The organism is Blastomonas sp. RAC04 (assembly GCF_001713435.1).
GTDB lineage: Bacteria > Pseudomonadota > Alphaproteobacteria > Sphingomonadales > Sphingomonadaceae > Blastomonas > Blastomonas fulva.
Genome location: NZ_CP016460.1, coordinates 3,317,501 through 3,429,455, shown reverse-complemented (window position 1 = coordinate 3,429,455; position 111,955 = coordinate 3,317,501). Strand labels below are relative to the sequence as shown.

At 65.3% G+C, this 111,955-nt stretch carries 110 protein-coding genes, 2 tRNA genes and 2 rRNA genes (2 of these 114 cut by a window edge); 59 read left to right on the top strand and 55 right to left on the bottom strand.

The features are described from left to right. From BSY18_RS16990 to BSY18_RS16965, 6 genes are all read left to right on the top strand, one after another. Window positions 1-71, top strand: the 3' end of a protein-coding gene (locus BSY18_RS16990; RefSeq protein WP_069051993.1) for a fatty acyl-AMP ligase. 1,657 nt of this gene lie to the left of the window's left edge; only the last 71 of its 1,728 coding nucleotides appear in the window; the start codon falls outside the window, past its left edge; the stop codon is at window positions 69-71. Between the two features lie 72 nt (window positions 72-143). Continuing rightward, complete coding sequence (locus BSY18_RS16985; protein WP_150126318.1) at window positions 144-566, top strand: hypothetical protein; 423 nt, start codon at window positions 144-146, stop codon at window positions 564-566. Window positions 567-699: 133 nt separating this feature from the next. Then, window positions 700-1,029, top strand: coding sequence for a hypothetical protein (locus tag BSY18_RS16980; protein ID WP_069051270.1), 330 nt, complete (start codon window positions 700-702; stop codon window positions 1,027-1,029). 162 nt (window positions 1,030-1,191) lie between these two features. Continuing rightward, on the top strand, window positions 1,192-3,375 hold the full coding sequence (locus BSY18_RS16975; protein WP_171900264.1) for a response regulator: 2,184 nt from the start codon (window positions 1,192-1,194) through the stop codon (window positions 3,373-3,375). A 133-nt stretch (window positions 3,376-3,508) separates the two neighbouring features. Beyond that, window positions 3,509-4,720, top strand: a complete 1,212-nt coding sequence (locus tag BSY18_RS16970) for a toxic anion resistance protein (protein ID WP_069051269.1) — start codon at window positions 3,509-3,511, stop codon at window positions 4,718-4,720. Window positions 4,721-4,733: 13 nt separating this feature from the next. Further along, window positions 4,734-5,456 (top strand): hypothetical protein, encoded by a 723-nt coding sequence (locus BSY18_RS16965; protein WP_069051268.1) that lies wholly within the window; start codon window positions 4,734-4,736, stop codon window positions 5,454-5,456. Between the two features lie 112 nt (window positions 5,457-5,568). Here BSY18_RS16965 and BSY18_RS16960 read toward each other — a convergent pair whose 3' ends face one another. Then, window positions 5,569-5,985 carry a gamma-glutamylcyclotransferase family protein gene (locus BSY18_RS16960; protein ID WP_054136447.1) on the bottom strand — a complete coding sequence of 139 codons (417 nt, stop codon included), beginning with the start codon at window positions 5,983-5,985 and terminating at the stop codon, window positions 5,569-5,571. A gap of 36 nt (window positions 5,986-6,021) precedes the next feature. Between BSY18_RS16960 and BSY18_RS16955 the strand changes: the two genes are divergently transcribed. Then, window positions 6,022-6,348 carry a DUF962 domain-containing protein gene (locus tag BSY18_RS16955; RefSeq protein WP_054136448.1) on the top strand — a complete coding sequence of 109 codons (327 nt, stop codon included), beginning with the start codon at window positions 6,022-6,024 and terminating at the stop codon, window positions 6,346-6,348. 61 nt (window positions 6,349-6,409) lie between these two features. After that, the gene (locus tag BSY18_RS16950; protein WP_054136449.1) at window positions 6,410-6,628 is read left to right on the top strand and encodes a hypothetical protein; all 219 of its coding nucleotides are present in this window, start codon (window positions 6,410-6,412) and stop codon (window positions 6,626-6,628) included. 23 nt (window positions 6,629-6,651) lie between these two features. Here the strand turns inward: BSY18_RS16950 and BSY18_RS16945 are convergent, their stop codons facing one another. From BSY18_RS16945 to BSY18_RS16900, 10 genes are all read right to left on the bottom strand, one after another. Continuing rightward, a complete protein-coding gene (locus BSY18_RS16945; RefSeq protein ID WP_054136450.1) occupies window positions 6,652-7,047 on the bottom strand; it encodes a hypothetical protein in 396 nt (131 codons plus the stop codon). Window positions 7,048-7,050: 3 nt separating this feature from the next. Next, on the bottom strand, window positions 7,051-8,286 hold the full coding sequence (locus BSY18_RS16940; protein WP_054136451.1) for a NupC/NupG family nucleoside CNT transporter: 1,236 nt from the start codon (window positions 8,284-8,286) through the stop codon (window positions 7,051-7,053). Between the two features lie 120 nt (window positions 8,287-8,406). Continuing rightward, complete coding sequence (locus BSY18_RS16935; protein ID WP_082382487.1) at window positions 8,407-9,351, bottom strand: DMT family transporter; 945 nt, start codon at window positions 9,349-9,351, stop codon at window positions 8,407-8,409. A gap of 59 nt (window positions 9,352-9,410) precedes the next feature. Continuing rightward, entirely contained in the window at window positions 9,411-10,331 is a 921-nt protein-coding gene (locus BSY18_RS16930; protein WP_150126317.1) for a hypothetical protein, read from the bottom strand. Window positions 10,332-10,391: 60 nt separating this feature from the next. After that, window positions 10,392-11,024 (bottom strand): glutathione S-transferase, encoded by a 633-nt coding sequence (locus BSY18_RS16925; RefSeq protein WP_069051266.1) that lies wholly within the window; start codon window positions 11,022-11,024, stop codon window positions 10,392-10,394. Between the two features lie 127 nt (window positions 11,025-11,151). Then, complete coding sequence (gene ribH, locus BSY18_RS16920; protein ID WP_054136455.1) at window positions 11,152-11,574, bottom strand: 6,7-dimethyl-8-ribityllumazine synthase; 423 nt, start codon at window positions 11,572-11,574, stop codon at window positions 11,152-11,154. A gap of 43 nt (window positions 11,575-11,617) precedes the next feature. Then, window positions 11,618-12,244, bottom strand: a complete 627-nt coding sequence (locus tag BSY18_RS16915) for an ABC-type transport auxiliary lipoprotein family protein (RefSeq protein WP_236823395.1) — start codon at window positions 12,242-12,244, stop codon at window positions 11,618-11,620. An 11-nt stretch (window positions 12,245-12,255) separates the two neighbouring features. Beyond that, on the bottom strand, window positions 12,256-13,203 hold the full coding sequence (locus tag BSY18_RS16910; protein WP_054136456.1) for an MlaD family protein: 948 nt from the start codon (window positions 13,201-13,203) through the stop codon (window positions 12,256-12,258). Window positions 13,204-13,282: 79 nt separating this feature from the next. Continuing rightward, window positions 13,283-14,131 carry an ABC transporter ATP-binding protein gene (locus BSY18_RS16905; RefSeq protein WP_054136457.1) on the bottom strand — a complete coding sequence of 283 codons (849 nt, stop codon included), beginning with the start codon at window positions 14,129-14,131 and terminating at the stop codon, window positions 13,283-13,285. After that, window positions 14,128-15,240 carry an ABC transporter permease gene (locus tag BSY18_RS16900; protein ID WP_069051265.1) on the bottom strand — a complete coding sequence of 371 codons (1,113 nt, stop codon included), beginning with the start codon at window positions 15,238-15,240 and terminating at the stop codon, window positions 14,128-14,130. Before BSY18_RS16900 ends, BSY18_RS16905 begins: the two co-directional genes overlap by 4 nt. Window positions 15,241-15,385: 145 nt before the next feature. Here BSY18_RS16900 and BSY18_RS16895 point away from each other — a divergent pair, with 145 nt between their 5' ends. Both BSY18_RS16895 and BSY18_RS16890 read left to right on the top strand, forming a co-directional pair. Beyond that, window positions 15,386-16,099, top strand: coding sequence for an HAD family hydrolase (locus tag BSY18_RS16895; protein WP_257785050.1), 714 nt, complete (start codon window positions 15,386-15,388; stop codon window positions 16,097-16,099). Window positions 16,100-16,132: 33 nt separating this feature from the next. Further along, entirely contained in the window at window positions 16,133-17,572 is a 1,440-nt protein-coding gene (locus tag BSY18_RS16890) for a M24 family metallopeptidase (RefSeq protein ID WP_069051263.1), read from the top strand. Window positions 17,573-17,690: 118 nt separating this feature from the next. On the opposite strand, the gene BSY18_RS16885 is transcribed toward BSY18_RS16890, so the two are convergent. Continuing rightward, window positions 17,691-18,602, bottom strand: a complete 912-nt coding sequence (locus tag BSY18_RS16885) for a prephenate/arogenate dehydrogenase family protein (protein WP_069051262.1) — start codon at window positions 18,600-18,602, stop codon at window positions 17,691-17,693. Next, window positions 18,599-19,699, bottom strand: coding sequence for a histidinol-phosphate transaminase (gene hisC, locus BSY18_RS16880; RefSeq protein WP_069051261.1), 1,101 nt, complete (start codon window positions 19,697-19,699; stop codon window positions 18,599-18,601). Before hisC ends, BSY18_RS16885 begins: the two co-directional genes overlap by 4 nt. 375 nt (window positions 19,700-20,074) lie before the next feature. Between hisC and BSY18_RS21080 the strand changes: the two genes are divergently transcribed. The 8 genes from BSY18_RS21080 to ribB all read left to right on the top strand — a co-directional run bounded on the left by BSY18_RS21080 (window position 20,075) and on the right by ribB (window position 36,482). Continuing rightward, entirely contained in the window at window positions 20,075-21,088 is a 1,014-nt protein-coding gene (locus tag BSY18_RS21080; RefSeq protein WP_171900263.1) for a ShlB/FhaC/HecB family hemolysin secretion/activation protein, read from the top strand. 87 nt (window positions 21,089-21,175) lie between these two features. Then, window positions 21,176-21,835, top strand: coding sequence for a ShlB/FhaC/HecB family hemolysin secretion/activation protein (locus BSY18_RS21075; RefSeq protein ID WP_150126315.1), 660 nt, complete (start codon window positions 21,176-21,178; stop codon window positions 21,833-21,835). Beyond that, window positions 21,835-29,970 carry an S-layer family protein gene (locus BSY18_RS21570; RefSeq protein ID WP_069051260.1) on the top strand — a complete coding sequence of 2,712 codons (8,136 nt, stop codon included), beginning with the start codon at window positions 21,835-21,837 and terminating at the stop codon, window positions 29,968-29,970. The genes BSY18_RS21075 and BSY18_RS21570 overlap by 1 nt, the downstream gene beginning before the upstream one ends. Continuing rightward, complete coding sequence (locus BSY18_RS16865; protein WP_083231533.1) at window positions 29,967-33,065, top strand: CHAT domain-containing protein; 3,099 nt, start codon at window positions 29,967-29,969, stop codon at window positions 33,063-33,065. The genes BSY18_RS21570 and BSY18_RS16865 overlap by 4 nt, the downstream gene beginning before the upstream one ends. A gap of 77 nt (window positions 33,066-33,142) precedes the next feature. After that, a complete protein-coding gene (locus BSY18_RS16860) occupies window positions 33,143-33,493 on the top strand; it encodes a hypothetical protein (protein WP_054136465.1) in 351 nt (116 codons plus the stop codon). A 29-nt stretch (window positions 33,494-33,522) separates the two neighbouring features. Then, the gene (gene ribD / locus BSY18_RS16855; RefSeq protein ID WP_069051258.1) at window positions 33,523-34,473 is read left to right on the top strand and encodes a bifunctional diaminohydroxyphosphoribosylaminopyrimidine deaminase/5-amino-6-(5-phosphoribosylamino)uracil reductase RibD; all 951 of its coding nucleotides are present in this window, start codon (window positions 33,523-33,525) and stop codon (window positions 34,471-34,473) included. 43 nt (window positions 34,474-34,516) lie between these two features. After that, window positions 34,517-35,140, top strand: coding sequence for a riboflavin synthase (locus tag BSY18_RS16850; protein ID WP_069051257.1), 624 nt, complete (start codon window positions 34,517-34,519; stop codon window positions 35,138-35,140). A 58-nt stretch (window positions 35,141-35,198) separates the two neighbouring features. After that, window positions 35,199-36,482 (top strand): 3,4-dihydroxy-2-butanone-4-phosphate synthase, encoded by a 1,284-nt coding sequence (ribB, locus tag BSY18_RS16845; protein ID WP_069051256.1) that lies wholly within the window; start codon window positions 35,199-35,201, stop codon window positions 36,480-36,482. An 18-nt stretch (window positions 36,483-36,500) separates the two neighbouring features. On the opposite strand, the gene BSY18_RS16840 is transcribed toward ribB, so the two are convergent. From BSY18_RS16840 to BSY18_RS16785, 12 genes are all read right to left on the bottom strand, one after another. Further along, window positions 36,501-36,854, bottom strand: a complete 354-nt coding sequence (locus BSY18_RS16840; RefSeq protein WP_054136469.1) for a HesB/IscA family protein — start codon at window positions 36,852-36,854, stop codon at window positions 36,501-36,503. Next, on the bottom strand, window positions 36,851-37,339 hold the full coding sequence (locus tag BSY18_RS16835) for an SUF system Fe-S cluster assembly protein (RefSeq protein WP_054136470.1): 489 nt from the start codon (window positions 37,337-37,339) through the stop codon (window positions 36,851-36,853). The genes BSY18_RS16840 and BSY18_RS16835 overlap by 4 nt, the downstream gene beginning before the upstream one ends. 5 nt (window positions 37,340-37,344) lie before the next feature. Next, on the bottom strand, window positions 37,345-38,568 hold the full coding sequence (locus tag BSY18_RS16830) for a cysteine desulfurase (protein WP_069051255.1): 1,224 nt from the start codon (window positions 38,566-38,568) through the stop codon (window positions 37,345-37,347). Further along, entirely contained in the window at window positions 38,568-39,329 is a 762-nt protein-coding gene (locus BSY18_RS16825) for a SufD family Fe-S cluster assembly protein (protein WP_069051254.1), read from the bottom strand. The genes BSY18_RS16830 and BSY18_RS16825 overlap by 1 nt, the downstream gene beginning before the upstream one ends. Continuing rightward, entirely contained in the window at window positions 39,326-39,889 is a 564-nt protein-coding gene (locus tag BSY18_RS16820) for a DUF7010 family protein (protein ID WP_150126314.1), read from the bottom strand. The genes BSY18_RS16825 and BSY18_RS16820 overlap by 4 nt, the downstream gene beginning before the upstream one ends. Then, complete coding sequence (sufC, locus tag BSY18_RS16815) at window positions 39,886-40,626, bottom strand: Fe-S cluster assembly ATPase SufC (RefSeq protein ID WP_054136474.1); 741 nt, start codon at window positions 40,624-40,626, stop codon at window positions 39,886-39,888. Before sufC ends, BSY18_RS16820 begins: the two co-directional genes overlap by 4 nt. A gap of 82 nt (window positions 40,627-40,708) precedes the next feature. Next, the gene (locus BSY18_RS16810; protein WP_069051253.1) at window positions 40,709-41,020 is read right to left on the bottom strand and encodes a hypothetical protein; all 312 of its coding nucleotides are present in this window, start codon (window positions 41,018-41,020) and stop codon (window positions 40,709-40,711) included. Beyond that, complete coding sequence (gene sufB / locus BSY18_RS16805) at window positions 41,017-42,525, bottom strand: Fe-S cluster assembly protein SufB (protein WP_069051252.1); 1,509 nt, start codon at window positions 42,523-42,525, stop codon at window positions 41,017-41,019. The genes BSY18_RS16810 and sufB overlap by 4 nt, the downstream gene beginning before the upstream one ends. Beyond that, the gene (locus tag BSY18_RS16800) at window positions 42,522-43,007 is read right to left on the bottom strand and encodes an SUF system Fe-S cluster assembly regulator (protein WP_054136477.1); all 486 of its coding nucleotides are present in this window, start codon (window positions 43,005-43,007) and stop codon (window positions 42,522-42,524) included. Before BSY18_RS16800 ends, sufB begins: the two co-directional genes overlap by 4 nt. 128 nt (window positions 43,008-43,135) lie before the next feature. Continuing rightward, a complete protein-coding gene (locus BSY18_RS16795) occupies window positions 43,136-44,035 on the bottom strand; it encodes a hypothetical protein (RefSeq protein ID WP_069051251.1) in 900 nt (299 codons plus the stop codon). A 111-nt stretch (window positions 44,036-44,146) separates the two neighbouring features. Further along, window positions 44,147-45,124, bottom strand: coding sequence for a diacylglycerol kinase family protein (locus BSY18_RS16790; RefSeq protein WP_069051250.1), 978 nt, complete (start codon window positions 45,122-45,124; stop codon window positions 44,147-44,149). A 6-nt stretch (window positions 45,125-45,130) separates the two neighbouring features. After that, window positions 45,131-45,658 carry a DUF2141 domain-containing protein gene (locus BSY18_RS16785; protein WP_054136480.1) on the bottom strand — a complete coding sequence of 176 codons (528 nt, stop codon included), beginning with the start codon at window positions 45,656-45,658 and terminating at the stop codon, window positions 45,131-45,133. Between the two features lie 134 nt (window positions 45,659-45,792). On the opposite strand from BSY18_RS16785, the gene lptF reads away from it, so the two are divergent. From lptF to BSY18_RS16755, 6 genes are all read left to right on the top strand, one after another. After that, on the top strand, window positions 45,793-46,998 hold the full coding sequence (lptF, locus tag BSY18_RS16780) for an LPS export ABC transporter permease LptF (RefSeq protein ID WP_054136492.1): 1,206 nt from the start codon (window positions 45,793-45,795) through the stop codon (window positions 46,996-46,998). 4 nt (window positions 46,999-47,002) lie between these two features. Then, a complete protein-coding gene (gene lptG / locus BSY18_RS16775) occupies window positions 47,003-48,100 on the top strand; it encodes an LPS export ABC transporter permease LptG (protein ID WP_054136481.1) in 1,098 nt (365 codons plus the stop codon). Between the two features lie 9 nt (window positions 48,101-48,109). Beyond that, a complete protein-coding gene (locus BSY18_RS16770) occupies window positions 48,110-49,690 on the top strand; it encodes a lipopolysaccharide biosynthesis protein (protein ID WP_069051249.1) in 1,581 nt (526 codons plus the stop codon). 150 nt (window positions 49,691-49,840) lie between these two features. Further along, on the top strand, window positions 49,841-51,610 hold the full coding sequence (locus BSY18_RS16765; RefSeq protein ID WP_054136493.1) for an AMP-dependent synthetase/ligase: 1,770 nt from the start codon (window positions 49,841-49,843) through the stop codon (window positions 51,608-51,610). Window positions 51,611-51,671: 61 nt separating this feature from the next. After that, the gene (locus BSY18_RS16760) at window positions 51,672-51,872 is read left to right on the top strand and encodes a zinc-finger domain-containing protein (protein WP_054136483.1); all 201 of its coding nucleotides are present in this window, start codon (window positions 51,672-51,674) and stop codon (window positions 51,870-51,872) included. Window positions 51,873-52,196: 324 nt separating this feature from the next. After that, window positions 52,197-53,591 (top strand): DEAD/DEAH box helicase, encoded by a 1,395-nt coding sequence (locus BSY18_RS16755; protein ID WP_054136484.1) that lies wholly within the window; start codon window positions 52,197-52,199, stop codon window positions 53,589-53,591. A gap of 181 nt (window positions 53,592-53,772) precedes the next feature. Here the strand turns inward: BSY18_RS16755 and msrB are convergent, their stop codons facing one another. From msrB to BSY18_RS16725, 6 genes are all read right to left on the bottom strand, one after another. After that, a complete protein-coding gene (gene msrB, locus BSY18_RS16750; protein ID WP_054136001.1) occupies window positions 53,773-54,276 on the bottom strand; it encodes a peptide-methionine (R)-S-oxide reductase MsrB in 504 nt (167 codons plus the stop codon). A gap of 78 nt (window positions 54,277-54,354) precedes the next feature. Continuing rightward, window positions 54,355-55,593: a cytochrome P450 gene (locus BSY18_RS16745; RefSeq protein WP_069051248.1), complete on the bottom strand. Its 1,239-nt coding sequence runs from the start codon at window positions 55,591-55,593 to the stop codon at window positions 54,355-54,357. 284 nt (window positions 55,594-55,877) lie between these two features. After that, entirely contained in the window at window positions 55,878-57,350 is a 1,473-nt protein-coding gene (locus tag BSY18_RS16740) for an ammonium transporter (RefSeq protein WP_083231668.1), read from the bottom strand. Window positions 57,351-57,365: 15 nt separating this feature from the next. Beyond that, window positions 57,366-57,704: a P-II family nitrogen regulator gene (locus BSY18_RS16735; protein WP_054136003.1), complete on the bottom strand. Its 339-nt coding sequence runs from the start codon at window positions 57,702-57,704 to the stop codon at window positions 57,366-57,368. A 225-nt stretch (window positions 57,705-57,929) separates the two neighbouring features. Then, complete coding sequence (locus BSY18_RS16730) at window positions 57,930-58,139, bottom strand: putative signal transducing protein (RefSeq protein ID WP_054136004.1); 210 nt, start codon at window positions 58,137-58,139, stop codon at window positions 57,930-57,932. Window positions 58,140-58,145: 6 nt separating this feature from the next. After that, window positions 58,146-58,709: a pyridoxamine 5'-phosphate oxidase family protein gene (locus BSY18_RS16725; RefSeq protein WP_054136005.1), complete on the bottom strand. Its 564-nt coding sequence runs from the start codon at window positions 58,707-58,709 to the stop codon at window positions 58,146-58,148. 84 nt (window positions 58,710-58,793) lie between these two features. Here BSY18_RS16725 and BSY18_RS16720 point away from each other — a divergent pair, with 84 nt between their 5' ends. The 6 genes from BSY18_RS16720 (at window position 58,794) to BSY18_RS16695 (ending at window position 63,083) form a co-directional block, all read left to right on the top strand. Further along, window positions 58,794-59,438 carry a queuosine precursor transporter gene (locus tag BSY18_RS16720; protein WP_054136006.1) on the top strand — a complete coding sequence of 215 codons (645 nt, stop codon included), beginning with the start codon at window positions 58,794-58,796 and terminating at the stop codon, window positions 59,436-59,438. Continuing rightward, window positions 59,435-60,346 (top strand): acetylglutamate kinase, encoded by a 912-nt coding sequence (gene argB, locus BSY18_RS16715; protein WP_054136007.1) that lies wholly within the window; start codon window positions 59,435-59,437, stop codon window positions 60,344-60,346. Before BSY18_RS16720 ends, argB begins: the two co-directional genes overlap by 4 nt. 90 nt (window positions 60,347-60,436) lie before the next feature. Beyond that, window positions 60,437-60,727 (top strand): YggT family protein, encoded by a 291-nt coding sequence (locus BSY18_RS16710; RefSeq protein WP_054136008.1) that lies wholly within the window; start codon window positions 60,437-60,439, stop codon window positions 60,725-60,727. Window positions 60,728-60,787: 60 nt separating this feature from the next. Further along, the gene (gene folD, locus BSY18_RS16705; protein WP_069051247.1) at window positions 60,788-61,690 is read left to right on the top strand and encodes a bifunctional methylenetetrahydrofolate dehydrogenase/methenyltetrahydrofolate cyclohydrolase FolD; all 903 of its coding nucleotides are present in this window, start codon (window positions 60,788-60,790) and stop codon (window positions 61,688-61,690) included. Further along, window positions 61,690-62,466 (top strand): hypothetical protein, encoded by a 777-nt coding sequence (locus tag BSY18_RS16700; RefSeq protein WP_069051246.1) that lies wholly within the window; start codon window positions 61,690-61,692, stop codon window positions 62,464-62,466. Before folD ends, BSY18_RS16700 begins: the two co-directional genes overlap by 1 nt. Continuing rightward, the gene (locus tag BSY18_RS16695; RefSeq protein ID WP_054136011.1) at window positions 62,463-63,083 is read left to right on the top strand and encodes a MarC family protein; all 621 of its coding nucleotides are present in this window, start codon (window positions 62,463-62,465) and stop codon (window positions 63,081-63,083) included. The genes BSY18_RS16700 and BSY18_RS16695 overlap by 4 nt, the downstream gene beginning before the upstream one ends. Window positions 63,084-63,166: 83 nt before the next feature. Here the strand turns inward: BSY18_RS16695 and BSY18_RS16690 are convergent, their stop codons facing one another. The 5 genes from BSY18_RS16690 to BSY18_RS16670 form a co-directional block, all read right to left on the bottom strand. Beyond that, entirely contained in the window at window positions 63,167-63,514 is a 348-nt protein-coding gene (locus BSY18_RS16690; RefSeq protein ID WP_150126313.1) for a hypothetical protein, read from the bottom strand. 150 nt (window positions 63,515-63,664) lie between these two features. After that, a complete protein-coding gene (locus tag BSY18_RS16685; protein WP_069051244.1) occupies window positions 63,665-67,201 on the bottom strand; it encodes an autotransporter domain-containing protein in 3,537 nt (1,178 codons plus the stop codon). A 244-nt stretch (window positions 67,202-67,445) separates the two neighbouring features. Then, on the bottom strand, window positions 67,446-67,913 hold the full coding sequence (locus BSY18_RS16680) for a Dps family protein (protein ID WP_054136014.1): 468 nt from the start codon (window positions 67,911-67,913) through the stop codon (window positions 67,446-67,448). A 120-nt stretch (window positions 67,914-68,033) separates the two neighbouring features. Continuing rightward, a complete protein-coding gene (locus tag BSY18_RS16675; protein WP_069051243.1) occupies window positions 68,034-68,597 on the bottom strand; it encodes a TMEM165/GDT1 family protein in 564 nt (187 codons plus the stop codon). A gap of 21 nt (window positions 68,598-68,618) precedes the next feature. Continuing rightward, window positions 68,619-68,960, bottom strand: coding sequence for a hypothetical protein (locus tag BSY18_RS16670; protein ID WP_054136016.1), 342 nt, complete (start codon window positions 68,958-68,960; stop codon window positions 68,619-68,621). 259 nt (window positions 68,961-69,219) lie between these two features. On the opposite strand from BSY18_RS16670, the gene rpmG reads away from it, so the two are divergent. From rpmG to BSY18_RS16645, 5 genes are all read left to right on the top strand, one after another. Next, window positions 69,220-69,387 (top strand): 50S ribosomal protein L33, encoded by a 168-nt coding sequence (rpmG, locus tag BSY18_RS16665; RefSeq protein WP_017669518.1) that lies wholly within the window; start codon window positions 69,220-69,222, stop codon window positions 69,385-69,387. Window positions 69,388-69,486: 99 nt separating this feature from the next. Then, window positions 69,487-70,149 carry a LolA family protein gene (locus BSY18_RS16660; RefSeq protein ID WP_069051242.1) on the top strand — a complete coding sequence of 221 codons (663 nt, stop codon included), beginning with the start codon at window positions 69,487-69,489 and terminating at the stop codon, window positions 70,147-70,149. Window positions 70,150-70,557: 408 nt separating this feature from the next. Then, on the top strand, window positions 70,558-71,364 hold the full coding sequence (locus tag BSY18_RS16655) for an exodeoxyribonuclease III (RefSeq protein WP_054136017.1): 807 nt from the start codon (window positions 70,558-70,560) through the stop codon (window positions 71,362-71,364). Between the two features lie 16 nt (window positions 71,365-71,380). Further along, window positions 71,381-72,424: a GTP cyclohydrolase II gene (gene ribA / locus BSY18_RS16650; protein ID WP_054136018.1), complete on the top strand. Its 1,044-nt coding sequence runs from the start codon at window positions 71,381-71,383 to the stop codon at window positions 72,422-72,424. Continuing rightward, on the top strand, window positions 72,421-72,945 hold the full coding sequence (locus tag BSY18_RS16645) for a L,D-transpeptidase family protein (RefSeq protein ID WP_236823393.1): 525 nt from the start codon (window positions 72,421-72,423) through the stop codon (window positions 72,943-72,945). Before ribA ends, BSY18_RS16645 begins: the two co-directional genes overlap by 4 nt. Before the next feature lie 39 nt (window positions 72,946-72,984). On the opposite strand, the gene thpR is transcribed toward BSY18_RS16645, so the two are convergent. Continuing rightward, entirely contained in the window at window positions 72,985-73,527 is a 543-nt protein-coding gene (thpR, locus tag BSY18_RS16640; protein ID WP_069051241.1) for an RNA 2',3'-cyclic phosphodiesterase, read from the bottom strand. Window positions 73,528-73,647: 120 nt separating this feature from the next. Here thpR and BSY18_RS16635 point away from each other — a divergent pair, with 120 nt between their 5' ends. From BSY18_RS16635 to BSY18_RS16625, 3 genes are all read left to right on the top strand, one after another. After that, entirely contained in the window at window positions 73,648-74,397 is a 750-nt protein-coding gene (locus BSY18_RS16635) for a Bax inhibitor-1/YccA family protein (protein WP_054136020.1), read from the top strand. A gap of 269 nt (window positions 74,398-74,666) precedes the next feature. Next, on the top strand, window positions 74,667-75,470 hold the full coding sequence (locus BSY18_RS16630) for a hypothetical protein (RefSeq protein WP_150126312.1): 804 nt from the start codon (window positions 74,667-74,669) through the stop codon (window positions 75,468-75,470). Between the two features lie 88 nt (window positions 75,471-75,558). Continuing rightward, window positions 75,559-75,634 (top strand) — tRNA-Ala (locus tag BSY18_RS16625). 57 nt (window positions 75,635-75,691) lie between these two features. Here the strand turns inward: BSY18_RS16625 and BSY18_RS16620 are convergent. Continuing rightward, a complete protein-coding gene (locus BSY18_RS16620) occupies window positions 75,692-77,839 on the bottom strand; it encodes a PQQ-dependent dehydrogenase, methanol/ethanol family (RefSeq protein WP_069051239.1) in 2,148 nt (715 codons plus the stop codon). 146 nt (window positions 77,840-77,985) lie between these two features. On the opposite strand from BSY18_RS16620, the gene BSY18_RS16615 reads away from it, so the two are divergent. The 4 genes from BSY18_RS16615 (at window position 77,986) to BSY18_RS16600 (ending at window position 80,604) form a co-directional block, all read left to right on the top strand. After that, window positions 77,986-78,363 (top strand): VOC family protein, encoded by a 378-nt coding sequence (locus BSY18_RS16615; RefSeq protein WP_054136023.1) that lies wholly within the window; start codon window positions 77,986-77,988, stop codon window positions 78,361-78,363. A 166-nt stretch (window positions 78,364-78,529) separates the two neighbouring features. Further along, window positions 78,530-78,733 (top strand): 50S ribosomal protein L35, encoded by a 204-nt coding sequence (gene rpmI / locus BSY18_RS16610; protein ID WP_054136024.1) that lies wholly within the window; start codon window positions 78,530-78,532, stop codon window positions 78,731-78,733. Between the two features lie 48 nt (window positions 78,734-78,781). Then, complete coding sequence (gene rplT, locus BSY18_RS16605; RefSeq protein ID WP_054136025.1) at window positions 78,782-79,144, top strand: 50S ribosomal protein L20; 363 nt, start codon at window positions 78,782-78,784, stop codon at window positions 79,142-79,144. A gap of 140 nt (window positions 79,145-79,284) precedes the next feature. Further along, the gene (locus tag BSY18_RS16600) at window positions 79,285-80,604 is read left to right on the top strand and encodes a hypothetical protein (RefSeq protein ID WP_069051238.1); all 1,320 of its coding nucleotides are present in this window, start codon (window positions 79,285-79,287) and stop codon (window positions 80,602-80,604) included. A 24-nt stretch (window positions 80,605-80,628) separates the two neighbouring features. Here the strand turns inward: BSY18_RS16600 and BSY18_RS16595 are convergent, their stop codons facing one another. Together BSY18_RS16595 and BSY18_RS16590 are read right to left on the bottom strand one after the other, a co-directional pair. Next, complete coding sequence (locus BSY18_RS16595) at window positions 80,629-81,162, bottom strand: YceD family protein (RefSeq protein WP_069051237.1); 534 nt, start codon at window positions 81,160-81,162, stop codon at window positions 80,629-80,631. Further along, window positions 81,162-81,689 carry a ubiquinol-cytochrome C chaperone family protein gene (locus BSY18_RS16590; protein WP_069051236.1) on the bottom strand — a complete coding sequence of 176 codons (528 nt, stop codon included), beginning with the start codon at window positions 81,687-81,689 and terminating at the stop codon, window positions 81,162-81,164. The genes BSY18_RS16595 and BSY18_RS16590 overlap by 1 nt, the downstream gene beginning before the upstream one ends. Before the next feature lie 179 nt (window positions 81,690-81,868). Here BSY18_RS16590 and BSY18_RS16585 point away from each other — a divergent pair, with 179 nt between their 5' ends. Beyond that, window positions 81,869-82,372, top strand: a complete 504-nt coding sequence (locus BSY18_RS16585) for an outer membrane protein assembly factor BamE (RefSeq protein WP_082382436.1) — start codon at window positions 81,869-81,871, stop codon at window positions 82,370-82,372. A gap of 22 nt (window positions 82,373-82,394) precedes the next feature. Here BSY18_RS16585 and BSY18_RS16580 read toward each other — a convergent pair whose 3' ends face one another. Then, window positions 82,395-83,711, bottom strand: a complete 1,317-nt coding sequence (locus BSY18_RS16580; protein WP_069051235.1) for a hemolysin family protein — start codon at window positions 83,709-83,711, stop codon at window positions 82,395-82,397. Between the two features lie 227 nt (window positions 83,712-83,938). On the opposite strand from BSY18_RS16580, the gene BSY18_RS16575 reads away from it, so the two are divergent. Beyond that, a complete protein-coding gene (locus tag BSY18_RS16575) occupies window positions 83,939-84,619 on the top strand; it encodes an OmpA family protein (protein WP_054136030.1) in 681 nt (226 codons plus the stop codon). Between the two features lie 41 nt (window positions 84,620-84,660). On the opposite strand, the gene BSY18_RS16570 is transcribed toward BSY18_RS16575, so the two are convergent. The 3 genes from BSY18_RS16570 to BSY18_RS16560 all read right to left on the bottom strand — a co-directional run bounded on the left by BSY18_RS16570 (window position 84,661) and on the right by BSY18_RS16560 (window position 87,429). Further along, window positions 84,661-86,325, bottom strand: a complete 1,665-nt coding sequence (locus BSY18_RS16570) for a formate--tetrahydrofolate ligase (protein WP_069051234.1) — start codon at window positions 86,323-86,325, stop codon at window positions 84,661-84,663. A gap of 70 nt (window positions 86,326-86,395) precedes the next feature. Beyond that, the gene (locus tag BSY18_RS16565; protein ID WP_069051233.1) at window positions 86,396-86,998 is read right to left on the bottom strand and encodes an OmpA family protein; all 603 of its coding nucleotides are present in this window, start codon (window positions 86,996-86,998) and stop codon (window positions 86,396-86,398) included. Then, a complete protein-coding gene (locus tag BSY18_RS16560; RefSeq protein ID WP_054136033.1) occupies window positions 86,995-87,429 on the bottom strand; it encodes a FecR family protein in 435 nt (144 codons plus the stop codon). The genes BSY18_RS16565 and BSY18_RS16560 overlap by 4 nt, the downstream gene beginning before the upstream one ends. Before the next feature lie 44 nt (window positions 87,430-87,473). On the opposite strand from BSY18_RS16560, the gene BSY18_RS16555 reads away from it, so the two are divergent. Then, window positions 87,474-87,902 (top strand): ATP-binding protein, encoded by a 429-nt coding sequence (locus BSY18_RS16555; protein ID WP_069051232.1) that lies wholly within the window; start codon window positions 87,474-87,476, stop codon window positions 87,900-87,902. 14 nt (window positions 87,903-87,916) lie between these two features. On the opposite strand, the gene BSY18_RS16550 is transcribed toward BSY18_RS16555, so the two are convergent. Both BSY18_RS16550 and BSY18_RS16545 read right to left on the bottom strand, forming a co-directional pair. Then, window positions 87,917-88,756 (bottom strand): AraC family transcriptional regulator, encoded by an 840-nt coding sequence (locus BSY18_RS16550; protein ID WP_162892487.1) that lies wholly within the window; start codon window positions 88,754-88,756, stop codon window positions 87,917-87,919. 300 nt (window positions 88,757-89,056) lie between these two features. Next, window positions 89,057-90,862 carry a DUF885 domain-containing protein gene (locus BSY18_RS16545; RefSeq protein WP_069051231.1) on the bottom strand — a complete coding sequence of 602 codons (1,806 nt, stop codon included), beginning with the start codon at window positions 90,860-90,862 and terminating at the stop codon, window positions 89,057-89,059. A 117-nt stretch (window positions 90,863-90,979) separates the two neighbouring features. Here BSY18_RS16545 and BSY18_RS16540 point away from each other — a divergent pair, with 117 nt between their 5' ends. The 5 genes from BSY18_RS16540 (at window position 90,980) to BSY18_RS16520 (ending at window position 96,140) form a co-directional block, all read left to right on the top strand. Then, the gene (locus tag BSY18_RS16540; protein WP_069051230.1) at window positions 90,980-92,011 is read left to right on the top strand and encodes a quinone-dependent dihydroorotate dehydrogenase; all 1,032 of its coding nucleotides are present in this window, start codon (window positions 90,980-90,982) and stop codon (window positions 92,009-92,011) included. 181 nt (window positions 92,012-92,192) lie between these two features. After that, complete coding sequence (locus BSY18_RS16535) at window positions 92,193-92,399, top strand: DUF2061 domain-containing protein (protein WP_069051229.1); 207 nt, start codon at window positions 92,193-92,195, stop codon at window positions 92,397-92,399. A gap of 42 nt (window positions 92,400-92,441) precedes the next feature. Continuing rightward, on the top strand, window positions 92,442-94,169 hold the full coding sequence (gene ggt, locus BSY18_RS16530; protein WP_069051228.1) for a gamma-glutamyltransferase: 1,728 nt from the start codon (window positions 92,442-92,444) through the stop codon (window positions 94,167-94,169). A gap of 110 nt (window positions 94,170-94,279) precedes the next feature. Beyond that, window positions 94,280-95,386 carry a sensor histidine kinase gene (locus BSY18_RS16525; RefSeq protein ID WP_069051988.1) on the top strand — a complete coding sequence of 369 codons (1,107 nt, stop codon included), beginning with the start codon at window positions 94,280-94,282 and terminating at the stop codon, window positions 95,384-95,386. After that, window positions 95,376-96,140: a LytR/AlgR family response regulator transcription factor gene (locus BSY18_RS16520; protein WP_054136040.1), complete on the top strand. Its 765-nt coding sequence runs from the start codon at window positions 95,376-95,378 to the stop codon at window positions 96,138-96,140. The genes BSY18_RS16525 and BSY18_RS16520 overlap by 11 nt, the downstream gene beginning before the upstream one ends. Before the next feature lie 131 nt (window positions 96,141-96,271). Here BSY18_RS16520 and BSY18_RS16515 read toward each other — a convergent pair whose 3' ends face one another. The 3 genes from BSY18_RS16515 to BSY18_RS16505 form a co-directional block, all read right to left on the bottom strand. Beyond that, entirely contained in the window at window positions 96,272-96,664 is a 393-nt protein-coding gene (locus tag BSY18_RS16515) for an acyl-CoA thioesterase (RefSeq protein ID WP_054136041.1), read from the bottom strand. Between the two features lie 42 nt (window positions 96,665-96,706). Continuing rightward, the gene (gene clpA / locus BSY18_RS16510) at window positions 96,707-99,043 is read right to left on the bottom strand and encodes an ATP-dependent Clp protease ATP-binding subunit ClpA (protein ID WP_069051227.1); all 2,337 of its coding nucleotides are present in this window, start codon (window positions 99,041-99,043) and stop codon (window positions 96,707-96,709) included. A 268-nt stretch (window positions 99,044-99,311) separates the two neighbouring features. Then, entirely contained in the window at window positions 99,312-99,512 is a 201-nt protein-coding gene (locus BSY18_RS16505; protein WP_054136043.1) for a DUF1192 domain-containing protein, read from the bottom strand. A gap of 126 nt (window positions 99,513-99,638) precedes the next feature. Between BSY18_RS16505 and BSY18_RS16500 the strand changes: the two genes are divergently transcribed. After that, entirely contained in the window at window positions 99,639-100,619 is a 981-nt protein-coding gene (locus BSY18_RS16500; RefSeq protein WP_171900262.1) for an NAD(P)H-quinone oxidoreductase, read from the top strand. Window positions 100,620-100,645: 26 nt separating this feature from the next. Here the strand turns inward: BSY18_RS16500 and BSY18_RS16495 are convergent, their stop codons facing one another. Further along, entirely contained in the window at window positions 100,646-101,341 is a 696-nt protein-coding gene (locus BSY18_RS16495; protein WP_117351945.1) for a hypothetical protein, read from the bottom strand. 211 nt (window positions 101,342-101,552) lie between these two features. Between BSY18_RS16495 and BSY18_RS16490 the strand changes: the two genes are divergently transcribed. The 7 genes from BSY18_RS16490 to BSY18_RS16460 all read left to right on the top strand — a co-directional run bounded on the left by BSY18_RS16490 (window position 101,553) and on the right by BSY18_RS16460 (window position 108,526). Continuing rightward, window positions 101,553-102,491, top strand: coding sequence for a UDP-2,3-diacylglucosamine diphosphatase (locus BSY18_RS16490; RefSeq protein ID WP_082382432.1), 939 nt, complete (start codon window positions 101,553-101,555; stop codon window positions 102,489-102,491). Between the two features lie 29 nt (window positions 102,492-102,520). Beyond that, window positions 102,521-103,546 carry a glycosyltransferase family 4 protein gene (locus tag BSY18_RS16485; protein WP_069051987.1) on the top strand — a complete coding sequence of 342 codons (1,026 nt, stop codon included), beginning with the start codon at window positions 102,521-102,523 and terminating at the stop codon, window positions 103,544-103,546. A 117-nt stretch (window positions 103,547-103,663) separates the two neighbouring features. Continuing rightward, window positions 103,664-104,314 (top strand): hypothetical protein, encoded by a 651-nt coding sequence (locus BSY18_RS16480; RefSeq protein WP_069051224.1) that lies wholly within the window; start codon window positions 103,664-103,666, stop codon window positions 104,312-104,314. A gap of 5 nt (window positions 104,315-104,319) precedes the next feature. Beyond that, window positions 104,320-105,045: a DUF4331 family protein gene (locus tag BSY18_RS16475; RefSeq protein ID WP_231684088.1), complete on the top strand. Its 726-nt coding sequence runs from the start codon at window positions 104,320-104,322 to the stop codon at window positions 105,043-105,045. A gap of 1 nt (window position 105,046) precedes the next feature. Beyond that, on the top strand, window positions 105,047-106,384 hold the full coding sequence (locus tag BSY18_RS16470) for a tetratricopeptide repeat protein (protein ID WP_236823392.1): 1,338 nt from the start codon (window positions 105,047-105,049) through the stop codon (window positions 106,382-106,384). A 271-nt stretch (window positions 106,385-106,655) separates the two neighbouring features. Further along, window positions 106,656-107,363 carry a DUF1013 domain-containing protein gene (locus tag BSY18_RS16465; protein WP_054136048.1) on the top strand — a complete coding sequence of 236 codons (708 nt, stop codon included), beginning with the start codon at window positions 106,656-106,658 and terminating at the stop codon, window positions 107,361-107,363. Beyond that, on the top strand, window positions 107,363-108,526 hold the full coding sequence (locus BSY18_RS16460) for an MBL fold metallo-hydrolase (RefSeq protein WP_083231529.1): 1,164 nt from the start codon (window positions 107,363-107,365) through the stop codon (window positions 108,524-108,526). Before BSY18_RS16465 ends, BSY18_RS16460 begins: the two co-directional genes overlap by 1 nt. A 15-nt stretch (window positions 108,527-108,541) precedes the next feature. Here the strand turns inward: BSY18_RS16460 and BSY18_RS16455 are convergent, their stop codons facing one another. Both BSY18_RS16455 and BSY18_RS16450 read right to left on the bottom strand, forming a co-directional pair. Beyond that, window positions 108,542-109,318 (bottom strand): molybdopterin-dependent oxidoreductase, encoded by a 777-nt coding sequence (locus BSY18_RS16455; protein WP_069051223.1) that lies wholly within the window; start codon window positions 109,316-109,318, stop codon window positions 108,542-108,544. After that, on the bottom strand, window positions 109,315-110,166 hold the full coding sequence (locus tag BSY18_RS16450; protein WP_083231528.1) for a cytochrome b/b6 domain-containing protein: 852 nt from the start codon (window positions 110,164-110,166) through the stop codon (window positions 109,315-109,317). The genes BSY18_RS16455 and BSY18_RS16450 overlap by 4 nt, the downstream gene beginning before the upstream one ends. Window positions 110,167-110,240: 74 nt before the next feature. Between BSY18_RS16450 and BSY18_RS16445 the strand changes: the two genes are divergently transcribed. Then, the gene (locus BSY18_RS16445) at window positions 110,241-110,639 is read left to right on the top strand and encodes a RidA family protein (RefSeq protein WP_069051222.1); all 399 of its coding nucleotides are present in this window, start codon (window positions 110,241-110,243) and stop codon (window positions 110,637-110,639) included. Between the two features lie 156 nt (window positions 110,640-110,795). On the opposite strand, the gene BSY18_RS16440 is transcribed toward BSY18_RS16445, so the two are convergent. The 3 genes from BSY18_RS16440 to BSY18_RS16430 form a co-directional block, all read right to left on the bottom strand. Further along, window positions 110,796-110,872, bottom strand: a tRNA-Met gene (locus tag BSY18_RS16440). 120 nt (window positions 110,873-110,992) lie between these two features. After that, window positions 110,993-111,107: ribosomal RNA gene (rrf, locus tag BSY18_RS16435) — 5S ribosomal RNA — on the bottom strand. Window positions 111,108-111,232: 125 nt separating this feature from the next. Continuing rightward, a 23S ribosomal RNA gene (locus tag BSY18_RS16430) occupies window positions 111,233-111,955 on the bottom strand; it runs 2,069 nt beyond the window's last position.

Here is a 111,955-nt window from a genome sequence, read left to right as displayed (position 1 = left end):
AATTGAGCCGCGCCAAGGCGCGCAACCTCTACCTCTCGGGCGAAATCCAGCCCTACGAACTGGCGGCCTGACCGCCGGTCCCACAGCCCGGCCCCCGTCTGCACGGGTTTACCGCCGGTGCCCGCGGGCCTATAGGTCGGGCCATGCCCGAGCCCCAGTCTCCGATGCGCCGCGTCGCGCCCGAGCCGGATTCTCCGCTCGCGCGGCACCGCGCCTGGGCGAGCGGGCTTATCGTTGCGCTGTTCGTCGCGCTTGCCAGCGCGTTGCTGCCCGGCGCGCTGCCCGCAAGCCAGATGGTGGGCTCGGCGTTCAACCCGGCCACGGCCCAGGTTGCGCTCAACCGCGATGAAAACGAGCAGGCCTTTGCCAGCGCCGCGCAAGAGGCCCGCCAGCGGCCGGCGCTGACCGGCGGCAATGGGCTGGCAACGCTGCCGCCGACACCGTTCGGCCCGCTGCCTCGACTGTATTTCGCACCGGCAGACCCCGCGTTCGACCTGTCACAGGCGGCGATGCCTGCCTTTGTCCGTGCAGGATCCGGCCCGCGCGCGCCTCCTGCGCTCGGCTGACCCCAGGCGCATCCCGCTTCTTAAAGACGAACCCCCGCGACACTGGTCCAGCGGTTCGGGCGCCTGCGCGTCCCGCGCGGGGTGGCGCGCGCCTTTCGCATTTTCACGACATTTTCATCCCGAAAGACACGACATGATCGATCAACAATCCGTGCCCGCTCTGCCCGGCACCCCCGACGGGCAGGACGACACCGCCCGCAAGCAGCGGGTCAAGGCGCTGTTCACGCGCTACCCCGACATCACCGGCGAGGAGCGGCGCGAGCTGATGGACTATCTGAAATCGGGTCCACTGCTCGAGATCGGCCTGCTCAAGGGCGACGAGACCATCCGCTACAAGATCGCGGCGTTCGAACAGGAGCAGGCAAAGGCGCTGTCGCATGCTCCCAAGGAGATCGCCGTGCTGCTGGTGATCTTCGTGCTGCTTGCGGTGGCGTGTTCCGCATTGTGGGACATGGGCGCCTGACGGATATGCGGGGTGCGCGCCCTTTGAGGTGCGCACCCCGCAGCCCCTGTGACGCCTGCGCCAAGGCACCTGGAGCGCTTGTGGAACCGGTTGCGCCACCAGCTGTTGGATGTGGCGCAAAATTGATGATCAAACCGGAGGAAACATGTTAGCTGTCAATCCGTGACATCGATTGCGCCGCCCGACCGCAGCCCGCCCCCCGGTTGGACCGAGTCCGACCGGCTGGCTGCGCTGTTGCGATACGGCATTCTCGACACGCCGCGCGAGCCCGAGTTCGAGGACATAGTCCGGCTGGCCAGCGATGTGTTCGACGCCCCCATTTCAGTGGTCAACCTGATCGCGTCGGACCGGCAATGGTTCAAGGCGGAGATCGGCATCGGCGCGCGCGAACTGCCGCTGGATGTCTCGATCTGCGCGCATGCGCTGCTGCAGGACGACATGTTCATCGTCCCCGACACGCTGCTCGATTCGCGCTTCGACAACAATCCGCTGGTTCAGGCCGAAGGCGGCCTGCGCTTTTATGCGGGCGCGCTCCTCAGGACCGAGGAAGGCCTGCCGCTGGGTACGGTGTGCGTGCTCGACAGTAAGCCGAGACCCGAGGGCATCACCGCGCGGCAGAGGCTGACGCTTGAGGTGCTGGCGCGGCAGGTGATGACGCAGCTGGATTTGCGCCGTGCGATCGTCCAGCGCGACGAGCGCTCGGCCGTTCTGGAAGCGGAAATCGCCAGCCGGATTGCCGCCGAGACCGCGCGCACCGCCAGCGAGGAGCATTATCGGCACCTGTTCAATGCCGTCGATGCCGGCATCTCCGTGCTCCAGATGCGCTATGACGCTGATGGTCGCGCCGCCGATTATCGCTTTGTCGAGGTCAACCGGGCATTTTCCACCCATACCGGCCTGAGCGACGTCGAAGACCGGTGGGTTCGCGATGCGTTGCCCGGTGTCGAACAGTACTGGCTGGATCTGTACGGAGAGGTCGACCTGACCGGGCAGTCCAGGCGGGTGCAGCACATCGCCAGCGCGCTGGACAACAGGTGGTTCGATGTCCACGCCTTCCGCATCGGCGATCCTGCCGATCATCACGTCGCTGCGCTGTTCACGGATATCACGGACCGACGCCGTTCCGAGCAGGAACTGCACGAGCTGAACGAGACGCTCGAACAGCGGATTGCCGAGGCCATCGCAGAACGCGAGGTGACCGCCGAGGCGTTGCGCCAAGCGCAGAAGATGGAGGCGATCGGCCAGCTGACCGGCGGGCTGGCGCACGATTTCAACAACATGCTAACCGGGGTGATCGGCAGCATCGACCTGATCCGCCGCTTCCTTGAATCGGGCCGGATGGATCAGGTCCATCGCTATCTCGAGGCAGCGGAGACTTCGGCGCAGCGCGCCGCAGCGCTGACCGCGCGGCTGCTGGCCTTCGGGCGGCGGCAATCGCTCGATATCCGCCCCACCGACGTCAACCAGCTGGTGCGCGGGATGGAAGACTTTCTGCGGCGGACGCTGGGGGAGCAGGTGAGCCTCGCGGTGACGCTCGTCCCGGGCCTGCCGCCTGCCAGCACCGATGCCAACCAGCTCGAAAATGCGCTGCTCAACCTGTGCATCAACGCGCGCGATGCGATGCCCGATGGCGGGCACCTGACCATCGAGACGACCACGATGCAGCTGGATCCCGGCTTTGCCCAGACCGGCGAGGACCTGCAGCCGGGCGACTATGTCGTGCTCAGCGTCTCCGACGACGGCCAGGGGATGAGCGCGCAGACCATCAACAAGGTATTCGAGCCGTTCTTCACCACCAAGCCGATCGGCCAGGGTACCGGGCTGGGGCTGTCGATGATCTACGGCTTCCTCAAGCAATCGGGCGGCCATGTGCGCATCTACAGCGAGCTGGGCGTGGGCACGAGCGTCAAGCTGTTCGTGCCGTGCAGCGACGCGCCGGTCGTCGTCGCAGAGCCGCGGGTCGCCTCGATGCCTGTGGGTGCGGGCGAGACCGTGCTGGTGGTCGAGGACGACGCCGCCGTGCGCATGGTCATCGTCAACGTGCTCGACGAGCTGGGCTATACCGCCTGCGAGGCGGAGCACGCCGAGGAAGCGTTCGCCATCCTGCAGACCAGCCGCCAGATCGACCTGATGATCTCCGATGTCGGGCTGCCCGGATTGAACGGGCGCCAGCTTGCCGAAATTGCCCGCCAGACCCGGCCCGGGCTCAAGGTGCTGTTCGTCACCGGCTATGCTCAGGGCGCAGCGGTGCGCAGCGGCTTCCTCGACCATGGCATGGACATGCTGACCAAGCCGTTCCAGATTGACACGCTCGCGATCAAGGTGCGGCAGATGCTCACGCCGTGATGCGCAACAGCTGCGGTATTCCGCTTGCGCTGGCTTACTGTATTGATATATTAACACAGTAACACTTATCGCTTGCCTGAAAGGGCAACTCGCCTCATTTTGGGCGAAAAGCGGAAACGGGAGCGCACACGGCATGGCAACGCAAACTGCGATTGCGGACAAGAAACTGACCCTGGAGGCACCCGATCCGGTGCCCGTGGTGACGGCTGCGGAAGCCACCGGCCTGGTTCCGGTGTCCGATGACGTGAAATCGAAGCTCGACGAGAAGGTCGAGGGCTTCATCAGCGATCTGGTGGCGCAGGACGTCAACTCCCCCGAATTCGGCAAGCGTGTCGACCAGATCACCAATATGGGCCGCAAGGAAATCGGCGATGCCGCAGGGCAGTCCAACCGCTTTCTCGATCGCCCGGTCAAGGCGATGGACTCCGACAATTCGGTCGGCGCCAACCTCGCGCAATTGCGCCGCACGGTCGAGGATCTCGACCCGGGCAAGAAGGGCGACCTGTTCACCCGCAAGAAGATCTTCGGCATCATCCCGTTCGGCAACAAGATGCGCGATTACTTCGACAGCTACAAAAGCTCGCAGGGGCACATCCAGTCGATCCTGGGCAGCTTGCAAAGCGGCAAGGACGAGCTGCTGATGGACAATGCCGCAATCGATGTCGAGCGGCAGAATCTGTGGGCGGCAATGGGCAAGCTCGAGCAGATGATCCACGTTTCCAAGACGCTGGATGCCCGGCTGGAGGAAAAGGCCGCCGAGCTCGACATGACCGATCGGGCCAAGGCCAAGGCGATCCGCGAAACCGCCTTGTTCTACGTCCGCCAGCGCACGCAGGACCTGCTGACGCAGATGGCGGTGACGGTGCAGGGCTATCTCGCGCTCGATCTGGTCAAGAAGAACAACGTCGAGCTGGTCAAGGGCGTCGACCGTGCCAGCACCACCACCGTCGCGGCGCTGCGCACGGCCGTCACGGTGGCGCAGGCTTTGGTGGGCCAAAAGCTGGTGCTCGACCAGATCACCGCGCTCAACACCACCACCGCGAACATCATCGATTCCACCGGAACGATGCTGAAAGAACAGACCGCCAAGATCCACGAACAGGCGGCATCGGCGACGATCCCCGTCGAGACGCTGCAGCGCGCGTTCCAGAACATCTACGACACGATGGACAACATCGACACCTTCAAGGTCAAGGCGCTCGACAGCATGAAGACCACGGTCGACACGCTGAGCAAGGAAGTCGAGAAGTCGAAGGGCTATATCGCCCGCGCCGAGGGTGCCAGCCAGGCAGGCTCGGGCGGCGCGTCGTCGGGTCCGTCGCTGCTCAGTTCGCTGGAGGCGTGAGGCAGCGGTCCGCATGAGCAAATCCCTGACCAGCCAGTCCGACCAGATTCTCGCCGACGCCGCAGCGGTCAAGCGCCGGGTGCAGATGGGCCCGTCGATCGGCAGCAAATCGCGCGCGCTCAAGCGCGAGCATCTGTGGAAGAAAATCGCCGCGATCGCGATTTCCATCGGCGTGATCCTGGTCGCCGCAGGCGTGGTCGGCGCGATCATCGACGGCATCGGCTTCTATGGCGTGCTGCTGACCGTGCTCGCCGCAGTTGTTGCCACCGTGGTGCTGGGCAGCGGCATGAAGCTCAAGGTCCCGACGCCCGAGAAGCTTGCCAAGGAACCGCTCAAGGTGCTGGCGGGCAAGACCGAGATCTGGCTCGAAAGCCAGCGCCCGGCGCTGCCCGCGCCTGCGGTCAACCTGATCGACAATATCGGCGTCCAGCTCGACATGCTCGCGCCGCAGTTGCAGACGCTCGAGGAAAACAGCGAGCCTGCCCGCGAAATCCGCAAGCTGGTGGGCGAGCACCTGCCCGAACTGATCACTGGCTATCGCAAGATCCCCGCGAACATGCGCAAGGAAAAGCGCGGCGAGCGCACCCCCGACGAACAGTTGCTGCATGGCCTTGGGGTCATCGAACGCGAGATCGCCAGCGCGACCCGAACGATTGCCGAGGGCGACGCCGACAAGCTCGCCATCCGCGGCCGCTTCCTCGAGCTGAAGTACGACGGTGTGGCGGACAGCCAGTAGCGATCGTCCTTGCCAGTACTCTACCGTTCGTCACCCCCGCGTTTGCGGGAATGACGAGCGCAGCATTGGCGTCACCGACCCGGGCCCGTGAGAATGCCGGCAATCGCCCCTCTCAGCCAGCCGCGCCCAGCCAATCACCGGTCGCTATCCGCTCGAGCCCGTCCACGGACAGGTTCCAGACATAGACCAGTGCGGTTGCAGGTCCGGCTGCCGTCATGACCATCGCAATCTCGCGGCGATAGTCGTGCGGTGGCGGATCGTCGGGGCTGCAGCTTTCGAAAGCGTCGAGCCAGGGCAGGCTGGCGGCGGGATCATGCAGCCGCAGCAGGTCGCCGGTGACCGGGTCGCTGCCCTCCAGCACCAGCGCCGGGTGCCAGCTGACGCGATAGAGCATGCCGCTCAACGTCGCCAGGCCCAGCCAATCGCTCTCGCGCGCCAGCCGCGCCGCATTGGCGTGCGCACTGCCACGGCGCAGCGTGCCATAGACGAAGATCAGGTCGGGCAGCAGGTCGGGCTGGATCGCAGGCATGATCTGTGCCTATCATGGCTGCGGGAGAACATCGATATGCAGCGCTACACCAGCTTCGCCGAATTCTGGCCCTATTACCTGTCCGAACACAGCCGCCCGCTGACCCGCGCCTGGCATTATGCGGGAACCTCGCTGGTGGTGCTGCTGGGGCTGGCGGCGCTGCTCACAGGCAACTGGCTGCTGTTCGCTGCTATGCCGCTGGCGGGCTATTTCTTTGCCTGGGTCAGCCACTGGCGGATCGAGCGCAACCGGCCGGCCACCTTCACCTATCCGCTCTGGTCGCTGGCGGCGGATTTCCGGATGTGGGGGCTGTGGCTGACCGGTCGGCTGGGGCCCGAGCTCCGGCGCGCCGGGGTGAGCTGAACGCTGCACCACGGAACCCGCGTGCCATCACCGGCGTAGGCTCATCACCAAGGAGAGCCTTATGACCGATCATCAAGACCCCAAGCCCGCCGCCAACGATCCCGTCGATTGCACCGAGGAAACCGCGCAGCGCGCCGGCGCCAAGCACAGCAGCCTGAATACCGACGAGCATGACGCCAAGCCCGATGTCGACAAGGACGATATCAGCGAGAAAGATCTGGATGATGCGCTCGACGATTCGATGGATGCGTCGGACCCGCCGTCCTCGATTCAGCCCTGACGCCACCCCGCCCCTGATGATGCTCAGCCCCCGGGGTTTCTGACCATCAGGGGCAGCATCGCGAATATCAGCTGCCCCGCCAGACCGATGGCGCCGGGCAGCGTCGCGAGGCTCGCCAGCCAGCCTTGCGATCCCTGGCCCAGCACCAGCGCCAGCCCCCATTCGCACACCATCAACAAGGCAAATCCGGTCAGCCCCATGGCGATGCGCTGACGTGCGGTGTCGATGCTACTGCGCCGGATGATCGCCCTGGCGCGTAGCAGCATCGCGGCCAGCATCACCGGAATCTCGCACAGCACCGCAGCGAATTCGCCTATAGCCGGAACCAGCAGCGGGATCCGGACAAGCGCGAGCGCAAAGCCCAGCGCGAAAGCCTCAGCCCCGTATCTCAGCCCTGCTCTGATGGCGGGGCCCAGCATCGGTCACACCGTGATCAGCAGACCCGCCAGCGCGGCGCTCATCAGGTTGGCGAGGCTGCCCGAGGCAAGCGCCTTGAGCCCGAGCTTGGCGATCATCGGTCGCTGGCTGGGGGCGAGGCCCCCGGTCACCGCCATCTGGATGGCGATCGACGAGAAATTGGCAAAGCCGCACAAGGCGAAGGTCACGATCGCGATGGTCCGCGCCGAAAGCCCGGAATCGGGTCCGCCCAGATCGATAAATGCGACGAACTCGTTGAGCACGATCTTGGTGCCGAACAGCCCGCCCGCGCGCAGCGCCTCGTCCCACGGCACGCCGATCAGGTACATGATCGGCGCGAAGACATAGCCGACCAACTTCTGGAACGACAGGTCGGCAAAGCCGATCCAGCCGCCGACCCCTGCGAGCAGGCCGTTGGCCATCGCCACCAAAGCGACGAACGCCAGCACCATCGCGCCGACCGCGACCGCAAGCTTGACCCCCGTCTGCGCGCCCATCGCGGCAGCCATGATGACATTGGCGGGGCGTTCGTCCTCATATTCGACATCGAGCGGCATCACCGCTTCGGGGCTCGCATCCGCCGGATCGTCGGGCATGATGATCTTGGCCATCAGGATGCCGCCGGGCGCGGACATGAACGCGGCGGCGAGGAGGAAATCGATGCGGATGCCCATCGCGGCATAGGCCGCCAGAATGGTGCCCGCGACGCCCGCCATGCCCACGCTCATCACCGTGAACAGCTGCGAGGGCTTCAGCGCGGCGAGATAGGGGCGGATCACCAATGGCGATTCGCTCTGGCCGACGAAGATGTTGGCCGCCGCACACAGGCTTTCGACCTTGGAGATGCCGATCAGCTTCTGGATCGCGCCGCCCACCCACTGGATCACCCGCTGCATGATGCCCAGATAATAGAGGATCGACACCAAAGCCGAGAAGAAGATGATCACCGGCAGCGCGGCGATGGCAAAGCTGTTGCCGCCGACTTCGGGGCTGGCGAGCGGGCCGAAGATGAAATTGGTGCCCGCCTGCGCATAGCCCAGCAGGTTGGAGACGCCGCGCGCCATCGCCTGGATCGCGGTCTTGCCCGCGGGCACGTACAGCACCAGTACCGCAATGCTGGCCTGCAGCGCGAAGGCGGCGCCGACGACGCGCAGCCTGATCGCGCGCCGGTTGTTGGACAGCAGCAGCGCGATCGACAGGATCAGCGCAATGCCTGCCAGTCCCAGCAAAATCCGTGTCATGCTTTGCGCCCGTGCCCCCGATAAAGGAAATGTCTGGTTGGTCCCCGGTCCTGCCTAGCCAGAATGCCGCGATGGGGGAAGCGCGAACTGCGCCCGCCGCGCCGAGCCGATCGCTGCCGGTCAGGGCCTGGGCTGGCGCGCGACCAGCCAGCAGCCGGTGACGATCAGGCCTGCGCCTGCCAGCGTTGTCCAGCCGATGGTCTCGTCGAACACCAGCCAGCCGAACAGCGCGCCCCAGATGAACATGGAGTATTCGAGCGGCAGCAGCGCCTGCGCCTCGGCCCGGGCATAGGCCCAGGACAGCAGCAGCAGCGACAGGATGGAGAGCACCGCGGACAGCGCCAGCAACCCCCAGCCGACCGGCGCGGAGAGCAGCTGTTCGCCCGGCAGCGTCCCGACAAAGGGCATCGCCAGCGCCATCCAGAAGCCAATGATCAGGTTCTGCGCGAGCACGATCTCCTGCGGGCTGGTAAGCTGCGCCTGCTGGCGCTGGAGGATGAGGTTCCAGGCATAGAGCACGGCAGACCCGGTGATTGCCGCGATCCCCGACCATTGGGCAACGCCGGTGTCCTGGCCTGCGGCTTGTGCTGCGCCGCCCAGCAGCCCGAGCCTTCCGCTTGCGATGACCGCCACCCCGGCAAACCCCAGTACCGACGCCATGATGGCACCCGAGCCGATGCGCTCCTTGAGCACCACTGCTGCAAGGAACAGCGCGATGATCGGGGCGATGAAGCTGATCGCGACCGCCTCTGCCATCGGCGTGCGCGCCAGTCCCCAGAAGAACAGCACCGCCATGGCCGCAACCACCGTTCCGCGCAGCAGATGCAACCGCAGCACCGCTCCGCGCGGGATGGCAGGGCTGCGCTGGGCGAGGAACAGCGCAAGGGCGAGCACCACGCCGATCATGCAGCGCCAGAACAGCGCGGCGACGACGCCCATGTCGATCGTCACCGTCTTCATCGCGGCATCCATCGCACCAAACAGCAGCATGCCGCCCAAACAGGCGGCGATCGCTACCAGCGGCGCTGCGTTCACCGCGCGGGAAGATGCAGGTCCTGATGCCATGGCAGCGCTGCTATCGACGCCGACGCAGGCGCTGTCCAGCCCCGAGCTTTGCCCGCCGGTCAGCGATCCATGATCGCCAGCGCAGCAGCGGTCGCGTCGCGATAGGCGCTGCCGTCATGGCGGTGCGCGCCGACGAAGTGCATGAACCGGCAGTCTGCATCCCAGGGTTCGGCCCAGTAATTGCCGTAATGGCGATAGGGCAGCAGCACCGGATCGGGATCGTTGGCGACGACGAAGCTCGAGGTCACCTGTTCGCTGCCCCATTCGCGCATCGCTTCGGCGCCGAGCAGGCCGGTCATCTCGCCGGCAAATCGGCGGGCAAGCGCGCGCCCGTCGCCGCCCTTCGAAAAGCCGGCGAACCCGGCACAGCCGCGGATATAGCGCAGCGTCTGCGCATCGCCGATGCGGGCGAGCGCGCGCTCCATGCGCGACTGGATGTGCGCGTCGGCCGATGCGGTGAGATCGGTCGGGGGCACGAACGCGGTGCAGGTCTGCGCGCCGATCTCCCATTCCGGGCCGCCGAGCAGCGTGAAGCTGCGGTTGGCGGTGATCGCGTCGATCACCGCATCGGGGCGCCCCAGGGTGACCGTGTCGCTGTCCAGCTGGATCACATAGTCATCGCCGCGCCGGTCGAGGATCGACAGGAACCGCTCCCACGCGCCGCCGGTCGGGAAGCCGCTGGTATCGACATTGGCGATATCGATGATCTCGGGGTTGCCGCAATGCTGCGCAAGCACGGCGCGGTCGGCTGCGGTCAGCGTGCCGTCGGACAGGATCACCACCCGCCCGCGCCGGACATGGTGCCACAGCGACTTGACCGCGACCAGATAGGGCAACAGCACCGCGGTCCCCATCATCGAGAACAGCACCAGGCCATCATCGGCAGGGATGATCGGCGCGGTACCCAGCACCGGGCGGCAGGCGGCGTCGTGCCGCCAGTTGTCCAGCCGGCTGCGAACGCGGAAGGGCAGAAGATCCATCAACATGGGCACCAGCCGATCGAAAGGGAAACCATCGCCCAGCCTATAGCCTCCATGAGGTTAATGCGACGCAAACAATATCGGCGCATCGCCCGGCTGCCACGGTACCGGGCGGATCATCGCGGCGGCAAACAGATCGGACTGCACCAGGCTTTCAAGCCAGCGCTGCACCCGGGGCAGGTCTTGGGCGGCGAACCAGTCGGCATCTGTGGCGGCGAACTGGCGCACGAACGGGAACAGCGCGATATCGGCCAGCGCGCGCTGGTCCCCGCACAGATAGGGCTGATCGGCCAGCCGCGCCTCCAGCGCTTCCAGATGTTCAAGACCCCCGGCGCGGTGGTCGCCGCTGTCGCCAGGATAGCGCGAGGGGTATTTGTAGCGGTCGAGATGGTGCTTGAACGGACCGTCATTGGCCGCGATCAGCGCGGCGTCATCGCCTGCCAGCCAGTCTTCGGGATCGCGCGCCGCCAGCGCCCAGCGCATGATTTCCAGGCTTTCGGCGATTACCTGCCCGTTGGCCAGCACCAGCACCGGCACCGTGCCCTTGGGCGAGGCATCGAGCATCGCCTGGGGCTTGGCGCGCAGGATGATCTCGCGCAGCTCAACCTCCTGCCCGCTCGCCAGCAGCGCCATCCGCGCGCGCATGGCATAGGGGCAGCGACGGAAGCTGTAGAGGATAGGGAGAGGGGTCATCGGCGCACGCTCACAGCATCACCTACTCCATCGTCACCCCCGCGGACGCGGGGGTCCCGCTTATACTACAACCTGAGCGCACAAGCGGGATTCCCGCGTTCGCGGGAATGACGAAAGACAGTGAACCCTAGCCCGCCAGACGCTCGGAGATTTCGAGCATGGCGATCGCGGCGCGGGCAGCATCGCCGCCCTTGTCCTTTTCGCTCATCTTGGCGCGGGTCAGCGCCTGCGCTTCGTTCTCGACCGTGAGGATGCCGTTGCCGATCGGCATGCCGTCGAGCGTCAGCGCCATGATCGCGCGCGCGCTTTCGTTCGAGACGACCTCGAAGTGATAGGTCTCGCCGCGGATGATCACGCCGATCGCGACATAGCCATCGAAGCGCTGGGTATCCGATGCCATCGCGATCGCGGCGGGGATTTCGAGCGCGCCGGGCACCGTGAGCACCTCGCAGCTGTGCCCGGCCTTCTTGATCGCGGCCTTGGCACCCTCGATCAGCAGGTCGTTGAGATGGTCGTAGAAGCGGGCCTCGACGATGAGGAAATGCGCCATGGTTTCAGTATCCCGTACAAATCACAAAAAGCAAAAAGGAAGGTCAGCCCGCGACCCAGGCGGCAACCTGACCCGCGACGGTGTTGGCTGCCTGGTTGAGCGCTGCGCCGACGCTGACCGCATCGACCGTGGCGACCGGAACGCTCGCCTCGAAGCGCTGCTTGCGCAGCGGGCTGCCGGGCTTGCGGATCACCGCATCATAGCGCACCACGACGGCACGCGCGCCCTCGTCATAGCCGAAGCGCTGCAGCTGGCCCGAAAGCATCATGCCGCGTTCGGAGCCGGTTTCGACCTGATCGAGCACCAGCCGTCCGCTCTTGGCGGCAAGCGTCTCGGCAAGCACGCCGCGGAACAGCCGCGCGGGCTTGTCGGCCCACACCGCATCCTGGACATAGGCGATCGCGCTGTCGCTGACTTGGACCGGTACGCGTACCTGATCGAGCGTGCGCTCGACCGTGGGTACGTCGACGATGATCGCCTCGGTCACCGAAGCCGATGCCATCGATCCTGCGGTCGGCGCTGCGTCCGAGGTCAGGGTAAGCAGCTGCGGCGGAGCCTTGTCGCCAAAGCTGACACAGCCAGCCAGCAGCAGAACGGTCGCCCCGGCGGCGAGAACGGGGCGGAACATCTGGTTCACAAGGCTGGCTCCGGTTGTCGGCATCGCGGTCATGGCTCGCCTTCTCAGTTCTTGGGCTTGTAGTCGGGAAGCGGTGGCCCGCCGAGCAGGCCGGTTGCGCCTTCCTGATCGATCTTCTCGGTGATCGCCGACAGCGCCCTGGCGGTGACGCGCAGATCGCGCACCAGCGCCTCGGTTTCGGGCAGCGTGGTGGTGGAGAACTGGCGCAGGCCTGGCCGTGCCTCTTCCATCGTCTCGGTCAGCTTGGCGAGCGTGCGGTCGGTCTCTGCCAGCGTCTTGGCGAGCTGCTTGGCGAGCGGGCGGCCTTCGGAATCGAGCACATCCTTGGTCGATTGCGCAGTGAGGCCAAGCTGCTCGGCGGCAACGCCTGCCTTGGCGAGCGTCACGCGCAGCTCTGCGAGCGCAGCGCGCATCTGCGGCGCGGTGTCGGACAGTTCGCCCGTCAGGCGGCCCGAATTCTTCAGCAGCACCGAAATCGATTTCTGGTTTTCGTCCGACAGCACCTGGGTGAACCGTTCGGTCAGCGTCGCCAGCCGTTCGAGCAGCAGCGGCGCGTTGTTGAGCAGTTCGCCCAGCGCGCCCGGCTTGGTCGGGATCACCGGAACGCCTTCGGGGCCCGGTTCGGTGAGCGCAGGCGCGCCCTGCTTGGCGCCATCGAGCTGGATTTGCGACACGCCGGTAAAGCCAACGCCCTGAATGGTCGCGGTGGTGCCCTCGAGGATCGGCACTTCGGAGTTCACCTCGATGCGCACGCGCACGAACTGCGGGTCCTTGGCCCACAGCGCGATCTCGGTCACCTGGCCCGATGGCACGCCCGAATAGGCGACGACCGAGCCCTTGGCGATGCCGTCCACCGATGTCTTGAAGAAGATATCGTATTTGTTGCGGTCGGTATCCCCCAGCCCCGCGAGCCAGATGACGAAGGCCGCGATGCCTGCGAGCAGCACCAGGGTGACGGTCCCCACCCAGACATGATTGGCGCGTGTTTCCATGGCGTTGGTTATGCCCCTGATCTTTTGATGCTGTCTACCGACAAAGCGGCGCGGTCGTTCCCCAAGGCGTGTTCCGGCGTCATCGCTTGAACCCCCGGCTCTTGCTCTGGGCGGGATGCCGGTTTTGGCGCCGCTCCTCGTCTGCGTGGCTCACGGCAGCGGCGCGGCCGCGCGGGCCGTTGAAATATTCCTGGATCCACGGGTGGTCGGTCGCGAGCAGCTCGGGGATCGTGCCGATGGCGATCACCTTGCGGTCGGCAAGCACCGCGACCCGGTCGCAGATCTCGTGCAGCGTATCGAGATCGTGCGTGATCAGGAACACGGTGAGGCCCAGCGTGCGCTGCAGTTCCAGCGTCAGCTCGTCGAACCGTGCCGCACCGATCGGGTCGAGGCCGGCGGTCGGCTCGTCGAGAAACAACAGGTCCGGATCGAGCGACAGCGCGCGGGCAAGGCCGGCGCGCTTCTTCATCCCGCCCGAAAGCTCGGACGGGTATTTGTCGGCCGCCTCTTCGGGAAGGCCGCTGAGCGCGATCTTGTACATCGCGATCTCGCGGCGCAGCTTGGAATCGATCTTGGGATAGAATTCCGCCAGCGGCACCATGACGTTTTCGGCCACCGTGAGGGTGGAGAACAAGGCCCCGCCCTGGAACAGCACGCCCCAGCGACTGCGGATCGAGACATCCTCTTCCGCCTCGTCGAGCATGGATTCGCCCAGAACCTCGATCCGCCCCGAATCGGGGGTCTGCAGGCCGATGATCGAGCGCATCAGCACCGATTTGCCGGTGCCCGATCCGCCGACCACGCCCAGAATCTCGCCATGGCGCACATCGAGCGACAGGTCGTCATGCACCACGTCATCGCCAAAGCTGTTGGTCAGCCCGGTGATGCGGATGGCGACATCGCATTCTTTCTGTCGGGCAGCGCTCATCCCCAGCCGATCTCGGTGAAGAACACCGCAAAGAACGCATCGAGCACGATGACCATGAAGATCGCCTGGACGACCGCTGCCGTCGTGCGTGCGCCGACCTCCTCGGCGTTGCCGCGCACCTGCATGCCCTGATAGCAGCCGGCCAGCGCAATGATCAGCCCGAACACCGGCGCCTTGACCATGCCGACATAGAAATCGGTGATCGGCACGACTTCCTGGATGCGCACGATGAAGGTCGCCACCGGGATTTCCAGCACAATCCAGCACAGGAAAGCGCCGCCGACCATCGCGACGATCATCGAATAGAAACCGAGCAGCGGCATCATCAGCACCGCAGCGGCGACGCGCGGCAGCACCAGAGCCTCGACCGGCGACACGCCGATCGTCCGCATCGCGTCGACCTCTTCGGTCAGCTTCATCGTGCCGATCTGCGCGGCAAAGGCGCTGCCCGAACGGCCCGCGACCATGATCGCGGTCATCAGCACGCCCAGCTCGCGGATCGTCAGCCGCCCGACAAGGTTGACGGTGAACACTTCGGCACCGAACTGGCGCAGCTGCACCGCTCCCTGCTGCGCGATGACGATGCCGATGAGGAAGCTCATCAGGCCGACGATGCCCAGCGCCGATGCGCCGACCAGCTCGAAATGGCGGATGATCGCGGCCCAGCGGATGCGGCGCGGATGAACCGCGAGCGACAGCACCGCGCGCACTATCGCGCCGAAAAAGCTCAACATCCCGACCATCGACGTCAGCGCAAGCATCACGCCTTCGCCGATGCCGCCGACCGCGCGGGTGACGATATCGGGGCGAGGCGGAGCGTCGACTTCGCCGACGTCGGACTTGCCGACCGCCTCGACCAGCCTGCCGCCCGATTCGCTCAGATTGACGATTTCACAGTTGTGATCGCGCGCCAGCCGATGCACGATCCACGCTCCGACAGTGTCGATATGCCCGACATCGGCCATGTCGATCAGCGCCGGAGACTGGTCCAGCGACTTGAGCCTTTTGTCGAGCGGACCGATGGTGGCGATATCCAGATCGCCGGTAAAGCGCAGCACCGCGCCGGTGTCGCTACGCTGTTCAACGGAAAAATCGGCCGGGACACCCATATCGGTGGCATCTTTGTGCGATAAAGCGCGCAATCACAAGCATCTTGGCGCACGGCCCGTCGCAGTCTTGCCCGATCAGACAAGCTTACACGGTGTTACAACGGCGCGCTTGTTTCCCGCCGATTTGGCTTTATGGCCTAGCAGCGTGGGGGAACGGCTAGCCTTTTACGACATGGACCGGACGATTACCGTCCATCCGACATATGCGCGCTTCCTGTTGTGGATGGCGTTGCGGCATGACCCCAAGCGGCTGCTGCTGCTGCCGTTCTCCGCGCTGGCAGGGCTTGGCTATCTGCTGCGCATCGTCAGCCGCGATTCCCTCAAGCAGATCAACCAGCGGCTGCTGCTGGGCTCGCTTCGCCTGTCGCGGCTGGCGGCGCCGATGGCGGGGCACGCCGAATTCGTGTTCGCCAAGAACATCCGCCCCGGCGCGATCGAGCAGATCGCAGCGGACCGCGAGGCGGGCTATCGCATCGTCATCGCCACCGCGTCCTACCGGCTTTATGTCGATGCGATCGCCCGGCGGCTGGGGATCGATGATGTCATCGCGACCGATCTCACCGCCTCGCGCGGGCGGGTGCAGCCGCGCATATCCGGGCACAATTGCTACGGCCCGCACAAGGCCGAGATGATCGCGGCGTGGATGGCCGAGCACGGGCTCGACCGTGCCGCCTGCCACATCCGCTGCTATTCCGACCATGTCTCGGACCTGCCGATGCTGGAAATGGCGGACGAGGCGTTTGTCACCAACGCGCATGTCCCGATGCGGCTGGTGGCGCGGGCCAAAGGCTGGCCCGAGCTCGACTGGCCTGCGGGCAACGGCCATCTTGCGGTGGCGCTGCCCACCCTGCCGGGCTAGCGTGGCCCCCGAACCGCGCCGCAGGGGAGCCGCATGAACACCACCGCCCATATCCTGTCCTCAATCGCCGCCGCGCTGCTTGTCTGTGCGCCTGCAGGCGTGCTCGCGCAGCGGGCCGGCAACACGGCAGAGGCCGAGGCGCCCGCTTATCCCGATATCCTGCCGCTGCGCGAACAGGCCAAGGTGCGCGATGGCTGGCTCGCGCAGCGGCTGGAGAGCGTGGTGCCGGCGCTGATGCGCGAACAGGGCGTCGACATGTGGGTTCTGATCGCGCGCGAATATGTCGAGGACCCGGTGGTCGCGACCATGCTCGATGCGCGCTCGATGCACGCGCGGCGGCGAACCATCCTGGTGTTCTTCGATCCGGGCGAAGGCAAGCCGGTCGAGCGGCTGACGGTGAGCCGCTATGGCCTTGCCGGCATGTTCACGCCCGTATGGACGCCCGAAACGCAGCCCGACCAGTGGAAGCGCCTCGCCGAGGTGATCGCCGAGCGCAACCCACAGAAGATCGCGCTCAACATCTCGGACCAGACCGCGCTTGCCGATGGCCTTACCCACAGCCAGCACGAAGAGCTGATCGCCGCGCTGCCCGAAGCGCTGCGCAGCCGCATCGTGCCCGCCGGGCCGCTCGCGATCGGCTGGCTGGAAAGCCGCATCCCGGCCGAGCTGGAAGTCTATCCCTCGATCGTCCGCACCGCGCATGGCATCATCGCCGAGGCGCTGTCCGATGCGGTGATCACGCCGGGCACCACCACTGCCGAGGACGTGCAGTGGTGGATGCGCGACAAGGTCAGCGCGCTGGGGCTCAAGGTCTGGTTCCACCCTTCGCTTGCCATCTTCCGCGCAGGCCAGTCGGGCGAACTGACGGGCGATGCGGTGATCGAGCCCGGCGACATGCTGTGGACCGATTTCGGGATCACCTATCTGGGGCTCAACACCGACACCCAGCACCTGGCCTATGTGCTCAAGCCCGGCGAGAGCGATGCGCCCGACGGTCTCAAGGCGGGGCTCGCCGCCGCCAATGGGGTGCAGGACATCCTGACCGCCGAGTTCCGCGTCGGCCTGACCGGCAACGACCTGCTCGCAGCAACCCGCGCGCGCGCGATCGCTTCGGGCTATCAGCCCAGCATCTATTCGCACCCGATCGGCTTTCATGGCCATGGCGCGGGTCCGGCGATCGGCTTCTGGGACAATCAGGAGGCGACGCCCGCAGGCGACTATCTGGTCCGCGGGAATACCGCCTGGTCGATCGAACTGGCGGTCACCAACAACGTTCCCGAATGGGGCGATCAGGCGGTCTCGTTCCGCACCGAGGAGGACATGGTCTTCGACGGCGAGCAGGTGCGCTATCTGGATGGACGGCAGGACAGGTTCCACCTGATCAAGGGCGCTGCGGACCGGCCTGTGGAGGTGCCAGCACCCGCGCCCGAAGCCCTGCCTACCGAGCCGGTGGTGGATGGGGTGCAGGAGTAACCTGCCCACATACGCTCATCCTGAGCCTCTCGAAGGACCCGCGCCCACGCCGGCCGAATAGCGGGGCCTTCGACAAGCTCAGGCTGAGCGGATTTAGATCGATCGGGTCTGATATCCGCTATTGATGCTCGCGTCCGAAGTCGGGCTTTGCATCATCCTGGCCCTGCTCGATGATCGAGCGACGGATGGTGCGGGTGCGGGTGAAGAGTTCTTCGAGCTCGTCGCCCTTGTCCCAGCGGATCGCGCGTTGCAGCGCCGAGAGGTCCTCGGAGAAGCGCTGGAGCATTTCGAGCACCGCGTCCTTGTTCGACAGGAACACGTCGCGCCACATTACCGGATCGCTGGCGGCGATGCGGGTGAAGTCGCGAAAGCCGCCTGCCGAATATTTGATCACCTCGCTCTGCGTCACGCCCTCCAGATCGCTGGCGGTGCCGACGATGGTGTAGGCGATAAGGTGCGGCAGATGGCTGGTCACCGCGAGCACCAGATCGTGATGCGCCGCGTCCATCGTCTCGACATTCGCCCCCAGCGCCTGCCAGAAGCCCGCGACGCGCGCACACGCGCCTTCGTCCGCGTCGGCATCTGGCGTCAGGATGCACCAGCGCCCCTTGAACAGGCTGGCGAACCCCGCTTCCGGCCCGCTGTTCTCGGTCCCCGCCACCGGGTGCGCGGGCACGATGATCGCGTTGGGCAGCGCGCCGCGCAGCGCGGTGAGCACGCTCGCCTTGCACGAGCCGACATCGGAGATGATCGCCTGCGCGGACAGATGAGGTGCCATCGCCTCGGCAGCAGCAGCCATCGCGCCGACCGGCACGCACAGGATGACCATCTCGGCCTCGGCCAGCTCCGCTCCGAACGCGCTGTGATAGCTGTCGCACAGCCCGATCGCCTCGGCGCGCGCGCAGACTTCGGCGTTGCGGTCATAGCCCAGGATGCGCGTTTCGGGCAGGCTCTGGCGGATCGCGCGCGTGATCGACGATCCGATCAGCCCAAGACCGACGATGGCAACGGCGGCGAAAGGAGCGCTCATGCGCTGACCAGATCGCGCAGCACGGCGGCGATGGCGCGCATGTCCGCCTCCTGCCCGATGGTGATCCGCAGCGCATGGCCAAGCCCCTGCCCCTTTGGCCAGCGCACGATATAGCCCGCCTGCATCAGCGCATTGAACGCGGTCTCGGCGCTGACCGCGCCTTCGAACAACACCAGCAGAAAGTTGGCGTGGCTGGGGATGACGGTAAGCCCGTGATTGCCCAGCTGCGCGATCTCGTCCGCCAGCCACTGCCGCCAGCGGGTGTTGTGAGCGCGCGACCGCGCCACGAAGTCCTGATCGCCCAGCGCTGCCAGCGCTGCGGCCTGCCCGCCAAGCGTGACGTTGAACGGGCCGCGGATGCGGTTGAGCGTGTCGATGATCGCCTGCGCCCCGAAGCCCCAGCCGATGCGGTCTCCGGCCAGGCCATAGATCTTGGAAAAGGTCCGCGTCACCAGCACGTTGTCGTGGTTGCGGGACAGTTCCAGACCCAGATCATCCTCTTCGGGCGACAGATATTCGGCATAGGCCTGGTCGAGCACCAGCAGCACGTGCGACGGCAGCGCCGCGTGCAGCCGCGCGATTTCGCCGCGCGAGGTCAGCGTGCCCGTGGGGTTGTTGGGGTTGGCGAGATACACCACGCGGGTCGCATCGGTGATGCAGGCGAGCAGCGCGTCGACATCGGTCGCATAAAAGTTGTCTGGCGCAACTACCGGGGTCGCGCCGCAACGCCGGGCGGCGATGTCATAGACCGAAAATCCGTAGCGGACATGGACGACCTCGTCCCCCGGCCCGCAATAGGCCTGCGCGGCCAGGTTAAGCAATTCGTCCGATCCGGTGCCGCACACCACCCGCGCGGGGTCCAGCCCGTGCAGCATAGCGATCGCCTGGCGCAGCGCGGTGCTGTCGGGATCGGGATAGAGCGAGGGGTGCTGCGCCGCGCCTGCCGCGCGCGCTGCCAGCGCCGCCGGGCTGGTGCCCAGCGGGTTCTCGTTAGCGGACAGCTTGACCAAAGGAACACCGTCATCCCCTGTCGATTTTCCGGGGACATAGGCGTGGATCGCCTGGATCCAATCTTTGGGCTGGGGAAGTCGGGTCATGGCCCGCGCGCATAGCGTGAGTCGTCCAGGATGGGAAGCGTCGAGCGTGGCTGCAGGACCTCGCCCGAGCCGACACCCCCTCGCTGTGGCTGCAACTGGGGGCCAATTCCTTCAAAAGATTGCCAAATTACCCCCCCGTTACAAGCCATGTAACGCTCGCCCCTACGCCCAACCCAAAGCCATGTTAACTTTGGACAATTTCGGGACGGACGCGCATTAGCGGGTTGCCCCCAGTTTGAGGCTGGGTTAAGGCTTTCACCAAGGTCGCCCTTGGATAGCAGAAGCGCAAGAACCGCTATGCTGTCCGTTACTCGGTTCAGGGTAATGCGGCCCCAGCCAAATTCCCCGCATCCGCAATGCTTAAAGGGGGTGACTTTGGCGACGCGCAACAATCGCACGAAACAGGTTTTTCTGGGCTCTGCCATGGTGGCAGGGCTGTTCGGCGCGACCGCGGGCCATGCCCAGCAGATCAACGTCCCTTCTCCCCCCACCCGCGAGGAAATCGAGCGCCCCGTGCAGCAGCGCGCCGACCGGCCCGCACGGCTGACCGTCGAAGGCGATATCGAGCGCGCACCCTGCCCGCTGGCCGACCCTGCCTATGCCAATGTCCGCCTGACGCTGACCGAGGCCCGGTTCAACAACCTGGGGCCCGTCGCTCCGGCCGAGCTGCGCCCGCTGTATGAGCCCTATATCGGCACCGAGCAGCCGGTCGCGGTTCTGTGCGAAATCCGCGACGCGGTCGCCACCAAGCTGCGCCGCGATGGCTATATCGCCGCAGTGCAGGTTCCCACCCAGCGCATCGACAACGGCATCGTCCAGTTCGAGGTGCTCTACGCCAAGCTGACATCGATCCGCGTGCGCGGCGATGCCGGCAATGGCGAGAAGCTGGTCGCAGGGTATCTCGAGCGGTTGACCGAAGGCACCGTGTTCAACCAGCGGCTGGCCGAGCGCTATCTGCTGCTCGCGCGTGACCTGCCAGGATACGACATCCGGCTCACCCTGGTGCCTGCGGGCACCGGCCCCGGCGAGCTGATCGGCGACGTCACGGTGCGGCGCACGCCGTATGAAGTCGACCTCAACGTCCAGAACCTCGCCGCGCGCGACGCAGGGCCCTATGGCGCGCAGCTGCGCGCGCAGTTCTATGGCCTCACGGGCATGGGCGATCGCACCTATATCTCGGCCTATTCGACGCTCGACTTCGACGAGCAGCAGATCGTCCAGGCGGGGCACGAATTCCGGGTCGGCAAGGAAGGCCTGACGCTGGGCGGGCGATTCACTTATGCCTGGACCAAGCCGCAGCTCAACCTGCCCGCAGGCGTTGGTGCGACGATCGATGCGACGACTTTGCTCGCCAGCATCGAGGCGCGCTATCCGCTGCTGCGCACCTAGGCTGCATCGCTCTACAGCACCATCGGCCTGGATTACGTCAACCAGGACATCGATTTCATCGGACCGCTGTCGCGCGACCGGATCCGCGTGGCCTATGCCCAGCTGGCGGGCGAGGCGATTGACATGGACAATGGCGCTGCGCCGCGCTGGCGGCTGGGCGGGCAGATCGAGCTGCGCCAGGGGCTCGATATCCTGGGCGCGAGCGAGGCGTGCAATTTCGTCTGCGCATTGGTCCGCACCCCCACGACCCGCGGCGATGGCGACCCGACCTCCACGCTCATCCGCGGCGAAATCGCTGCCGAAGCGGCGCTGGGCGACCAGTTCTCGGTGTTCGTTCGCGGACGCGGCCAGATCGCCTTCGATCCGGTGCTCAGCTTCGAGGAGTTTTCGGGCGGCAACTTCACCATCGGGCGCGGTTACGATCCCGGCGTGATCGTCGGCGATGACGGCGCTGGGTTCTCGGTCGAGTTTCGCGGGCCGCAGATCGCCCCGATCAAGCAGACCGATTTCTCGTTCCAGCCGTTTGTGTTCATGGATGTGGCGTGGACCTGGGACGATGGCCGTCCCGGCGATCCGCAGCGGCTGAGCTCGGTCGGCGGCGGCGTGCGCGCGCGGCTCGACGACCGGTTCCGGCTGGACGTGACCGTGGCGGTGCCCACCGAAAGGTCCGGCCTGCTGGTCGACACGCCTGATCCACGCATCCTGTTCACCCTCACGACCTTACTACTGCCCTGGGGAGCCCGCTGATGGCCGATAACCGCACCATGATCGCCCGCCGCATCACGCTGGCCAAGGCGACCTCCGCGCTCGCGCTCGCCACCGGCCTGGCTCTCGGCGCATCTGGACCGGCGCATGCCCAGGCGTTCGAAGGCAACCCCACCGTTATATCGGGCGGGGTTAACATCGTCCGCACCCCCGGGACGGACACCATCCGCGTCGACACCAACCAGGCGGTGATCAACTGGACCACCAACGACGCCGCAGTCACCGGCGGGCCGATCAACTTCCTGCCCAGCGGGCGTACCGCCTTCTTCCGCAACAACCCCACCGCGCAGAACTTCTTCACCGTCCTCAACCGCATCATCCCCACCGGCACCAGCCGTGCAGTCCAGTTCAACGGCACCATCATCAGCCAGCTGCAGACCGCAGCCGGGCTCGTGCCCGGCGGCAATGTGTGGTTCTACAGCCCCGGCGGCGTGGTCGTGAACTCGACCGCGGTGATCGATGTCGGCGGCCTGCTGCTGACCAGTTCCGATCCGGTGCGCGACGGCAATGGCGATTTCATCAACGCGGCAGGGTCCTTCACCCTCAGCCAGGCTGCATCGCCGTCTTCGGTGATCGTCCAGCCGGGCGCCCAGATCCGTGCGACCTCTGAAAACAGCTACATCGCGATGGTCGCGCCGACCGTGCTGCAGGGCGGCAACGTCACCGTCAACGGATCGGCGATGTATGTCGGCGCAGAGGCTGCCACCATCACCTTCGGCGGCAACGGCCTGTTCGATATCCAGGTGACCACGGGCACTGACGGAACGGGCGGTCTTGCGGTCGGCCATGGCGGCGTGACCACCGGCCCGGCGAGCACCGGCGTGAACGACAACCACCGCATCTACATGGTCGCGGTGCCCAAGAACAATGCCATCACCATGGCGATCGGCGCCGGCAGCCGGCTGGGATTCGACATTGCGGGCGCTGCCGATGTCCAGGGCAACTCGATCATCCTGTCGTCGGGCTATAACGTGTTCGGCGATTTCGTGGACACCAGCGCGGCGGTCAATCCGGCGCAGGCGGCGGACATCAATGTCGCGCCGGCAGATATCACATCGTCGTTCATCGCTGCGGCCTCGCGCAACTTCCTGGGCCAGTCGCTCAGCGGCGATCTCAATTTCTTCAGCGATGTGCAGGCCTTTGGCGCCAACTCGGCCGTCCTGAACGCCGATGGCGCCAGTGCCTCGATCAACGTCGGCGGCAACCTGACGCTGTCTGCCAACGATTTCCGCTTGGTCCAAGGAGCCAATGCGCAGGCCGGAACCGTGCGTCTGCGTGCGAACAACGGCGGCGTGATCAGCCTTTCGGGCAATGCCAATCTGGATGCGGTCGGCATCGGCGGCTCCAACTCGACCAGCGGCACGGTAGGCAGCGGCACCGGCGGCGTGATCGAGATTCTGGCCAATGATGGCGGGCTGATCGCGATTGCGGGCAATCTGCGTGCGGATGCGTCCGGTTTCTCCGGCCAGACCGAAACCACCGGGGTTGGCAGCAACTTCGGCCGCGGCGGCAGCATCGGCGTCTTTACGCTGGGCAGCGGCGGAACGCTGCTGGTGGACGGGGGCACCGAACTGTTCGCCCAGGGTCTGGGCCTTGACGATGCGGGATCGGCAAGCGGTACGGGCGGCGCCGGCTTCGGCGGACGGATCGACGTCTTCGCGCAGGGCTCTGGCCATCTGATGCGCTTTGGCGACGCGTTTCTGGCCGATGTCACCGGCTTTGGCGGCAGTGGCGCCAATACCGGCAACGGCGGCGCTGGCCTGGGCGGACAAATTTTCGTCAGCACCGAAGGCGCAAGCACGCTCGATTTCCTGAGCGACCTGTCGCTGCTGGCCTTCGGCTTCGGCGGAACGGCAGGCGTGACCTCGGGCGCTGCGGGCGGCGCTGCCACCGGCGGCACCGCCAGTCTCAGCATGGGAGGCACCGGCGGGCTGATCAATGTCGGCGCGGATGCGATTTTGCGTGCCAGCGCGAATGGCGGCATCGGCGCACACACCGGCAATCTGGGCGGCAATGCCACCGGCGGCGGCGCGATCATCTTCCAGAACGCCGCGGGCGGCAATCTCACGATTTCCGGCACCACGCAGGTCGAATCCTTCGGCATCGGCGGCATGGCGACCTTTGGCGGCAACGGGCAGGGCGGCAACGCGCAGGTCATCGTCCAGAATGGAGGGCAGCTCAACCTGCTCAACGGTCTGACCGTGGACAGCTCGGGCCTGGGCGGCACCGCGAGCACCCCGGGCACGGGATCGTCCGGCAACGGCACCGGCGGCGCGATCGCACAGCTGATCGCGCTCACCGGCGGCGTGGTCAACATCACCGGCGATGTCACGGTCTCGGCCAATGGCGCGGTGTTCGGATCGGCGCTGTCGGGAATCGATGGCGGCAACGGCACCGGCGGCAACGCCTCGATCTCGCAGAACACGCTGGGCCAGATCACCATCAACGGCAACGCCAATGTGACCGCGACCGGCACCGGCGATGCAAACCAGGGCGGCGGCGACGGGATTGCGGGCAATGGCGTGGGCGGCGACGCGCGCATCGTGGTCAACGATTTCAACGTCACCATCACCGGCAACGCGACAGTGGATGCGAGCGGCTTTGGCGGCAACAATCTGGGCGGAACCCGCGGCGGCAACGGCACCGGCGGGCTCGCCAATCTGGGCGCGGCAGTCGGCACGCTGACCATCGGCGGCGATGGCATCGCCCGGGCGTCCGGCCTTGGCGGCGATTCCGTAAGCTCCGGTTCGGGCGGAACCGGCATCGGCGGCCAGGCGCTGATCGGCACCGTCACATCGACCGCGCTGATCCAGATCGCAGGCATCGCGGATATCGCAGCCAATGGCGAGGGCGGCGACGGCTTCGGCACTACCGGCTCGGGCGGGGCAGCAACTGGCGGCACCGCGCAGCTATTTGCGCAGAGCGGCCGGGTCAACGTCACCCGCAGCAGCTTCCTCAGCGCCTCGGCCTTTGGCGGCAACGGCGCCAGCAATGCGGCAGGCGGCGCAGCCCAGGGCGGCAATGCCAGCATTCTTTCGCTGGGTGACGGCCGCATCACGCTGGGCAACAGCGTGTTCATGGCGGCCTTCGGAGGCGCGGGCAGCAGCGCGGGCGGAACCGGCAACACCGGCACCGCCACCGGCGGCAACGCCGTCATCCAGGCGCAGACCGCGGGCAGCTCTGTCACCGTCAACGGCAGCGTCTTTGCCGATGCGAGCGCGGCCGGCGGTTCCAGCGGAACGGGCGTGATCGGGCTGGCGACCGGCGGCGGCGCATCCGCAACCGCGCAATCGGGCCTGTTGCAGATCAACGGCGACGTCGTACTCGATGCCTCGGCCACCGGCGGCGATTCGACCGTTTCGGGAATCGGCGGCGCGGCCACCGGCGGACGCACGCTGATGGTGGTGTTCGGCACCGGCGGCGGCACCGCCAGCGCCACGGGCGCGTTGACCCAGCAGGTCAACGGCGTCGGCGGCAATGCCAATGTCGGCACCGGGGGCGTCGGCACCGGCGGCCTGGCCGAGTTCGGCACTTTGGGCATCGTCGGTACCGTGACGATCGGCGGCAACGCCAGCCTGTCGGCCAACGGCTTTGGCGGAACCGCCTTTGTCGCGGGCAATGGCGGCAACGGCGTGGGCGGTCAGGCGCGCTCGGGCGTCAACGGTGCAACACTGCGCGGCGCGGACATCCTGCTCAGCGCGGTCGGTGCGGGCGGCAACGGGTCTGCGGGCGGCAACGGCGGCAACGGCACCGGCGGCGGCGCATCGCTGATCGCGGGCAGCGGCCCGGTGACCGGGCTGGTCGATTTCGACAATGTGCTGATCAACACCGCAGGCTTCGGCGGCGCGGGCGGCGCAGGCACCACCGGACCGACCGGCGGCACCGGCGGCAATGGCGGCATCGGCACCGGCGGCACCATCCAGATGCTCGGCACGGCGGGCAACGGACAGCTCGATGTTCTTGACGTCCAGCTCAGCGCCGACGGCATCGGCGGTGCGGGCGGGCTTGGCGGCGCAGGCAGCGCGGGCCGGGGCGGCAATGGCGGCGCAGGCGGAGCGGGTATCGGCGGCCGGGTCGATTTCGGCACCCAGAGCGGCACCGGAGCGCTGACCGTCAATGTCGGCTTTGCGGATATCGGCAATGTCTCATCGGCGGCGCAGGGCTTTGGCGGCGCAGGCGGCAATGGCGGCTTGGGCTCGACCGGAAGCGGCAATGGCGGCAATGGCGGGGCAGGCTTTGGCGGCGACAATATCCTGATCGTGCGCGGATCGCGGGTGACTGCGGACGATATCACGATGGTGGTCGGCGGCGCTGGCGGCACGGGCGGCGCGGGCGCGGTCGGCGGCAATGGTGGCAACGGCACTGGCGGCGGCCTGGGCTTTGCGATCACCGACCGGTTCCAGATACCGGCCAATCGCGGTCTGCTGCAGGCGGGCAACGTCCTCGGCATTTCCACCGGCATCGGCGGCGCCGGTGCGGTGGGGGGCCTGGGCTATTATTCCACCGGCAACAATGTCGAGCTGCGCAATGCCGACGCTACGGTGACCAGCTTCGTAATCAATGTCGGCGGCGATCTTCCCGATCCGCTGCTGCAGCTTGAAGACTCGATCCGGATCAGCGACGGCACGTTCAACGCGGGCAACAGCTTCACCTATCTGACGCCCAATTCGCTCTCGGTGCTGATCGGCAACGCCTCGCTCAATGCCAGCGCGGTGGGTCTGAGCGCGGGCACCTTTATCGCCGATACCGTGCTGCCCACACCCACCAACATCGGCACGATCACGGCGAATGCGATCAGCCTGCAGTCGGTCGGCAGCATCGTCGTCACGGCCAATTTCGCGACACCTGGCAGTCTGACAGCGGTGAGCAACGGCGCGATCAACCTGCGCAACATCAATGCCGGCGGCGTGATCGGCATCCAGGGCACTTCCCTGCAGCTTGGCAACCTCACATCTGGCAACCACATCAACCTCACTTCGACCAGCGGCTCGATCAATGCAGGGGTTATCAGTGCGGCCAACTTCATTGCGATGACCGCAGCGAACGGCCTGACGCTGACCACCGCGACATCCGGCACCGGCCATATCGATCTGCTGGTCAATTCGGGCAACCTGACCATCGGCAACCTCGCGGCCGGAACCTATATCGTGCTGGATACCCGCGCTGGCAACATGGCGCTGGGCAACATCCAGTCGGGTGCCGAAACCGAGATCGAAGCTGCGGGAAGTGTCCAATTCGGCAACGCCGTCACCGGTCTTGAATTTGCCATCGAAGCAACGGGCAACATTACCGGCGGCAATGTCAACGCTGCAGGGGCTGTGCCGACAACAAGCTACAGCGTCGGCCTGCTTTCCCGGACCGGCTCGATCCAGGTCGGAAACCTGACAGGAGCGCGCAACATCGGATTGGTGGCTCCAGGCACCATCACTACCGGTTCCCTGACGAGCGGCGAGAACATCATCGCCCTCGGCAACGGCAACATCCTGTTCAACGGTCCAGTCACTGGCGGAACGGGCGCAGCCAACTATTTCTATGTCGGCAACATTTCAATGGTGTCGCTGCTCGGCGCAGATTTCAATCCCGCGCCGCTGTTTGGCGTGACGCCGGTGCGCACCACCGGCAGCCTGACGGTCAACGGCCCCATCCAGACCGGCAATCTGCTGGCCGGCGTCGGCACCGCGTTCTCGACCACCGGAGCGATCACCGCCACCGGCGGACGCGTCGCCATCACCGCCGGCAGCATCACTGCGCAGGCGATCAACTCCACCCAGGGCACGGTCCTCAACGCCACCAACGGCAACATGACCGTCGGCAACATCGTCACAGGTGGCCCTGTGTCGCTGCAGACCACCACCGGGCTGATCACAACCGGCACGCTGGCGGGCAGCCAGGTTGGTGTCGATGGCCAGGGGGCGGTCAGCATTGGCGGGGTCACCACCACGGGCGCGGCGCAGCTGCGGTCGCGTGCGAGCACGTTCACCTCCACCGGAGCGATCACCGGCGGCACGGTGAACATTGGCGGCACCGCAATTGCGCTCACCAACGTCACCAGCACGGCGGGCGCCATCGCGATGGGGGCGACTGCAGGCAATCTCACCTTCGGCACGCTGACCTCGTCGGCCAACACCCAGTTCTCGGCCACCGGATCGGTGACCGGCGGGGATATCACCGCGGGCAGCTGGATCGGCACGATCGTCGGCGGCAACATGCAGCTGGGCAATCTGCGCACCACCGGTCCCGGCGTTGCGCCGACCAGCGGCTTCAGCATCGGCCTGGGCGCCAATGGCGCGATCACCACCGGTACCGTCAACAGCTTCGGCTCGGTGGGCATCGGGTCGGATGATGGCCAGGGCAATGTCGGCAACGCGGCCAGCATCACCACCGGCGCGATCACCGCAGGCGGCAGCGCCTTCCTGCGCAGCACGCAGGGACTGACCACCGGCGCGATCACGTCGACCAACGAGATCCGCGTGCGCGGCGGATCTGTCACCACCGGCGCCCTGCAGGCGACCAACGCCATCCTGGCCGCGGCGATGACGGGCAATCTCAACACCGGCAACATCACCACCGGCACCTCGGCGGTGCTGCTCGCAGCCCAATCGGTCAACACCGGTGCAATCGGCACGGGCACCACAGGCACGACGCTGATCGCCAACAGCTCGGCGATCTCGCCGACCGGACTGATCTCGACGATCGACCTGGGCGCGCTGCTGGCGGCAACGCCGGTCCGCGTCGGGGGCAGCGTCTCGATCGGCGCACCGGTCACCACCGGCACGCTGCTCTCCGCCTCCACCGGCAGCTTCTCGGCCAGCAGCTCGATCACGGCGGGCACGCGGATCAGCCTCGACGTCGGCGGCACTGCCGTCTTCGGCGGGCTGGCGGTCGCGCCCACCATTGCGATCAGCTCGGGCGACATCGCCTTTTCGCAGAACGGCGGTCTTGGCAACGCCAGCACCGGCACGATCACGCTGACCGCCAACCGCAGCGGAGCGGTGATCATCGGCGGCAGCGGCGACAGCCAGTCGCAACAGGGTGGCTACACGCTCGACGGCAGCGAGATCTCGCGCATCCGCGCGCAGAACATCGTGATCAACGCGCCCAACGTCTCCTCGACCGGCACCGGCGTGGAAATCCGCGCGCTGACCATGAACGGATCAGCTGCGGCCAGCGGGGTCAACCTCAACGGCTCGGAAGGCAGCCTGACGATCAACACGGCTGGCACCATCCGCGTCAACGGCAACGCCGTCTTCAATTCGATGGCATCGACCAACCGCGTGGCGCTCAACGCTGCGCGGGTGGAGATCAACGCCGACACCGGCGGCATCTTCCTCAACGGCAGCTCGCCGGGCGGGGTACTGTCGATCACCGCGAACAACATCCACATCGCCAGCGCGTCGCTGCTGGATCAGCTGGCATCCAACGTCAACTTCACCGGACGCGACACCGCGCTCAGCCTGCCGATCGCGACATCGCGGCCAGACGGGGTGATCCAGGCATCGCGGCTGCAGTTCAATGTCGGCAGCACGCTGCTGATCCAGAACACCGGCACCAGCCTGCTGAACGCCGGGTTCTTCGGCCGGGTGGGCAGCGTCGAGATCGTCCCCCGGTCCTCGCAGAGCTCGTCGGGCCTGATCGACATGGTGATCTATGGCCAGCTGCTCGACACCGGCGATATCGTGCGCAACGGCAGCTCGGTGCGCGACCTGATCTTCCCGCGCTCGTCATCCGCCGGGCAGGACGGACCCAGCACGATCACCGGCTTCACCGCCAACTCCAGCGTCAATGGCTGCCTGCTCAGCGCGATCAGCTGCGGCGGCGGCGGCATCAGCGAACAGGGCCCGACCGTGGTGGTCCATGCCGGACCTCCGCCGCCACGGCCCGCCGAGGAACGCCAGGCCGAACGCGAGCAAGAAGAGGCCGAGGCTGCCGCAGAAGAGGCGGCACGCGGCGATGCCGCACCGCGCCGCCCGATCATGCCGCCGGTCACCATCGTCAACACCCGCCGGCTTGGCGTCGATCCGATCATCGACGAGCCGGTAACCAGCGGCGGCAACCCCAATCTGCAGCTTGACCAGCCGCTGCCCAATGCCCTGCCCGATACTGGAGGCCAGCCATGATCCGCACCCCGTCCCTCACCCGTGGCTTGCGAGGCGCGCTGGGGCGCACGGGCGGTGCCGTCATGGCGCTCAGCCTGGGGATGGCAGGCCTGCTGCCGGGCAGTGCAGCTGCCCAGGGCGAAGACGCCATCGCGCTGCGCGACAGCTTCCGCGTCGGATCGGCAGGCGTGCTGTGCACCGCGCAATACCGCCCGACCGATGCGGCGCTGACCAGCATGTTCGATCGCGGCTATCGCGTGGTGTGCCGCGATGCCGCCAGCCCGGTGGGTTCGCTCTATGCGCTGCGCGGCGGCGAGGGCGACCGGCTGGCAAGCTATCTGCAGGCCGCAGCCAGCCGTCTCAGCTGCTCCGAACGGCAGGTGACCGAGGTCGAGAATGTCGGCGGCGCGACGGTGATCGAATGCCGAGACCCCAAGGCGTCGGTGGATTACCGGCTGTACGCGGCGGTGCGCGGCGAGACCGTGTACATCGCCGAGGGTCTTTCGGGCTATGATTCCGCGCTCAGGCTGGCGCTGGCCTCGCTGGTCACCGACCGGCCGGTGACCGGCACGGTCGATGTCGCCACCACCTCGGTCAGCGATCCTGCCGCCTTTGCGCGCATCCAGGCGGGGACGCTCGACGAGGAATCGGCGCGCACCGAGGCCTATGTACGCAACAATTACGGCGCCTATGCCGAATCGTCCGAATTCTTCGAAACGCTCGCCGCGCGCGAGAAGGGCTCGTCCGAACGCACCGCAGAGTTCCTCGCCAACCAGGCGCTGCAGCAATCGAACATGGGCGATTTCGCCACAGCAGGCGCGCTGTTCGCGCGCGCCGACCGGCTGGTCGCCGCAAGCGACGGCGTCACGCAGCGGATGATCCGCAACTTCCGCGCGATCGATGCGATCAACCAGCGCAACCCTTCGGCCGCGATCGCCTTTCTTGACCGTCCGGTGGCGATCGACACCGAGATGATCGGCGAGGCGCGGCTGTCGCAGGGCGAGATCACCAAGATGCTCGCCGACCAGATCAACCGCGAAAACTCGGGCCTCAAAAGGCTGGGCGGGGTCGACAGCAGCCTGACCGGCACCGAGCGCGCGCAGATCCTCGACGGCCAGGCGCTGCTGCTGCGCGGCTCGGCGCTGCGGCTTTCCGGGCAGAGCGCAGCCGCGCTCACGGCGCTGCAGCAGGGCATCGACATGATCGTGGCGGTGCGCAACGGCCGCATCAGCTCGACCGGCTGGCTGCGCGCCGAAGTCGCGACCCAGCGCGCACTGATCCAGGAATCGCAGGGCGACATGACCGGCGCGCGCGCAGGACTGACCGAAGCACTGGCGATCTACCGACTCGATTACCCGCAATCGCCCGGCCTGCTCAGCGCCAAGGCGCGGCTGGCCGCGTTCCTCGCGCGGCGGGGCGAGGCGGATGCTTCGATCGCGCTCTATGACGAGATCGTCGCCGAGGGCGAGGCCGTGCCCAGCGCACGCGCGACGATGAAGGAAATGCTGGGCCCGTATTTCGCCCAGCTTGCCGTCCGCGCCGATGGCGATGCCTCGGTCGCCTCGCGCATGTTCACCGCCAGCCAGCTGCTGCAACGTCCCGGCGTCGCGCAGACCCAGGCGGTGCTCGCGCGCGAACTGTCCGAGGGCAATGACGAAGCGTCCGCCCTGTTCCGCCTGGCGGTGACCCGCACCCGCGAAATCTCGCGTACCAGCGCCGAGATCCAGCGGCTCGAGGCCCTGCCGGCGCCCACCGCGGACGATCTTGCGACGCTGGCGCTGGCCCGCGAATCGCTGACCAACCAGCAGAACGAGCAGACAGCGCTGCAATCGAAGCTGGGCCAGTATTCGCAGTATCGCGTGCTGTCGCCCACTTCGGTGACGCTGGCCGAGCTGCAGAAGCTGCTGGGGCCCAAAGAGGGCTATTACAAGGTCAGCTTCGTCGGCAGCCAGGTTTATGGCCAGCTGATCACCACCGACCGGGTGCGCACGGTCAGCATCAAGCTGACCCGCGCCGATCTGGACAAGACCGTGGCCAAGCTGCGCGATTCGATCGTGGTGATCGAAAACGGCCAGCCGACCAATTATCCCTTCGACGTGGTCGAGGCCAAGGCGCTTTACGATGCGCTGTTCCCCGGGCTGCAGCAGGACCTCGCCGGGATCGAGCACCTTGTCTACGAACCCGATGGCGCGCTGCTGCAGCTGCCGCCCGGCCTGCTGGTCGAGGACCAGAAGGGCGTCGATGCCTATCTGGAACGCACTGCGGCGATCGATGCCGACCCGTTCGACTTTACCGGCATCGCCTGGTTCGGGCGCGACCGGCGCTTTTCGATCGCGGTGTCGCCGCGCTCCTTCGCCGATGTGCGGACCATCGCGCCCGCACGCGGCAAGCAGGCCTATCTGGGTCTGGGCCAAAACGCAGCTCCGCCCGAGCGGATCACGCTGGCTTCGGACACCCGCGCGGCGGACTGCGAATGGCCTATCAACACCTGGCTCGACCCGATCTCACCGGCAGAGCTCAAGCTCGCGCAGAGCGTGCTGGGCGCAGGCCGCGCGAATGTGCTGACGCAATCGGCGTTCAGCGACACCGCATTGCTCGGCCGCAGCGACCTGGATGATTATCGCATCCTGCACTTTGCCACACACGGCCTGGTCACCGCGCCGCGCCCCGAATGCCCCGCCCGCCCGGCGCTGATCACCTCGTTCGGCGATGGCAGCTCCGACGGGCTGCTGAGCTTCAAGGAAATCTTCGATCTCAAGCTCGATGCCGATCTGGTGATCCTCTCGGCGTGCGACACCGCAGGGCTCGCCACCGTTTCGGCCTCGCGCGAGGCGGGAATCGAGACTGGGGGCAACTTTGCCCTCGATGGTCTGGTGCGCGCCTTTGTCGGCGCGGGCGCGCGATCGGTGCTCGCCAGCCACTGGCCGGTGCCCGACGATTTCAACGCGACCGAGAACCTGATCTCCGCGCTGTTCAAGGCCAGCCCCGGTACCGCGATGAACGCGTCGCTGGCACAGGCGCAGCGCGCAGCCATGGACGATCCGCTGACATCGCATCCCTATTACTGGGCGGCGTTCATCCTGCTGGGAGACGGCACCAAGCCGCTCGTCCAATAAGCGCGGCTTGACCGGCCGCGCCGGGCCGAGGACGCCGATACTGGTCAAGAGGGGCAAAGCCGCCTATCTTGGGGGCTATGGGATTCTTTCGTGACATTTCGCCGATCCGCGCCGTGGGTGACCTCAAGACGTACTGGTTCGACCAGCAGGACCACAAATGGCGGTTCCTGCTCGCCTCGCTGGCGGCAACGACGACCATCTTTGCCGCGTTCTTCAGTGAATCGGGTTTCGAGGTGCAGTGGAAACGGCCCGAGATCACCTGGGTGACCAGCTTCGAGCCCGGGCGCAGCGACAGCGAGATCGCCGCCGAGAATGTCGCCAATCAGGAGCGCAAGGAAAAGCTGGAAGCCGAGCGGCTGGCACGCGAGGAAGAGCGCAAGGCGCAGTACCGGCGCCTCGCCGAACAGTTCGGCATGGATACCGAGTGATCGCAGCCCCCCGGTCTGATGCGGACTGGATGCAGGCAGCCATCGCGCTGGCGCTGCGCGGAAGGGCGCTGTCCAGCCCCAACCCCGCGGTCGGCTGCATCCTGGTGCGCGATGGCCGCGTGATCGGGCGCGGTTGGACGCTGGCGGGTGGGAGGCCGCATGCCGAGGCAATGGCGCTCGATACAGCTGGCGAGGCAGCGTACGGCGCCACCGCCTATGTCACGCTCGAGCCCTGCGCGCACCAGAGCCAGCGCGGCCCGGCCTGCGCGGATCTTCTGATCGCAGCAGGCGTGGCGCGCGTCGTGATCGGCACACAGGACCCGGACCCCCGCACCAATGGCGAAGGCATCGCCCGGCTGGAGGCCGCGGGGATCGCCGTGCAATCGGGCGTGGCCGAGGCTGCCGCGCGTGCCAGCCTGGCAGGCTTCCTCACGCGGCAGACGCAGCGCCGCCCTTTCGTCACGCTCAAGCTCGCCACCTCGCTCGATGGCCAGATCGCGCTTGCCGATGGATCGAGCCAGTGGATCACCGGACCGCAGGCGCGTGCGCACACCCATGTCGAGCGCGCGCATCATGATGCAATCCTTGTCGGCGGCGGCACCATGCGCGCCGATGCACCCCGGCTGGATGTGCGGCTCAAAGGGCTCGAGCCCCGCTCCCCGCGCCGCGTGCTGCTCAGCCGGATGGGCGATGCGCCGGCGGGATGGACCGCGATTGCTTCGCCGCATGACATCGGTTCGCTCGAAGGCTGTGACTGGCTGATGGTCGAGGGCGGCGCGGAAACCGCCGCTGCGTTCCTGGCCATCGACAGCGTCGACCGGCTGCTGCTGTATCGTGCCCCGGTGGTGATCGGGCGCGGCAAGGCGGCGCTGGGCGATATAGGGCTGGAGCAGCTTTCCAACGCGCATGGCCGCTGGCAGCTCGAGGACACGCGGCTGCTTGGCAAGGACCGCATGGAAAGCTACCAGCGGATACGCTGACCCGCGACAATCGCCCGTGACCCGGGCAACACACAGGACGATCATGTTCACAGGCATCATCACCGATATCGGCACCATCGACCATGTCGAGCAGCGCGGCGACCTGCACGCGCGCATCCGCTGCAGCTATGACATGGGCAGCGTCGCGATCGGCGCCTCGATCGCCTGCTCGGGCGCGTGCCTGACCGTCACCTCCAAGGGCGACGACTGGTTCACCGTCGATATCAGCGCCGAGACGGTCAGCAAGACCAGCGCGGGACGCTGGGACACTGGCACCCGGCTGAACCTGGAGCGCGCGCTGAAGATCGGCGACGAGCTGGGCGGGCACATCGTAACCGGGCATGTCGACGGCATGGGGACCGTTGCGGCGCGCGAATCCGAAGGCGATTCGATCCGCTTCACCATTGCCGCGCCGCATGCGCTGGCGCCCTATATTGCCGCCAAGGGGTCGATCACCGTCGAGGGCGTGTCGCTGACGGTGAATTCGCATTCCGACCAGAGCGACGGCAGCGTCCATTTCGGGCTCAACATCATCCCGCACACCTGGGAAATGACCACCTTGGGCGCGCTGCAGCCGGGCGATCCGGTCAATCTGGAGATCGACGTGCTTGCGCGCTATCTGATGCGGATGAACGAGGTGAATGCGGCAAAATCCACTGCAATGTGATACCGGCTTTACGAAGCACATTGCAATGTGATACCGGAGTACCCGAAGGGATATTCCGATGTCAGCACAGCTTATCGAACGTATCGTTGAAATCATCGAAGCCGGTCAGGAAAGCCGCGCAGGCCTCGCCCGCGCAGCCGGGCTGCACGCCAATTCGCTGCGCAAGCTGGGCGAGCCCGACTGGAACCCCACCGCCGATACCCTGGGCAAGCTGGAACGCTATCTGTCGCGCGACCCCGCCGGCGTGATGGCTTCCGCTGAAGAGATCATCAACGAAGCGCGCAACGGCCGCATGTACATCCTGGTCGATGACGAGGACCGCGAGAACGAGGGCGACCTGATCATCCCCGCGCAGATGGCGACTCCCGACGCAATCAACTTCATGGCCAAATACGGCCGCGGCCTGATCTGCCTGGCGTTGACCAGGGACCGGGTCGAGCAGCTCGGCCTCAACCTGATGTCGCGCCACAACGGCACACGGCACGAAACCGCGTTCACCGTTTCTATCGAGGCGCGCACCGGCGTCACGACCGGGATCAGCGCTGCGGACCGCTCGCGCACCGTCACCGTGGCGATCGACGCCGCCAAGGGCCCCGAAGAGATCGTCACCCCCGGCCATGTCTTTCCGCTGATGGCGCGCGATGGCGGCGTGCTGGTGCGCGCCGGGCACACCGAGGCTGCGGTCGATGTCTCGCGCCTCGCGGGGCTCAACCCCTCGGGCGTGATCTGCGAGATCATGAACGACGACGGCACCATGGCGCGGCTCGACGACCTGATCGAGTTCGCGCACATCCACGGCATGAAGATCGGCACGATCCGCGACCTGATCGCCTATCGCCGCCGCCACGACCATCTCGTCGAAAAGCGCGCCGAGGTCCGCTTCACCAGCGAATTCGGCGGCGAGTGGAAGGCGATCGTCTTCTACAACAAGGCCGAGAAGACCGAGCAGACCGTGCTGCAGAAGGGCCATGTCGACCCCGACAAGCCGACGCTGGTGCGCATGCACGTGCTCAACCCGTTCGCCGACATCTTCGGCGAGACCGGCGCGCGGACCGGACTGCTCGAACGCGCAATGGAAATCATCGGAGCGGAGGGCTCGGGGCTGGTGGTGCTGCTCAACCGCCACGGGACCAACAGCCTCAGCCAGGCAATCCGGCTCAAGTCCGGCGAAGCGGTCGCCGACATGGAAGAACTGCGCGATTATGGCATTGGCGCGCAGATCCTCACCGAAATGGGAGTGCAGGACATGGAGCTGCTGACCAACTCGCATCACAGCCTGGTCGGGCTGGATGGCTATGGCCTGTCGATCGTCGGCGAGCGACCGATCACGCCGCAAGCATGATCGGGGCGTGCGGCTGCGTCAGACGGTAAAGCTCTCGCCGCAGCCGCAAGCGCCCTTGGCATTGGGGTTGGCGAACACGAAGCCGGCGGTGAAATCGTCCTCGACCCAGTCCATCACCGATCCGATCAGATACAGGATCGATCCGCCGTCGACATAGAAAAGCCCGCCCGGGGTCTCGATCTTCTCGTCGAACTTCACTTCTTCGGTGACGTAATCGACCGAATAGGCAAGCCCCGAGCAACCACGGCGCGGGGTCGACAATTTGACCCCGATCGCCCCATCGGGCGCGGTCTGCATCAGATGCGCGATCCGTGCCTCGGCCGACGGGGTGAGCGTCAACGCGGCAGGACGGGTGCGGGTTGTGGTGGTCATAGCATTCCCATTTCAAGCTTGGCCTCGTCGGACATCTTGCCCGGATCCCAAGGCGGGTCCCAGACCAGATTGACCTCGGCATGGCCGACGCCCGGAACCGAGCCCACCGTGAGTTCGATCTCACCAGGCATCGATTCTGCCACCGGACAGTTCGGCGTGGTCAGCGTCATGCTGATGATGGCATGGCCATCGCTGACCTCGACGCCGTAGATCAGCCCCAGATCGTAGATGTTCACCGGTATTTCGGGATCATAAATGCCCTTGAGCGCCTCGATCACGGCCTCATAGACTTCACCGCCCGGTTCGGTCGGTGCGACGCCGGTGGGCTTTTCGCTTAGGAACCCGTCAAGATAATCGCGCTTGCGGCGGTAGCGTTCGCCCGCGCTCTCGGGCCCGGTGGTGTCGATCGCCATGTCGACGCGCGCCTTGGGCGGCTTGTCTACCGCATCCACTTGCTGTGCCATGATCTTTCCTGTCTCGTCCATATCCCTCACCCGAAAATCCTGCGCACCCGGTCCAGCCCGCGCACCAGAGCCTCGACATCGTCGCTGTTGCTGTACACGCCGAAGCTCGCGCGCGCGGTGGCTGGCACGCCCAGATGGTCCATCAGCGGCTGGGCGCAATGGTGCCCGGCGCGGATCGCGACGTTGGCTTCATCCAATATGGTGCCGATGTCGTGCGGATGCACCCCCTGCATCGCGAACGAGAGGATGCCCGCGCTGTCCTTTGGCCCGAAAACCTGGATCGCGTTGATGCCCGCCAGTGCCTCCTGCGCCTCGGCGACCAGTGCGCACTCATGCGCGTGGATCGCCTCCACTCCGATGGCTTCGACATAATCAATCGCGGCTGCCAGCCCGACCGCGCCCGCGATATGCGGGGTTCCCGCCTCAAACCGCTGCGGCGGGGGCGCAAAGGTGGTGCGCGCGAAGGTGACCCGGTCGATCATCGCACCGCCGCCCTGCCATGGCGGCATCGCCGCGAGCAAAGCCGCCCTGCCCCACAGAACGCCGATGCCGGTCGGGCCGTAAAGCTTGTGCGCGGAGTAGACATAGAAATCGCAATCGAGTGCGGCGACATCGACCGGCAGCCGCGGCACCGCCTGGCAGCCATCGAGCAGCAGCAGCGCGCCCACTGAGTGCGCGATGTCCGCCGCGCGCCGCGCATCGAGCACGCTGCCCAGCACGTTCGACACATGCGCCAGCGCAACCATCTTGTGCCGCTCGGTGAGCATCGATGCGAGCGCGTCGAGATCGATCCGGCCATCCTCGGTCAGCGGCGCGACGTCGATCTCGGCCCCGGTGCGCTCTGCCACCAGCTGCCACGGCACGATGTTGCTGTGATGCTCGAGCTGGCTCAGCATGATCCGGTCGCCGGGCTTGAGGTTGGCCATGCCCCAGCTATGCGCGACAAGGTTGATCCCCTCGGTCGCACCACGCACGAACACGGTTTCCTCTTCGCGGCCACCGATGAAGCGCGCCGCCTTGGACCGCGCATTTTCATAGGCGATCGTCATGTCCGCCGAGCGCGCATAGACGCCGCGATGAACGGTCGCGTAATCCGGCCCATAGGCCCTTGCGATCGCATCGATCACCGCGCGCGGCTTCTGCGCGGTCGCGGCGGTATCGAGATAATGCCAGGGCGCGCCATCGGCGGTGACGAGCCCAGGAAAGTCGGCGCGGTGGTCAAGCAGGCGGGCGGGTGCGAGCGTGGCCATCACGCCAGACCCTCCAGCGCGGCGAGCGCCCGCGCCTCGATCGCCTCGCGTGCGGCATCGTCTTCCAGCGACACGAAAGCATCGGCGATGAACGCCTGCAGCATCAGCTTGCGCGCGATGCTCGGCGGCAGACCGCGCGCGGCCATGTAGAACAAGGCCTGCTTGTCGAGCTCACCCACGGTCGCGCCGTGCGCGCATTTCACATCATCGGCGTAGATTTCGAGCTCGGGCTTGGCATTGGCGGTCGCAGTGCGATCAAGCAGCATCGCCTTGACCGACTGCGAGGCATCGGTTTTCTGTGCATGCCGCGCGACCGCGACCTTGCCCAGGAACGATCCGGTGGCATGGCCTGCAAGCACGCTGCGCACCACTTGGTTGCTGGTCGCATTGGGGTGCGCGTGGTTGACCTGCGTGACGATCTCGAGCGTCTGGTCGGCATGGCCGAGAATAGCGCCGCCCATCTCGAAATGTGCGCCTTCGTGCAGCAGCACGGTTACGCTCATCCGGCCATAATCGGCGTCGGTGGCGAGCAAGTGCAGCGCGAAGGTCGCGCCTGCTTCGATCACGACGTCGAGATCGGTGATCGACACGCCTGACATCGCGACCGGCAGCACGATCTGCCGGCTAAGCGTTTCACCGGCGGCAACGACGATCCGCTCGGGCCCTTGCGGCACATCGCCCCAGACGCGAGCGAGCGCATCGAGATCGGCATAGCGCCAGGCCTCGTCCTTGCGGGTGGGGAGCGGGATGACGTTGCTCATTTCACCGACTCCGGCTTCTTCATCGCCCAGATGGCATAGACATAGGTCAGCGCCGCAGCACCAGCGATCGCTGCCCCCGTGTTCGGCTCGGGCACGAACAGATAGGCCGAATAGCAAAGCACCGCGCGCAAACCGAAATGGATCATCCCCGCGCGGTCATCCGCTGCCCAGCCATGCGGGACCCAGATCATGCCGGCAAGGATTGCCAGCCCCAGGATCAGCAGCGCGATCGACGAGGATGCCTGGGCGGCGAAAATCACGAAGGGAATGATTAGCGCGATCACGAAGATGAACTGCATGAACAGTTGGGTGAGCGGGTTCTTGTTCGATTGCGTGCTCAGCCCCGGCGCACCGCGCAGCTTGTCGATAAGGATCGACAAAGGGAACGGTGCTGCTGCTGCGGTAAACGCGACCCATGCAGGCATCGCATCGCCCATCCGCCAGCTTGCGACAGCCAGGGCAGACCATGTGATCAGCCCAGCAATCGGCATGCCTGCGGTGCTGTCCGCAAGATAGTCGCGCTGCAACTGTGCGAGCGGCAAGGCGCGCATGTCACTCATGCAACTGCCTCATATCCCTGTTCTTCGAGCTCGAGCGCAAGTTCGGCGCCGCCGCTGCGGACGATGCGGCCACCGGCGAGGACGTGGACGAAATCGGGCTTCACGAGATCGAGCAGCCGCTGATAGTGGGTGATCAGCAGCACGGCTTTATCCGGCTTGCGCATGATGGTGTTGATGCCCTCGCCGACGATGCGCAACGCGTCGATGTCGAGCCCGGAGTCGGTCTCGTCGAGCAGGGCGAGCTTGGGGTCGATGATCCCCATCTGCACCATCTCGTTGCGCTTCTTCTCGCCGCCCGAAAAGCCGACGTTCACCGGCCGCTTGAGCATGTCCATGTCCATCTTGAGCAATGCCGCCTTCTCCTTGGCGAGCTTGATGAACTCGGCGCCCGACAATGGCTCCTCACCACGCGCCCGGCGCTGCGAGTTGAGGCTTTCGCGCAGGAACTGCAGGTTGGAGACGCCGGGGATTTCGACCGGATACTGGAAGCCGAGGAATAGGCCGGCAGCCGCGCGCTCATGCGGTTCCAGCGCGAGCAGGTCCTGGCCGTCAAAGGTCGCGGAGCCCTCGGTCACCTCGTACCCGGGCCGTCCGCCCAAAGTATAGGCGAGCGTCGACTTGCCCGCGCCGTTCGGCCCCATGATCGCGTGGATTTCGCCCGCGTTGATGGTGAGCGAAAGGCCCTTGAGGATCGACGTGTCACCGACCTGGGCGTGGAGGTTGTTAATTTGGAGCATCAGTCATTCATCTCGTTCGGCAAAATCGGTTGTCTGTCGTCACACCGGAGTCTTTCGGGATGACGGATGTGGATTGGATGGATCATTCGCTCGTCTCCGCAGCACTGCGGCGATCGTGGTAGAACGCCAGCACCTTGTCGGTGGTGCAATCGGTCAGCGGCTGGCGCTTGATCGCGCCTTCGGTCATGCACGCGCCGATCGCCTCACAGGCATAGCCGTCGATCACCGGATCGCCGCTCGACACGCGCACGCGGCAGCTTTTGAGCACGCCCTTGCTTCGCGAGAGGCGCAGCTTGATCCGCTTCATCCGTTCGGCGACCACGACGATCTCGTCCGCCGGGGCGGGCGGAACCATCGCAGGCTGCATCAGGGCCAGGGCGGACAGCAGGATCAACCGACCGAGCCTTCCAGCGAAATCCCCAGCAGCTTCTGCGCTTCGACCGCGAACTCCATCGGCAGCTGCTTGAGCACTTCGCGCGCAAAGCCGTTGACGATCAGCGCCACGGCATCCTCGGACGAGAGCCCGCGCTGCATCGCGTAGAACAACTGATCGTCGCTGATCTTGCTGGTCGTCGCCTCATGCTCGATCTGTGCCGACGGATTGCGCACTTCGATATAGGGCACGGTGTGCGCGCCGCACTGGTCGCCGAGCAGCAGCGAATCGCACTGGGTGAAATTGCGCACGCCTTCTGCGCCCGGCGCCACTCTAACCAGACCGCGATAGGTGTTGTTGCTGCGTCCCGCGCTGATCCCCTTGGACACGATCGTCGAGCGCGAGCCCTTGCCGTTGTGGATCATTTTGGTGCCGGTATCGGCCTGCTGGTAATTGTTGGTCACCGCGACCGAGTAGAATTCGCCGACGCTGTCCTCGCCGTTCAGCACGCAGCTCGGATACTTCCATGTCACCGCAGAGCCGGTCTCGACCTGCGTCCAGCTGATCTTCGAGCGCGCGCCCTGCGCCAGCCCGCGCTTGGTGACGAAATTGTAGATCCCGCCCTTGCCCTCGGCATCGCCTGGGTACCAGTTCTGCACGGTCGAGTACTTGATCTCGGCATCGTCCATCGCGACGAGTTCAACGACAGCGGCGTGGAGCTGGTTCTCGTCGCGCTGCGGCGCGGTGCAGCCTTCGAGATAGGACACATAGCTGCCCTTGTCGGCGATAATCAGGGTGCGCTCGAACTGGCCGGTGTTTTCGGCGTTGATGCGGAAATAGGTGCTGAGCTCCATCGGGCAGCGCACGCCTTCGGGGATGTAGACGAAGGTGCCGTCGGAAAAGACCGCGCAGTTCAATGTCGCGAAATAATTGTCGCGCACCGGCACGACCTTGCCCAGCCACTTCCTGACCAGATCGGGATATTCGCGGATCGCCTCGCTGATCGACATGAAGATCACGCCGGCGCGGCTCAATTCCTCGCGGAAGGTGGTCGCGACCGAGACCGAGTCGAACACCGCATCGACCGCGACGCGGCGCGCGCCTTCGACATTGGCGAGAACCTTCTGCTCCTCGATCGGGATACCGAGCTTCTTGTAGACCTCGAGGATTTCGGGATCGACCTCGTCGAGCGAACCCAGTTTGGGCTTGGCCTTGGGCTCGGCGTAATAATAGGCGTCCTGATAATCGATCGGCGGGACGTTGAGCTTGGCCCAGTCGGGGGTCTCGAGCGTCTGCCAGATGCGGAACGCCTTCAAGCGCCAGTCGAGCATCCATTCGGGCTCGTTCTTCTTGGCGCTGATATAGCGCACGGTGTCCTCGGTCAGGCCCTTGGGGGCCATTTCCTGCTCGATCGCGGACGAGAAGCCCCATTCATAGGTGCTCGCCTTTTCCGCCGCCGCCCAGGCATCGGCGTCGCGCGGCCTGGTGTCGGCTGCGGTGTCTGCAGGGGTGCTGTCGTCGGTCACGTTGAGGTCCTTTCGCCGACCTTCTTCAGGTCGAGCGGATGTTCGGGGCGTTCGGGATCGAGGCCAAGAGACGTTGGAACGTGTTGGCCGAGGCTGGCGAGGGTCACGCCTGAGAGCGCGGCGCGGATGGTGCGGTTGACGATCTGCCAGTGCGGGCGGACATGGCAGCTGCCCTCCATCGCGCAATCGCTGGCGTGGTCGCCCGCGCACACGGTGATCTCGATGGGGCCGTCGACCGCCTCGACGATATCGGCGAGCGTGATCGCGGCGGGCGGGCGCGACAGCCGGAATCCGCCGCCTGCACCACGCACCGATTCGATCAGCCCAGCTGCCGACAGCTTGCTCACCAGCTTCTGCGCGGTGGGCAAAGGCAGCCCGGTCTCGGTCGCCAGCGCGCGCGCATTGCAGCGCATTCCGCCGCAATGGCGCGCGGCGGCGCTCATCAGCACCACGGCATAATCGGCAAGACTGGACATGCGCATAAGGCTTGACCCGCTAATCGGAGTGAATCGTTCCGATTAGGGAGATGGCGGTTTTGGGCTGGAAAATCAAGGGTGAAGATGGGAGTGCAATATCACCCCTCCCGCAAGCGGTAGGGGAGAGGGCAATGCTACTTCACCGCGCCCGATCGCAGCAGCCTCGGCACGAGGAACACCGCTGCCACCAGAGGCCATTTGCGTTGCCAGGGCTGGATCTCGATCTGTGTGCCTGCGTGCCGGTTGATCTTCCAGGCGAGGTAATCGATCCCGCCGGCAAAGGTGAAGCTCGCCTTGGCGAGCCGCGCCACCGTCATCCTCTTGCCCTTGCGCCTGAGCGCCGCCCAGCGGCTTTCGGCCTCGGGACGCGGCATCGCGGCAATGTCGGGATGTTCGCGCGCGATCGCCGCGCCGACCCTGGCATAATGATCGGGCGCGAAGTCGACGACCTTGTCGGGGCGGTCACCGCGCTCGGCGCGCAGTTCGGCGCCATAGGTGCGGGTGAAGCCGGTACGCCACGCGGCCAGCAGATCGCCGGGCGCGGGATCGGTCACCGGCGCGGCATGGCGCAGCAGCGTCACCGGCGCATCGCACAGGGCGGCCAGCGCGGCATCGCGCGCGGCATCATCCGCGCTCCACACCAGCCGCACCGGCTGCGCGAACCGCGCCCAGACCGAGACATCGCCCGCCTGCATCGAGCACGCGCGCGCCAGATCGGCTTCGGACAGCACCGCGTATTTCGCGGCGAGATTGTCGTGCGCGGCGGGGAAGACATTGGGCGGGATCAGCGCATTGGCGCGCGCCATCCACCCGGCCTTGCCAGCCTGGCGATAGGCCTCGGCATAATCCGACACGATCACGTAGAAATCGAGCATCAGCCCGTCGAGCTGTGCTTCGCGCAGGCACGATCCGTAGAAGATCACCGCGCGCGCCGCAGGGCCGAACGGGCGGACGAGCTCGGCAGCAAAGGCGCTGACGCGCGGGTCGACCGGCTGGTCGATCTCGGCGGCGATCAGGGATTTCAGAGAGTCCAAGCTAACGTCCACATTCTTTCGTCACCCCCGCGCACGCGGGGGTCTCGCGTCCTTGCAAGCGTCGCGTCTATAGCGGGATTCCCGCATTCGCGGGAATGACGAAAAAGGCGATCAAGCCGCCAGCCGCAGGAACGGCACCGGATCGGTCGAGCGCAGGATGATCGGCTTGCCCGCGCTGGCCTCGAAGATCTCACCATCGAGCACGACGCGGCTGCGGCTGCGGTCGCTGTCGATGCGGATCATGTCCTCGCGCGCTAGATGCACGCCGCGTCCGCGCCGGGTGCCGAAGCGGCCCATCAGCGTGTCGATCAGCATCGTCGTCAGGCCCGCGCGGTTGTGTTCCACCGCGATGAACTTCAGCTGCCCGGTGGGCGAGCTGCCTGCCTCCGCCCGGCTGCCGAGCAGCAGTTTCTCCAGCGTCGTCACCATCACCACGATGAAGCTGCCGTTGAGCTCGCCCTTCTGGAAGTACGAGATTCGCAGCGCCGAGCGGGTGATCGGCAGGAACTTGGCGGTGAGGCCGAACAGCATGGTCAGCAGCCCGGCGACGGCCGCGATGAAATGGCTGACCGAATTGGGCAGGCCCAGGGGATAGATCTTCTGGCGGCAGTACAGGATGATCTCGGCAAGGCCGGCGCCGCCCATGAACATGCCCAGCACCGGACGGCCATCCTCGCCATCGGTCAGCGCGATCAGCTGGCGCACCACGATATGGCTTTCGAGGTCGTTGCGCGCGATGTTGACGATGCGGTCGAGCGTCGGGATCGGCTTGCCGCTGGCGCCCAGATCGAGCGCGATCAGGTTGGTCTTGCCGTTGGGCAGCACCGCCACCGGGGGCGGGTTCTTGCCGAAATGGCCGCCATGATAGAGCTCGGTCAGCGTCGCCTGCACCGTGCCATCGCCGCCGTTGATCACCAGCACCTTGGGCTTGACCAAGGCGATCGCGCGCAGCGCGTCGGCGATCTGGTGGACCTCTTCCACCTCGTAATGGAAGATGTCGGGATTGTGCGCGCAATAATCACGCACCGCCGGCAGCAACGCCTTGTTGCCGGTGGAGCGTGGATTGGAAATGAGCGCTACGAGGGTCATCTAGGTCTATCCTATCGGCTTGATCGTCATGCCCTGGCGATAGTTCAAAACCACCTGGATGCGCGTTACGCCGGGACCGACCCGGATAGCGGTCTTGCTTGCGGAGGGCTTGAGGCTGAGCAACGAGAGCGAAGGGTTGTTCGAAAACCCGCCGCCATCGTTCCAGCCCGATTTGCCGCTGCCATCGACATCGTGGCGCACGGCGATGCCATAAGCGCCGGTATCGGGCACCGGCACGCAGAAGTTCATCTTGCCGCCACGGGGCGAGACCGGCGCATCGATCCGGTTGATCCACGCGCCCTTTTCGAGCCAGGCGCCCTTGGTCGCGGGATAAGCCTGGACGCGCACGCGGCCCGTCGCGGCCTTGAACCCGCTCACCTCGACATGCACCGCAGGACCGGACGCACCGGCGCCGCATTTGCGCATGTCGTTGGAGATTTCCTGCCGCTGCGCGCTGGCCACGGGCACGGACACTGCAAAGGCAAGGGTGCCTGCAGCCGCGATGGCCAGTGATTTTGCCGCAATTTTGAACATGACGTAATCAATCCCAGAAGCTATAGCCGGACCGCTCCGGATGGCGCGGTTTGGCTGATGAGCCCCCTTTACCCGTCTGCTTATGGGAAGCGTTTGCGGCCAAATCATGGTGACAGGGCGACAATAAGTTGAAATTGATAACCGCCACAGACGCTTATATCGCCCGTCTCGTCTTCTTCCCGCTCGTCGGCACGCTGGTCATCGCGGCCATGCTGCTGGTGCTGGACAAGATGCTGCGCCTGTTCGATTTCGTCGCGGCCGAAGGCGGCCCGGTAAGCGTGGTGTGGCGGATGCTTGCCAACCTGATCCCCGAATATCTCTCGCTCGGCATTCCCATCGGCCTGCTGCTGGGCATTCTGCTTGCCTTCCGCAAGCTGGCGATGTCGTCGGAGCTCGACGTGTTCCGCGCGGTGGGCCTCAGCTACACCCGGCTGCTGCGCGTGCCTTATATGTTTGCGGTCGCGCTGATGCTCGTCAACCTGGCGCTGGTCGGCTATATCCAGCCCAAGGCGCGCTATGCGTATGAAGAATTGGGCTTCGAACTCCGCTCGGGCGCGCTGGGCGCATCGATCAAGGTCGGCGAGTTCACCCAGCTGGGCGACCGGATGACGATGCGGATCGAGCAGAGCCGCGATGGCGGACGCGAACTGTTCGGCATCTTCGTGCGCGCCGAAGCCAAATCGGGCACCTCGCTTTCGGTCAGTGCCGAGCAGGGCAAGTTCCTCGCCACCGACGACCCCAATGTCATCATCCTGCGGCTGACCCGCGGCACCCTGATCCACAATGCGCCGGGCTATGAAACCCCGCGGGTGCTGACCTTCTCCAACCACGACCTGCCGATCGATCTGCCCAAGATCGAATCCTTCCGCAGGCGCGGTGGCGGCAAGGACCGCGAATACACCATCCCCGAGCTGGTCCGGATCGGCGCCGATGCGCGCATTCCCGAGCAGCAGCGCAACCAGACCCGCGCCAATTTCCACTTCCGCATGGTCGAGGTGGTGATGATGATGCTGATGCCGCTATTGGCGCTGGCGCTCGCGATCCCACCCAAAAGATCGACCTCGGCGCTGGGCGTCTTCCTGTCGATCGTGATGATCGTGACCTATCACAAGATCAACGAATATGGCGAAGATGTGGGCGCGCTGGGGCTGGTCGATCCGATCATCGCCCTGTGGCTACCCTTCTCGCTGTTTGCCGCGCTGATCGGCTGGATGTACTATCAGGTTGCCTTCGTGCCCGGCGGTCAGCCGATCGGTACGCTGGAGAAGCTGTTTGCCAAATCGGGCACGGCGATCCGCGGGCTGTTCAGCTTCGGCCGCAAGCGGTCCTTCCAGGAATAGGACCATGCAGATGGAGTTCTTCCCCTCGCGCACCGTCGCCATCTACATGGCGCGCAAGTTCCTCACCAGCATCCTGGCGGTGGCAGCATTGCTGTTCCTGGTGCTGCAGTCGCTCGACCTGCTGGGCGAAAGCGGCAAGATCCTTGCCTATCCCGGTAACGGCCAGGCGCAGCTTCTGACCTATATCAGTCTGCGCGCGCCGCAGATCATCGATCTGGTGCTGCCGTTCTCGGTGCTGCTGGCGACGATCATCACGCTGGCAACGCTCAACCAGAACAGCGAAGTGGTGGCGATGAAAGCTTCGGGGCTCTCGGCACACCAGGTGCTGGCGCCGCTGTTGATCGCGGCGCTGGGCGTGTCGGCGATCACCTTCGTGTTTTCCGAACGCATATTGAGCCGCGCGACCGCAACGCTGAGCGCCTGGGAGCAGGCCGAGTTCGGCCCGATCCCGCGCGATTCCAACGTGAAGGCCAATGTCTGGGTGCGCGATGGCGACAGCATCATCCAGGCCGATACGGTCGAGGGCACCGGCCCCGCCACCCGGCTGACCGGCATTTCGGTCTATGTCCGCGACAAGGAAGGCGGGCTTGCACGCATCGTCACCGCGACCGAGGGGGTTTACACCGGCAGCGGCTGGAAGCTGACCGCGGCCAGCCAGTTCGATGTCACCACCGGCCAGAAGCAGGCGCTGGGCAACATCACCACCGCAGGCGGGGTGCGCCCCGACCAGTTCACGCTGAGCAAGGTCAACCCCGAAGGCATGTCGTTCCTGCAATTGTGGTCTGCGATTGCCGAGCTCAAGGAGGCAGGTCGCCCGACCGCCTCGCTCGAATCCAACCTGTGGCACAAGCTCTCGGGCCCGCTGTCGGCGCTGCTGATGCCGCTGCTCGGCGCGGTCGCCGCCTTCGGCCTTGCCCGCTCGGGGCAATTGTTCATCCGCGCGGTGATCGGCATGGCGCTGGGCTTTGCCTATTTCGTCGCGGACAATTTCGCGCTGGCGATGGGCAATCTGGGTGCCTATCCGCCGATTCTTGCCGCATGGTCGCCTTTCCTGCTGTTCCTGATGGTGGGCGAAACCGTGCTGATCCGCACCGAGGAATAGGCCGCAACCGTGGCGGACACGCCCGCCGATCCTGACGCTCCCCCCGGCGGCCCTGCCGTCAGCGCCGCCCCTGCCGTCAGCCGCGCCCCTGCCGTCAGCCGCACCGACGTGGCCAGTGGGGCGGCATTGTCAGGCCTGGCGCGAATGGGCGCGGTCATCGAGATCATCACCCAGCCCGCTTTCGTGTGGATGTTCGGGCTTGCAACCTATGGCACCTATATCGTGCTGTGGGCGGCGGTGAACCTGCTGGCGACACTGACGACGCTCTCGCTGGCGCAGGGGCTGCAGCGATCGGTTCCCGCCGCGCCCAGCCGCGAGGCGGAGCATGGCGCAGTGCGCTATGCGCTGCTGGTGACGGTGATCCCGTCCGCGCTGCTCGCGCTCGCGATTTCGCTGGCAGCGCCGTGGATCGCACCCGCCTTTGCCGTCGGCCCGGAGATGCGCGCGGCGCTTCCGCAAATGATCGCGTTGTTCATCTGGACGCTGCCTTTGACCGTCGCGCTGGAGATCGCCACCGCCGCTGCGCGCGCCAAGCGCGCCTTCGGTCCCGAGATCCGGCTGCGAATCTTCTGGGAGCAGATCGCGCGGCTGATCGTCGCGGTAGCGCTCTATGCGCTGGGGGTACGGTTGTTCGGGCTGTTCATCGCGCATATCGCCTCGCTCGCGATCACCGCCTGGCTGTCGGTGCGGCTGCTGGGCCGCTATTATGATCTCGCCCTACTGTGGCTCGCACCGATGCCGCCGGCGCTGCGCCGCGACACGCTCAAGAGCGGGCTCGCGACGATGCCCCCCAACCTTGCCCGGCGCGCGTTCAACGATCTGCCGCCGGTGCTGCTGGGGCTGGCGATGAGCGGAGCGGGGGGTGCGGTCGCCGCCGGGCTGTTCGGCATCGCGCGCAAGATCGCCTCGGTGCCACTGATCGTGCGCCAGACGTTCCTTTATGTCCTCGCGCCCTTGAGCGCTGCGCAGAGCGCCGCCGACCCCGCCGAGATCGCGCCCCTGTACCGCTTTGCCAACCGGCTGGCGGCGATCGTCGTGCTGCCGCTGACTGGCGTGATGATCGCGGGCGGCGATGCGCTGCTGCTGCTGTTCTCGCCGCAGGCCGCAGCCGCGCTTCCGGTGCTCATCGTGCTGCTGGTCGGGCGCGCTGGCGAAACGATCCTGGGGGCTGCCACACCGATCGTCGAGATGACCGGCCACCGCATGCTGCCGCTGGCCAATTCGCTTGCCGGGATCGCCATCGCCGCCTTGGTCGGCTGGCTGACGGTCCCCGCACTGGGCGCGACCGGCATGGCGCTGGCGGTGAGCGCAGGCGTGGTCGTGTCGAGCTGGTCGGCAGTGGTGGAATTGTGGTGGAGCAACGGGCTCGGCCCGTTCGACAGCCATTTCGTGCGCGCGCTGGCCTGCGGCGTGGCCGGTCTGGCGGCGCTGTGGCTGATCGGCGTCGCGTTCGGCGGCCTGCACATGGCGCTGCGGGCCGCCTTGCAGTTTGCGCTGTTCTTTCCCTTGGTCTGGCTGGGGCTGAAGCTGGGGCTGGATGCCGAGGACAAGGCGGCCCTGGGCAAGGCCGGGCGGACGTTGCGGATTTGACCCGCCAGCACTGATTGCTCCTGCAACCAAAGCCCGCTAGACCCGTGGTCACAAGACCGCGCGCCGAAGCGCGGCACTTTGAGGAGCCTTATACCGGTGATCGCCAACACGTCCCTCGACCAGTTTGCGCAGTTCGACAATCTGGTCGCCATGTTCTTTGCCCGCGCCGACGAGCTGGGCGCCAGGCCCTTCTTGTGGGCCAAGCGCGGCGGGGCCTGGGTCTCGATCAGCTGGAGCGAAGCGGCGGGCCAAGTGGCAGAGCTTGCGCATGCGCTGAAAGACATGGGGCTGGCGCGCGGCGACAGGGTGATGCTGGTCAGCGAAAACCGGCCCGAATGGTGCATCGCCGATCTTGCGATCATGGCGGCAGGCTGCATCACGGTGCCGACCTACACCACCAACACCGAGCGGGACCACCAGCACATTCTCGACAATTCGGGCGCGCGCGCGGTGATCGTCTCCAACGCTAAGCTGGCGCGCACGTTGCTGCCCGCAGTGCTGCGCGCGGGCAATGCCTGGCACGTGATCGGCATGGAGCCGATGAAGGTCGGCCAGGCCAGCCGTTTCCGCACGCACAATTGGGCCGATCTGGTGACCGGCGATTCCGCCCGCCAGGCCGATCTGATGGCGCAGGTGCGCGCCGACGCCGCGCAGCTCACCCGCAACGACACCGCCTGCATCATCTACACCAGCGGCACCGGCGGCGCGCCGCGAGGGGTGATGCAGCACCATGGCGCGATCCTGCACAATGTCGCAGGACCCACCCGCGTGATCGCCGAGGATTTCCGCTGGGAGGACGAAGTGTTCCTCTCCTTCCTGCCGCTCAGCCATGCCTATGAACACAGCGCCGGCCAGTTCTTCCCGATCGGGCTGGGCGCGCAGATCTATTATTCCGAAGGGCTGGAAAAGCTCGCCAGCAACATCGAGGAGGTTCGCCCGACGCTGATGGTGGTGGTGCCGCGGCTGTTCGAGGTGCTGCGCGCACGCATCCTCAAGCAGATCCAGAAGCAGGGCAAGGTCGCCAACTTCCTCTTCGAACGCGCGATGACCTTGGGCGAAAAGCAGCTGGCGGGCCGGGCGGGGCTGGTCGACAAGCCGATGGACTTCATTCTGTCGAAAAGCCTGCGCCCGAAGATCCAGGCGCGTTTCGGCGGCAGGGTCAAGGCGATGGTCTCGGGCGGCGCGCCGCTCAATCCTGAGATCGGCGTGTTCTTCCACGCGCTCGGCATCACGCTGCTGCAGGGCTACGGCCAGACCGAGGCGGCGCCGATCATCGCGTGCAACCGCCCGTCGGTGGGGATCAAGATGGATACGGTGGGCCCGCCGCTCGCCGACACCGAGGTGGCAATTGCCGAGGACGGCGAAATCCTGGTGCGCGGCGAACTGGTGATGCACGGCTATTGGCAGAACCCCGAAGAGACCGCGCGCGTGCTCAAGGACGGCTGGCTGCACACCGGCGACATCGGCCATATCGACGATGCGGGCCGAATCGCGATCACCGACCGCAAGAAGGACCTGATCGTCAACGACAAGGGCGACAACGTCTCACCGCAGAAGGTCGAGGGCATGCTGACGCTGCAGCCCGAAATTCACCAGGCGATGGTGATGGGCGACCGCCGCCCCTATCTGGTCGGGCTGGTGGTTCCGGACCCCGAATGGGCGATGGAGTGGGCCACGGCGCAGGGGGTGAAGGTGGATTTTGCCGCGCTGCAGGCCAATCCCGCGTTCAAGTCCGCGGTCCGCGCCGCGCTCGACCGGGTCAATGCCGATCTGTCGGTGATCGAGAAGGTCCGCCAGTTCGCCTTTGCCGATGAGCCCTTCACCATCGAGAATGGCGAGATGACGCCCTCGATGAAGATCCGCCGCCATGTTATCCGCGGGCGCTATCAGGACCGGCTTGATGGGCTGTACAAGGCGTGATGCGATCACCGCGTGAAAGCCCGATTGCGCGAGCGCAGCATCTTTGATAATCGCACCAGCCATGATCACGCCTCCTGAAACCGTCCGCACCAATACCCCCCGCGTCGCCTGCGATGGCGCGAGCGACGTTCGCGGCGGCGCAGCGCTGGGGCACCCGCGCGTCTGGCTGCAGATCGACGAGAAGGGCTATGTCGAATGCGGCTATTGCGACCGCCGTTTCGTGCTGATCGGCGGTCCGGCGGACGTGCAGGAAGCCGCCTGAGCCACGCGCCCACGCGAATTTCCTTGCTATCGGGCAGGGTTATCGCCATATGGCCAACCAAGCAGCGCGCCTAGGCACGGGAATCCTTCCCAAAGCCCCTTACGAACCGGCAGCGTGAACGTCGATCTGCAGTGATCCCTCCGGGATCAGACACAGGTCCGAATGGCCGGGTCATGAAACCCCGCTGCTTGATCCAACGAACATCCCAATTCACGCGGGGCGTTTTCCTGAAGTTCCTGGAACCCCCAGGCGCTTCTGAACCCCGCAATGCGCGCGCCGCCCATTTGGGAGCGGCCAGCGCCTTGCTCTGTATAGAGTACACTTATGTCTTATTTCCATGAACTTGGCCTTGCCGATCCGATCCTGCGCGCGCTCGATTCCAAGGGTTACGATACCCCGACGCCGATCCAGAAGGACGCCATTCCTGCTCTGCTGCAGGGCCGCGACCTGCTCGGTATCGCGCAGACCGGCACCGGCAAGACCGCAGCCTTCTCGCTGCCCTCGCTGCATCACCTCGCCAAGGAATCCAAGGGCCGCACGCACAAGGGCGTGCGCATGCTGGTCCTCTCGCCGACCCGCGAACTGGCCGCGCAGATCGCCGAGAACATCCGCGAATATGCGCGCTTCCTGAACCTTTCGGTCAACTGCATCTTCGGCGGCGTGCCGATCTTCCAGCAGAAGAAGAAGCTGGCTCCCGGCACCGACGTTCTCGTCGCAACGCCGGGCCGCCTGCTCGACCTGATCGAGCAGCGCGCGGTGACGCTCGAGAATGTCGAGATCTTCGTGCTCGACGAAGCCGACCAGATGATGGACCTAGGCTTCATCGTTCCGCTGAAGCGCATCGCATCGATGCTGCCCAAGAACCGCCAGAGCCTGTTTTTCTCCGCGACCATGCCCAAGGCGATTGCCGAGCTGGGTGCGCGGTTCCTGAACAACCCGGTCCGCGTCGAAGTCGCCCCGCAGGCGACGACGGCCGAGCGCGTCGAGCAGTATGTCACCTTCGTCAGCCAGAGCGAGAAGCAGGCGCTTCTCACGCTCAAGCTGCAGGAAATCCGCCCCGAACGCACGCTCGTCTTCACCCGCACCAAGCATGGCGCGGACAAGGTGGTGCGCGCGCTGGCAGGAGCGGGCATCCGTTCCGCCGCGATCCATGGCAACAAGAGCCAGGGCCAGCGGACTGCGGCATTGAAGGCGTTCAAGGACAACGAAATCAAGGTCCTGATCGCGACCGATATCGCGGCACGCGGCATCGACATCACCGGTGTCAGCCATGTGTTCAACTATGATCTGCCCAACGTGGCCGAGCAGTACGTCCACCGTATCGGTCGTACCGCGCGCAACGGCGCCGACGGCATCGCGATTGCTTTCGTCAGCGGTGACGAGCGCGGCCTGCTCAAGGACATCGAACGCCTCACCAAGGTGAAGCCGGTTCCGATGCCGCTGCCCAAGGGCTTCAGCGAAGCCGCAGCGCAGCTTCCGCCTCCGGTCAAGGCGCCCGTCAATTCGGGCGGCGGCGGTCGCGGTGGCGAACGTGGCAGCGGCGATCGCTCTGGCCCCGGTGGCCGCAACTACGGCCCCAAGCGTGACGGCGCACGTCGTCGCTCGGGCGGCGGTGGTCGTCCCGGTGGCGGTGGTGGCCGCTCGGGTGGCGGTGGCGGCGGCGGTGCCCGCGTCGGCGGCGTCGGCGCGCACAAGGACAGCGTCAAGCGGATCGGCTGATCGAATCTAGAGCCCTTCAAATCCTCCCCCAGCTTGCTGGGGGAGGGGGACCGCCAGCGGAGCTGGTGGTGGAGGGGCAGCGGGATCGTACATTTCGGGCGGGGAGCGCAAACTCGCTTCCCCTCCCACCATTCGCTTCGCGAACGGTCCCCCTCCCCGAGACAAGCTCGGGGAGGATTTTTTACGCCTTGCCCACCCGGAACAGCATGGCATCGCCGTTCATGCAGTAGCGCAGCCCCGTGGGCTTGGGGCCGTCCTCGAAGACATGCCCCAGATGCCCGCCGCAGCGGCGGCAGTGGACCTCGGTGCGCGGATAGCCCAGCAGGCGGTCGGTGCTGGTCCCCACGGCCTTGGGCAAGGGCGCATAGAAGCTGGGCCAGCCGGTGCCGCTGTCGAACTTGGTTCTGGATGAAAACAACGGCAGCTGGCATCCGGCGCAGATGAAGGTGCCGGCGCGCTTTTCCTTGTCGAGCGGGCTCGAGAACGGCCGCTCGGTGCCTTCGGTGCGCAGGACGTAATACTGGTCCGCGGTCAGCTGGCGCTTCCATTCGGCGTCAGTCCTGGTGATCTCGAACTTGCCCTTGGGCTTCGCGCTGGCGCCGCCGAGCGTGAACGATCCCAGCCCGAACAGGCCTATCCCTGCCGCGCCGAGCAACCCGCGTTCAAAGAAGGTGCGTCTGTCCATATCCTGTCATCCCGTGTCCGTGCCCGGTCTGTTCGACCGGAGCACGACCACAGTTACGCCGGATCAGCCGATTCGGCTTCAATATTTGCTCAGTTGCACCTGCATCGAGCGATAGCCGTGGACGAAGCAGGCGCGCACCCGCTCGGGTTCGGCGAGCACATTCACCCGCATCCGGCGCTTGGCCATTTCCTCGAGCAGGATCGCAATCTGCAGCTCTGCCAGCCGCGCACCGACGCAGCGGTGGATGCCATAGCCGAACGCCAGATGCCGCCGCGCGTTCTCGCGATCGACGATGATGCTGTCAGCGTCCTCGAACACGGTCTCGTCGCGGTTGCCCGAGATGTACCACAAGGCAAGCTTGTCGCCTTTCTTGATGGTCTTGCCGAACAGGTCGTAATCGGCGAGCGCGGTGCGGCGCATATGCGCGAGCGGGGTCTGCCAGCGGATGATTTCCTGCACCGCATTGGGAATCAGGCTCGGGTTCTGCTCGAGCTTCTCGCGCTGTTCGGGGAACTGGTGCAGGCAATAAGCGAGGCCCGACATCGAGTTGCGGGTGGTGTCGTTGCCGCCGACGATCAGCAGGATGAGGTTGCCCATGAACTCGAGCTCGTCCATCTCCGCCATCGCGTCCGAATGAATCATCATCGAGATCAGATCGGGGGTCGGCTCGGCGTTGATCTTGGCGTCCCACAGATTCTTGAAATAGGCGCCCATCTCGTAGAGGTGCTTCAGGCGCTCGGCGCGCAGCTCTTCGGAGTGCACCAGCTCGATGTCACCTGCCCAGTCGGACCATTCGGTGAGCTTGCGGCGGTCGGCCCAGGGGAAATCGAACAGGATCGCGAGCATCTGCGTGGTGAGCTCGATCGACACGGTGTCGACCCAGTCGAACGGTTTGTCCCAGGGCAGGGTATCGAGCAGCTCGGCGGTGCGCATGCGGATATCGTCGGACATCCGCTTCATTTCCGACGGCGTGAACGCGGGCGCGACGGTGCGGCGCTGGCCGGTGTGTTTGGGCCGGTCCATCGCGATGAACATCGGCATGATCAGCTCGGTGCCGTCATCGATCCGGTCGGCGAGCGTGATGCCGCCGAACTCATAGGATGACGAGAAGATCTCGGGCAGCGCCTCGACGTGCTGGATCGCCTTGTGGCTGGTGACGTTCCAGAAATCGCCGAACGATCCGCCCTGGGTCCAGTGGATCGGATCGTGCGCGCGCAGCTGTGCAAACGGTTCCTGCCAGCGGTCTTCGACATACCATGAGGCATCGCTCATGTCGTAGGTCAGCTCGGCGCCGGGGTCTTTGAAAACGGTGGCCATGGCTCTCTCCTTGCGTGTCGCAATATGACCGGGATGCGATGAGCCCGGCGGCGCCGCTGTTTTGGCGGTCTGCTTGAAAGTCTCACCTTACTGACAGCTTTGTCAATACAGTTTCGATATGCAACGCAGATCGAAGGTTGCAGCGCTGCGACGACCCGCGCGGCGCGGATACAAAAAATGGCCGGGATGTTGCCACCCCGGCCTTGAGTTGTCAGTTCGCAGGAGGAACCTCTGGAGGTCTGTGGCGCGGCTAGCGGTTCGCGCCACAGACCAAACTTGTAAACTCAGTAATTGTAAGCCCGTTCGCCATGCTCGGCGATGTCGAGACCAGCCTGCTCGACCTCTTCTGTGGGGCGCAGACCGATGGTGAACTTGAGGGCGTAGAACAGGACGGCCGAGACCACGCCGGACCACAGGATGGTGATGCCCACCGCCTTGATCTGGGTGATGACCTGGGCGGCCATGTCGTATTCGCCGACCGCTGCCGGGAACACGGTGTAGTCGAAGAAGCCCTGTCCGCCGAGCGCCGGGTCGGCGACGATGCCGGTGCCGATGGCGCCGACGATGCCACCGATGCAGTGGACGCCGAACACGTCGAGCGAGTCGTCATAGCCCATCTTGTTCTTCACCGTGGTGACGAAGAAGAAGCAGACGATCGAGGCTGCAAAACCGAGCAGGATCGAGGTCATGGGAGCGGCCAGGCCCGAAGCCGGGGTGATCGCGACCAGACCGGCGACGGCCCCTGTGGCAGCACCCAGCAGCGAGGGCTTCTTGTGGACGATCTGTTCGATCACGGCCCATGCCACGGTGGCAGCGGCGGTGGCGACGAAGGTGTTGATGAAGGCAACCGCGGTCACGCCGTTGGCTTCCAGGTTGGAGCCGGCGTTGAAGCCGAACCAGCCCACCCACAGCAGCGACGCGCCAATCATGGTCATCACCAGCGAGTGCGGCGGCATGTTCTCGGTCTTGTAGCCCAGGCGCTTGCCGATCACGAGGCAGCCGACAAGGCCTGCAATGCCTGCGTTGATGTGAACCACGGTGCCGCCAGCGAAGTCGAGCGCGCCCATGCCCCACAGGAAGCCGGTATCGGTCGGTGCGTCAGCCAAGAAGTCCGGGCCAGCCCAGTACCACACCATGTGCGCGACGGGGAAATAGCACAAAGTCAGCCACAGCACGGTGAAGATGATCAGCGGGGTGAACTTGATGCGCTCTGCAAACGCGCCGACGATCAGCGCCGGTGTGATGCAGGCAAAGGTCATCTGGAAGATCACGAACGCGAGTTCGGGGATGTAGACGTTGTTCGAGAAGGTGGCGGCGAAGGTGGTGCCATCGACCCCTGCGAGGAACATCTTGTCGAAACCGCCGACGAACGGCGAGCCGCTGGTGAAGGCCATGGTATAGCCCCAGCTGACCCAGACCAATGCCGCCACCGAAACGATGGTGAGCACCTGCATTAGCACCGACAACATGTTCTTGGTGCGAACCAGGCCGCCGTAGAACAGCGCGAGGCCGGGGATCGACATCATGAGCACCAGCACCGACGAGATCAGCATCCAGGTGGTGTCGCCCTTGTCGACCATGCCCGCCATCTGCTCGACGGTCGGCGCCTTGATCGGGCCTTCCGCAACGGCTTCAGCGACGGCGGGCGCGGCTTCAGCGACCTGTTCGGCCACCTCCTGCGCCCAGGCCTGCGCCGATACGAAAAACGAAAGCGCGGTCGTCCCGACAACAGCGCCAATCTTGTGCAAAGGTTTCATCATTCCCCCTTCCCCTTACAGTGCCGTGTCGCCGGTCTCGCCGGTGCGGATGCGCGTGGCCGCCGCGAGGTCGAGAACGAAGATCTTGCCGTCACCGATGGAATCCGTGTTTGCCGCCGCCTGGATGGTTTCGACCACCTGAGGCGCGATATCGTCGCTCGCCGCGATCTCGATCTTGAGCTTGGGCACCATGTTGGTGGTGTATTCGGCGCCGCGATAGATTTCGGTCTGGCCCTTCTGGCGGCCAAAGCCCTTCACCTCGGTCACCGTCATGCCGGCAATACCGAGGCTGGTCAGCGCTTCGCGGACCTCGTCCAGCCGGAACGGCTTGATGATGGCTATGATGAATTTCATTACGCCCCCTTTTGTAATTTTGTTGCGAAGCCGAGCCTCGTCATCGCCCGAATGCTACGCAAGCGACGTGCCAAGTCCGGGAATCCGGGGAATCCTAATGAATCGCTAACTGCGCGCCGGGGGGTTCAGTTCAAAATTTGTGCAACTGCGAAAGGGTGCGCAATTTTTAGGCACAGATCATGCTGCATTTGCACAAAAAGACGGCGCCCGTTGCGGCGCCGCGGGTCAGGCCTCGCCCAGCTGCTCCAGCACCGCGCGGGCGCGCGCGGCATCTTCAGGCAGCACCATCAGCCGCGCAGGGGTCATGAACCCCAGGCCAAGTCCTGCCATGCCGCCGTCGAAGATGTGGGCCTCGATGCCCTCTGCGCCCAGCGTCAGCCGGGCCATCTCGGCCTCGATCCGGTCGGCATATTCAGCAATGGCCTTGAGGCTCACGCGGGTTCAGCCCTCGACATCGGTGAAGAACCGGGTCGTCGGGGTGGTGGGCAGGCCATCGATCGACCGGGTACGCTTGGCGGTCTTGGCCAGCCAGGCATCGGGCTTGCTCTGGCGGTGCGCTTTTTTCAGCGTCTCGCGTTCGCGATCGAACTCCATCACCGGCACGCCCCAGCCGCAGCTGGTCTGCACGCTGTCAACCGTGATGTCGAAGATCTGCCGGGTGCCCGGAAGGATGGTGAAGTGCGCAGCCAGCGCATCCCAGTCGGCATCCTGCGGCAGCACGGGGCGGCCGCGCCCGTAGATGCGCAGGATCAGCGCGGGGTTTTCGAACGCGCAGAACATGATCGTGATCCGGCCATCGGCGACCAGATGCGCGTGCGTCTCGTTGCCCGATCCCCCCAGATCGAGATAGGCGGCGCGCGTTGGGGAGAGCACGCGGAATGCATCATAGCCCTTGGGGCTGAGGTTGATCCGCGCGTTGTCCGCCGCGGTGGCCACGAAGAACACCGGCTGGCGGGTGATGAAGGCGATGTGCTTTTCGCTCAGGGCGTCGCTGAAGTCTGACATGGCGCCAGTGTGCGGGAACATGCGGCGGCGCGCAAGTGCGTCCCCTCTTCCCTGCGCCTGCAAAAGCCATTACGGCTCCTGCCCATGACATCTGCTCCAGCCGCCGCAAACTCCGGCATTCCGCGCTCGCTTTACGTGTTTTCCGTCTTCTATGGCGGCATGGTGTGCCTGGCGGGCGTGCTCGGCAACAAGCAGGTCTCGATCGGCCCGCTGGCAGTCGAGGCGGGCATTTTCGCGTTTCTGCTGCTGGTCGTGGTCTCGAGCGCGATCGCGGAACTGCACGGCCGCGACACCGCAAACAGCCTGGTCAAGTTCGGCTTCGTGCCTTTGCTGTTCGCCATGGCGCTGTCGTGGATCGTCTATGCGCTCCCCGCCTCGCCCGACATGGCGCCCGAGAATGCCGATGCCATCCAGCTGATCCTCGGCGCGACGGGACGCATCTGGGCGGCGGGCGTGTGCGCTTATGGCGTCTCGCAGTTCCTCAACGTCTATATCTTCTCGCGGCTGCAGAACATGCCGGGCCGCTGGCTGGCCGTGCGCGGGGTGATCGCGTCCGCCCTCTCGCAGATCGTCGACACGCTGATCTTCGTCACCATCGCCTTTTACGGCGTATTCCCGATCGGCCAGCTGCTGATCGGCCAGATGGCGGCCAAGGTCGCGCTGTCGATTGCGCTGGTGCCGTTCCTGATTGTGTTCTTCGTCCGTCTGGGCAAAAGGCTCGACGCATGACCGACCATCAAGATTCTGGGCACATCCACGACCCCGCGCTGCTCGCCAAAGCAGAGACCCTCACCGAGGCGCTGCCGTTCATGCAGCGTTATGCGGGCAAGAGCTTCGTCGTCAAATATGGCGGCCATGCGATGGGAGACCCCGAGCTGGCGCGCGACTTTGCCGAGGATATCGTGTTGCTGAAGGCGGTGGGAATCAACCCCGTCGTCGTGCATGGCGGCGGACCGCAGATCGGCGCGATGCTCAAGCGCGTCGGCGTGCAGTCGCAGTTCGTCGACGGGCTGCGCGTCACCGACCAGGAGACCGCCAACATCGCCGAAATGGTGCTGGGCGCGATCAACAAGGAGCTGGTCACCTGGATCGCGGCCGCGGGCGGCAAGGCGATCGGCATCAGCGGCAAGGACGCAGGCTTCGTCCGCGCGAGCAAGGTCGAACGCACCGTGCGCGACCCGGACAGCAACATCGAACGCGCGATCGACCTCGGCTTTGTCGGCGAGCCGGAAGCCATCGACTGTTCGGTGCTCAAGACGATATCGGACGCAGGAATGATCCCCGTCGTCTCACCGATCGGCGTGGGCGCCGACGGACAGACCTACAACATCAACGCCGACACCATGGCAGGCGCGGTCGCAGCGGCGTTGGGCGCATCGCGATTGTTCCTGCTCACCGATGTCGCAGGCGTGCTCGACAAGGCCAAGCAGCTGCTCTCCGACCTGACTCCTGCCGACATTGCTGCCTTGCGCGCTGACGGCACGATCAGCGGCGGCATGATCCCCAAGCTGGAAACCTGCGTCCATGCGGTCGAACAGGGCGTGGATGCCGCGGTTGTCCTCGATGGACGCGTGCCGCATGCCATGCTGCTGGAAATCTTCACCTCGCGCGGGGCAGGTACGCTGATCCGGGCCTGATGGACTCGAGCCGAAAGGCCCGAGCCGTTTTAGTCTTGTAATACACCCAAGTTCGCCCTAGATATCGGGCAACGCCATAATGAGAGACCTATGCAGATCCTGCTCGAAATCCTGGACATAGTGCTAACGGTGGTGACCTGGTTCATCATCATCCAGATCGTGCTGTCCTGGCTGGTCGCATTCAACGTTGTCAGCATGCAGAACGATCTGGTCCGCCAGATGGTCGAATCGCTCAATCGGATCACCGAACCGCTGTTCCGCCCGGTGCGCAAGATCATGCCCGATCTCGGGATGATCGATCTGGCGCCGATGGTGGTGCTGCTGGTGATCATGATCGTCCAGCGCTCGATCATCCCGCGGCTGTGGGTCCAGTTCGCCTGAGCTGCGCAAATCCGCGCTCTGCTGTGGCAATGACGCGCATTTGACGTTAGAGCGGCGGGCATGACAGCCCGTAACATCGCCAGCATCATCGACGGCAAGGCCTTCGCGGCCGGCTTGCGCGCGCGCCTCGCCGCGCTTGTCCCAGATTTCGTGCAAGCCACGGGCCGCGCGCCCGGTCTGGCCGTGGTGCTGGTGGGCGACGACCCGGCAAGCCAGGTCTATGTCCGGTCCAAGCACAAGGCGACGGTCGAGGCCGGGATGCTGAGCTTCGAGCATCGTCTGTCCGCCGACACCAGCCAGCAGGCGCTGCTCGATCTGGTCGCGACGCTCAACGCCGACGATGCGGTCGATGGCATTCTCGTCCAGCTGCCATTGCCTGCGCATGTCGACGACAGGGCGGTGCTTGCGAGCATCGATCCGGCCAAGGATGTCGACGGCTTTCATGTCGTCAACGCGGGCAAGCTCGCCGTGGGTGAAGACGCGCTGGTCCCGTGCACGCCGCTGGGATCGCTGATGCTGCTGCAGGATGTGCTCGGCGATCTTTCGGGCCTGCACGCGGTGGTGATCGGCCGATCGAACATCGTCGGCAAGCCGATGGCGCAGTTGCTGCTTCAGCAGAGCTGCACCGTCACCATCGCGCACAGCCGGACGCGGGATCTGCCCGCGATCGTGCGGCTCGCCGATATCGTCGTTGCCGCGGTGGGCCGCCCCGAGATGGTGCGCGGCGACTGGATCAAGCCGGGTGCGACGGTGATCGATGTCGGCATCAACCGCGTGCCGGGGGCCGAGCCCGGCAAGACCCGGCTGGTGGGCGATTGCGCCTATGACGAATGCGCCGCCGTCGCAGGCGCGATCACGCCGGTCCCCGGCGGGGTCGGCCCGATGACCATAGCATGCCTGCTGCGCAACACCCTCGTCGCGGCATCGCGCCGCGCGGGCCTGACAGCGCCGGAGGTTTTGTGATGAGCGCTGTTCAAACCCTTTCTCGGCAGGCGCTGCTGTCGCTGGCCGTCGCCATGGTGCTGACCCCGCTCGCCGCATCCGCCCAGCAAGGTCAACCCCGCGGCGACCGGCGCGGGCCGCCGCCACGGCCCGAGGGGCAATCCTATGCCAATTCGAGCGCGGTGCTGGTTGCCGAGATCTCTTTTGCGCGTCTGGCGCAGAACAAGGGCCAGTGGACCGCGTTTCGTGAAACCGCATCTGCCGATGCCGTGATGTTCGTCGACCAACCGGCGCTCGCGCAAAGCTGGCTCAAGGGCCGCGCCGATCCGGCGCAAGCGGTCAAATGGCAGCCGCAAAAGCTGTTCATGGCGTGCGATGGCCGCACCGGAGCTTCGACCGGGGCATCGCAATTCCCCGGCGGTGCGGTGGGTTACTACACAACCGTCTGGCAGAACCTGGAAAAGCCGCGCGCCAAGAAGGCCGACTGGAGATGGGTGCTCGACCATGGTGCCATGCTGGCTGCCCCGCGCGCGGGCGACGAGATGATCTCCTCGCGCACGGCAGTGTGCACCGGTGAACCCAGGAAGCTGCTCGAAGGCGTTCAGATGGGACCGCTGGCCAAGGGTGACGCGATCGCCGCCCCCACCGCCAGCGGCGCGCGCGCATCGGCCGACGGCACAATGGTCTGGCGCTGGGATGTGCGCGCAGATGGCAGCCGTACCGTCACCATCGACCTGTGGAACGGCACCGGTTTCGACACCGTGGTGCGCGACGAAGTTCCGGCAGGTGCGGCATGATCGAGCTTTTCGTTTCCGCCTTCATCACCCTGTTCGTTGTGATCGATCCCCCGGGTTGCGCGCCGATCTATGCCAGCATGACCACCGACGCCAATGCGCAGCAGCGCCGCAGCATGGCGATCCGCGCGGTGATCGTGGCTGGCGGCATCCTGCTGGTGTTCGCGCTGTTCGGTGAGGCTTTGCTGTCCTCGCTGCACATCGAACTCAACAGCTTCCGGATTGCAGGCGGCATCATGCTGTTCCTGATCGCGCTCGACATGGTGTTCGAAAAGCGCACCGAACGCCGCGAACAGCGCGCGCAGAAGGTGATCGAAACCCCCGAGATCGAGGATGTCTCGATCTTCCCGATGGCGATGCCGATGATTGCCGGCCCCGGCTCGATCGCTTCGGTCATGCTGCTGGTGTCGCAGAACAGCGGCCTCGACCGCGCGCTGACGATCCTCGCCGCACTGCTCGCGGTGCTGCTGCTGACCCTGATCGCGCTGCTCACCGCAGGCCCGCTGATGAAGCTGCTCGGCGCCAAGGCGGAGGCCGTGATCACCCGCCTGCTCGGCGTGCTGCTCGCGGCACTGGCCGCGCAGTTCGTGATCGATGGTTTGAGGGCAAGCTTTCAATAGGGCGATTGTCAGACCGAGTTTTTGTATCTTTGTCAGCAGGATTGAGTTTTTACTGTCTTATTGCATTACGAAAGTTGCGCACATTAGGCGCAGTCAGTTTTCTCAATCCTCTGAAACCTAACTATATCGATGATAGCTACACGGTTTTGATCGATTTGGCCGGTAGCATAGCCGTCAAATTCCACGTTCAAGCACAAGATTTCGGTCCGAGGGTTCTTGAGGAAAACGCTCCGATACGGACGTTGAGCATCTGGGGTTACCAGACGGAATGAATAAACTTCTCCATCATCCGATATGAAGGCCCCGTATTCAAATACTTTGATCGTGCCGGAGAACTGCGACGGCAACGGATGAGCTCCACCCTGCACAGCAGGTAACAGCCCGGTCCCAAGCAGCAATAGAGAAAGGCTTGCGAACAGGTTCATGGTCATCCTCATTGATCCTGAACGCGACGATAGCATGGCAAAACTGCCGAGGCACGAGCCAGCTGAATGGGAGCAGGCTTAATCGTCACACAAAAAAAGCCCGCCAGCCTCTCGGCTGACGGGCTTTTTCTTGAGGCTTGGCGCCCGGGCTGGTGCTTAGAAGCGAACCAGCGCCGAGAGCGAGTACTGCTGTGCTTGGAAGTCCTGACGGCCCACCGTGGTGTCGATCGACGCGGTGAACTCGAAGGTCGGCTGCGCGATGGTGAGGCCGACGCCTGCTTCTCCCCAGCTGTTGTCATCCGAGCGATAGGCGAACGGGAAGCGGCCGGTGGTGCTGCCTGCGAAGTTGGCACCGAAGAACGCATCGCCGTCCATCGCATCATAGACGAAATCGGCATAGATATAGGGCCGGAAGACCGCGGTCTTCTTGGCGCTGGCCGAAATGCCGGTGCGGATCTGGAGGCTGTCGAACTTGTTGCGATCGATATCCAGAGCCGGACCGCCACCGGTTTCACGCACATCGTCAAAGCCGATATACTGATACTGGGCGGCAACCCGCGGGGTGATCACCATCGCTTCGGTCACGATCGGAGCCGACATGCCGAGTTCTGCGGTGATCGCCAGGCTATCGTCGCTCGAGGCCAGGTTGAACAGGCCGGCACCCACCACGACGGTGCGGGCGGTATCGACCTTGAACGTGCCTGCGCTCACCCGGCCATCGAACACCAGACCGCTCTTGGTGGTCACGGCGCCGTAGACGCTGCCTTCGATCAGCTCGCCGGCCACGGCCTGGCCGCGGACGACGCTGCTGTCGACATCCGAATAGCCGCCCGAGATACCCAGCACCACGCCATCGCGCGGCAGATATTCAAGGCCAGCTACCACGAAGAAGCCGTCGAACTTGTCGTCGCGGTTGGGCGTCAGCGCGGTGGGCATCGGCGAAGACTTGCCGTTGAGATAGCCACCGCCGAGATAGATCGCGAAATCGCTGTTGAGCGAGGTCGAATCCATCACGGTTTCCTGGCTGTCCTGGCCAGCCGAAGCGGCTGCCAGAGCGCCGGGAAGTGCCACACCGCTGGTCGCGGTGGCGGCAAGGTTCAGCGGCTGGCCGATCATCGCGATCGTGCCACCGGCATCGCCCGAAAGCGAGGACTGCAAGCGGGTGCGGTGGAAGCGCGAGGTGCTCGACAGCACGGCTTCACCCAGGCTCAGACGAGCCGATTCGGTGAACGGCGCCAGCGCTTCGAAGGTCGACTGGATCTGCGAAGCCGACATCAGATCGGTGCGCAGATAGACGTCCGCGAAGTTGCGCTCTGCGCTGCGGTTGCTGTCGAGGATGCCCGCATAGGAGCGCTGCACCAGCGAGAACGGATCGATCACGTTGCGATACTGACCCGCGGTGATCCGCATGTCGACGGCGTTGGCGCTGGTGGTCAGCACCGGGGTCAGGATCGCGCTGATCGGCGCGGCCGAGTTGAACCCTGCACTGATGGTGCCGCCGGTGGTGACGATGCGATAGGTATCACCGTTCTTGATGGTGTACCCGGCGACCGGCGAGACGATCACGCGGCCCCCGAGGCTTGCCGATCCGGTGATCGCCAGACGATCCGACACGCCGGCACCGACATCGACCAGATACTGCGTGGCCGAGGACAGGATGGCGTTGCCGTCGATCGTCAGCGTGCCGATCGTTCCGGCGTTGCCGGTTGCGCCCGGCGAGATCGTTCCGGCGACGCTGGTGAAAAACGGTGCCCGGAGGGTTCCGGTGCCGCTCAGTCCGCCTGCCATCAGGAAGTAATCCCCGACCGAGGTCAGCCTGCCGTTGATCTGCATCGAGCCGATGGTCTGCGTCACGTCGATCAGGCTGGTAAGCGAGCCGGTCGAGGTGATGTTCAGCGCGGCCGACACGCCGTTCAGGCGGAAGCGGTCGATGGTGACCGCCGTGTCGAGCGTTGTTGTGCCGGCAGCCGCCAGGGTGACGTCGAAGTAACGCGGCAGCACACCGGTGGCGCGATTGCCGGCGCTGTTGTTGGGCACGAAATTGGTCGCGCCCGGCAGGCCGTTGGCGATGGTGGCCGGCGGCAGCGGAATGCTTGCCGAGCTGACCGGATCCGACGGGCTGATCTGCGCGCTGATCTGCGCGGACGCGGCGGCGCCTTCGATCACCGCTTCACCGATACCGCTGGTCAAGTTCGCGGTGCCGGCATTGTCGCCAATACCATCGGTGCCGATCGGCTTCTGCTCGACCGTGGTGCGACCGTTGCTGAAGTCGACGCATTCGCTCGAGCCACCCGACTGGAAGCAGGCCTGACCGAACTTGCCGCTGATATCCACCGTGGTTCCGCCAGCCGAGGTCGGCGTACCGTTGATGAGCTGGCCGTTGGGGCCGATGATGAAGTAGTTGGGGTCCTGCGACGTGATCCAGTGGGTGGGATCGGTCCAGTTGCGGTTGCCGGCTGCAGCCGTGACGTAGCGATAGGGATTGTTCTCGGCAATCCAGTCCCAATACAGATACAGCGGCTGATAGAAGGACGCGGTTCCGAAGCTGTTGGCAGGCTGGCCGTTGAAGAAGCGGGTATAGCCGCCCGACAGCACGCCGATGATGACTTCGCGCGCAAAGGTGCGATCGAGGATCAGCGGGCCACCCGAGTCGCCGCCTGCGGTGTTGCCTTCACGGGGAAGGGCATTGTCGCGGAAGGCGTTGAAGTCGAACGGGCTGGCTGCGGCCGTGCCACGCCGCGGATCATCGAAATCGATCCAGTACAGGTTCTGCGGCAGACCGGCGGGCGCCGCACCGAACAGGAAGGACGTGAAGTCATCGAGCGAGGTGAGCGCGCCCAGCCAGTTTTCCGCCGTACGGCGACGGAAATCGATCGGAAGTGTACCCGAGGTGCCGGTGCCATTGCCGCCATAGCCGGCGAGGTTGACATGGTAGCCGGTGCCGCTTGCTGCGGTGATCGCGCTCGGCTGGGGCAGCTGCGACAGCAGCAGCGACCAGGTCGGAATGCCGACCGCCGGGGTGTCGAGCGATGCGACCGCAACGTCGGCATAGCGGAAGCCGTTGCCCGGCTCGACCGAGCGGGGGTGATAGGCAACCGCATTGACGTTGTACAAGGCCTGCGCGGTGTTGGTCTGGAACCGGCCCTGACCATTGGTGCCCAGCAGCCAGCGAACCAGCTCGTCGACCTCGCCCGGCGCGTTGGCGCGGGTGTTGGTTTCGAAGCCGAAAGCGATGCCGACGCCGCCCGAATTGGCGCCATAGGCGGTGGCAGCGCGGCTGTTGACGCAGTGCGCGGCGAACAGGATGGTGCGCGGGTTAATCAGCGAGCCGGTGCAAAGGCCGACGCCGCCATTGCCGTTGTCGACAACCATCTGCGCGATGCCCGTGATGTTGACCGGATCGCGCGCCGTGATGGGGGTGTTGGGGTTGGCGATCAGAATTTGCGGATCGAGCTGGGCAGCGTCGATGTCCAGACGCACCGTCTGGAGGTCAAGGCCGCCCGTGGTGATGCTGCTGGTCAGATCGAAATGCGGGGCGAGGCCGTCCGAGACAAGCGCGTTGCGCACATCCGAAGCGGCGCTGGCGTTGGCTTCGATGGCGGCGGCAGGCGCGGCGGCCAGCGCAACTGCCAGCGCCGTCGCGGCTACGCCGCTACTGATCGCCTTTTGCAAACGTGCATTCCTGTTGGTCATTATCATCCCCTGAAAAACTTTGCGTTGTTCAGGAAATTAGCTTGCGCTGAATTAAACGCAACGCGGCGCGGCGCGGGGCATTAAGATTGTGTGACAGTGTTGCCGTCTGGACACATTTTCTTGCGCGTCGGCGCGATAAAGGCCTGCAAACGTTAACCTTCAGGCGCCCCCACCCCCATATTCAGGGGGGTGGGTGGCTCCTGAGATCCGGCACGGCGTGTTGCAGCCGTGCATCAGCGAGAGTTTACTTGCCCAGCGTCTCGGTCAGGAACCAGGCACGTTCCTGCGCCTGGTCGGTCCAATCGTCGACGATGCCATCGGTGGCATTGTCGCCGGCATCACCCGCCAGTTCCTTGACCTCGCGCAGCTTGGCGACAAACGCCAGATTGTCGTCGCGCAGTTCCTTGAGCATCGCCTCGGCCGCCACGCCCGACTTGTCGTTGTCGGCAATCGTCTGGCGCTTGGCGATGTCGCCGATCGAGGTCAGCGTGCGGTGGCCGTTCTTGCGCACCCGCTCGGCGATCGCATCGGTGATCGCGAGGATCTGGGTGGCGTGGTCATCGAGCAGCAGGTGATAATCGCGGAAATGCGGCCCTGCGACGTGCCAGTGGAAGTTCTTGGTCTTGAGATACAGCGCAAAGCTGTCCGCCAGCAGACCGTTCATGGCATCCGCCAGCGCCTTGCCTGCATTGTCGCCCTTTTTATTTCCCATGACGTGTCTCCTGTTGCTGTGAATTGGCTGATGTTAACATAGGTTGTGATGCCGCAATTGGCATGACAATTTCTTGCGTTACTGTGATCGCAAGGCTCGCAGCGCGTGCTGCGGGGACGGCTACACCAGCCCGAAGGCGCTCAGCGCCAGCAGGATGCCGAGTGCCGCGATGCACAGCCCCGCGCCGATCCGCACCGGACGCAGCGGCCAGCGGGCAAGCTCGTCCTGCCATACGATCCCCGGGATTAGCCCGATGACGGTTCCCGCCGCCCCGCCCAGCAGCGGCCACAGCGCATCATGGCTGCGCGCCGCTGTCGCTGCGACGATGAACTGCCCCTTGTCGCCGAACTGCAGGATCATCACCCCAAACAGCGTCGTGAAGAACGGTCCGATGCGCCAGCCCTGCAACAGATCGACCGGCCTGCGCCAGCCGAGCATGCCCAGCCCGGCAAACAGCAGCGACAGCGCATAGAACAGCGAAAGCGCATCGCGGCTGATCCAGTCGCCCACCACCTGGCCGCCGATCGCTGCGATCGCGGCCCCCGCGACGCTCGCCGCCGCCACTGCCGCGATCAACGGCGCGCGCCGGTCGAATCGCATCGCGAGGCCTGCGCACAGCAGCTGGCTGCGATCGCCTGTCTGGACGATGGCAGTGAGCAGCAATGTCGTGACAAAGGCTTCCATCAGCGCGGACGATAGCGCAAATCAGCGCGCCCCGCGCACCGCGATCGAGGCCAGCACCGCTGCGCGCATGTCGGCATTGCCGCAATCGCTGGCGATCGCCTCGTCCATCGCATCGAAATAGTGCCGTGCCATCGTCCGGCTCCAGCCATTGGCGAGCAGATGCTCCAGCCCGTGCGCCAGATCGCTGACACACGGCATGGCGTTGCTGTCGGCGATGCGGCGCATCCGGTCGATCTGGACGGCAAGCTCGGCGCGCGAAACCCGCCATGCGATGGCGCGGACATGGCCCGCCTGCATGCGCAGCTGCTGGCGCGCCAGCTTCAGCCGGTCTTCCGTGCTGTCCGATGCTGCCGGGTCCTGCATAACCGCTCCTGCTGTCCGCCTGTGATGCTGCACAGTGTCACAGCTGGGTTAATTTTTGGGCAAGGCTGATCGTGCGGCGGCAGGCGGCCTGTGCGGGGCACCGTGCTTGACAAGCCGGGGGCGTTGCGGCAAGGGCGGCGCTCGCATATTCAGGGCGGCCATTTGTGCCGCTCTTTGTGTTTTTGATTCGCTTAAATTTCCGGTGTCCGGCGCAGGCCGGGCACCATCGCAACATCATCCAAACCCAAAGGAACAGGTCATGGCCAAGCCAGCCACTGTGAAAATCCGCCTGGTCAGCACCGAAGGCACCGGCTTCTTCTATGTCACCAAGAAGAACCCGCGCAACACCACCGAGAAGATGAGCTTCCGCAAGTACGATCCCGTCGCGCGCAAGCACGTCGAGTTCAAGGAAGCCAAGATCAAGTAATCTTGGTTGCGCACGCCAGATGAACCGGCAATTCAGCGCCGGTTCAATCGGCTGCGCCCAGGGGCTTGGGGTTCCTTCCCAGATGAAAGCCCGCCCCAGATGCTGAATTTCCGGTTCCGTTCCATCGCCGCCGCGCTGCTCGCGACCTCCATGGTCGCAGCGCCGTTTGCCCTGCCCCAGGCCGCCATCGGCCAGGCAGGCCAGCAGGCAAACCCCGGCGGGGATCTGGCGCAGGTGTCCCGGCACCTCAAGGCGATGCAGTCGCTGCGCGCCAGCTTCACCCAGACCGATCGCACCGGCCAGACGCTCAGCGGCACGCTGACGCTCAAGCAGCCGGGCAGGATCCGCTTCGAATATCAGAAGGACGCGCAGCTGCTGATCGTCAGCGATGGCCGCGCGCTCACGATGATCGACTATCAGGTCAAGCAGGTTCAGCGCTGGCCGATCCGCAACTCGCCGCTGGGCGCGCTGCTCGATCCCAATCGCGATCTCACCAAATATGGCAAGCTGCTTCAGACCAACGACCCCGATGTCGTCAGTGTCGAGGTGCGCGATCCCAAGCGCCCCGAATATGGGGTGATCACGCTGATCTTCACGCGCAGCGGTGCGGCGCCGGGCGGATTGTCGCTGGTCGGCTGGGTCGCGCTCGATTCGCAGAACAAGCGCACCACCATCCGCCTGTCGGGCCAGCAGTACAATGTCGCGGTTGCCGACAGCGCCTTTGCCTGGACCGATCCGCGCGCAAAGGGCCCGCGCCGCTAGGCTTGATCTCCTTATAATAGGTCATCGTCATTCCCGCTAAGGCGGAAATCCCGCTTGAATCCGAACGGCGCGAGAGAAAGCGAGGCCCCGCGTGCGCGGGGGTGACGACGAAGAGTTGATAATCAAATCGCCAGCGCAGACGAACCGCCTTTACCGTTCGACGAACTGCGAAAGGCTCGCAAATCTGTTCACATGGCAGACAGGCTTGGCTGACTAGAACGGTTTTCGAAGACGGCGCCAAGGTTTCCCCCTGTTACCTTGACGAACCACCGGCTTCAACCAAGCGTGACGAACGCAAAAAAGAACCCTCGTTCCAATGCCCCCGGGACGAGGGTTTTTTGCGCTCTTTTCCGCCGACCGGAGTGTTTAGGGCTTGGGTTTGCGCACATCGCTGGCTAGAGCCTTGCCATGGCAACCCCCCTCAAGATCGCATCATGGAACATCAACTCGGTCCGTTTCCGGCTGGACTCGGTGCAGCGTTTTCTGGCTGAGGAACAGCCCGACATCCTGTGCCTGCAGGAGACGAAGGTCATCAACAACGACTTTCCCGAGGGCCCCTTCCGCCAGCTTGGCTACAACTTCCAGAAGCTGAACGGCCAGCCGATGCATCACGGCGTGGCGATCATCGCCAAGGTGCGGCTGAGCGACGACAACCGGCTCGACTGGCAGGCCAATGGCGAGGCGCGGCACATCGGCGTCAACATAACCGGCCCGCTGGGCGGCACCGTGCGGCTGGAGAACGTCTATGTTCCGGCCGGCGGCGAGATCCCCGACCGCAACGTCAGCCCCAAATTCGGCCAGAAGCTCGATTTCATCGAGCGGATGACGCAATGGTCGAGCGGCCTGACAGGTCGCACCATCATCCTGGGCGATTTCAACATCGCCCCGCTGGAGGATGACGTGTGGAGCCACAAGCAGCTGATCAACACCGTCAGCCATACGCCGATCGAGATCGAGCGGCTGAAGGCGATGCAGGATGCGCACAACTGGGTCGATATCGGCCGCAAATTCTATCCCGCGCCCGAACGGCTGTTCACGTGGTGGAGCTATCGCGCGCGCGACTGGTCGGTGTCCGATCGCGGCCGCAGGCTCGACCATATCTGGGTGTCGCCCGACATCGTCGAGACGGTCAAGAGCCACCGCGTGGTCGAGCCCTGCCGCGGCTGGCCCCAGCCCTCCGACCACGCCCCGCTGATCAGCGAGTTCCTGTTCTGATGGAGCCTGCCATCTCATGAACGCGCGCGCTGCGGCCCGGGCGCTCGATGCGCTGGCCCGGGGCTGGGATATCATTGTCGATGCGCCCGACGGGCAGTTGGCCCTGCGTCCGGTGGAAACCGGCGCGGCGCCCGAAGCTGCCCAGCCGCGGCTGCTGATCTCCGCAGCACGAGCGATCACGCTCAAGCTTGCCAACCAGAAGGACGCCGCCCGGCCCGATGCGCCGGTGTGCATCGCGGTGCCAGGCGCGCTCGATTCGGCGCTGGCGGTGGCGATCGCGGATCCCTCGCTCGATCTGTCCCGCCCGATGAAGGGGCCGTTCGCCGCGCAGCCGCTGCCAGCTCCTGAGGCCGCAGAGGCCGCGATGCAGCTCGCGCGGCTGGCGGGGCTGCTTCCGGCCTATCATATCCTGACCGAGGCAGAGGCCGAGGCGCCCCGTGTTACCCCAGCCGATGTTGCCGCGTACGCCGACCCCACCACGCTGCGCATCGCCGCACGCGCGCGGCTGCCGGTCAGCGCCAGCGACACCGCCGAGATCGTCGCCTTCCGCTCGGACGCCGATTTTCACGAACATGTCGCGCTGATCGTCGGCACCCCCGATGACAGCCTGCCGGTGGTGCGGCTGCACTCCGAATGCCTGACCGGCGACGTGCTGGGCAGCCTGAAATGCGATTGCGGCCCGCAGCTGCACGGCGCGCTGCACGCAATGGCGCACGCGCAATGGGGCATCCTGCTCTATCTGCGTCAGGAAGGCCGCGGCATCGGGCTGATCAACAAATTGCGCGCCTATCAGCTGCAGGATCAGGGCTTCGATACGGTCGATGCCAACAACCGGCTGGGCTTTCCGACCGACGCGCGCGATTTCGCGGTGGCCGCGCAGATGCTCAAGGCGCTGCATGTCCCCGCGATCCGGCTGATGACCAATAACCCCGAAAAGCAGGCGGTGCTCGCCAGCCTCGGCGTGACCATCGCCGAGCGGCTGCCGCTGCAGATTCCCGCCAACCCGCACAATGCGCACTATCTGGTCACCAAGCGCGACCGGACCGGGCACCAGTTGTGAGCGACACCATCCGCGTCGATGCCCAGGCGCTGACGGTGACCCTGGGTGACTGGCAGGTGCCCTGCAGCATCGGCCGCAGCGGGGCATGCGCTGCCGATGCAAAGCGCGAGGGCGATGGCTGCACGCCGCTGGGCCGCTGGCCGATTCGCGCGGTGCTGTTTCGCCCCGGCCGCGCCACCCCGCCGCCGGGCCTTGCGCTGCCGTGGCGCTGGACCTCGCCGGGCGATGGCTGGTCGGACGATCCTGCCGACCCCGCCTACAACCGCCCGGTGCGCCTGCCCCACAGCTTCAGCGCCGAGACGCTGCAGCGCGAGGACATGCTGTACGACGTGGTGCTGGTGCTGGGCCACAACGATACGCCGCCGGTGCCCGGCGAAGGCAGCGCGATCTTCTTCCATCTGTGGAATGAGGCGAAACCGGCAGCCGAGCGCAGCACCGAAGGCTGCGTGGCGATTGCGCGAAGTGACATGGACGCGCTGCTGCCGAAGTTGAAGCCGGGAATGGTGGTGGAGATCGAGTAGATTTGCCCTGCGCAAATCCTCTCCCGGAACGGCGAGGATTTACTCCATCCCCACCTCGAACACCGGCTCATAGACGCTGCCGTCGCGGCCCATATGGCTCTCCATCAGCACCAGCTGGTCGAAGGCGAACATGTCAGCCGGCAACAGCGGCTGCGCGCCCAGCCAGGCGGCGAGCTGGTCGGGCGGGGGCGCCATGGTCCGCGCGAACCGGGCGAGCGTGATGTGCGGAACGTATTTGCGCCCCTCCGGCTCGAGCCCGATGCCGACGCAGAGCCGGTCCAGCCGTGCATGCAGCCTCTCCAGCGGATCGCGCGGCGACAGGCCTGCCCAGAGCTGGTCGACCCGCTCGCGCCGATCAAAGAACCCGAAACCGTCGAGCCGCGCCTCGATACGCGCGAACCGCTCGCGGCGCAGCGCGAGCATCAGCGCGTCGGCGGCGTGGCGATCGACATCGCCGATGAAACGCAGGGTCACGTGCAGCTGTGCATCGCTCTGCCGGCGCGCGCCGGCAAGCGCGTGCATGGTGGCGAGCAGGCTGCGGCGGACCTCCACCGGCGGGACAAGAGCAAGGAACAGGCGCATGGTTAAGGAGTTCCGTAGCAAAGCACGACGAACAGAACACCGGTTTCGCTTGAAATTCCGGTGGTGAAGGGTGATATTGTGTCCATCCGGCAACTATGCCGGGCAAAGGAGAATTTTTCGATGGCTGACCGTTTTGATCCTCGTACGACGGATCGACTTCGTGCCGGTTCGTTCGATGCGCAACAGGGTGTGGGAGCCAGCGCCGCAACGGATGCTGGCCTGCGTTCCTATATGCTGTCCATTTACAACTACATGACCAGCGGCATCCTGCTGACCGGCGTTGTCGCGCTGCTGTTTGCCCAGTCGGGCATGGCCGCGCAGATCATGTTCGGCCCCGGCCTGATGAAGTACCTGATCATCTTCTCGCCGCTCGCGATTGTCTTCGCGATGAGCTTCGGCATGAACAAGTTCTCGACCGCCGCCCTTCAGGCGATGTTCTGGGGCTTTGCGCTGCTGATGGGCCTGAGCATGTCGACGGTGTTCCTGGTCTATACCGGTGAAAGCGTCGCGCTGGCGTTCTTCTCGACCGCAGCGGCGTTCGCGGGGCTCAGCCTGTTCGGCTACACCACCAAGAAGGACCTCACCGGTTGGGGCAGCTTCCTGATCATGGGTCTGGTCGGCCTGATCGTCGCCAGCCTGCTCAACATCTTCCTCAAGTCGTCGGTGATGGGTCTGGTCATCAGCTATGCCGCGGTGCTGATCTTCGCAGGCCTCACCGCCTATGACACCCAGCGTCTCAAGAGCACTTATGCCTATGTCGCCGGAACCGACATGATGGGCAAGGTGGTCATCATGGGCGCGCTGAGCCTCTATCTCAACTTCATCAACATGTTCCAGGCGCTGCTGAGCATCATGGGCAGTCGCGACTGATTGCCCGGAAAGCCCTGGAACACTGACAACCCGGCGGAGCAATCCGCCGGGTTTTTTTGTCTGCCGTTGTCACGCTGCGCGGTCGGCGCCCCGCTCGGCCGGTCGCTCGCCTGACTCGCCTTGTCGCGCATGCGGCCCGCCCTTTGCTGGCAGCCATTTCACGGTTCACCGTTTTGGTGTTGAGATCATCGCTTGGCGGGCATAGAATCATGCTTAAGAGAACGCGGCGGGACACATGTCCCTGCGCGCGCCACCAGGAGAAACAGCAAATGGCACGTATGGGCCTCAACCGTGCAGCAGCCTTGGCCGTCGCGGCCGGCATGACCACCGTGATTTCGGCCTGTGGCGGCGCCAAGCCCGCGCCGGTCGCGGTTGCCCCGCCGCCGCCGCCGGTGGTTGTCGCCCCGCCGCGCATGCCCAGCCCGCCCTCGAACGCGATGCTGGCGATGACCGTGCCCGCACTGCGCGCCGACGGCCTGCGCGATACGCCAATGCGCGATATCGATGACAACGAGAAATTGTGGTATTTCCGCGCCGCGTTCAACGTCGCTGCGCTCAACTGCCAGAGCCCCCAGCATTTCCGCATCGCCGACGATTACAACCTGTTCCTAAAAACCCACAAGCGCGAGCTCGACCGGGTCAACAGAAGCGTCGAGGAAACGTACCGCAAGCGCCATGGCGCAGGCTATGCCCGCATCCGCGATACCGAAAACACCCAGGTTTACAATTTCTTCGCCTTCCCGCCGACCAAGAACGACTTCTGCGAAGCCGCCCTGGTGCTGGGCCAGGAAGCCGCAGCGATCCCGTCCAAGGATCTGGTCGCCTTCTCGGCGCGCGCGCTGCCGACGCTTGAAGGCGTTTTCGACCGCTTCTACGCATCCTATGAAGGCTATCAGACCGACCTGCAGAAGTGGATCGCGCTGTACGGCAGCCCCGAGATGCGCGCTGCGCAGGCCGCACAGGCCGCACAGGCCAGCGGCATGGTCCAGCCCACCAACGCATCGGGCACCGCGCCTGCGGCAGCCTCCAATCCGCCGGTACTGCCGACGATCCTGCCCTCCAGCGGCGACTGACCGGCACGCGCGCGCCGCATTTTCCGGCTGGATCGGTGGCGGGCGAGCCAGTATATCGCCTGCACCGGATTTTCCCACCGGACGATCAGGGGCCGTAGCTCAGTTGGGAGAGCGCGTCGTTCGCAATGACGAGGTCAGGGGTTCGATTCCCCTCGGCTCCACCAGCCCCGCCCGCACCTGTGCGGGCGGCTGACCTGGAGCGCAACGGGCCTGTCCCCCTGCTATCTCATCGCCACCTTTTTCGGCGCCCCTGCCTTGGCCATCAGCGCCTTGTCCTCATTGGCGCGGGCGATGACATAGTGGCGGATGCTGTCGATCTGAGGCTTCGTCATCACCGAGGCAAAGCTCACCATGCCATTGTCCTTGAGCGCTCCGCCATGGACGATCGTCTGCCAGTTCTCGGGGCTGGCCAGCGTGCCGGAATAGCGCAGATCAGGGATGATGCCGCCGCGGCCCGAGGCCTGGATCGCGGCATCGCCATGGCACACCGTGCAATAACGGCCATATTGCGTCGCACCGCCCTGCACCACGTCCGCAGCAGCGGTGAGCGCCGGCGGATCGAGCGGCAGCTCATCGGCGGCGGGCATATCGGGCAGCTTGGCCTTGCCGCCCAGCTTGAACACCAGCAGCCGCGAGATGTTGCGCACCGGGCCTGACATGTCGCTCAGCACGCCTGCGGTGATCGCCCAGGCACCGCCCCATCCGGCGAGCACCGCGACATATTGCTGGCCATCGATCGCAAAGGTCATCGGCGCGGCGACCACGCCGGTCTGCGCCGGGAAGCTCCACAATTGCCTGCCCTGCGCAGAATCATACGCGACGAAATTGCCCATCGCATTGCCCTGGAACACCAGCCCGCCTGCGGTCGCCAGCACGCCGCCGTTCCACGGCCCGCCCAGGGTGACGCGCCAGCGCTCCTTCTGCGCGACCGGGTCCCAGGCGATCAGCACCCCCTTGGTCGCCTTGCGCGCCGCCTCGCGCACCGCGTTGTCGGCGGGCATCGCGTTGTTCGCGGTGTCCATGCCGACGTTGAAGCCCAGTTTCGAAGGCTTCCATCCCGCCGCCGGGATATAGGGATAGGCGGTGATCTGCGCGGGGATGAACACCAGTTTCTGCTTGGCGTCGAATGCCATCGGATGCCAGTTGTGCGCACCCAGCGGGCCGGGCGAGACGACAAAGGGCTTGCCGGTCTTGTCGACCCGCGCTTCCGGGTTCTCGATCGGCCGTCCGGTGGCTTGGTCGACCCCGGTCGCCCAGTTCACGGGTACGAAATTGTTGGCGGAGATGAATTCGCCGGTTGCGCGGTCGATGACATAGAAGAAGCCGTTCTTGGGCGCCTGCATCAGCACCTTGCGCGTCTTGCCGTCGATCTCGAGATCGGCGAGCATGATGTGCTGGGTGGCGGTATAGTCCCAGGTCTCGCCCGGGGTGGTCTGGTAATGCCACGCATACTCGCCGGTCTTCACCCGGATCGCGACGATCGAGGACAGGTACAGGTTGTCGCCGCCGCCGGGCGAGCGATAGGCCTGGTTCCATGGGGACCCGTTGCCGACGCCGACATAGAGCAGGCCGAGTTCGGGGTCATAGGCCATCGCGTCCCAGACGGTGCCGCCGCCGCCGATGTTCCAGTATTCGCCCTTCCAGGTGGCTTCAGCGGTCTTGAGGTACTCGGCCTCGTTGGCGCCGGGGCGGTCGGGGACGGTGTAGAATTTCCACAACTGCTTGCCGGTCGCCGCATCATAGGCCGCGACAAAGCCGCGCACGCCGAACTCGGCGCCGCCATTGCCGATGATCACCATGCCGTCGATCACCCGCGGTGCGCCGGTGACGGTGTACGACTTGCCCTGATCGACCGTGACCTTGCTCCAGATCTCGCGGCCCGTGCCGCGATCGAGCGCGATCAGCCGGCCATCGAGGGTGCCCAGGAACAGCATGTTGCCCCAGGCGGCAAGACCCCGGTTGACGACATCGCAGCACGCCTTGACCCCGGTCTCGCCGGGCACCTTGGGGTCGAAATCCCAAAGCGGCTTGCCGGTGACGGCGTCATAGGCCTTCACCTTGGACCAGGCGGTGGTGACGTAGATCTTGCCGTCGATCACCAGTGGCGTGGCTTCCTGGCCGCGCGCGGTGTCCATGTCGGCATACCAGGCCAGGCCCAGTTCGCCGATATTGCCGGGGTTGATCTGGTCGAGCGGGCTGTAGCGCTGCTCGTCATAGGTGCGGCCATAGCTCAGCCATTCACCGCCATCGGCCTTGATGATCCGCGCGCCATCGATCCCGGTGGTGCCGGTCGTCGCGGTCTCGCCGCCGCCCGAACATGCCGCCGCCAGCAGCGCGAGCGCCGCCCCCATCAGAGCCTTCAGCCTCATCGCCCGTCCCTCTTCCCTTTTGCCTTGACCTTTGGCGGCCAATGGCTGTCTTTGCGCCTGCCGGATATTGACGAGGGCCAGACGGCTTGTCCATGGTGATTTAACTATCCGGTTAAAAGTTGGCCGGTTAACGACAGGAGAGTTTCATGTTTTCACACGTCATGCTGGGCGCGGACGATATCGACGCGTCCAAGGCGTTCTACGATGCAACGATAACCGCGCTGGGCGGCAAACCCGGAATGGTCGACCCCAAGGGCCGCGTCATCTACATGCACAATGGCGGACTGTTCCTGCTGACCAAGCCGATCGACGGCCAACCGGCCAGCTGCGGCAACGGCAGCACCATCGGCTTTGCCGCGACCTCGGCCGAGCAGGCAGATGCCTGGCATGCCGCAGGCCTGGCGCATGGCGGCACCGCAATCGAGGATCCGCCGGGCGTGCGCGAAGGCGCAGGCATGAAGCTGTACCTTGCCTATCTGCGCGACCCTGCCGGCAACAAGGTATGCGCGATGCACCGGGTGTGAGCATTGCTGCGGAGGTGGCACCTGCCGCCTCCGCACATGCCTCCCAACTGCCGCCTTGCATTCGTCACCGAATCCCGCTAGGCGCGCACGCTTCCGACAAAGCGGGCTGGCTGGTTATGGGCTGCCATGTTCGCTTGTATACGGACTTCCAACGAAGGAGACCAAAATGCCCAAGCTGAAGACCAAGAGCGGTGTGAAGAAGCGCTTCAAGCTCACCGCCACCGGCAAAATCAAGCATGGCGTCGCTGGCAAGCGTCACCGTTTGATGAGCCACAATGCGAAGTATATCCGCCAGAATCGTGGCACCTCGGTCATCTCGGATGCCGATGCCAAGACCATCAAGAAATGGGCGCCGTACGGCCTGGGTTGATCCCGCCTTACCGTTTCTCAAGTTCTCGATAATCAAAGGATATAGCATATGGCACGCGTCAAACGGGGTGTTACCACCCGCGCCAAGCATAAGCGCATTCTCGTACAGGCGAAGGGCTATTACGGCCGTCGCAAGAATACCATCCGCATCGCCCGTCAGGCCGTCGAAAAGGCAGGCCAGTACGCGTATCGCGACCGCAAGGCCAAGAAGCGCAATTTCCGCGCTCTGTGGATCGTGCGCATCAACGCTGCGACCCGCATGGAAGGCCTCACCTATGGCCAGTTCATGCACGGTCTGAAGCTGGCAGGCGTCGAACTGGACCGCAAGGTTCTGGCCGATCTCGCCATGCACGAAGCCGAGGTCTTCAAGACCCTGGTCAAGCAGGCACAGGCAGCTCTGCCCGCCGCATAAGCGCCAGCGCTCATCGCCAAAACATCGCAAAAGCGCCGGGATCGTTCGATTTCCGGCGCTTTTTCGTGCATGCTCGCTACGCCGCTGGCCCCCTTTTCGTGATGCGTCATGCCGGACGCCCCCTTGCGCAGGCCTGACTCATGACCCCGCCCGAGCCCAGCCCGACCGAATCTGCCAAGCCTGCGCGCGGCGCCAGCAGGCGCGGACGGTGGCTTCTCGGTGCATTGCTGGCGGTGCTGGTCACTGCCGCGCTGGCGCTGCTCAGCCTGACGCCGCTGGTTCCCGAGGCTGCCACCCCCGATACCGCAAGCGCGGCTGCAGCGCGCAATGCCCTGCAGCAGATCACGGGCAGCGATACCCGGCGCGGCGCGCTGGTGCAGATCACCGTGACGCAGCGCGAGCTTGATGGGCTGGCAGGGCTTGCCAGCGAGGCGCTGGCCCCGCTTCGCATCCGCGCACGGCTGCAGCCTGCCGCCCTGTCAAGGCAATCGCGCGGCGGCGAGATGGTCGTCGACATGAGCCGCGAGCTTGGTGCGGGCCTGTGGGTCAATGCAGTCGCGCTGGTGCGCCCGAACGATGCCGCCAAGGCTGCTGCGCTGCCCGAGCTGGCGGTGACCATCGGCCGCGTACCCGTGCCGCAATGGCTGAGCTACTGGGCGCTGGCCCGCCTGTGGCGCCAGGCGCAAGGCGATGCGGCAAAGCCGGTGGCGCTGGAACAGGCGCTCAGGCGCTTCACCATAGCGCCGGACAAGGCGCGGGTGGTGCTGGTCAATCCCGGGCGCGGGGCCGCGCTGGCCGGGCTCGCCCAGGCGGGCGGCACCACCCCCGACCCCGAAAGGCTCGCCGCCGCCTATTGCGCGATCGCCGGCACCGCCGGGGCGGATCTGCCCATGCTGGTGCGGCTGGCAGCTGCGCAGAAGCCTCCCGCCGGCATCAGCGCTGAAGATCACAACCGCGTGCTGCTGACCGCGATCGCGATGCGCGCGGTGCCCGAATATCGCGAGAAGCTGGCAGGGTCGGCCCGCGCGCTGGTGGCGGATTGCGGCGCCAGCGCAGACCCGGTGACGCTGGCGGGGCGCGAGGATCTGGCCAAGCACTGGGCGCTGTCGGCCGCGATCTCGGCCACGCTGGGGAGCCAGGTCGCGCGATCGATGGGGACGTGGAAGGAACTGGCGGACAGCAGCGAAGGCGGCAGCGGCTTTTCGTTCGTCGATCTGGCCGCGGACCGCTCAGGCGAACGATTTGCCATGGCGGCGGTCAAGCCGCAGCTGGCGCGCACGGTGCAAACCCGGCTGGTCGCGATCACGCAGGATCAGATTCTGCCGCCCGAACTGCTGACAAGGCCGGAAGGGCTCGATCAGGCGGCGTTCGAGCGCGATTACACTGCGGTCGATTCGCCCGAATATGCCGCGGCCGTGCGCACCATTGACCGGATGCTGGGCAATGCCGGGGTGCCCTGAGGGGGCCGCCCCCGATCCCCGCGATCAGCTCTTCTTGGTCTGCAGCGCCTTGAGCGCGGCGAATGGCCCGCTGTCTTCGGGGGTGGAAAGGCCGTATTCGGCGCGCGCCGCATCCGCCCCGGGACCCTCGGCAAACGGATCGATCTCCAGCGCCAGCGTCTGTGCGATCGCCTCGCCCAGATCAAGCGTGCTGCCCGAATAGGCGATGGTGTCGAGATCGTCCGCGGCCAGTTCGACTTCGTCGCCCGCGGCCTGCATCGCCGCCTCGTAATCGGCTTCGGGCACGAAGCGCAGGCGATAGTCCGATGCGATCCGCACCGGAAAATCCTCGGCCGAGATCGCGCAGCTCTGTACCAGGATGGCGGTGATCGTGCCGCGAACCTCTACCCCCCGGTCGGTTTCCTCGACCGTCGCTGTCGCCTTCAAGGCATCGATCGAGACGATAAAGAACCGGCGCGCGAGCGCGGCGCGTTCGGTCTTGTTGGCGACCAGATCGATCTGCTGGCGCGGCAGTGCGCGCAGATCGACCGGCCGCGAGAATTCCACAGGCGGCTGCATCAGAAATCGCCCTGCAGGATTGCGCTCACGGGCAGGGCCTTGAGCCGGGCGTACAGCGCCATCAGGTGCTGCGCGGCAGCGGCCACCGCGGCATCGCTGACGGTGGCGTCGCCGTACAGATTGCGGCGCAGCGCATCGGCGAGCAGCGCGGCGTCGCCCGCTTCCAGCGCGCCGCGATAGGCGCCCAGCCTGCCGCCCAGCGCGCTCATCATCTTGCCGATATGCTTGCCGACGATCAGGTCACCGACGCCGTTCTGGCGCAGCTGGCCATCCATGTCATCGACGAACAGTTCGGCCAGATGCACCGAAAAATGCCGTACCGTGGTGTCGGCATCGTCGCGTTCCAGCCGCAGCAGCACCGCGCCCAGCACCGTCATCACCGCCTCGAACCGGCCATCGACGCTGTCTGCCACTCCGCCATCGAGATACCAATAGGGGTCGCGGCCCAGCGCCACGACGCGGTCATAGGCCGGACGCGCCTGTTCGCGGGGGTCCTTGCGGGCAAAGATACGGGAGAGGACGGACATGGTTCAGCTTTTCCAGATGGAGCAGGCAGCGTTAAGCCACAATTCATTGGCCACTTGTGATGCAGGGGCTAAGTGCATATTGAGGCGTCAACGGCAAGTTGCAAGAGATGGGTGAGGCTGCGAGGCCCATGTCCATCGCCCTGCATCTCGACAGTCAGGCGGACGCACTCCAAGGAAAGATGATGATCAGCAAAGCTCCTACACTCCGCGCGCCGCTTAGCCGCACCAAACGGGCAGCTCTGCTGATCGGGCTTGCCGCCCTGCCGCTGCTGTCCGGCTGCGGCCAGCTGCGCGGTCATCAGGGTTTCATCTACGACCAGGCGCTGGCAGGCCAGATTCTGCCGGGCGTGGACAACCGCCAGTCGGTGGAACGGACGCTGGGTCGCCCGACCTTCACCGGCCAGTTCGCCAGCAACGAGTGGTATTATTTCGCGCGCGACACCCGTCAGCTCGCCTTCGCCAACCCGCGTGCCACCGCGCAGCAGGTGATGCGGGTGCGTTTCGATGCGGCAGGCAATGTCGAGGCGGTCGATTATACCGGGCTTGAACAGGTCGCCAACATCGACCCCGAAGGCAAGAAGACCCCGACGCTGGGTCGCAACCGCACCTTCTTCCAGGATCTGTTCGGCAATATCGGCGCAGTCGGTGCGCCCGGAGCCGGTGGCGGCGGCCCTCCGCAGTAACATACCCGCTATCCCGCGAGGCTCAGTCCGCGTCGGCCTCGATGCGGCTGACCAGCAGCTTGTCGACCTTGCGGTTGTCCATGTCGACGATCTCGAAACGCCATCCCTGGTCGTTGAACACCTCGCCCTCCTTGGGCAGGTGGCGCAGGCAGTGGAGCACATGGCCTGCCGCGGTCGCGTAATCGCGGTCGCCCGACAGGTCGATCCCCAGCCGCTCGGCCATGGCATCGGCAGGCAGCGCGCCTGAGATCAGCAGGCTGCCATCGGCGCGCTCGACCACCATCGGCGAATCGCCTTCGCCCTGGTCCGACGCGAAATCGCCGACCAGCGCCTGCAAAAGGTCAGCGGGCGTCACCAGCCCTTCGAAATGGCCGTATTCGTCATGGACGAGCGCCATCGGCACCTCGCCCTTCTGCAGCACCTTGAGCGCATCCATAGCATCGACCTGATCGGGAACGATCGGCGCGGTGCGCACCAGGGCCGCCAGATCGAGCGGCGCGCCTTCGATGATCGCCGAGAGCAGATCGCGCACCGTGACGATGCCGATGATCGCATCGACCGAACCATCGGCGACCGGCAGGCGGCTGTGCGGCGATTCGGCCATGATCCGGCGCAAATCCTCTAGCCCTGCCTCGACCGGCAGCCAGTCGACCTCGGTGCGCGGTGTCATCACCTCGCGCACCGGGCGTCCGGCCAGCCGCACGACGCCCGAAATGATCGCGCGTTCGCTTTCCTCGATCACGCCCGACTTGGTGGCTTCGGCAAAGATCATCTGCAGCTCTTCGGCGGTGACGATGTTCTCCGATTCGCGGTTGAGCCCGAGCAGCCGGAAGATCAGCGCGCTCGAGCTGTCGAGCAGCCAGACCACCGGAGCAGCGCCGCGCGCCATCAGGTCCATCGGGATCGCCATGATCACCGCCAGCTCCTCGGCCTTGCGCAACGCGAACTGCTTGGGCACCAGCTCGCCGATCACCAGCGACAGATAGGTGGTGATGCCGATGACCAGCGCGAAACCGGCGGTATCGGAGATGTCGGCGGGTACCCCGATCATCGCCAGCCGATCACCCACCGGTCCGCCGAGGCTCGCGCCCGAATATGCGCCTGCGACAATGCCGATCAGCGTGATGCCGATCTGGACGGTGGAGAGGAACTTGCCCGGGTCCGCCCCCAGCCGGATCGCGGTGCGCGCAGCGCTGCTGCCTTCCTTGGCCATCGCCTCCAGCCGCGCGGTGCGGGCCGATACGATGGCAAGTTCGGACATGGCGAACACGCCATTCAGAAAGATCAACGCCAGAATGATGATGGCGTCGAGCCACGGAAAGGGAAGGAGAGGGTCCATCGGGCCTTATGCTGTTTGCAAGGAGACACCCTATATCGCGGCAACGCGCAGTGTCACGCGGTTTCGCTGGATGGGGCGGATCGAGCGCGGCCCGCTTGCGCACAAAAAGTTACGCAATGTTATATTTCGGTTCGGGAACCATTCAGCCGCTGGATCGAATAAGGCGCTGAGACGTTACGAGACGTACGTACGACAGAATCCTTCAAAAGTCCTGGGAGCCTTTCAGCATGAACAGCAAGACCATCCGCATCGCAGCCTTTGCCGGCCTGTCCAGCCTTGCGCTGGCAGCCTGTGTGACCGACCCCGAAACCGGCCAGCAGCGGATCAGCAAGTCGGCGATCGGCGGCCTCGGCGGCGCGCTGGGCGGCTATCTGCTGGGCGACATCGTCGGCGGACGCCGAGACCGTACCGAAAAGATCGTCGGCGCGGGCATCGGCGCCGTGGCAGGCGCCGGCATCGGCTATTATCTCGACCAGCAGGAGCGCGAGCTTCGCCAGAAGACCGCCGGCACCGGCGTGGACGTGGTCCGTGATGGCGACAGCCTGCTGCTCAACATGCCCAGCCAGGTGACGTTCGATGTCGACAGCTCGGCGGTGAAGCCCGAATTCCGCAATACGCTGAACGATGTCGCCGCCACGCTGGTGCAGTATGAAAGCACCTATATCGACGTGTACGGCCACACCGATTCGACCGGCAGCGATGCGTACAACCAGACGCTGTCGGAACGCCGTGCGCAGTCGGTGTCGAGCTATCTGTCGACCCGCGGCGTCCAGTCCGCCCGCCTCGCGACGCGCGGCTTCGGCGAATCGCAGCCGGTTGCCTCCAACACCACCGAAGACGGCCGCGCGCAGAACCGCCGCGTGGAAATCCGCATCGTCCCTGTGACCCAGGCCGACGTAAACGGCTGATAGCAAGCCTCTCCCCTCCCGCTCGCGGGAGGGGAGAAGGCTCAAAACAGCCCTTCGATCTCGCCGCGCGCATCGAACCGGATGCTCTCTGCCGCAGGAACGCGCGGCAGGCCCGGCATGGTCATGATCTCGCCGCAGATCGCCACGACGAACCCCGCACCTGCACTCAGCTTCACCTCGCGTACCGGCAGCACGTGCCCGCTGGGCGCGCCGAGCAGCGTCGGGTCGGCGGAGAAACTGTACTGGGTCTTGGCCATGCACACCGGCAGATGGCCGTACCCCGCCTCTTCCCAGCGCCCCAGCTGTGCCAGGATCGCAGGCGACGCCGCGACAGAGCCGACGCGGTAGATGCGTGTGGCGACGGTGTTGATCTTGTCGATCAGCGGCAGGTCGTCGGGATAGAGCGGCGCAAACTGCGCGGCATCGGACCCTGCCAGCGCCGCCACCGCATGCGCCAGATCCTCAGCCCCCGCCCCGCCATCGGCCCAGTGGCGGCAGACATGCGCGTCTGCCCCCTGCGATGCCGCAGCCTCGCGCAGCACCTCGATCTCGGCGTCGGTATCGCTGGTGAAGTGGTTGATCGCGACCACCACCGGCACGCCGAAGCTGCGGACATTCTCGATATGCCGCACGAGGTTGACGCTGCCACGCCGCACTGCCTCGACATCCTCGCTGCCAAGGTCCGCCTTGGCGACGCCGCCGTTCATCTTGAGCGCGCGCACGGTGGCGACGATCACCGCCGCAGCCGGTTTCAGCCCCGCCTGGCGACACTTGATGTCGAAGAATTTTTCCGCGCCCAGATCCGCGCCGAATCCCGCCTCGGTCACCACGAAATCGCCCAACGCCAGCGCGGCGCGCGTCGCAATCACCGAATTGCAGCCATGCGCGATGTTGGCGAACGGGCCGCCATGGAGCAGCGCGGGGTTGCCCTCCAGCGTCTGCACCAGATTGGGCTTGATCGCCTGCGCGAGCAGCACCGTCATCGCGCCTGCGGCCTTGAGGTCGCTCGCCGTCACCGGGGTCTTGGCGCGGGTATAGCCGATGACGATCCGCCCCAGCCGCTCTTCGAGATCATCAAGATCGCGCGCCAGGCACAGGATCGCCATCACCTCGGACGCGACGGTGATGTCGAACCCGCTTTCGCGCGGAAAACCGTTGCCGACCCCGCCCACCGATTGCACGATCTGGCGCAGCGCGCGGTCGTTGATGTCGAGCACCCGCCGCCACACGACGCGGCGCACATCGATATCGAGCGCGTTGCCCCAGTGGATGTGGTTGTCGATCATCGCCGCGAGCAGATTGTGCGCCGAGGTGATCGCATGGAAATCGCCGGTGAAATGGAGGTTGATGTCTTCCATCGGCCCAACCTGAGCATAGCCGCCCCCGGTCGCGCCGCCCTTGGTGCCGAAGCACGGGCCGAGCGAGGGCTCGCGCAGCGCGAGCACGGTCTTGTGGCCGATCCGGCACAGGGCATCGGCAAGGCCGACCGACGTGGTGGTCTTGCCCTCGCCCGCCGGCGTGGGGTTGATCGCGGTGACGAGGATCAGGCGGCCCCGCGTGTCGCCCAGCCCTGCCGCAGCAAGGTCGATCTTGGCCTTGTGATGGCCATAAGGTTCGATCGCGTCAGGCTGCAGGCCCAGTTTTGCGGCGATGGCGGAGATCGGCTGGAGCCGGGCGGCGCGGGAAATCTGGATATCGGTGAGCATGAAGCCTCTTGCATGACAAGCGTGTGGGCACGGTCGTAATGCCCCTGCGCCGCGTGGCAAGCGCAGACCTTCAGCGGACGATGATCTCCACGCGGCGGTTGCCGCCGTTCTCGGTCTCGTCGGGAGTGGGAAAGCGCAGTTCGGTCTCGCCGCGCCCGGTGGTGGTGATCACCCCGGTGGGGAAGCCCATCTGCACCAGCCTGCCCTTGATCTCCTCGGCGCGCTTTTGCGAGAGCACGAGGTTGTAGTCCGCCTTGCCCACGGTGTCGGTATAGCCGATGATCTCGATCTCGGCGCCGGGGCGTGCCTTGAAGTGGCGGTCGAGCGCCTCGATCATGCCTTCGGACCCCGGTGCCAGATCGGTGGTGTCGGGCACGAAATACATGATGAAGCGCGCAGGCGGCGGCGGAAGATCGTTGATCAGCGCGCGCTCGTCGGGCTTGAGACCATCGGCCCCGACACCCTTGGGCCGCGGCGCGCAGCCGGTGAGCTTGGTGCGGGTGAACGACCCGGCGATGGTCGACCCGTCGGGGTTGCCGCAACCTTCGTCGATCACCGCCAGCGCGCCTTCGGACGACCCGTCCTCGTTGTCGAGCAGCAGCAGCGAAGGACCCGCACAGGCCGAAAGGGCAGATGCGGCAAGCGCCGCTCCGAAAGCAGCGCGCCGCATCATTCAGGCACGTTCACGATGAAGCGGGTGCCGCGGACCCCGAGCAAGGATGTCGGCGTGCGCACCTTCATCGCGTCGCGCCGCGACTTGGCGATCTGGCCCGAGACGACGCCGAGCGATCCCTTCTCGACCCGGGTCTCGAACGCGCCCGATCGGGTAGTCCGGTCGAAATCGAACTTGTCGACCGCGATGCGGCTGTTGGGTCCGACCGAAAAACGGGTGTTGTCGGCAAAGGTCACCGCGATCTGGCCGCCATTGCCGGTGACCAGCACATCGCCGGGCAGCAGGCTGGTGCCGACCGCGGGTGTCACCCGCGCGCCCTTGCGCTCGATCGAGGCTGTTCCGGTGGTCTTCTTGACCCGGCCGATATCCGCCCAGGCCGGTTGTGCGACCATCGCCAGCAGTGAAAATGTAACAAGCAGTCCGCATTTCATAATATGCATCCCCTCTTGCCCGCCATCATGGCATAACCTCAGCCATGATCCGGCGCAATTTCAATCCGCATTCGTGCGACCTGGACGAAAATGGTCCCGAATCGATACATCGTGCGGTGGCGCTGGTCCAATTGTTCTGCACAACCAACATGCTGCCGCCGCAGCAGCGCGCCAAGCTTGCGATCCTGGCGGAAGAGGCAGTTACCAATCTTTACGACCATGGTGAGGTCCGCCCAGGGTTTTCGGGCACGCTGACGCTGCGGGGGAGCAGCGACGCGGTGACCATCTGCCTGTGCGACTCGGGGCAGCCGTTCGATCCGCGCATGGAAAGTGACAGCGACAGCGAGGCCGAGATGCCCAATGCCGAGCGGGGCGGCGGCGCCGGGCTGGCGCTGATCCGCGCCTGGGCGGACATCATCGACTATCGCAGCGAAGACGGCGTCAACCGGCTGGAGATGAAACTGCGCGACTGAGCGCGCGGGCTCGATCAGGTATCGGCCACCAGCGGGTTGATGCTCCCCTTGAGCCGACCGCGCTGATCGATCAGCCGGGCAAGCTCGCCCTCACCGGTGCGCAGCCTGGTCGGCGTGGTCCCTGCAAACAGCTTGAGCTCGCGAATCATGTGCGACTGGTCGTAGAACGCATCGCGCAGGAAGTCGGCCTCGTCCGGCTGGGCGTCGATCAGCGCCCGCGCGGCGCGCAGCGCGCGATATTTGCGCGAGAGATATTTTGGCGGCATGCCGTAGAGCTGCTTCACCCGGCGGGTCAGCTGGCGTTCGGACAGATCGGTCTGCGCGTGCAGTTCGGTCACCATCGGCGAGACGCTCGAGGCGAGCCACTGGTCGACCATCCGCGTGAAGGCGACCATCTCCGGATTGGCCTCCTGCATGATCGGCTTCAGGATCGCATCGGCTGCGGCGCACATCGCGGGCAGCGAATCGAGCGCGCGCACCTCTTCGAGCCGCTGCTCGATATTGGGGAACACCATGACCGCGGGCACGATTCGGTCGAGATACTGCGCTGCGCTCTGCTGGGTCAGCGCGCCCCATCCGGCTGCGGTGATGCCCAGGCCGAACATGTGGAACGGGCCCTCGATCTCGAACTTCACCGCTGCGGTGGTCGGCCCCATCAGCGCGGCACCGCTGATCTGCGTCTTCGATCCATCGGGAAAATGCATGGTCACGCGCCCGCAGGTGCCCAGCCGAAGCTGCGCAATGGCCGCGCGCTCGCCGTCCATGACATAAGGTTCAGGGCTATCGAACAGATAATAGACCGAGACAAACTCGCGGAGCGATTCGTCCGGAAGAGCATATTGCAGGTTCGGCATGCGCGGCCCCATTCCCCCGTGCAACGCAGCAGCGGATTGACCGCTTGTCCCCGTGCCGGTGTTATTTTCTCGTCGACCCGGCAAGGCCTATAGACCGAATGGAGCACAAAAAAAAGGCGATCCCGCCACAAGGGCAGGATCGCCGTTAGGAAAAGAACTCTCGGCATTGCTGCCTTGAGCCCTTCGGGTCGCAAACGGGCTATAGGGGATGATCGGGGGGGATGATTGGATGGATTCGACACGATGAAAAATCGTGCAAAATCTGCCCGCTAGTCCCGAACCGTTCAGGAATGGCGCGAATCAGCCACCGCTGGCGATCCAGCCGTCGATTCGCTCCTCCAGCACCGTCAGCGGCACCGGTCCGCTCTTGAGAATCGCGTCATGGAAACGGCCGTACTGGAACTTCGGCCCCAGCGCCTTTTGCGCGCGTTCGCGCAGTTCCATGATCTTGAGCTTGCCGATCATATAGGCGTTGGCCTGGCCCGGATAAACGACATAGCGCTCGATCGCCTTGGAGATATCGCCATCGGGATTGGGGGTGTTTTCGGTCAGGTACCCAATCGCCTGCTCGCGGCTCCAGCGCTTGTGATGGATGCCGGTATCGACCACCAGACGGCAGGCGCGCCACAGTTCCATGCCCAGCCGGCCGAAGTCCGAATAGGGGTCTTGGTAAAAGCCCATGTCCTTGCCCAGCTCTTCCGAATACAGGCCCCAGCCTTCGGTATAGGCGGTAACCCCGCCAAAGCGGCGGAACGGCGGCAGATCGCCGAGTTCGGTCTGCACCGCGCGCTGGAGATGGTGGCCGGGAAGCCCCTCATGATAGGCCAGCGCCTCAAGCTCGGTCGAGGCCATGTCCTTGAGGTTGTAGAGGTTCACATAATAAGTGCCGGGGCGCGACCCATCGGGCGCGGGGCTCTGGTAGAACGCCTTGCCTGCGGACTTCTCGCGAAACGCCTCGACCGCCTTCACCGTCAGCGGCGCCTTGGGCAGCGTGTTGAAATATTCGGGCAGCTTGGCGGTCATCGCCTTCAGCTTGGTGTCGACCGCCGCAAGATAGTCCTCGCGCGTCTTGAAATAGAAGCGGTCGTCGGTGCGGACGAAGGCGAAGAATTCCTGCAGCGTGCCGGTGAAGCCCACCGTCTTCATGATCTCGCGCATCTGCCCGTGGATACGCGCGACATTGTCGAGCCCGATCTGGTGGACCTGATCGGGGGTGAGATCGGTGGTGGTGTAGCTGGCGAGCAGCTGCGCATAATAGGCCGCGCCGTCCTTGAAGCGCCACACGCCATCCTCGGCAGGAGCGATCGACTGCTGCCGCTCCATCTCGGCGATCAGCCGCTGATAGGCCGGCTTGACGCTGGTCAGCAGCGCATCGCTGCCCGCGGCAATCAGCGCGGCCTTGTCGGCCGCCGGGATGTCGAGCGCATCGACCTTCTTGCTGAGGTCGGCGAGCAGCGTCGAGGGCGCGCCGCCATCGAAGGGAGCGCCCTTGATCACGTTGCGTGCGTCATCGATGACGAAAGGATAGACCCATTTGGGCGGCATCACGCCCGCTTCCGCCCGCGTGCGCGACTCGGCGATCAGGCCGTCCAGCCTGGGGCCGATGCCCTGCAGGCGTGCGACATAGGCCTCGGCATCGCTCTTGCTGGCAACGCGGTGGATGTTGATCAGGAAGGCCGGCATCTGGCTCTGCGCGCCGTTCATCTGGTCGAAGACATAATCGTTGCGGCGGAACGGGTGCGCCTTGGCGGCGCGCTCGGCCTGATATTCGAACAACCGATAGCTCAGCGCATCCTCGGTGCTCAGCTTGGCGGGGTCGAACCGCGCCTTCATCGTCGCCAGAGCCTTTTGACCGCGCTCGAAATCGGCGACGGCCTTGGCATCCGACGGATCGTTCCACTTGCCGTAATCGGCATCGCGGATGCCGCGATAGGCCTTGCCCTGCGGCGATTGCGCCAGGCCATCGGCATCGACCTGCTCGAAGAACGCGGCAAGCTCGGCGCTGTTGGCCTTGGCTGCAGGGGCGGTCTGGGCCCCGACCGGGCTGGCCAGCACCAGCGGGCTGGCGGCAAGCAACAGGGCGGTGGCTAGGGTACGCAGGGCCATAAGACGACTTTCCGTTATTCTGTGATGGTTTAGGCAAACCGTATACACTTGGATGCCAAGGGTAAACCGCCAGCAGGGCGCTTGACCATCGGCCCGTCGCAAAGCCATAGGCTGACCATGCTGTTTTCGCTCGCCCGGCCCGCCCTGTTCCTGCTCGATGGAGAGACCGCCCACCGGCTGACGCTGGCGGCGCTGCGGCTTGCGCCGGCCTCTGCTCCGCCCGCTGCCGATCCGATGCTGGCGATGCGGGTCGCGGGGATCGATTTTCCCGCGCCGGTGGGTCTGGCCCCCGGCTTCGACAAGAATGCCGAAGCGCCGCATGCGCTGTTCGGCTTCGGCTTCGGCTTTGTCGAGATCGGCACCGTGACCCCCCTGCCCCAGGCGGGCAACCCGCGCCCGCGGCTGTTCCGGCTGGTCGAGGACAAGGCGGTGATCAACCGCATGGGCTTCAACAACGACGGCGCAGGCGCAGTGGTCGAGCGGCTGGTCGCGGGCCGATCGAACGCCGGGATCATCGGTGTCAACATCGGCGCCAACAAGAATTCCGAAGACCGCATCGCCGATTATGCGACGATGACGCGGATCATGGCGCCGCTGGCGCGCTATCTCACGGTCAACATCTCCTCGCCCAACACCCCGGGCCTGCGCGCGCTGCAGGACGCAGGCGCGCTCTCGGCGCTGCTCGATGCGGTGATCGAGGCGCGGGGGGCCAATCCCTGCCCGGTGTTCCTCAAGCTCGCACCCGATCTGGAGCCGGCCGATATCGACGACATCACCCGCATCGCGATGGACAAAAGGCTCGATGCGCTGATCGTCTCGAACACCACCATTTCGCGCCCCGCGCTGCGCTCGCGGCATGCGGGCGAAGCAGGCGGGCTGTCGGGGGCGCCTTTGCGCGATCTGGCGCAGCAGCGCTTGCGCGATTTCCGGACCGCAAGCGGCGGCGCGATCCCGCTGATCGGCGTCGGCGGCATCGCATCGGCAGAAGACGCCTATGCCCGGGTGCGCGCGGGCGCGTCGCTGGTGCAGTTGTATTCGGCACTGGTGTACGAAGGTCCGGGACTGGCCGCGCAGATCAACCGGGGCCTCAAGAGACTCCTGAAGCGGGATGGTTTTGCGACGCTGGGCGAGGCTGTGGGGATCGATTGATATTTTGCACTAGCCGGTCCCCTGTGCAGGGGAACCGCAAACGCGGCGGCCTGAGCTGCGCTGCCGTGTTGAACCGCACAACTGATCGCCCCACTCGATCACCGCACCCCAAAACCTTCATTAGCGCAGTAATGTGCGAATGATTATCAATAGCCTGTTGCCGCATGACAGGAGTTCGACCATGCCCCGCGATATTGCCAAGACATTGAGCTATCTGGCGGTGCACCTCACCATCGGGTTTTCTGTCGCCTATGCGTTCACCGGATCGCTCGAGATCGCTGGCGGCCTTGCGATCATCGAGCCGATGGTCAACGCGGTGGCATTCTTCTTCCACGAGAAGCTCTGGGCGGCCAAGCCCGAGGGTGGCGCGGCGGTCGCGCTTGCCTGAGGCAGAGCTTGCCGCCCCCCGTCCCGGCGCTATAACGCAGCGATGACCGCATTCCCCCGCACGCTGCTCGTTGCAGCCGCCTTCGCCCTGTCCACGCTCTCCATCGCCGGCCACGCGCAGGCACCCGCGCCCGCCCGCTCGTCCGCAACCGCGGCGCAGGGCAAGGGCGTGGTCTCCTCAGCCGATCCGCGCGCAACCGCAGCGGGGCAGGAGATCCTGCGCAAGGGCGGGTCGGCTGCCGATGCCGCGATGGCGATGATGCTCGCGCTGACCGTGGTCGAGCCGCAAAGCTCGGGGATCGGCGGAGGCGGACTGCTGCTGCATCACGATGCCGCGACCGGCACGCTTGCCACCATCGACGGGCGCGAAATGGCACCGGCTTCGGCCAGCGAGGCGCTGCTGCTGGGCGCAGACGGCAAGCCCTTGCCCTTTATCGATGCCTTTCAGGGCGGCCGCAGCGTCGGGGTTCCCGGCAACATCCGGCTGATGGCGATGACCCACGCCAGATGGGGCAAATTGCCCTGGGCGGACCTGTTTGCGCCCGCGATCCGACTCGCCGACCAAGGCTTCGAGGTGAGCGACGTGCTCGCGGGCACCCTCAAGCGGCTTGCGCCGATCTGGTCGCGCTTCCCCGATGCGCGCGGCATCTACTGGAACGCCACCGGACCCAAGGCAGCGGGCGAGCGGGTGACCAATCCCGCGCTTGCCGAGCTGCTGCGCGCGGTGGCCAAGGGCGGCCCAGACGCCTTCTATACCGGCAAGCACGGCCAGGCACTGGTCGATGCGGTGAGCAAGGCTTCGGTCAATCCTGCAAAGATGACGCTGGCCGACCTTGCCGCCTATACCGCCAAGGAGCGCCCCGCGGTGTGTTCGCGCTATCGCGGATACAAGGTCTGCGGCATGGGCCCGCCCTCTTCGGGCGCGACCACGGTGCAGCAGATCCTGGGCATGCTCCAGCCGCACGATATCGCAGGCATGGGCAAGGACGACCCGAAGACCTGGCATCTGATCGGCGAGGCGATGCAGCTCGCTTATGCCGACCGCGAACAGTATCTGGGCGATCCCGATTTCGTCTCGGTGCCGGTCAACGGCCTGCTCGACCCCGCCTATGTCGCCAGCCGCGCCGCAACGATCGATCCCGCCAAGGCGTTGGGTCGCTATGAAGCCGGCACCCCGCCGGGCGCCGAGCCGCGCACGGCCGCGATCTCGAGCGAGGTTGCCGGCACCACCCATTTCGTCGCGGTCGATGGCGCGGGCAATGTCGTCAGCATGACCTCGACCGTCGAAGGCCCGTTCGGCAGCCAGCTGATCGCCAACGGCTATTTCCTCAACAACGAGCTCACCGACTTCACCTTCGCGCCCGAAAAGAACGGGATGAAGGTCGCCAACCGGGTGCAGCCGGGCAAGCGCCCTTTGTCCTCGATGTCGCCGCACATCGTCTATGACGCTGCTGATCGCCCGGTGCTGGCCGTCGGCTCGGCAGGCGGCAAGCGCATCATCATGCACGTCACCAAGGCGCTGATCGGGGTAATCGATTTCGGCCTGCCTGCAGGCGACGCGCTCGCGCTGCCCAACATCTATTTCGGCAACGGCTCGCTGATCGTCGAAAAGGACACCGGGCTGGGCGCGATGAGCAAGGACCTTGCCGCGATGGGCCAGCCGGTGGTGGTCAGTGACCTGGGCTCGAAGCTCAACGCGGCGCAGTTCGATGGCAAGGCCTGGACCGGCTATGCCGATCCGCGCAGTCCCGGTGTCGCGCTGGCCGAGTGACGCCCGTCCCCAACCTTGCGCTTTCGACCAACCTCTCCCCCTGTTCGACCAGCAGGCGGCGGCGGTAAAGACATGTCAGTCATCTGCGGTTAAGACTGTCGCCGATGAAAATGCTTGCCACGCGCCATGCCCGGCCCCGGGTGGACCAGCAGGTCGCCCTGCTTTCGATCCTGGGATTCTGGCTGTTCTACATGATCATCGTCACGCTGCGCGCGGCGGTGCTGGATTTTCCCGCCCAGGAAGAGCTGGTGATCCGCCGGGTGGCGGTGACGGTGTTCGGCATCGTCACCAATGTCGCGCTGTATCTGGGCCTGCGCTGGTTCGAGGACAAACCGCTGACCCCGCGGATCATCGCCGCGTGCATCGGCGCGATCCCCGCGGCGCTGGCGATCTCGTCGTTCAATTATTTCGCGTTCAACGTCTATGATCCGATCAGCGTGTTCGAGGACAGCGAACTGCGCGAGAAGATCGCCGAGATCGACCCGCTCGCCATCGTGCTCGAGTTCGCGATCTCCAGCTATTATTTCCTGATGTCGTGGGCGATGCTCTATCTGGCGCTGAGCTATGCCAGCGAGGTGCGCGCGGCCGAGCGCCGTGCGGCGCGCTTTGCCCAGGCCGCGCAGCAGGCCGAGCTGCGCAGCTTGCGCTATCAGGTCAATCCGCATTTTCTGTTCAACACATTGAATTCGCTGTCTACCCTGGTGCTGCGCAACCGCCCGGAAGAGGCCGAGTCGATGATCATGAACCTGTCGACCTTCTATCGCACCAGCCTGACCGGCGATCCGCTGGACGATGTGCCGCTGGCCGATGAGGTGCAGCTGCAGCAGCTGTATCTGGCGATCGAGGCGGTGCGCTTTCCCGACCGGCTGAAGATCGAGATCGACGTGCCCGATGCGGTGATGAGCTGCTGCGTGCCCGGGCTGATCCTGCAGCCGCTGGTCGAGAACGCGATCAAATACGGTGTCGCGCGCGCCACCCGCCCGGTGACGATCCGCATCACCGCGCGCGAGGTGGACGATGTGCTCAACATCGTCGTCAGCGATGACGGCGATGTCATCCCCTCGGATCAGGACAAAGGCAGCGGCATCGGCCTTGCCAATGTCCGCGACCGGCTGGATGCCCGGTACGGCAGTGCGGCGCGGATCGAATGGCATGTTCCGTTTGAAGGAGGCTTTGTGGTGGATTTGACCCTGCCGGCGGTGCGCCATGACTGTTGAGGCCGATACCGCACCGCTCAGAACCATGATCGTCGACGACGAACCGCTGGCGGTCGAACGCCTGCAGCTGCTGTGCGCGCGGCTGGGCCAGATCAGCCTGGTGGGCACCGCCAGCGACGGCGAATCGGCGCTGCGGCTGGCCGAGCAATTGCGCCCCGAACTGGTGTTCCTCGACATCAACATGCCGCGGCTGGACGGCATGGGTGTCGCGCGCGCGCTGGGCAAGATGGACCAGACGCCCGCGATCATCTTCGTCACCGCCTATCAGGCGTTCGCGGTCGAGGCGTTCGATCTGGCGGCGATCGACTATCTGCTCAAGCCCGTGGCCACCGACCGGCTGGAGCGCGCGGTTGCGCGCGTCATGGAGCGGCGCAACTTCGTGCTCTCCAACCCCGTGCCCGATGCGCCGCCCGCCAGCCAGGACTGGGTGCGCGAATTCTGGGTGCCGCACCGCTCCGAACTGAAGCGCATCGATGCCGACCTGATCGAACGGATCGATGCCGAGCGCGACTATATGCGGCTGCACGTCGGCACCCGCAGCTATCTGATGCACGAGACGATCAAGACGCTGGAAGAGCGGCTGGACCCTTCGCGCTTCGTCCGGCTGCACCGCTCGCACATCGTGCGCCACGACTACATCACCTCGCTGCGCCACAATGGCGGCGGCGTATGGTTCGCGTGCCTCGCCGATGGCAGCGAACTGCGCGTCGGGCGGACGTATCTGGCGCGGGTGAAGGAAATGGCGGGCCGGTAGGGCGCGCGGCGGTTCCCCCCCTCCCGGATCCCCCGCGAAGGCGGGGGCCCATCACCTGCCCTGCCGATCCCTCACCTGCCTGGAGATGGCCCCCTGCCTCCGCAGGGGACCGGCTGGGAAGGAAGCCGGGGTTACTCCTGAAACGCCGCAACGATATCCGCAGTCACACGCGCGGGCCTGCCGGTCGCCTTGTCGAGCATCGCCCATGTTGAAATCGCGCTGACAATTGCGCGCCCGTTCGCATCGCTGAACACGGCATGCCGGGCAAAGCGCGCGCCCTTGGGGGTGCCGGGGACCCAGGTCCGCCCCACCGCCTGCTCGCCCAGCGCAATGTTGCCGCGATAGTCGATCTCGTGCCGGACGATTACCCAGAAATAGGCATCGACATGCGCAGGGTCAGCCGCAGCCTGCCAATGCGCCACCGACAGCTCCTGCAGCCACTGCACCCAGACGGCATTGTTGACATGGCCCAGCTCATCGATGTGCTGCGGCTCGGCGGTAAAGGTGCGTTCGAAGCTGTTCATACAAAAAGGCCCGGCTGATGGTGTGTCAGCCGGGCCATATTGTCAGTCGGCCTTGGTGTCGCTGGCCTTTTTGGTGGTCCGCGGCTTGCGGGCCTTGGGTGCCTTGGGCGGAGCGGGGACGATCTCGAAGGCCATCGCGCCATCCTTGAGATGGACGTTGACCTCGCCGCCCTGCACGAGCTTGCCGAACAGCAGTTCCTCGGCCAGCGGCTGCTTGATCTTTTCCTGGATCAGCCGCGCCATCGGACGCGCGCCGTACAGGCGATCATAGCCCTTCTCGCACAGCCAGTCGCGCGCCGCCTGGTCGAGACGGATGTGGACGTTCTGTTCGGCCAGCTGCAGTTCGAGCTGGAGGATGAACTTGTCCACGACGCGTGCGACGACTTCGGTGCCGAGATAGGCAAACGGAACGACCGCATCCAGACGGTTGCGGAATTCGGGGGTGAACATCTTCTTCACCGCCTCGTCCGACGCATCCTCCTTGCTGACATCGCCAAAACCGATGCCTTCACGCGCCATGTCGGCAGCTCCGGCATTGGTGGTCATGATCAGTACGACATTGCGGAAGTCGACCGTCTTGCCGTGGTGATCGGTCAGCTTGCCGTTGTCCATCACCTGCAGCAGGATGTTGAACAGATCGGGGTGCGCCTTTTCGATCTCGTCGAGCAACAGCACGCAATGCGGCTGCTGGTCGATCGCATCGGTGAGCAGGCCGCCCTGATCATAGCCGACATAGCCCGGAGGCGCGCCGATCAGCCGCGAGACCGAGTGCCGCTCCATATATTCCGACATGTCGAAACGCTGCAGCGGAATACCCATGATGCTGGCGAGCTGCCGGGCAACCTCGGTCTTGCCGACGCCGGTGGGGCCGGAGAACAGATAGTTGCCGATCGGCTTGTCCGGATCGCGCAGGCCCGCACGGCTCAGCTTGATCGCGCTGGACAGCACCTCGATCGCCTTGTTCTGGCCGAACACGACGCGCTTGAGGTCGCGGTCGAGATGCTCGAGCACCTTCTTGTCGTCCTTCGACACCGACTTGGGCGGGATGCGTGCCATCGTCGCGATCACGCTTTCGATCTCGCGCGCGGTGATGATCTTGCGCCGCTTGTTGGGCGGAACCAGCATCTGCATCGCGCCGACTTCGTCGATCACGTCGATCGCCTTGTCGGGCAGCTTGCGGTCGTTGATGTAGCGCGCCGAAAGCTCGACCGCGGTCTTGATTGCCTCAGGCGTGTACTTGACCTTGTGGTGATCCTCGAACGCGCTGCGCAGACCCTTGAGGATCTTGATCGTGTCCTCGATCGTCGGCTCGTTGACGTCGATCTTCTGGAACCGGCGCAGCAAGGCGCGGTCCTTTTCGAAGTGGTTGCGGAACTCCTTGTAGGTGGTCGAGCCGATGCAGCGGATCGTGCCGCCCGACAGAGCCGGCTTCAAGAGGTTCGAGGCATCCATCGCGCCGCCGCTGGTGGCGCCAGCGCCGATCACGGTGTGGATCTCGTCGATGAACAGCACCGCGTGCGGCATCTTCTCGAGCTCGGAGACGACCTGCTTGAGCCGCTCCTCGAAGTCGCCGCGATAGCGGGTGCCGGCGAGCAGCGCGCCCATGTCGAGCGAGTAGATCACCGCCTTTTCGAGCACTTCGGGGACATCGCCCTCGACGATCTTGCGCGCCAGGCCCTCGGCGATCGCGGTCTTGCCGACGCCGGGGTCACCCACATAGAGCGGGTTGTTCTTGGAACGACGGCACAGGATCTGGATCGTGCGATCGACCTCGGGACCACGACCGATCAGCGGATCGATCTTGCCCGCCATCGCGCGCGCATTCAGGTTGACGGTGAACTGGTCGAGCGCACTGTCCTTCTTCTGCTTGCCCGAGGTGTCCTGCTTTTCTTCCTGCGGCTCCTCGCTGCCGCGCGGGCTGCGCTGCTCGACCGCCTGGCCGCCCTTGCCGATGCCGTGGCTGATATAGCTCACCGCATCGAGACGGCTCATGTCCTGCTGCTGCAGGAAATAGACGGCGTAGCTCTCGCGCTCGGAGAACAGCGCCACCAGCACGTTGGCGCCGGTGACGACATCCTTGCCCGAGGACTGGACGTGGAGGATCGCGCGCTGAACGACGCGCTGGAAGCCGGAAGTCGGCGCCGGATCGGTCTTTTCGGCGACCTTGAGCGAGTCCAGCTCGTTGTCGAGATAGTGCGTTACCGCATCACCCAGCTCGCCAAGGTCCACGCCGCAGGCCTGCATGACCTGCGCGGCATCGGCATCGTCGATAAGCGCGAGCAGCAGATGCTCCAGCGTGGCATATTCATGGCGGCGGTCGGCGGCATTATGCAGCGCCTGGTGCAGCGTTTTTTCGAGGGATTCGGCAAAGGACGGCATAGCAGCGATACTCCGCGCCGGGCGGAAGGCCCGGTCTTTCAATCAGTGTGCCCGGAAAAAGAGCCGGGCCTCTTTGGTCAAGCGCCTCATTGCCAATGCCCCAAGTCCACTCCGGGGCGCTTCCACCTGATAATATAGGCGAGTGTCTCGCCAAATCCAGCCGGGCGCAAGCCCAAGCTCAAGAATAATACCAGCAAGGACCATGCCACATGGGAAGGGGCCGTTTTCGGGTATGTCGGCAGCGTCCGCTCAAAGCGGGGTGCTGCAGCTAGCTCTTGCGGAACAGCGCCTCGGCACTGGCGCGGTGGCGCGTGGCAAAGGCCTTGCGCGCCTCGCAGCGCGCGATTTCGGCGCGGCAAAGCGCGATCCGGGCGTCGAGCTCGTCCAGCGAATAGGCATCGACATCCTCGCTGCCCAGTTTCTGGGCAGCATCGGCGCGCAGCCGGGAGAGGCTCTCATCGGGTTCCATCGGAGCTTAGTGTTGACCCGGACAGGCTAACTGTCAATATGACCGGGCGCTAATCCGCTGACGGCGCACGCAAACAGGGGGCAAGGCATGTCGGCTTTGGCAACAGCCACAGTGATACCAACGGTCATGCAGGCCATCGACTATGCCGAGCCCGGCGGGCCGGAGGTGCTGGTGGCGGTCGAGATGCCGGTTCCAGTCCCTGCGCAGGGCGAGGTGCTGGTTCGCGTGGAAGCCGCTGGCGTCAACCGCCCCGATGTCATCCAGCGCCAAGGCTTCTACCCGCCCCCGCCGGGCGCTCCGCATGTTCCCGGGCTGGAAATCGCAGGCACCGTGGTCGCGGTCGGACCCGATACGGACGATGCGATGATCGGCCAGCCGGTCTGCGCCCTGGTCGCAGGCGGCGGCTATGCCGAATATTGCGTCGCGCGCGCCAACCATTGCCTGACCGTTCCGTCGGGCATCTCGATGGCAGAGGCTGCAGCGCTCCCCGAAACACTGTTTACCGTGTGGCACAACCTGTTCCAGCGCGGCTATGCCCGCGATGGCGAGACCGTATTGGTGCATGGCGGCACCAGCGGCATCGGATCGATGGCGATCATGCTGGGCAAGCTTTTCGACCTCAAGGTCATCGTCACCTGCGGCAGCGACGACAAATGCGCCGCAGCGCTGAAGATCGGCGCGGCGCATGCGATCAACTACAAGACGCATGATTTCGTCGAGGAGGTGAAGACGCTCACCGGCGGCAAGGGCGTCGAGATCGTGCTCGACATGGTCGGCGGCAGCTATTTGCCGCGCAACATGGCGTGCCTGGCCGATGATGGCCGCAACGTCACCATCGCGGTGCAGGGCGGCATGAAGGCCGAGATTTCGGTGCTGGAGATCATGCGTCGCCGCCTGACGCTGACCGGATCGACTCTGCGCCCGCGCTCGAACAGCTTCAAGGCGCTGCTCGCCGACGAGATTTCACGCGAGGTGTGGCCGCTCGTCGCCACCGGCGAGCTCAGCCCGATTATCCACAGCCGCTATCCGCTGCGCGACGCCGCCAAGGCGCATGCGCAGATGGAATCGGGTGATCTGGTCGGCAAGATCGTGCTCGAGATCGGCTGACCGCGTCCGCCGGGCCTCCTTACCGCTCAATACCCTGCCGTGGTATCGCCCGGATCGATCATCGGCGCGCCGAAGTTATCGGTCGGCTCGCCATATTCATCGGGCTTGCCATAGTCGCGTTCGCCATAGCCTTTGGGTTTCGACGGTCCGCCATTGCCACCGAACGCGTCCAGCATCGCGCGGTTGAGCGATTGCGTCATGCCGGGGTTGGTGGCGATCGCCACCAGATCGAGCACGCCGTTGAAGGTTCGCCCGGACTCGCGATAGCTCATGTCGCGGTCGAGGTCTGTCGCCACATCGCGCACCGCCTCTTCGAGGATCCCGGCGACCCTGTCTTCCGACACGACCAGCCGGGTGTTGCGGACGTCCTTCACCGGAGCGACATCGACCGTTGCGCGGATCACCGTCTTGCCCGGATCATCCCCCGGCACGAAGCTCAGCGTGATCGTCGAGCCGTCGGAATCGGCACTGGAAGGGACATGCCAGGTGATCGCCTTGCCATCCTCGCGGGTGATCACGACATCCTTGTCGAGCGACATCAGCTCGGAATCGCGCAGCGCCGAGCCATAGCCAGTTGCGGTGTTGAAGGCGGAATAGACCAGCTGCGGGCTATCGTTGACGGTGACCGAAAAGTCCTCGGTCCCTCCGTTGACACCGGACAGGCCCCCCGCCAATCCGCCTGCGCCGACGATCAGCCCGAACATGATGGTCAATGGCCTCATGGACACACTCCGCCTGCTGTTTGCTCGCCGGGGATAATTCAGACGCGTAAAGAAATGGTGATCGCACCTGCCGACATAGGCTGTGCCGGACCGGAACATTTGCCCTTCTTGTCACAAAGCCGTCATCGCTATGCGATTCCAGATGTCACATTAAACGCCCATTGGCGTGGTCCCGAGGGAAAAACTTTTCCGCACGGGAGCATCAACCGGCATGGCACTGGACGACTTCAGCAATCAGATCAGCGCGTTGATCGATGGTCACGGCAGCAGCGGGGTCGGAGGCGGTTTCGACAATGTCGCAGGCTTCCCCGATGGCCAGCCCTATACCCCCGAACCCCCGCTCGAGGCGCGCCGCCGCTATCGGACGATCTGGATTTCGGACGTGCATCTGGGTACCAAGGGCTGCAACGCAAGCCTGCTGATCGATTTCCTCGACCATGTCGACAGCGACACCATGTATCTGGTGGGCGACATCATCGATGGCTGGCGGCTGAAGAAGAAGTTCTACTGGCCGCCCGCGCACAACGATATCGTCTGGCGCATCCTGAAGCGCGCCAAGCGCGGCACGCGGATCGTCTACATCCCCGGAAACCATGACGAGATGTTCCGACAGTTTTCCGGGCTGAACTTCGGCGGGGTCGAGATTCGCCGCGCGGCGTTCCACGAGACCGCCGATGGCAGGCGGCTGATGGTGCTGCACGGCGACGAATTCGACACCATCATGCTCGCGCACCGCTGGCTCGCGTTCGTCGGCGACACGCTCTACCACGCGCTGATGGGGATGAACCTGTGGGTCAACTGGGTCCGCCAGCGGCTGGGCCTGTCCTATTGGTCGCTGTCCAAGATGGCCAAGCACAAGGTCAAGAATGCGGTCGAGTTCATCTCGCGCTTCGAGGAGCTGGTCGCGCGCGCCGCATCCGAGCGCGGCGTGGACGGGGTGGTGTGCGGGCATATCCACACTGCCGACATCCGCACCATCGGCGGGGTCGAATACTATAACGACGGCGACTGGGTGGAGGGCTGTACCGCCTTGGTCGAGCATTTCGACGGGCGGATGGAGGTGCTGCACTGGGCCGACATCATGGCCGAGCGCCAGGCCGCCGAGACCGACCAGCAGGCGCGCGGCGCCTTGCAGCCCCAGGCCGCGTGAGCATGGGCAGCCTCGCCAGAAGCGCTGGCGTGAAAATCGCGATCGTCACCGATGCCTGGTCGCCGCAGGTCAATGGCGTGGTGCGCACGCTGACCTCGGTCACCGACCGGCTGCGTGCGCTGGGCCACGACGTGCTGGTGATATCGCCCGATCAATATGCCTCAATCCCCTGCCCCTCCTACCCGGAAATCCGGCTGGCGCTGGCGACGCGGCACGGCGTGGGCACGCGGCTCACCGATTTTGCCCCCGATGCGGTGCACATCGCCACCGAAGGGCCGCTGGGCATCGCCGCGCGGCGTTTCTGCCTGAACCATGGCTATCCCTTTACCACCGCCTATCACACCCAGTTTCCCGATTATCTCGCGCGGCGCACGGGGCTTCCCGCCAGCGTCTTCTGGCCGTTCATCCGCTGGTTCCACGCGCCGGCCACCGCAATCCTGGTGTCGACCGAGACGGTGCGCGCACAGTTGCGCGCGCAGGGGCTGCACCAGCTGGTGCACTGGGGTCGCGGCGTGGACCTCGCCTGCTTCACCCCGTCCGCGCCCGTGCCTGCGCTCTATGCCGACCTCCCCCGGCCGATCCAGCTCTATGTCGGCCGCGTTGCGGTGGAGAAGAACATCGAGGCGTTCCTCGCCAGCGAGCACCCCGGATCCAGGGTGGTGGTGGGCGACGGCCCGGCGCGAGAGGCCCTGGCGCGCGCCTATCCGCACGCGCACTTTGTCGGCGCGCAAACGGGCGCCGCGCTGGCGGGCTTTTATGCGGGCGCCGATGTGTTCGTCTTCCCCAGCCGCACCGATACCTTCGGGCTGGTGATGATCGAGGCGATGGCCTGCGGCACCCCGGTCGCCGCCTATCCCGTCTCGGGCCCGCTCGATGTGCTGGCGTCGGCATCGGGGGTGATGGATGAGGACCTCACCCGGGCGATTGCGGGCGCGCTGCGGCTCGACCGCCAGGCCTGTGCCCGCGCCGGGCGCAGCTTCACCTGGGAAGCGAGCACCCGCCAGTTCCTGAACGCGCTGGTCCCGATCACAGCACCGGTCGCGCTGGCGGCATGAAGGTGGCCGCGACGTCAAAAGCGCCTGGCTGGAGATAGCATTTGGCAACCGTCGCTGTTTGTCGTACGTTCGATTCGGGTCGCCCGTTAGGTTTTTTCACCAAAAACAGGGGCGAATATGACCATCAAATGGATTTTGCAGACCGCACTGCCGTGCGCGCTCATGGTGGGCGCGGTCACCTTTGCAGGCCATCAGGCGCTTGAGGCGGCCGATCACTTCGATCCGCCTGCGCGCACGGGATCGGACACCAACACCGTCGGGTTTGATGTCGCTGCGGATATCTCCGACCTGTTTGCCTTTCACGACGTGACCAACGTTTATGTGGCAATCGGATTTGGCGGCCCCTCCGCCACCAATCTGCCGGGCTTTTACGATCCCGACGTTCTCTACACGATCAATGTATCGAACACCGGCACGCGCACCGACATCGAGATCCCGATCGAAATCCGGTTCGGCCGCGACGGTGTGAACCCGGGCATCGAGGTGCGCAATCTGCCCGGGGCCGGCCCATTGCGCGGTCCGGTTGAGCGCAACCTGATGACCAACAACGGCATCACTGTGCGCGCAGGCGTGTTTGACGACCCGTTCAATTTCGATCCGCAGGGGCTGCGCGACTCGCGCGCTACCGGCAACCTGTCGTTCAGCAACACTCGCAACCGGTTCGCCAACCTCAACACGACCTTTGTCGTTATCGCGATTCCGCGCGGATTGATCGATCGCGGCCAGCCGCTCGACATCTGGACGTCGTCCGCACGGATCAGGAGCTGATCGCCATGGCACGTATCCCATCCTCGCTCGCGCTCGCCGGAGTCCTGGCAGCATCCGCCCTGCTCGCCGGTTGCGGCAGCAATGACCCGGTCGAAAACGCCGTTGTCGTACCGCCGGTTGCCGTGGCACCGACGCCGACCCCAACGCCCACACCGACGCCCACCCCGGTTCCTACCAGCTTCAACGTCACCCCCTGCCTCAACCAGACTGTCGTCCCCGGCCGCACGGTGGCCAACCTGGTGGTGCCCGACGTGCTGCAGATGGATCTCAACCAGCCTGCGGGCTTTCCCAATGGCCGCCGGTTTCTCGATCCGGTGGTCGATGTGACGCTCGCGGTGATCTTCCTCGATCTTGCACGGCATCCGGCCACCACTTTCGCAGCGATTCCGGTCAACCCGAACCGGGCCGACCAGCCGCTGCTCACTACCTTCCCGTTCCTGGCAGCGCCGCTGGGCGCTCCGCCGACATCGGGCGGCGCAGGCACCAACTTCACCTTCCGCACCGACCTGCCTTCGGCCTACACCCGGGTCGACAGGGCTGGCATGCCGGCGGTGTCGACCGCGCTGATATCGGGCAACCCCAACAAGAACAGCTATAACGACGACACCCCGACGATCGACGCGACCGGCAAATGGGTGCCCGAACTGTCGGGCACTCTCACCATCCTGACCAATGCGCTGGCCGATGATTTCACCCGGCTGGGGCTGAGCCTGTGCGCCAGACCCAGTTGAGATGCAGACAGCACGCTTGAACGGCCCGGGCATCGTCCCGGTGCTGGCCGCGCTGAAATGGTGGATCTTGGCGGCGATGGTGATCGGTGCGCTGTGGGCCACCGAGCGCTTCACCGCCGACGATGCGACCCCCGAGGCCATCGCCTGGGGGGAATCGCCCTTTTCCGGCGAGGGCCCGCCACGCACCTATCGCAATGCCATCGAGCGATCGGACCGGGCCATCATCCATGCGCGCGCGGCTGCACAGGCGGCTCCCGACAAGTGGCTGATGCACGAGATCCACGCGAGCGAGGTGCTGGCGCGGGCACAGCTGTCGGGGTCCTATGACGACTACGCTGCCGCGCGCCAGGCGCTAGAGGCCGCGTTCAAAGTGGCGGTGCAGGGCAGCGGGCCGCATCTGATGCAGGCCTCGCTCGATTTCAGCATGCACCGGCTGCCACAGGCGCAGGCCCAGCTCGCTGCGATCGATGGCTATGCCGTCCCGCCCGAATCGGGCGATCGCGCCGAGATTGCCGCGATGCGCGGCGACATCGCCTTTTACAGTGGCGACTATCAGGCTGCGCTCGCGCTTTACGATCAGGCCGACGCATTGGTCCCCGGCTCGGCGAGCTTCCGCCGCGCGATCTTCGCTGCGCGGACCGGCGATGTCGATCAGGCCGATGCCTATCTGGTCGAGGCCGAGCGTGCGTATCGCTCGCCCACCCCGCAGACGCGGTCCTATATGGAATTGCAGCGCGGCATTCTCGATCTCGATCGCGGGCGGCTCAACGAGGCGATGAGCCATTTCAGAAAGGCCGACGCGCTGTTTCCGGGCCGCTGGCTGATCGAGGAGCATATCGCCGAGGTATTGAACCTGCAGGGCAAGACGGCGAAATCCGAGGCCTTGTACCGCGACATCGTCCGTCGCACCGGCCACCCCGAATTCATCGACGCTCTGGCGGGTATAGCCGAGGCGCGCGGCGACACCGCCGAGGCGAAACGCCTCTACGCCCGGTCCTGGGCGATCTGGACCAAAAGGCTGCAGCAGTTCCCGCAGGCGACCTATGGCCATGCGATCGACCATTGCATCGCGCGGCAGGACTGGGCCTGTGCATTGACATTGGCGCAGCGCAACCATGAAGCGCGCCCGTATGGCGAGGCCAAGATCGCGCTCGCCCGCGCATTGCTCGGCAACGGACAGGTGGTGCAGGCGCGCACGCTGATCGTGCAGGTGCTCGCCTCGCGCTGGCGCACGCCCGATCTGCACGCCGCCGCTGCCGACATCTACCAAGCCAGCGGCATGGCCGAAAAGGCCGCAGAACAGCGCCGCCGCGCGCGGGCGCTGAACCCGCTGGCGTGAAGCAGCGCACGGCGCGGGATGCGCTTGGCTGATGCACGGCGCGATCGAACCGGCTAGTCTTGCGCCATGACCACAACCCGCAATCCTGCCGGGCAGCACGATCAGGTAACCTTCGATTTCTATGCGCACGAAGCGAGCGCCTATGTCGGTACGGGACAGGAACAGCCCTGCGCATGCGCGTACAGCTTGCTCCACGCCGCGCTTTGTCATATACGCTGCCTGTTACACGGCCACCCCGCAAGGGGTGGCCATATTTTTTGGAGAAACGCGCATGTCTGCCAACCCCCAGCCGCTGATGCCGCACGCCACCGCATCCTGGATGGTCGACAATACCGGCCTCAGCTTCGAACAGATTGCCGATTTCTGCGGCCTGCACATCCTGGAAGTCCAGGCGATGGCCGATGACCTCGCCAGTTCGAAGTACACCGGTCGCGATCCGGTGCGCGCGGGCGAACTGCTGCTCAGCGAAATCGAAAAGGGCCAGGCCGATCCCGAGTATCGCCTGAAGATCCAGGTCGGCCCGGCGCAGGTGCGCCGCACCAAGGGTCCGCGCTATACGCCGGTTTCCAAGCGCCAGGATAAGCCCGATGGCATCGCCTGGATCCTGCGCAACCACCCCGAGATTTCGGACGCACAGGTCGGCAAGCTGATCGGCACCACGCGCAACACCATCGCCGCGATCCGCGACCGCAGCCACTGGAACATCTCGAACATCCAGCCCAAGGACCCGGTGACGCTGGGCCTGTGCTCGCAGCGCGAGCTCGATGCGATCGTCGCCAAGGCCGCCAAGAAGGCCGGGATCACCGAAGAAGTGCAGACCGACACCCGTCTGGGCGGTGACCGCGAGGCGCTGATCGAGGAGCTGCGCGCCGAACGCAGCGCCGCCAACAAGGCCGCCGAGGATGCCGCGCGCGAAGCGGAGATCGAATCGGCGCTGCTCGCCGGAACGGAAAGCCGGCCCGAAGGCGACCACGCCTGATGGAGGGCCTGGCGCCGGACGCACTGGTACCGGACGCATTGACCCCGGACGCCCTCGCTACGCGCGCCGGGCCGCCCGCCTACGATGCCTCACTCGCCGATCATGGTCTGGAGGCGAAGGAATTCCGCGGGCTGACCTATCCGCTGGGCGATCATGCGCCTGGCTATGGCGAATATTTCGCGATTGCGCCGGGGCTGGGCTGGACCCGCCTCCCCGTCCCCGGGCCGCTCGACCATATCAACATCTGGCTGCTCGACGATTGCGACGAGCAGGGTGATGGCGTCGCGATCGTCGATACCGGCCTGTACATGCCCGAATCGACCGACGCGTGGAAATCGCTGTTCGCAAGCGGCCTGCAGGGCCGGCGGATCACCCGCGTGTTCGTCACCCATTTCCACCCCGATCATGTCGGCGCCGCCGGCTGGCTGTGCCGCCGTTTCGGTATCGGGCTGTGGATGAACCGCACCGAATGGCTGATGGCGCGGATGCTGACATCCGATGTCCGAGCCGAACCGCCCGAAGAAGCGCTCGACCAGATGCGCATGGCGGGCTGGGACGATGCCCGCATCGAACAGATGCGTCAGAAGGGCTGGGGCAATTTCGCGCGGATGGTCTCGGAAGTGCCGGTCAGCCACACAAGGCTCGACGATGGCGCGGATGTCGCCATCGGCGCGCGCACCTGGACAGTGATGACCGGCGGCGGCCACACCCCCGAGCATGCGTGTCTGGTCGACCGCGAAGGCCAGGTGGTGATCGCCGGAGACCAGATCCTGCCGCGGATCACCTCCAACGTCTCGGTGATGATTAGCGAACCGCATGCCGACCCGCTGCGCGAGTGGCTTGACAGCATCGCCAAGTTCAGGGCCGCGCTCAGCGGTGACGAACTCATCCTGCCCGCCCACGGTTTTCCGTTCACCGGCGTGCACGCACGGCTCGATGCGCTGCGCGACGGGCATATCGACCGGCTGAACGTGCTCGAGGACGCGCTGAAGCAGCGCGCCATGCGCGCGGTCGACACCTTCTCGATCCTGTTCGCGCGCGAGGTGGACGACACCGTCTATGGCATCGCCACAGGCGAGGCGATGGCGCATCTGCGCTATCTGGAGTGCGCTGGCCGCGCGACCTGCACGGTGCGCGACGGCGTGGGCTGGTATTCAGCCTGAGCCTTTGTGCCGGCGTCAGATTCCAGCATACCACTCATAACCGGCTGCATCTTCCCAATAGCCGCCCCCCCCGCCATAGCTCAGGCGGTAATCGGCCACGGCCTCGATCCGGCGGATGTATTTGGCGTGCTTGTACCCCAATTGCCGCTCGACCCTGAGCCGCAGCGGCGCGCCATTGCCGATCGGCAACAGCTCGTCGTTGAGCGCCCAGGCAATCATCGTCTGCGGATGCCGCGCGTCGACCATGTCGATGCTCTCGTAATAGGGCCCGGCGCGCAGGGTATCGGCGCAGTGGAACACCAGATAGCGCGCGGACTCGCGGACCTTCACCACATCGAGCAGCGCGGCAAGGTTGACCCCGGTCCATTTGCCGATCGCGCTCCAGCCCTCGACGCAATCGTGCCGGGTGATCTGGGTCTGGCGCGGCATCGCCCTGATCTGGCCAAGCGCGAAGCGGGTGGGTTTCTCGACCAGCCCGTCGATCGCAAGCGTCCAGTCGGCAAACCCTGTCGCCGCCTGACGCCTATAGTCGGCATTGGAAGGCGTGCGCGTGCCGTTGGCGGGGACCGAGCGACCAATATCGCGCGGGCTGTACTCGCGTGCCAGCCCGTCCCGCCCCAGCAGTGCGCGCTGCACCGCCATGTTGCCGGTCTCGGCAAGCCGCAGCGTATCGCGCCAGCCCGGATTGGCGTTGATCGCATCACAGCCGGAGAGCAATCCGCCAGCGGCCACGCCCAGCGACCCGACCAGCGCGCGGCGGGTGATAATCGACGAAGGATGCTTGTCGCTCATGCCCGGTTGCCGATCGTCATGCCGCGCAGCAGCGTCAGCGGTTTGTGGATGATCACCAGCGCCACATGCACCAACAGAAATGCCATGAGCGAGAAGGCGATGATGAAGTGCAGCGAGCGCGCCGTCTGCCGACCGCCAAACAGCATGCTCGGCCAGTGCAGCGCGGCATCGGTCCCCGGCGACATCGCCAGCCCGGTGACGATCATCAGTGGCAGCGCAACGAAGATCACCGCGATATAGCTCAATTTTTGCAACGGGTTGTAAGCCTCGCCCGGCGCGGTGTGGAACTTCAGCCGGGCGTGGTCGACGATCGTTGTCCAGAGGTTGCGTGGATGCCATTCATGCCCGCGCATCGCGATCATCTTGGCGATATGCCCGTTGAACAGGCTGATGATCATGAAGGCGAGCAGCCCGAAGGCGAAGATCCATGCGAAGAAGAAATGCCAGTGCCGCGCATCGGCCAGATTGTAATCGCTGGGAATGGTTGCCCAGCCGGGAAAGGCGCGGTTGCGCACCGTGCCATCGGAATCGCTGTAGCGGCCAAGCACGCCGGTGGTGTCCAGCCTTGCCCCTCCGACCTCAAGATAGCCGCGCTGTGACTCCTGGCCAATCGCGAGCCAGGCGGGCTCGTCACGATTGCCATATTCGCCCCAGTACAGCCGGGGATGCGCGTTGAAGATCATCAGCCCGCTCATGAACAGCGTGATCAGGCTCAGCAGATTGATCCAGTGCCATGCCCGCGTCGAGAGCGCATGGTCATGCGGCGGCACGGCCTCGGGCGAAGGCTCCGCAGGTGCATTCAGGCTGGGGGGATCGGCAGGATCCATCGCGGCAATCATGCCCGTCATTCGCAGCGCGCCCCATTTGGGTTACAATCGGTGGTCATGTTGCCCTGCAGATAGAACAGGAAAGGCCCGCTGTCATGTCCACCGACGCATCCGTCATCTCGATGTCCCCCGATCCGCTCGGGGCCTATGCTATTTCGCCAGGCTGGAAGGCGGGCGGATTGCTGTTCCTCTCGGGCCAGGCCGCGATCGACGAGCAGGGTGCGATCGTGGGCGTGGGCGATTTCGATGCGCAACTCGAGGCGACCTTCGCCGCGATCGACCGCGTGCTCGCGGCGGGCGGCAGCGACCGCAACCGGATCATCAAGGTGACGATCTATCTGACTGACATGGCGAACTTCCCGGCGATCGTCGAGGCGCGGCGGCGGTATTTCACGCCGCCCTGGCCTGCCGACACGGTTGTCGAGGTTCGCGCCTTGGCATTGCCAGAATTGTTATTGGAGATTGAGGTGATAGCGGTGTGTGGTGAGGATTGAGTGAGACGCGTGGCGGCCCCGGAAGCTGGGTGCTTTCGGGGCTGGTGTTTGTTGTTGGTGTGGGTTTTGTGTGGTGTGCGAGGTTTGGAGATGGGCCCCGGATCAGGTCCGGGGCAGCGAATTGCTAAACTCGCTGTGCTCATTGAGCAATTCTGCTGGTTGCGGGAGCAGGATTTGAACCTGCGACCTTCAGGTTATGAGCCTGACGAGCTACCGGGCTGCTCCATCCCGCGCCACCAACTGAGCCCTTTTGAGGGCTGAGCCCTAGAGGGCCGAAAACCGCCCGCAGCATATTGCCGGGGGCGGTTGTTCGACGATCATGAATGGGTTTTTCCATATGCACCGGCTTCAATGCCTGGCGACGCCCTACTCTTCCAACGCTTAAGCGGTAGTACCATCGGCGCAGTCAGGTTTCACGGCCGAGTTCGAGATGGGATCGGGTGGGGCACTGACGCTATGGCCACCAAGCAATGAAGCAGGTGCATATGGTTTTTAATCGATGCGGTTATACATTCAGATTTTGAAGACGATTATTCTTGGCGAATATCCGGCTTAATCATCCTTACACCAATGTTGTCATTGATGGTGGAACTCTCAAGCGCGAACAGAGTGATTAGGACCGGTTAGCTCCATGCATTACTGCACTTCCACACCCGGCCTATCAACGTGGTGGTCTTCCACGACTCGATGATAACTTATCTTGAGGGAGGCTTCCCGCTTAGATGCTTTCAGCGGTTATCCCGTCCATACATAGCTACCCTGCTGCACTCCTGGCGGAATGACAGGTACACCAGAGGTATGTTCAACCCGGTCCTCTCGTACTAGGGTCAACTCCTCTCAATTATCGACGCCCACGGCAGATAGGGACCAAACTGTCTCGCGACGTTCTGAACCCAGCTCACGTACCACTTTAATTGGCGAACAGCCAAACCCTTGGGACCTGCTCCAGCCCCAGGATGTGATGAGCCGACATCGAGGTGCCAAACGATTCCGTCGATATGAGCTCTTGGGAATCATCAGCCTGTTATCCCCGGCGTACCTTTTATCCGTTGAGCGATGGCCCTTCCACGAGGGACCACCGGATCACTATGACCGACTTTCGTCTCTGCTCGACTCGTCAGTCTCGCAGTCAGGCGAGCTTATGCCATTGCACTCTAACAGACGGTTTCCAACCGTCCTGAGCTCACCATCGCGCGCCTCCGTTACTCTTTAGGAGGCGACCGCCCCAGTCAAACTACCCGCCACAGAGGGTCCCTGCACCGGATAACGGTGCGAGGTTAGACATCAGAAAACAACAGGGTGGTATTTCACCTATG

Excerpts from the sequence above, each read along its gene's own strand:
- BSY18_RS16595 (WP_069051237.1), bottom strand. The coding sequence starts at position 81,162 with ATGCAGCCGCCTGTGGAATTCTCGCGGCCGGTCGATCTGCGCGCACTG.
- BSY18_RS16680 (WP_054136014.1), bottom strand. The coding sequence starts at position 67,913 with ATGGGAAATAAAAAGGGCGACAATGCAGGCAAGGCGCTGGCGGATGCC.
- BSY18_RS16840 (WP_054136469.1), bottom strand. The coding sequence starts at position 36,854 with ATGACCACCACAACCCGCACCCGTCCTGCCGCGTTGACGCTCACCCCG.
- BSY18_RS16520 (WP_054136040.1), top strand. The coding sequence starts at position 95,376 with ATGACTGTTGAGGCCGATACCGCACCGCTCAGAACCATGATCGTCGAC.
- BSY18_RS16865 (WP_083231533.1), top strand. The coding sequence starts at position 29,967 with ATGATCCGCACCCCGTCCCTCACCCGTGGCTTGCGAGGCGCGCTGGGG.
- BSY18_RS16785 (WP_054136480.1), bottom strand. The coding sequence starts at position 45,658 with ATGTTCAAAATTGCGGCAAAATCACTGGCCATCGCGGCTGCAGGCACC.
- ggt (WP_069051228.1), top strand. The coding sequence starts at position 92,442 with ATGACCGCATTCCCCCGCACGCTGCTCGTTGCAGCCGCCTTCGCCCTG.
- BSY18_RS16460 (WP_083231529.1), top strand. The coding sequence starts at position 107,363 with ATGGAGGGCCTGGCGCCGGACGCACTGGTACCGGACGCATTGACCCCG.
- BSY18_RS16670 (WP_054136016.1), bottom strand. The coding sequence starts at position 68,960 with ATGCAGGACCCGGCAGCATCGGACAGCACGGAAGACCGGCTGAAGCTG.
- BSY18_RS16725 (WP_054136005.1), bottom strand. The coding sequence starts at position 58,709 with ATGTCAGACTTCAGCGACGCCCTGAGCGAAAAGCACATCGCCTTCATC.
- BSY18_RS16570 (WP_069051234.1), bottom strand. The coding sequence starts at position 86,325 with ATGCTCACCGATATCCAGATTTCCCGCGCCGCCCGGCTCCAGCCGATC.
- rpmG (WP_017669518.1), top strand. The coding sequence starts at position 69,220 with ATGGCCAAGCCAGCCACTGTGAAAATCCGCCTGGTCAGCACCGAAGGC.
- BSY18_RS16540 (WP_069051230.1), top strand. The coding sequence starts at position 90,980 with ATGCTGTTTTCGCTCGCCCGGCCCGCCCTGTTCCTGCTCGATGGAGAG.
- ribD (WP_069051258.1), top strand. The coding sequence starts at position 33,523 with ATGCAGGCAGCCATCGCGCTGGCGCTGCGCGGAAGGGCGCTGTCCAGC.
- BSY18_RS16685 (WP_069051244.1), bottom strand. The coding sequence starts at position 67,201 with ATGACCAACAGGAATGCACGTTTGCAAAAGGCGATCAGTAGCGGCGTA.
- BSY18_RS16615 (WP_054136023.1), top strand. The coding sequence starts at position 77,986 with ATGTTTTCACACGTCATGCTGGGCGCGGACGATATCGACGCGTCCAAG.
- BSY18_RS16925 (WP_069051266.1), bottom strand. The coding sequence starts at position 11,024 with ATGACCCCTCTCCCTATCCTCTACAGCTTCCGTCGCTGCCCCTATGCC.
- BSY18_RS16630 (WP_150126312.1), top strand. The coding sequence starts at position 74,667 with ATGGCACGTATGGGCCTCAACCGTGCAGCAGCCTTGGCCGTCGCGGCC.
- BSY18_RS16910 (WP_054136456.1), bottom strand. The coding sequence starts at position 13,203 with ATGGAAACACGCGCCAATCATGTCTGGGTGGGGACCGTCACCCTGGTG.
- thpR (WP_069051241.1), bottom strand. The coding sequence starts at position 73,527 with ATGCGCCTGTTCCTTGCTCTTGTCCCGCCGGTGGAGGTCCGCCGCAGC.
- BSY18_RS21570 (WP_069051260.1), top strand. The coding sequence starts at position 21,835 with ATGGCCGATAACCGCACCATGATCGCCCGCCGCATCACGCTGGCCAAG.
- BSY18_RS16935 (WP_082382487.1), bottom strand. The coding sequence starts at position 9,351 with ATGGCATCAGGACCTGCATCTTCCCGCGCGGTGAACGCAGCGCCGCTG.
- BSY18_RS16590 (WP_069051236.1), bottom strand. The coding sequence starts at position 81,689 with ATGTCCGTCCTCTCCCGTATCTTTGCCCGCAAGGACCCCCGCGAACAG.
- BSY18_RS16515 (WP_054136041.1), bottom strand. The coding sequence starts at position 96,664 with ATGAACAGCTTCGAACGCACCTTTACCGCCGAGCCGCAGCACATCGAT.
- BSY18_RS16965 (WP_069051268.1), top strand. The coding sequence starts at position 4,734 with ATGAGCAAATCCCTGACCAGCCAGTCCGACCAGATTCTCGCCGACGCC.
- BSY18_RS16655 (WP_054136017.1), top strand. The coding sequence starts at position 70,558 with ATGGCAACCCCCCTCAAGATCGCATCATGGAACATCAACTCGGTCCGT.
- BSY18_RS16980 (WP_069051270.1), top strand. The coding sequence starts at position 700 with ATGATCGATCAACAATCCGTGCCCGCTCTGCCCGGCACCCCCGACGGG.
- BSY18_RS16445 (WP_069051222.1), top strand. The coding sequence starts at position 110,241 with ATGTCCACCGACGCATCCGTCATCTCGATGTCCCCCGATCCGCTCGGG.
- BSY18_RS16825 (WP_069051254.1), bottom strand. The coding sequence starts at position 39,329 with ATGAGCAACGTCATCCCGCTCCCCACCCGCAAGGACGAGGCCTGGCGC.
- BSY18_RS16490 (WP_082382432.1), top strand. The coding sequence starts at position 101,553 with ATGGCACTGGACGACTTCAGCAATCAGATCAGCGCGTTGATCGATGGT.
- BSY18_RS16940 (WP_054136451.1), bottom strand. The coding sequence starts at position 8,286 with ATGACACGGATTTTGCTGGGACTGGCAGGCATTGCGCTGATCCTGTCG.
- BSY18_RS16500 (WP_171900262.1), top strand. The coding sequence starts at position 99,639 with ATGCAGGCCATCGACTATGCCGAGCCCGGCGGGCCGGAGGTGCTGGTG.
- BSY18_RS16720 (WP_054136006.1), top strand. The coding sequence starts at position 58,794 with ATGACATCTGCTCCAGCCGCCGCAAACTCCGGCATTCCGCGCTCGCTT.
- BSY18_RS16555 (WP_069051232.1), top strand. The coding sequence starts at position 87,474 with ATGATCCGGCGCAATTTCAATCCGCATTCGTGCGACCTGGACGAAAAT.
- clpA (WP_069051227.1), bottom strand. The coding sequence starts at position 99,043 with ATGCCGTCCTTTGCCGAATCCCTCGAAAAAACGCTGCACCAGGCGCTG.
- BSY18_RS16620 (WP_069051239.1), bottom strand. The coding sequence starts at position 77,839 with ATGAGGCTGAAGGCTCTGATGGGGGCGGCGCTCGCGCTGCTGGCGGCG.
- lptG (WP_054136481.1), top strand. The coding sequence starts at position 47,003 with ATGCAGATGGAGTTCTTCCCCTCGCGCACCGTCGCCATCTACATGGCG.
- BSY18_RS16550 (WP_162892487.1), bottom strand. The coding sequence starts at position 88,756 with ATGCCGAACCTGCAATATGCTCTTCCGGACGAATCGCTCCGCGAGTTT.
- BSY18_RS16675 (WP_069051243.1), bottom strand. The coding sequence starts at position 68,597 with ATGGAAGCCTTTGTCACGACATTGCTGCTCACTGCCATCGTCCAGACA.
- BSY18_RS16465 (WP_054136048.1), top strand. The coding sequence starts at position 106,656 with ATGTCTGCCAACCCCCAGCCGCTGATGCCGCACGCCACCGCATCCTGG.
- BSY18_RS16790 (WP_069051250.1), bottom strand. The coding sequence starts at position 45,124 with ATGACCCTCGTAGCGCTCATTTCCAATCCACGCTCCACCGGCAACAAG.
- BSY18_RS16455 (WP_069051223.1), bottom strand. The coding sequence starts at position 109,318 with ATGAGCGACAAGCATCCTTCGTCGATTATCACCCGCCGCGCGCTGGTC.
- BSY18_RS16470 (WP_236823392.1), top strand. The coding sequence starts at position 105,047 with ATGCAGACAGCACGCTTGAACGGCCCGGGCATCGTCCCGGTGCTGGCC.
- BSY18_RS16900 (WP_069051265.1), bottom strand. The coding sequence starts at position 15,240 with ATGGGTGTCCCGGCCGATTTTTCCGTTGAACAGCGTAGCGACACCGGC.
- BSY18_RS16450 (WP_083231528.1), bottom strand. The coding sequence starts at position 110,166 with ATGACGGGCATGATTGCCGCGATGGATCCTGCCGATCCCCCCAGCCTG.
- BSY18_RS16800 (WP_054136477.1), bottom strand. The coding sequence starts at position 43,007 with ATGCGCATGTCCAGTCTTGCCGATTATGCCGTGGTGCTGATGAGCGCC.
- BSY18_RS16525 (WP_069051988.1), top strand. The coding sequence starts at position 94,280 with ATGCTTGCCACGCGCCATGCCCGGCCCCGGGTGGACCAGCAGGTCGCC.
- BSY18_RS16635 (WP_054136020.1), top strand. The coding sequence starts at position 73,648 with ATGGCTGACCGTTTTGATCCTCGTACGACGGATCGACTTCGTGCCGGT.
- BSY18_RS16495 (WP_117351945.1), bottom strand. The coding sequence starts at position 101,341 with ATGAGGCCATTGACCATCATGTTCGGGCTGATCGTCGGCGCAGGCGGA.
- BSY18_RS16955 (WP_054136448.1), top strand. The coding sequence starts at position 6,022 with ATGCAGCGCTACACCAGCTTCGCCGAATTCTGGCCCTATTACCTGTCC.
- rplT (WP_054136025.1), top strand. The coding sequence starts at position 78,782 with ATGGCACGCGTCAAACGGGGTGTTACCACCCGCGCCAAGCATAAGCGC.
- sufC (WP_054136474.1), bottom strand. The coding sequence starts at position 40,626 with ATGCTCCAAATTAACAACCTCCACGCCCAGGTCGGTGACACGTCGATC.
- folD (WP_069051247.1), top strand. The coding sequence starts at position 60,788 with ATGACAGCCCGTAACATCGCCAGCATCATCGACGGCAAGGCCTTCGCG.
- BSY18_RS16835 (WP_054136470.1), bottom strand. The coding sequence starts at position 37,339 with ATGGACGAGACAGGAAAGATCATGGCACAGCAAGTGGATGCGGTAGAC.
- BSY18_RS16695 (WP_054136011.1), top strand. The coding sequence starts at position 62,463 with ATGATCGAGCTTTTCGTTTCCGCCTTCATCACCCTGTTCGTTGTGATC.
- BSY18_RS16915 (WP_236823395.1), bottom strand. The coding sequence starts at position 12,244 with ATGACCGCGATGCCGACAACCGGAGCCAGCCTTGTGAACCAGATGTTC.
- ribH (WP_054136455.1), bottom strand. The coding sequence starts at position 11,574 with ATGGCGCATTTCCTCATCGTCGAGGCCCGCTTCTACGACCATCTCAAC.
- BSY18_RS16710 (WP_054136008.1), top strand. The coding sequence starts at position 60,437 with ATGCAGATCCTGCTCGAAATCCTGGACATAGTGCTAACGGTGGTGACC.
- BSY18_RS16565 (WP_069051233.1), bottom strand. The coding sequence starts at position 86,998 with ATGATGCGGCGCGCTGCTTTCGGAGCGGCGCTTGCCGCATCTGCCCTT.
- BSY18_RS16820 (WP_150126314.1), bottom strand. The coding sequence starts at position 39,889 with ATGAGTGACATGCGCGCCTTGCCGCTCGCACAGTTGCAGCGCGACTAT.
- hisC (WP_069051261.1), bottom strand. The coding sequence starts at position 19,699 with ATGACCCGACTTCCCCAGCCCAAAGATTGGATCCAGGCGATCCACGCC.
- BSY18_RS16560 (WP_054136033.1), bottom strand. The coding sequence starts at position 87,429 with ATGAAATGCGGACTGCTTGTTACATTTTCACTGCTGGCGATGGTCGCA.
- BSY18_RS16850 (WP_069051257.1), top strand. The coding sequence starts at position 34,517 with ATGTTCACAGGCATCATCACCGATATCGGCACCATCGACCATGTCGAG.
- argB (WP_054136007.1), top strand. The coding sequence starts at position 59,435 with ATGACCGACCATCAAGATTCTGGGCACATCCACGACCCCGCGCTGCTC.
- BSY18_RS16970 (WP_069051269.1), top strand. The coding sequence starts at position 3,509 with ATGGCAACGCAAACTGCGATTGCGGACAAGAAACTGACCCTGGAGGCA.
- BSY18_RS16830 (WP_069051255.1), bottom strand. The coding sequence starts at position 38,568 with ATGGCCACGCTCGCACCCGCCCGCCTGCTTGACCACCGCGCCGACTTT.
- BSY18_RS16760 (WP_054136483.1), top strand. The coding sequence starts at position 51,672 with ATGATCACGCCTCCTGAAACCGTCCGCACCAATACCCCCCGCGTCGCC.
- BSY18_RS16755 (WP_054136484.1), top strand. The coding sequence starts at position 52,197 with ATGTCTTATTTCCATGAACTTGGCCTTGCCGATCCGATCCTGCGCGCG.
- BSY18_RS16945 (WP_054136450.1), bottom strand. The coding sequence starts at position 7,047 with ATGCTGGGCCCCGCCATCAGAGCAGGGCTGAGATACGGGGCTGAGGCT.
- BSY18_RS16700 (WP_069051246.1), top strand. The coding sequence starts at position 61,690 with ATGAGCGCTGTTCAAACCCTTTCTCGGCAGGCGCTGCTGTCGCTGGCC.
- BSY18_RS16905 (WP_054136457.1), bottom strand. The coding sequence starts at position 14,131 with ATGAGCGCTGCCCGACAGAAAGAATGCGATGTCGCCATCCGCATCACC.
- BSY18_RS16535 (WP_069051229.1), top strand. The coding sequence starts at position 92,193 with ATGCCCCGCGATATTGCCAAGACATTGAGCTATCTGGCGGTGCACCTC.
- BSY18_RS16690 (WP_150126313.1), bottom strand. The coding sequence starts at position 63,514 with ATGACCATGAACCTGTTCGCAAGCCTTTCTCTATTGCTGCTTGGGACC.
- BSY18_RS16505 (WP_054136043.1), bottom strand. The coding sequence starts at position 99,512 with ATGGAACCCGATGAGAGCCTCTCCCGGCTGCGCGCCGATGCTGCCCAG.
- BSY18_RS16660 (WP_069051242.1), top strand. The coding sequence starts at position 69,487 with ATGCTGAATTTCCGGTTCCGTTCCATCGCCGCCGCGCTGCTCGCGACC.
- BSY18_RS16950 (WP_054136449.1), top strand. The coding sequence starts at position 6,410 with ATGACCGATCATCAAGACCCCAAGCCCGCCGCCAACGATCCCGTCGAT.
- BSY18_RS16575 (WP_054136030.1), top strand. The coding sequence starts at position 83,939 with ATGAACAGCAAGACCATCCGCATCGCAGCCTTTGCCGGCCTGTCCAGC.
- msrB (WP_054136001.1), bottom strand. The coding sequence starts at position 54,276 with ATGGACAGACGCACCTTCTTTGAACGCGGGTTGCTCGGCGCGGCAGGG.
- BSY18_RS16860 (WP_054136465.1), top strand. The coding sequence starts at position 33,143 with ATGGGATTCTTTCGTGACATTTCGCCGATCCGCGCCGTGGGTGACCTC.
- BSY18_RS16475 (WP_231684088.1), top strand. The coding sequence starts at position 104,320 with ATGGCACGTATCCCATCCTCGCTCGCGCTCGCCGGAGTCCTGGCAGCA.
- BSY18_RS16985 (WP_150126318.1), top strand. The coding sequence starts at position 144 with ATGCCCGAGCCCCAGTCTCCGATGCGCCGCGTCGCGCCCGAGCCGGAT.
- BSY18_RS16545 (WP_069051231.1), bottom strand. The coding sequence starts at position 90,862 with ATGGCCCTGCGTACCCTAGCCACCGCCCTGTTGCTTGCCGCCAGCCCG.
- BSY18_RS16765 (WP_054136493.1), top strand. The coding sequence starts at position 49,841 with ATGTTCTTTGCCCGCGCCGACGAGCTGGGCGCCAGGCCCTTCTTGTGG.
- BSY18_RS16885 (WP_069051262.1), bottom strand. The coding sequence starts at position 18,602 with ATGAGCGCTCCTTTCGCCGCCGTTGCCATCGTCGGTCTTGGGCTGATC.
- BSY18_RS16580 (WP_069051235.1), bottom strand. The coding sequence starts at position 83,711 with ATGGACCCTCTCCTTCCCTTTCCGTGGCTCGACGCCATCATCATTCTG.
- ribA (WP_054136018.1), top strand. The coding sequence starts at position 71,381 with ATGAACGCGCGCGCTGCGGCCCGGGCGCTCGATGCGCTGGCCCGGGGC.
- BSY18_RS16930 (WP_150126317.1), bottom strand. The coding sequence starts at position 10,331 with ATGGATCTTCTGCCCTTCCGCGTTCGCAGCCGGCTGGACAACTGGCGG.
- BSY18_RS16960 (WP_054136447.1), bottom strand. The coding sequence starts at position 5,985 with ATGCCTGCGATCCAGCCCGACCTGCTGCCCGACCTGATCTTCGTCTAT.
- BSY18_RS16745 (WP_069051248.1), bottom strand. The coding sequence starts at position 55,593 with ATGGCCACCGTTTTCAAAGACCCCGGCGCCGAGCTGACCTACGACATG.
- BSY18_RS16585 (WP_082382436.1), top strand. The coding sequence starts at position 81,869 with ATGATGATCAGCAAAGCTCCTACACTCCGCGCGCCGCTTAGCCGCACC.
- BSY18_RS16480 (WP_069051224.1), top strand. The coding sequence starts at position 103,664 with ATGACCATCAAATGGATTTTGCAGACCGCACTGCCGTGCGCGCTCATG.
- BSY18_RS16740 (WP_083231668.1), bottom strand. The coding sequence starts at position 57,350 with ATGAAACCTTTGCACAAGATTGGCGCTGTTGTCGGGACGACCGCGCTT.
- BSY18_RS16735 (WP_054136003.1), bottom strand. The coding sequence starts at position 57,704 with ATGAAATTCATCATAGCCATCATCAAGCCGTTCCGGCTGGACGAGGTC.
- ribB (WP_069051256.1), top strand. The coding sequence starts at position 35,199 with ATGTCAGCACAGCTTATCGAACGTATCGTTGAAATCATCGAAGCCGGT.
- rpmI (WP_054136024.1), top strand. The coding sequence starts at position 78,530 with ATGCCCAAGCTGAAGACCAAGAGCGGTGTGAAGAAGCGCTTCAAGCTC.
- BSY18_RS16890 (WP_069051263.1), top strand. The coding sequence starts at position 16,133 with ATGAACACCACCGCCCATATCCTGTCCTCAATCGCCGCCGCGCTGCTT.
- BSY18_RS16600 (WP_069051238.1), top strand. The coding sequence starts at position 79,285 with ATGACCCCGCCCGAGCCCAGCCCGACCGAATCTGCCAAGCCTGCGCGC.